The 104,493-nt window shown below is 65.6% G+C and carries 107 protein-coding genes and 1 pseudogene; 58 read left to right on the forward strand and 50 right to left on the reverse strand.

Annotated elements, in window-relative coordinates; translation table 11 throughout:
- From E7742_RS22565 to E7742_RS22575, 3 genes are all read right to left on the reverse strand, one after another.
- A partial coding sequence (locus E7742_RS22565; RefSeq protein WP_137801361.1) for a signal peptidase II occupies nucleotides 1–401 on the reverse strand: 401 nt, incomplete at its 3' end.
- Complete coding sequence (locus tag E7742_RS22570) at nucleotides 398–2,359, reverse strand: heavy metal translocating P-type ATPase (RefSeq protein ID WP_137801362.1); 1,962 nt, start codon at nucleotides 2,357–2,359, stop codon at nucleotides 398–400. The genes E7742_RS22565 and E7742_RS22570, both read right to left, overlap by 4 nt.
- Entirely contained in the window at nucleotides 2,356–2,739 is a 384-nt protein-coding gene (locus tag E7742_RS22575) for an ArsR/SmtB family transcription factor (RefSeq protein ID WP_137801363.1), read from the reverse strand. The genes E7742_RS22570 and E7742_RS22575 overlap by 4 nt, the downstream gene beginning before the upstream one ends.
- A gap of 704 nt (nucleotides 2,740–3,443) precedes the next feature.
- On the opposite strand from E7742_RS22575, the gene resB reads away from it, so the two are divergent.
- The 10 genes and pseudogenes from resB (at nucleotide 3,444) to E7742_RS22625 (ending at nucleotide 15,963) form a co-directional block, all read left to right on the forward strand.
- Nucleotides 3,444–5,063 (forward strand): cytochrome c biogenesis protein ResB, encoded by a 1,620-nt coding sequence (gene resB, locus E7742_RS22580; protein WP_137801364.1) that lies wholly within the window; start codon nucleotides 3,444–3,446, stop codon nucleotides 5,061–5,063.
- A gap of 3 nt (nucleotides 5,064–5,066) precedes the next feature.
- Complete coding sequence (ccsB, locus tag E7742_RS22585; protein ID WP_137801365.1) at nucleotides 5,067–6,023, forward strand: c-type cytochrome biogenesis protein CcsB; 957 nt, start codon at nucleotides 5,067–5,069, stop codon at nucleotides 6,021–6,023.
- A 371-nt stretch (nucleotides 6,024–6,394) separates the two neighbouring features.
- Nucleotides 6,395–6,676 (forward strand): annotated as a pseudogene (locus E7742_RS22590) (multicopper oxidase domain-containing protein); the annotation flags it as partial.
- Between the two features lie 329 nt (nucleotides 6,677–7,005).
- Nucleotides 7,006–8,556, forward strand: a complete 1,551-nt coding sequence (gene lnt / locus E7742_RS22595) for an apolipoprotein N-acyltransferase (protein ID WP_441346934.1) — start codon at nucleotides 7,006–7,008, stop codon at nucleotides 8,554–8,556.
- Between the two features lie 304 nt (nucleotides 8,557–8,860).
- On the forward strand, nucleotides 8,861–9,061 hold the full coding sequence (locus tag E7742_RS22600; RefSeq protein WP_137801366.1) for an antitoxin: 201 nt from the start codon (nucleotides 8,861–8,863) through the stop codon (nucleotides 9,059–9,061).
- 1,200 nt (nucleotides 9,062–10,261) lie between these two features.
- Nucleotides 10,262–10,996, forward strand: coding sequence for a M23 family metallopeptidase (locus tag E7742_RS22605; protein ID WP_254699366.1), 735 nt, complete (start codon nucleotides 10,262–10,264; stop codon nucleotides 10,994–10,996).
- Nucleotides 10,997–11,331: 335 nt separating this feature from the next.
- Complete coding sequence (locus tag E7742_RS22610; protein WP_254699367.1) at nucleotides 11,332–11,745, forward strand: Rieske (2Fe-2S) protein; 414 nt, start codon at nucleotides 11,332–11,334, stop codon at nucleotides 11,743–11,745.
- A 351-nt stretch (nucleotides 11,746–12,096) separates the two neighbouring features.
- Complete coding sequence (locus E7742_RS22615) at nucleotides 12,097–14,130, forward strand: cytochrome c oxidase assembly protein (protein ID WP_254699368.1); 2,034 nt, start codon at nucleotides 12,097–12,099, stop codon at nucleotides 14,128–14,130.
- A gap of 528 nt (nucleotides 14,131–14,658) precedes the next feature.
- Nucleotides 14,659–15,120, forward strand: coding sequence for a M23 family metallopeptidase (locus tag E7742_RS23570; RefSeq protein WP_254699369.1), 462 nt, complete (start codon nucleotides 14,659–14,661; stop codon nucleotides 15,118–15,120).
- A gap of 321 nt (nucleotides 15,121–15,441) precedes the next feature.
- Nucleotides 15,442–15,963 (forward strand): copper resistance CopC family protein, encoded by a 522-nt coding sequence (locus E7742_RS22625; protein WP_254699370.1) that lies wholly within the window; start codon nucleotides 15,442–15,444, stop codon nucleotides 15,961–15,963.
- A gap of 89 nt (nucleotides 15,964–16,052) precedes the next feature.
- Here E7742_RS22625 and E7742_RS22630 read toward each other — a convergent pair whose 3' ends face one another.
- The 5 genes from E7742_RS22630 to E7742_RS22650 form a co-directional block, all read right to left on the reverse strand.
- Nucleotides 16,053–16,787, reverse strand: a complete 735-nt coding sequence (locus tag E7742_RS22630) for a DUF305 domain-containing protein (RefSeq protein ID WP_137801369.1) — start codon at nucleotides 16,785–16,787, stop codon at nucleotides 16,053–16,055.
- Nucleotides 16,780–17,580, reverse strand: a complete 801-nt coding sequence (locus E7742_RS22635) for a DUF3105 domain-containing protein (protein WP_137801370.1) — start codon at nucleotides 17,578–17,580, stop codon at nucleotides 16,780–16,782. The genes E7742_RS22630 and E7742_RS22635 overlap by 8 nt, the downstream gene beginning before the upstream one ends.
- Before the next feature lie 174 nt (nucleotides 17,581–17,754).
- On the reverse strand, nucleotides 17,755–18,561 hold the full coding sequence (locus tag E7742_RS22640; RefSeq protein WP_137801371.1) for a cytochrome c biogenesis CcdA family protein: 807 nt from the start codon (nucleotides 18,559–18,561) through the stop codon (nucleotides 17,755–17,757).
- Entirely contained in the window at nucleotides 18,558–19,193 is a 636-nt protein-coding gene (locus E7742_RS22645; RefSeq protein ID WP_137801372.1) for a TlpA disulfide reductase family protein, read from the reverse strand. Before E7742_RS22645 ends, E7742_RS22640 begins: the two co-directional genes overlap by 4 nt.
- Nucleotides 19,194–19,530: 337 nt before the next feature.
- Nucleotides 19,531–20,460, reverse strand: coding sequence for a cation diffusion facilitator family transporter (locus tag E7742_RS22650; protein ID WP_137801373.1), 930 nt, complete (start codon nucleotides 20,458–20,460; stop codon nucleotides 19,531–19,533).
- A 224-nt stretch (nucleotides 20,461–20,684) separates the two neighbouring features.
- Here E7742_RS22650 and E7742_RS22655 point away from each other — a divergent pair, with 224 nt between their 5' ends.
- From E7742_RS22655 to E7742_RS22695, 9 genes are all read left to right on the forward strand, one after another.
- Nucleotides 20,685–21,041, forward strand: coding sequence for a BlaI/MecI/CopY family transcriptional regulator (locus E7742_RS22655; RefSeq protein WP_137801374.1), 357 nt, complete (start codon nucleotides 20,685–20,687; stop codon nucleotides 21,039–21,041).
- Entirely contained in the window at nucleotides 21,038–21,985 is a 948-nt protein-coding gene (locus E7742_RS22660) for a M56 family metallopeptidase (RefSeq protein ID WP_137801375.1), read from the forward strand. Before E7742_RS22655 ends, E7742_RS22660 begins: the two co-directional genes overlap by 4 nt.
- 85 nt (nucleotides 21,986–22,070) lie before the next feature.
- Nucleotides 22,071–23,846 carry an aa3-type cytochrome oxidase subunit I gene (gene ctaD / locus E7742_RS22665; RefSeq protein WP_137801451.1) on the forward strand — a complete coding sequence of 592 codons (1,776 nt, stop codon included), beginning with the start codon at nucleotides 22,071–22,073 and terminating at the stop codon, nucleotides 23,844–23,846.
- A gap of 48 nt (nucleotides 23,847–23,894) precedes the next feature.
- Complete coding sequence (locus E7742_RS22670; RefSeq protein ID WP_175420656.1) at nucleotides 23,895–24,431, forward strand: hypothetical protein; 537 nt, start codon at nucleotides 23,895–23,897, stop codon at nucleotides 24,429–24,431.
- On the forward strand, nucleotides 24,428–24,736 hold the full coding sequence (locus tag E7742_RS22675) for a DUF4229 domain-containing protein (RefSeq protein WP_175420657.1): 309 nt from the start codon (nucleotides 24,428–24,430) through the stop codon (nucleotides 24,734–24,736). The genes E7742_RS22670 and E7742_RS22675 overlap by 4 nt, the downstream gene beginning before the upstream one ends.
- Nucleotides 24,736–25,398: an Rv2732c family membrane protein gene (locus tag E7742_RS22680; RefSeq protein WP_254699372.1), complete on the forward strand. Its 663-nt coding sequence runs from the start codon at nucleotides 24,736–24,738 to the stop codon at nucleotides 25,396–25,398. Before E7742_RS22675 ends, E7742_RS22680 begins: the two co-directional genes overlap by 1 nt.
- Before the next feature lie 261 nt (nucleotides 25,399–25,659).
- The gene (locus E7742_RS22685) at nucleotides 25,660–26,559 is read left to right on the forward strand and encodes a cytochrome c oxidase assembly protein (RefSeq protein WP_254699384.1); all 900 of its coding nucleotides are present in this window, start codon (nucleotides 25,660–25,662) and stop codon (nucleotides 26,557–26,559) included.
- Between the two features lie 230 nt (nucleotides 26,560–26,789).
- Complete coding sequence (locus E7742_RS22690) at nucleotides 26,790–27,440, forward strand: DsbA family protein (RefSeq protein WP_137801379.1); 651 nt, start codon at nucleotides 26,790–26,792, stop codon at nucleotides 27,438–27,440.
- Nucleotides 27,415–28,056, forward strand: coding sequence for a vitamin K epoxide reductase family protein (locus tag E7742_RS22695; protein WP_137801380.1), 642 nt, complete (start codon nucleotides 27,415–27,417; stop codon nucleotides 28,054–28,056). The genes E7742_RS22690 and E7742_RS22695 overlap by 26 nt, the downstream gene beginning before the upstream one ends.
- 202 nt (nucleotides 28,057–28,258) lie before the next feature.
- On the opposite strand, the gene E7742_RS22700 is transcribed toward E7742_RS22695, so the two are convergent.
- Both E7742_RS22700 and E7742_RS22705 read right to left on the reverse strand, forming a co-directional pair.
- On the reverse strand, nucleotides 28,259–28,567 hold the full coding sequence (locus E7742_RS22700; protein WP_137801381.1) for a DF family (seleno)protein: 309 nt from the start codon (nucleotides 28,565–28,567) through the stop codon (nucleotides 28,259–28,261).
- Nucleotides 28,568–29,116: 549 nt separating this feature from the next.
- Nucleotides 29,117–29,860 carry a hypothetical protein gene (locus tag E7742_RS22705; RefSeq protein ID WP_137801382.1) on the reverse strand — a complete coding sequence of 248 codons (744 nt, stop codon included), beginning with the start codon at nucleotides 29,858–29,860 and terminating at the stop codon, nucleotides 29,117–29,119.
- Nucleotides 29,861–30,249: 389 nt separating this feature from the next.
- Between E7742_RS22705 and E7742_RS22710 the strand changes: the two genes are divergently transcribed.
- A complete protein-coding gene (locus E7742_RS22710) occupies nucleotides 30,250–30,828 on the forward strand; it encodes a recombinase family protein (protein ID WP_254699374.1) in 579 nt (192 codons plus the stop codon).
- Nucleotides 30,829–30,941: 113 nt separating this feature from the next.
- Here the strand turns inward: E7742_RS22710 and E7742_RS23575 are convergent, their stop codons facing one another.
- The 4 genes from E7742_RS23575 to E7742_RS22730 all read right to left on the reverse strand — a co-directional run bounded on the left by E7742_RS23575 (nucleotide 30,942) and on the right by E7742_RS22730 (nucleotide 34,376).
- Nucleotides 30,942–32,459: an LGFP repeat-containing protein gene (locus E7742_RS23575; RefSeq protein ID WP_254699375.1), complete on the reverse strand. Its 1,518-nt coding sequence runs from the start codon at nucleotides 32,457–32,459 to the stop codon at nucleotides 30,942–30,944.
- 406 nt (nucleotides 32,460–32,865) lie between these two features.
- On the reverse strand, nucleotides 32,866–33,243 hold the full coding sequence (locus E7742_RS22720; RefSeq protein ID WP_137801384.1) for a hypothetical protein: 378 nt from the start codon (nucleotides 33,241–33,243) through the stop codon (nucleotides 32,866–32,868).
- 409 nt (nucleotides 33,244–33,652) lie between these two features.
- Nucleotides 33,653–33,922, reverse strand: a complete 270-nt coding sequence (locus E7742_RS22725; RefSeq protein WP_368076975.1) for a WhiB family transcriptional regulator — start codon at nucleotides 33,920–33,922, stop codon at nucleotides 33,653–33,655.
- Nucleotides 33,923–33,947: 25 nt separating this feature from the next.
- Nucleotides 33,948–34,376, reverse strand: coding sequence for a hypothetical protein (locus tag E7742_RS22730; protein ID WP_137801385.1), 429 nt, complete (start codon nucleotides 34,374–34,376; stop codon nucleotides 33,948–33,950).
- 133 nt (nucleotides 34,377–34,509) lie between these two features.
- Here E7742_RS22730 and E7742_RS23335 point away from each other — a divergent pair, with 133 nt between their 5' ends.
- The 7 genes from E7742_RS23335 (at nucleotide 34,510) to E7742_RS22760 (ending at nucleotide 47,388) form a co-directional block, all read left to right on the forward strand.
- Complete coding sequence (locus tag E7742_RS23335; RefSeq protein WP_175420658.1) at nucleotides 34,510–34,686, forward strand: hypothetical protein; 177 nt, start codon at nucleotides 34,510–34,512, stop codon at nucleotides 34,684–34,686.
- Between the two features lie 105 nt (nucleotides 34,687–34,791).
- The gene (locus E7742_RS22735) at nucleotides 34,792–34,980 is read left to right on the forward strand and encodes a hypothetical protein (RefSeq protein WP_254699376.1); all 189 of its coding nucleotides are present in this window, start codon (nucleotides 34,792–34,794) and stop codon (nucleotides 34,978–34,980) included.
- 196 nt (nucleotides 34,981–35,176) lie between these two features.
- Entirely contained in the window at nucleotides 35,177–35,821 is a 645-nt protein-coding gene (locus E7742_RS22740) for a hypothetical protein (protein WP_137801387.1), read from the forward strand.
- 83 nt (nucleotides 35,822–35,904) lie between these two features.
- Nucleotides 35,905–44,820, forward strand: coding sequence for a helicase-related protein (locus E7742_RS22745; RefSeq protein WP_254699377.1), 8,916 nt, complete (start codon nucleotides 35,905–35,907; stop codon nucleotides 44,818–44,820).
- Nucleotides 44,821–44,898: 78 nt separating this feature from the next.
- Nucleotides 44,899–45,087 (forward strand): hypothetical protein, encoded by a 189-nt coding sequence (locus tag E7742_RS22750; protein WP_137801388.1) that lies wholly within the window; start codon nucleotides 44,899–44,901, stop codon nucleotides 45,085–45,087.
- Nucleotides 45,084–46,079, forward strand: coding sequence for a Fic/DOC family protein (locus E7742_RS22755; RefSeq protein WP_137801389.1), 996 nt, complete (start codon nucleotides 45,084–45,086; stop codon nucleotides 46,077–46,079). The genes E7742_RS22750 and E7742_RS22755 overlap by 4 nt, the downstream gene beginning before the upstream one ends.
- Before the next feature lie 319 nt (nucleotides 46,080–46,398).
- On the forward strand, nucleotides 46,399–47,388 hold the full coding sequence (locus E7742_RS22760; protein WP_137801390.1) for a DUF4192 domain-containing protein: 990 nt from the start codon (nucleotides 46,399–46,401) through the stop codon (nucleotides 47,386–47,388).
- Nucleotides 47,389–47,535: 147 nt separating this feature from the next.
- Here E7742_RS22760 and E7742_RS23340 read toward each other — a convergent pair whose 3' ends face one another.
- Genes E7742_RS23340 through E7742_RS22770 form a run of 3 tightly spaced genes read right to left on the reverse strand, consistent with a single transcriptional unit; the run spans nucleotide 47,536 to nucleotide 48,858 of the window.
- The gene (locus tag E7742_RS23340) at nucleotides 47,536–47,703 is read right to left on the reverse strand and encodes a hypothetical protein (RefSeq protein ID WP_175420659.1); all 168 of its coding nucleotides are present in this window, start codon (nucleotides 47,701–47,703) and stop codon (nucleotides 47,536–47,538) included.
- Nucleotides 47,704–47,719: 16 nt separating this feature from the next.
- Nucleotides 47,720–48,268 (reverse strand): HNH endonuclease, encoded by a 549-nt coding sequence (locus tag E7742_RS22765; RefSeq protein WP_137801391.1) that lies wholly within the window; start codon nucleotides 48,266–48,268, stop codon nucleotides 47,720–47,722.
- Between the two features lie 14 nt (nucleotides 48,269–48,282).
- Nucleotides 48,283–48,858 (reverse strand): hypothetical protein, encoded by a 576-nt coding sequence (locus E7742_RS22770; protein WP_137801392.1) that lies wholly within the window; start codon nucleotides 48,856–48,858, stop codon nucleotides 48,283–48,285.
- Between the two features lie 247 nt (nucleotides 48,859–49,105).
- Here E7742_RS22770 and mobF point away from each other — a divergent pair, with 247 nt between their 5' ends.
- The 7 genes from mobF (at nucleotide 49,106) to E7742_RS22805 (ending at nucleotide 58,060) form a co-directional block, all read left to right on the forward strand.
- Nucleotides 49,106–53,359 carry a MobF family relaxase gene (mobF, locus tag E7742_RS22775; protein ID WP_175420660.1) on the forward strand — a complete coding sequence of 1,418 codons (4,254 nt, stop codon included), beginning with the start codon at nucleotides 49,106–49,108 and terminating at the stop codon, nucleotides 53,357–53,359.
- Between the two features lie 49 nt (nucleotides 53,360–53,408).
- Complete coding sequence (locus E7742_RS22780) at nucleotides 53,409–54,461, forward strand: hypothetical protein (RefSeq protein WP_137801393.1); 1,053 nt, start codon at nucleotides 53,409–53,411, stop codon at nucleotides 54,459–54,461.
- Nucleotides 54,462–54,651: 190 nt separating this feature from the next.
- Nucleotides 54,652–55,053 (forward strand): ArsR/SmtB family transcription factor, encoded by a 402-nt coding sequence (locus tag E7742_RS22785; protein ID WP_137801394.1) that lies wholly within the window; start codon nucleotides 54,652–54,654, stop codon nucleotides 55,051–55,053.
- A complete protein-coding gene (arsB, locus tag E7742_RS22790) occupies nucleotides 55,050–56,147 on the forward strand; it encodes an ACR3 family arsenite efflux transporter (protein WP_137801395.1) in 1,098 nt (365 codons plus the stop codon). The genes E7742_RS22785 and arsB overlap by 4 nt, the downstream gene beginning before the upstream one ends.
- A gap of 5 nt (nucleotides 56,148–56,152) precedes the next feature.
- Entirely contained in the window at nucleotides 56,153–56,566 is a 414-nt protein-coding gene (locus tag E7742_RS22795) for an arsenate reductase ArsC (protein ID WP_137801396.1), read from the forward strand.
- A gap of 13 nt (nucleotides 56,567–56,579) precedes the next feature.
- Nucleotides 56,580–57,626 carry an ArsO family NAD(P)H-dependent flavin-containing monooxygenase gene (locus E7742_RS22800; RefSeq protein ID WP_137801457.1) on the forward strand — a complete coding sequence of 349 codons (1,047 nt, stop codon included), beginning with the start codon at nucleotides 56,580–56,582 and terminating at the stop codon, nucleotides 57,624–57,626.
- Between the two features lie 26 nt (nucleotides 57,627–57,652).
- Nucleotides 57,653–58,060, forward strand: coding sequence for an arsenate-mycothiol transferase ArsC (locus tag E7742_RS22805; RefSeq protein WP_137801397.1), 408 nt, complete (start codon nucleotides 57,653–57,655; stop codon nucleotides 58,058–58,060).
- Nucleotides 58,061–58,115: 55 nt separating this feature from the next.
- Here E7742_RS22805 and E7742_RS22810 read toward each other — a convergent pair whose 3' ends face one another.
- A complete protein-coding gene (locus tag E7742_RS22810; protein ID WP_137801398.1) occupies nucleotides 58,116–58,616 on the reverse strand; it encodes an ArsI/CadI family heavy metal resistance metalloenzyme in 501 nt (166 codons plus the stop codon).
- A 96-nt stretch (nucleotides 58,617–58,712) separates the two neighbouring features.
- On the opposite strand from E7742_RS22810, the gene E7742_RS22815 reads away from it, so the two are divergent.
- Nucleotides 58,713–59,072, forward strand: coding sequence for an Rv2640c family ArsR-like transcriptional regulator (locus E7742_RS22815; protein WP_137801399.1), 360 nt, complete (start codon nucleotides 58,713–58,715; stop codon nucleotides 59,070–59,072).
- 39 nt (nucleotides 59,073–59,111) lie between these two features.
- On the opposite strand, the gene E7742_RS22820 is transcribed toward E7742_RS22815, so the two are convergent.
- The 18 genes from E7742_RS22820 to E7742_RS22905 form a co-directional block, all read right to left on the reverse strand.
- Complete coding sequence (locus E7742_RS22820) at nucleotides 59,112–61,538, reverse strand: DNA topoisomerase (RefSeq protein WP_137801400.1); 2,427 nt, start codon at nucleotides 61,536–61,538, stop codon at nucleotides 59,112–59,114.
- A 181-nt stretch (nucleotides 61,539–61,719) separates the two neighbouring features.
- Nucleotides 61,720–62,340: a DUF4913 domain-containing protein gene (locus E7742_RS22825; protein WP_137801401.1), complete on the reverse strand. Its 621-nt coding sequence runs from the start codon at nucleotides 62,338–62,340 to the stop codon at nucleotides 61,720–61,722.
- 2 nt (nucleotides 62,341–62,342) lie between these two features.
- Nucleotides 62,343–64,355: a type IV secretory system conjugative DNA transfer family protein gene (locus tag E7742_RS22830; RefSeq protein ID WP_137801402.1), complete on the reverse strand. Its 2,013-nt coding sequence runs from the start codon at nucleotides 64,353–64,355 to the stop codon at nucleotides 62,343–62,345.
- A 13-nt stretch (nucleotides 64,356–64,368) separates the two neighbouring features.
- Complete coding sequence (locus tag E7742_RS22835) at nucleotides 64,369–64,914, reverse strand: hypothetical protein (RefSeq protein WP_254699379.1); 546 nt, start codon at nucleotides 64,912–64,914, stop codon at nucleotides 64,369–64,371.
- Between the two features lie 11 nt (nucleotides 64,915–64,925).
- Nucleotides 64,926–66,566 carry a M23 family metallopeptidase gene (locus tag E7742_RS22840; RefSeq protein ID WP_137801403.1) on the reverse strand — a complete coding sequence of 547 codons (1,641 nt, stop codon included), beginning with the start codon at nucleotides 66,564–66,566 and terminating at the stop codon, nucleotides 64,926–64,928.
- A complete protein-coding gene (locus E7742_RS22845; protein ID WP_137801404.1) occupies nucleotides 66,563–66,862 on the reverse strand; it encodes a hypothetical protein in 300 nt (99 codons plus the stop codon). Before E7742_RS22845 ends, E7742_RS22840 begins: the two co-directional genes overlap by 4 nt.
- Complete coding sequence (locus tag E7742_RS22850) at nucleotides 66,859–68,643, reverse strand: ATP-binding protein (protein ID WP_137801405.1); 1,785 nt, start codon at nucleotides 68,641–68,643, stop codon at nucleotides 66,859–66,861. The genes E7742_RS22845 and E7742_RS22850 overlap by 4 nt, the downstream gene beginning before the upstream one ends.
- Nucleotides 68,644–68,656: 13 nt before the next feature.
- On the reverse strand, nucleotides 68,657–70,159 hold the full coding sequence (locus tag E7742_RS22855; protein WP_137801406.1) for an SCO6880 family protein: 1,503 nt from the start codon (nucleotides 70,157–70,159) through the stop codon (nucleotides 68,657–68,659).
- Entirely contained in the window at nucleotides 70,156–71,709 is a 1,554-nt protein-coding gene (locus tag E7742_RS22860) for a hypothetical protein (RefSeq protein WP_254699380.1), read from the reverse strand. Before E7742_RS22860 ends, E7742_RS22855 begins: the two co-directional genes overlap by 4 nt.
- A 20-nt stretch (nucleotides 71,710–71,729) precedes the next feature.
- Nucleotides 71,730–72,569 (reverse strand): hypothetical protein, encoded by an 840-nt coding sequence (locus E7742_RS22865; protein ID WP_175420661.1) that lies wholly within the window; start codon nucleotides 72,567–72,569, stop codon nucleotides 71,730–71,732.
- Nucleotides 72,566–73,180 (reverse strand): hypothetical protein, encoded by a 615-nt coding sequence (locus E7742_RS22870; protein ID WP_137801408.1) that lies wholly within the window; start codon nucleotides 73,178–73,180, stop codon nucleotides 72,566–72,568. Before E7742_RS22870 ends, E7742_RS22865 begins: the two co-directional genes overlap by 4 nt.
- Entirely contained in the window at nucleotides 73,177–73,545 is a 369-nt protein-coding gene (locus E7742_RS22875) for a hypothetical protein (RefSeq protein WP_137801459.1), read from the reverse strand. The genes E7742_RS22870 and E7742_RS22875 overlap by 4 nt, the downstream gene beginning before the upstream one ends.
- Nucleotides 73,546–73,600: 55 nt before the next feature.
- Nucleotides 73,601–73,882, reverse strand: coding sequence for a hypothetical protein (locus tag E7742_RS22880; protein ID WP_137801409.1), 282 nt, complete (start codon nucleotides 73,880–73,882; stop codon nucleotides 73,601–73,603).
- A gap of 30 nt (nucleotides 73,883–73,912) precedes the next feature.
- Nucleotides 73,913–74,485 carry a hypothetical protein gene (locus tag E7742_RS22885; protein WP_137801410.1) on the reverse strand — a complete coding sequence of 191 codons (573 nt, stop codon included), beginning with the start codon at nucleotides 74,483–74,485 and terminating at the stop codon, nucleotides 73,913–73,915.
- Entirely contained in the window at nucleotides 74,482–75,249 is a 768-nt protein-coding gene (locus E7742_RS22890) for a hypothetical protein (RefSeq protein ID WP_137801460.1), read from the reverse strand. Before E7742_RS22890 ends, E7742_RS22885 begins: the two co-directional genes overlap by 4 nt.
- On the reverse strand, nucleotides 75,246–76,382 hold the full coding sequence (locus E7742_RS22895) for a hypothetical protein (protein ID WP_137801411.1): 1,137 nt from the start codon (nucleotides 76,380–76,382) through the stop codon (nucleotides 75,246–75,248). Before E7742_RS22895 ends, E7742_RS22890 begins: the two co-directional genes overlap by 4 nt.
- Nucleotides 76,383–76,446: 64 nt before the next feature.
- Nucleotides 76,447–77,598 (reverse strand): insoluble domain protein, encoded by a 1,152-nt coding sequence (locus tag E7742_RS22900; protein ID WP_137801412.1) that lies wholly within the window; start codon nucleotides 77,596–77,598, stop codon nucleotides 76,447–76,449.
- A 25-nt stretch (nucleotides 77,599–77,623) separates the two neighbouring features.
- Nucleotides 77,624–79,267 (reverse strand): cutinase family protein, encoded by a 1,644-nt coding sequence (locus E7742_RS22905; RefSeq protein ID WP_137801413.1) that lies wholly within the window; start codon nucleotides 79,265–79,267, stop codon nucleotides 77,624–77,626.
- A gap of 192 nt (nucleotides 79,268–79,459) precedes the next feature.
- On the opposite strand from E7742_RS22905, the gene E7742_RS22910 reads away from it, so the two are divergent.
- Together E7742_RS22910 and E7742_RS22915 are read left to right on the forward strand one after the other, a co-directional pair.
- A complete protein-coding gene (locus E7742_RS22910; RefSeq protein ID WP_137801414.1) occupies nucleotides 79,460–79,900 on the forward strand; it encodes a helix-turn-helix domain-containing protein in 441 nt (146 codons plus the stop codon).
- 212 nt (nucleotides 79,901–80,112) lie between these two features.
- Entirely contained in the window at nucleotides 80,113–80,472 is a 360-nt protein-coding gene (locus E7742_RS22915) for a helix-turn-helix domain-containing protein (protein WP_137801415.1), read from the forward strand.
- Between the two features lie 3 nt (nucleotides 80,473–80,475).
- Here E7742_RS22915 and E7742_RS22920 read toward each other — a convergent pair whose 3' ends face one another.
- The 3 genes from E7742_RS22920 to E7742_RS22930 are packed head-to-tail and all read right to left on the reverse strand — an operon-like array spanning nucleotide 80,476 to nucleotide 82,618.
- Nucleotides 80,476–81,045, reverse strand: coding sequence for a hypothetical protein (locus tag E7742_RS22920; RefSeq protein ID WP_254699381.1), 570 nt, complete (start codon nucleotides 81,043–81,045; stop codon nucleotides 80,476–80,478).
- Nucleotides 81,042–82,118: a hypothetical protein gene (locus tag E7742_RS22925; protein ID WP_137801416.1), complete on the reverse strand. Its 1,077-nt coding sequence runs from the start codon at nucleotides 82,116–82,118 to the stop codon at nucleotides 81,042–81,044. The genes E7742_RS22920 and E7742_RS22925 overlap by 4 nt, the downstream gene beginning before the upstream one ends.
- A gap of 11 nt (nucleotides 82,119–82,129) precedes the next feature.
- Complete coding sequence (locus E7742_RS22930) at nucleotides 82,130–82,618, reverse strand: hypothetical protein (protein ID WP_137801417.1); 489 nt, start codon at nucleotides 82,616–82,618, stop codon at nucleotides 82,130–82,132.
- Between the two features lie 425 nt (nucleotides 82,619–83,043).
- Here E7742_RS22930 and E7742_RS22935 point away from each other — a divergent pair, with 425 nt between their 5' ends.
- The 10 genes from E7742_RS22935 (at nucleotide 83,044) to E7742_RS22980 (ending at nucleotide 90,608) form a co-directional block, all read left to right on the forward strand.
- Entirely contained in the window at nucleotides 83,044–83,760 is a 717-nt protein-coding gene (locus tag E7742_RS22935) for a ParA family protein (RefSeq protein ID WP_137801418.1), read from the forward strand.
- Nucleotides 83,753–84,247 carry a hypothetical protein gene (locus E7742_RS22940; protein WP_137801419.1) on the forward strand — a complete coding sequence of 165 codons (495 nt, stop codon included), beginning with the start codon at nucleotides 83,753–83,755 and terminating at the stop codon, nucleotides 84,245–84,247. The genes E7742_RS22935 and E7742_RS22940 overlap by 8 nt, the downstream gene beginning before the upstream one ends.
- A gap of 633 nt (nucleotides 84,248–84,880) precedes the next feature.
- Nucleotides 84,881–85,858, forward strand: coding sequence for a DUF2637 domain-containing protein (locus E7742_RS22945; protein ID WP_137801420.1), 978 nt, complete (start codon nucleotides 84,881–84,883; stop codon nucleotides 85,856–85,858).
- A gap of 113 nt (nucleotides 85,859–85,971) precedes the next feature.
- Nucleotides 85,972–86,181 carry a ribbon-helix-helix domain-containing protein gene (locus E7742_RS23845; RefSeq protein ID WP_012532590.1) on the forward strand — a complete coding sequence of 70 codons (210 nt, stop codon included), beginning with the start codon at nucleotides 85,972–85,974 and terminating at the stop codon, nucleotides 86,179–86,181.
- A gap of 210 nt (nucleotides 86,182–86,391) precedes the next feature.
- Nucleotides 86,392–87,309: an Lrp/AsnC family transcriptional regulator gene (locus E7742_RS22955; RefSeq protein ID WP_137801421.1), complete on the forward strand. Its 918-nt coding sequence runs from the start codon at nucleotides 86,392–86,394 to the stop codon at nucleotides 87,307–87,309.
- 25 nt (nucleotides 87,310–87,334) lie between these two features.
- Nucleotides 87,335–88,135, forward strand: coding sequence for a hypothetical protein (locus E7742_RS22960; protein WP_137801422.1), 801 nt, complete (start codon nucleotides 87,335–87,337; stop codon nucleotides 88,133–88,135).
- Between the two features lie 347 nt (nucleotides 88,136–88,482).
- Nucleotides 88,483–88,854: a helix-turn-helix domain-containing protein gene (locus tag E7742_RS22965; protein ID WP_175420662.1), complete on the forward strand. Its 372-nt coding sequence runs from the start codon at nucleotides 88,483–88,485 to the stop codon at nucleotides 88,852–88,854.
- A gap of 141 nt (nucleotides 88,855–88,995) precedes the next feature.
- On the forward strand, nucleotides 88,996–89,187 hold the full coding sequence (locus tag E7742_RS22970) for a hypothetical protein (protein WP_137801424.1): 192 nt from the start codon (nucleotides 88,996–88,998) through the stop codon (nucleotides 89,185–89,187).
- Nucleotides 89,188–89,264: 77 nt separating this feature from the next.
- On the forward strand, nucleotides 89,265–90,257 hold the full coding sequence (locus tag E7742_RS22975; RefSeq protein ID WP_137801425.1) for a hypothetical protein: 993 nt from the start codon (nucleotides 89,265–89,267) through the stop codon (nucleotides 90,255–90,257).
- 48 nt (nucleotides 90,258–90,305) lie between these two features.
- On the forward strand, nucleotides 90,306–90,608 hold the full coding sequence (locus tag E7742_RS22980; protein WP_137801426.1) for a hypothetical protein: 303 nt from the start codon (nucleotides 90,306–90,308) through the stop codon (nucleotides 90,606–90,608).
- Between the two features lie 241 nt (nucleotides 90,609–90,849).
- Here E7742_RS22980 and E7742_RS22985 read toward each other — a convergent pair whose 3' ends face one another.
- A complete protein-coding gene (locus E7742_RS22985) occupies nucleotides 90,850–91,452 on the reverse strand; it encodes a mobilome CxxCx(11)CxxC protein (RefSeq protein WP_175420663.1) in 603 nt (200 codons plus the stop codon).
- A 324-nt stretch (nucleotides 91,453–91,776) separates the two neighbouring features.
- On the opposite strand from E7742_RS22985, the gene E7742_RS22990 reads away from it, so the two are divergent.
- From E7742_RS22990 to E7742_RS23000, 3 genes are all read left to right on the forward strand, one after another.
- Nucleotides 91,777–92,070 carry a hypothetical protein gene (locus E7742_RS22990; protein WP_137801428.1) on the forward strand — a complete coding sequence of 98 codons (294 nt, stop codon included), beginning with the start codon at nucleotides 91,777–91,779 and terminating at the stop codon, nucleotides 92,068–92,070.
- A gap of 75 nt (nucleotides 92,071–92,145) precedes the next feature.
- Complete coding sequence (locus E7742_RS22995) at nucleotides 92,146–92,715, forward strand: DnaB-like helicase N-terminal domain-containing protein (protein WP_137801429.1); 570 nt, start codon at nucleotides 92,146–92,148, stop codon at nucleotides 92,713–92,715.
- A 49-nt stretch (nucleotides 92,716–92,764) separates the two neighbouring features.
- Nucleotides 92,765–93,346, forward strand: a complete 582-nt coding sequence (locus E7742_RS23000) for a recombinase family protein (RefSeq protein ID WP_254699382.1) — start codon at nucleotides 92,765–92,767, stop codon at nucleotides 93,344–93,346.
- A 44-nt stretch (nucleotides 93,347–93,390) separates the two neighbouring features.
- Here the strand turns inward: E7742_RS23000 and E7742_RS23005 are convergent, their stop codons facing one another.
- The gene (locus E7742_RS23005) at nucleotides 93,391–93,942 is read right to left on the reverse strand and encodes a dihydrofolate reductase family protein (RefSeq protein ID WP_137801431.1); all 552 of its coding nucleotides are present in this window, start codon (nucleotides 93,940–93,942) and stop codon (nucleotides 93,391–93,393) included.
- Between the two features lie 1,258 nt (nucleotides 93,943–95,200).
- Between E7742_RS23005 and E7742_RS23010 the strand changes: the two genes are divergently transcribed.
- The 5 genes from E7742_RS23010 to E7742_RS23030 all read left to right on the forward strand — a co-directional run bounded on the left by E7742_RS23010 (nucleotide 95,201) and on the right by E7742_RS23030 (nucleotide 98,259).
- A complete protein-coding gene (locus E7742_RS23010) occupies nucleotides 95,201–96,751 on the forward strand; it encodes a ParB/RepB/Spo0J family partition protein (protein WP_137801432.1) in 1,551 nt (516 codons plus the stop codon).
- 83 nt (nucleotides 96,752–96,834) lie between these two features.
- A complete protein-coding gene (locus E7742_RS23015) occupies nucleotides 96,835–97,074 on the forward strand; it encodes a hypothetical protein (protein ID WP_137801433.1) in 240 nt (79 codons plus the stop codon).
- Between the two features lie 94 nt (nucleotides 97,075–97,168).
- Entirely contained in the window at nucleotides 97,169–97,435 is a 267-nt protein-coding gene (locus E7742_RS23020) for a hypothetical protein (protein WP_137801434.1), read from the forward strand.
- Complete coding sequence (locus E7742_RS23025) at nucleotides 97,435–97,800, forward strand: ribbon-helix-helix domain-containing protein (RefSeq protein WP_254699383.1); 366 nt, start codon at nucleotides 97,435–97,437, stop codon at nucleotides 97,798–97,800. Before E7742_RS23020 ends, E7742_RS23025 begins: the two co-directional genes overlap by 1 nt.
- Before the next feature lie 108 nt (nucleotides 97,801–97,908).
- Nucleotides 97,909–98,259, forward strand: a complete 351-nt coding sequence (locus E7742_RS23030; protein ID WP_137801435.1) for a hypothetical protein — start codon at nucleotides 97,909–97,911, stop codon at nucleotides 98,257–98,259.
- A gap of 122 nt (nucleotides 98,260–98,381) precedes the next feature.
- Here the strand turns inward: E7742_RS23030 and E7742_RS23035 are convergent, their stop codons facing one another.
- From E7742_RS23035 to ligD, 4 genes are all read right to left on the reverse strand, one after another.
- Entirely contained in the window at nucleotides 98,382–98,741 is a 360-nt protein-coding gene (locus E7742_RS23035) for a hypothetical protein (RefSeq protein WP_137801436.1), read from the reverse strand.
- Nucleotides 98,742–98,840: 99 nt separating this feature from the next.
- The gene (locus E7742_RS23040) at nucleotides 98,841–99,326 is read right to left on the reverse strand and encodes a hypothetical protein (RefSeq protein ID WP_137801437.1); all 486 of its coding nucleotides are present in this window, start codon (nucleotides 99,324–99,326) and stop codon (nucleotides 98,841–98,843) included.
- 276 nt (nucleotides 99,327–99,602) lie between these two features.
- Nucleotides 99,603–99,872 (reverse strand): hypothetical protein, encoded by a 270-nt coding sequence (locus tag E7742_RS23045; protein WP_137801438.1) that lies wholly within the window; start codon nucleotides 99,870–99,872, stop codon nucleotides 99,603–99,605.
- Nucleotides 99,873–100,030: 158 nt separating this feature from the next.
- Nucleotides 100,031–100,999 carry a non-homologous end-joining DNA ligase gene (gene ligD / locus E7742_RS23050; RefSeq protein ID WP_137801439.1) on the reverse strand — a complete coding sequence of 323 codons (969 nt, stop codon included), beginning with the start codon at nucleotides 100,997–100,999 and terminating at the stop codon, nucleotides 100,031–100,033.
- A 121-nt stretch (nucleotides 101,000–101,120) separates the two neighbouring features.
- Here ligD and E7742_RS23345 point away from each other — a divergent pair, with 121 nt between their 5' ends.
- Nucleotides 101,121–101,285, forward strand: coding sequence for a hypothetical protein (locus E7742_RS23345; protein WP_175420664.1), 165 nt, complete (start codon nucleotides 101,121–101,123; stop codon nucleotides 101,283–101,285).
- On the opposite strand, the gene E7742_RS23055 is transcribed toward E7742_RS23345, so the two are convergent.
- Both E7742_RS23055 and E7742_RS23060 read right to left on the reverse strand, forming a co-directional pair.
- Nucleotides 101,286–101,792, reverse strand: a complete 507-nt coding sequence (locus E7742_RS23055) for a hypothetical protein (protein ID WP_137801440.1) — start codon at nucleotides 101,790–101,792, stop codon at nucleotides 101,286–101,288.
- A gap of 16 nt (nucleotides 101,793–101,808) precedes the next feature.
- Nucleotides 101,809–102,093 (reverse strand): hypothetical protein, encoded by a 285-nt coding sequence (locus E7742_RS23060; RefSeq protein WP_137801441.1) that lies wholly within the window; start codon nucleotides 102,091–102,093, stop codon nucleotides 101,809–101,811.
- A gap of 144 nt (nucleotides 102,094–102,237) precedes the next feature.
- Between E7742_RS23060 and E7742_RS23065 the strand changes: the two genes are divergently transcribed.
- Both E7742_RS23065 and E7742_RS23070 read left to right on the forward strand, forming a co-directional pair.
- On the forward strand, nucleotides 102,238–102,597 hold the full coding sequence (locus tag E7742_RS23065; RefSeq protein ID WP_137801442.1) for a hypothetical protein: 360 nt from the start codon (nucleotides 102,238–102,240) through the stop codon (nucleotides 102,595–102,597).
- Between the two features lie 135 nt (nucleotides 102,598–102,732).
- Nucleotides 102,733–103,188 (forward strand): hypothetical protein, encoded by a 456-nt coding sequence (locus tag E7742_RS23070; RefSeq protein WP_137801443.1) that lies wholly within the window; start codon nucleotides 102,733–102,735, stop codon nucleotides 103,186–103,188.
- A gap of 136 nt (nucleotides 103,189–103,324) precedes the next feature.
- On the opposite strand, the gene E7742_RS23075 is transcribed toward E7742_RS23070, so the two are convergent.
- Genes E7742_RS23075 through E7742_RS23085 form a run of 3 tightly spaced genes read right to left on the reverse strand, consistent with a single transcriptional unit; the run spans nucleotide 103,325 to nucleotide 104,198 of the window.
- Entirely contained in the window at nucleotides 103,325–103,639 is a 315-nt protein-coding gene (locus tag E7742_RS23075) for a hypothetical protein (protein ID WP_137801444.1), read from the reverse strand.
- 20 nt (nucleotides 103,640–103,659) lie between these two features.
- Nucleotides 103,660–103,908: a CopG family transcriptional regulator gene (locus E7742_RS23080; protein WP_175420665.1), complete on the reverse strand. Its 249-nt coding sequence runs from the start codon at nucleotides 103,906–103,908 to the stop codon at nucleotides 103,660–103,662.
- A 5-nt stretch (nucleotides 103,909–103,913) separates the two neighbouring features.
- Nucleotides 103,914–104,198 (reverse strand): hypothetical protein, encoded by a 285-nt coding sequence (locus tag E7742_RS23085; RefSeq protein ID WP_137801446.1) that lies wholly within the window; start codon nucleotides 104,196–104,198, stop codon nucleotides 103,914–103,916.
- Nucleotides 104,199–104,493: the final 295 nt, after the last annotated feature.

The following is a 104,493-nucleotide window of genomic DNA, read 5'->3' on the forward strand; positions in this document are numbered from 1 at the left end:
CCGGTGTGGAAGTAGTCGGTGACCTTGCCGTCGAGGAGTCGGTCGATGACGTTGGCGGCGGCGCCGGCGACGATCGCGGCGAGTCCGATGGTCTGGATCGGGTGACTGTCGGGTGCGGTACGCCACGCGAACACACTGATCGTGGCGGTGATGGCCGCGGTGGCGGCAAGAACGACGGCGGTGGGGAGTTGGTCACCGAGACTGAACGCGACCCCGGTGTTGTAGGTCAGGCGCAGTTGCAGCAGGCCGAGATCGACGGCCCGGCCCCCGGAAAGTGTCTCGCGCGCGATCGGATCGACGACCAGCGCGATCGCAGCTAAGGCGACGGCGACCGCGACGAGGGTGCGGCGGCCGCGGCGCCACCCGGCCGTGGTCGAGGCGGTGGGCTCGGCGGATGTCATGACCGAGCCCCGGCGATCGGCTCGCGCGTGATCGCCGAGGGTGCCGCTGCGGTGAGGGTACGGGCGCGTCCGGCGCGGACGCCGTTGGCGATGACGACGATCTCGGCGACTTCGTGGACGAGGACGACGGCGGCCAGCCCGAGGACACCGAACAGGGCCAGCGGCATCAAGACGGTGATGATCGCCAGGGACAGGCCGACGTTCTGCAGCATGATCGTCCGGGACCGGCGCGCGTGGTGCAGCGCCTGGGGCAGGTGGCGCAGGTCCTCACCCATCAGAGCGACGTCGGCGGTCTCGATTGCCACGTCGGTGCCCATCGCACCCATCGCAATACCGAGGTCGGCGGTGGCGAGGGCGGGTGCGTCGTTGACCCCGTCGCCGACCATCGCGGTCGGGTGTGCAGAACGGAGGGCTCCGACGATGCGGGCCTTGTCCTCGGGCCGCAGGTCGGCGTGCACTTCGTCGATGCCGACGTCGGCAGCCAGGGCGCGGGCGGTGCGGTCGTTGTCGCCGGTGAGCATCGCGACCTGGTAGCCGTCGCGGCGCAGTCCGGCGATCACCTCGAGGGCCTCGGGGCGCAGTTCGTCGCGGACGGCGACCGCCCCGATCACGGTTCCGGCGCGTTCGATCAGGACCGCGGTGGCGCCGGCGTGCTGCATCCGTTCGATTTCGGCGGCGAGCGGGCCCAGGTCGATCCAGCCGGGTCGACCGAGCCGAACCGGTGCGCCGTCGATGCGGCCGGTCAGGCCAGCGCCGGTCACGGCATCGACATCGTCGGCGGGCACGTAGTGGTCGACGGCGGCGAGAATCGCTCGGGCCAATGGGTGTTCGCTGCGTGCCTCCAACGCTGCGGCCACCGCGAGGACCTCGTCGGGGGTGGCGCCGTTCGCGGCGGCGACGTCGATCACGACGGGCTGGTTGCGGGTGAGGGTGCCGGTCTTGTCGAGCGCGACGGTGCGGATGCGGCCGAGTGCTTCGAGTGCGGCACCGCCCTTGACCAGGACTCCGAGCTTGGACGCGGCGCCGATCGCGGCGACGACCGTGACGGGGATGGCGATCGCCAGCGCGCACGGTGAGGCGGCGACGAGCACGACGAGGGCGCGTTCGATCCACACCCGCGGGTCCCCGGCGAGGCTGCCGACGGCGGCGATGACCGCGGCGGCGACCATCACGGCCGGGACGAGCGGCTTGGCGATCTTGTCGGCCAGGCGTTGCGCCTCGCCCTTGCGGGACTGCTCGGCCTCGACGATCCGCACGATCTTGGCCAGCGAGTTGTCCTGCGCGCCAGCGGTGACCTCGACCTCGAGGACGCCGGTGCCGTTGATAGATCCGGCGAACACCTCGTCGCCGGGACCGGCCTCGACGGGCACCGATTCCCCGGTGATCGCGGAGGTGTCCAGCGCGGTGCGTCCGACGCGGATGATGCCGTCGGTGGCGACCCGCTCCCCGGGCTTGACGATCATGATCTCGCCGAGAGTGAGGTCAGCCGGCGCCACGGTCTCCTCACGGCCACCGCGGAGCACCGTGGCAGTGTCCGGGACCAGCGACAACAGGGCCCGCAGGCCCCGGCGGGTGCGGGTGACCGCGTACTCCTCGAGTCCCTCGCTGATCGCGAACAGGAACGCGAGCATGGCGGCCTCGCCGACCTCACCGAGCACCACCGCGCCGACGGCGGCGATCGTCATCAGCGTGCCGACGCCGATCTTGCCCTTGGCCAGCCGCTTGAGCGTGGACGGGACGAACGTGTAGCCGGCCACGATCAGCGCGGCCACCTCGAGCCCCAAGCCGAGACCATCGGCTCCGCCGGACGCCCGGACGATCAGCGCCGCGACCAGCAGCACACCGGCCGCTGCCGCGGCCCGGATCTCGGTGACCTGCCACAGCTTCTCAGGTTCGCGCTCTTCGCCGTCCTCGTTGACGGTGGGTTCGTCGTGGCCGCAGCCGCATGCATCGCTCATGCCGTCACCCCCGCGGCGTTGTCGGTGCCGTAGTTCGGGCACAACGCGACTGCATTCCCCGTTGCGGCGAGCAGGGTTTCGGCCGATGCCAGCAGGTCGAGTAGCTCCGGCCGGGCGAGGGAGTAGAACACCTGCCGCCCCTCCGGGCGGCCGGAGACCAGGCCGCAGTCCCGCAGGCACGCCACGTGCGCCGAGACCGTCGACTGTGCCAACCCGAGTTCGCCGATCAGGTCCGCCACCCGGGCTTCACCGTGGGCGAGGCGGCGCACGATCGCCAACCGGGTTCCATCGGAGAGGCTGTGGAACAACGCCACCGCAGCGTCGAGGTTCGAGCCGGTGCCTCTCAGTGCGAGGCAACCATCCGCACTATCAATCGTCATATGGCGATGATAACCGGTGATCTACGATATTGGGAGGGGTGTTAGATGAGAGGTGAGGACATGGAGAACTGGCTGGCGAATCTGCAGGCTTGGTGGGCCTGTCAGGTGATGATGGCGAACGGAACGTGCGAGATGTGCGCGTGCACGCCGATGACGGGCTGCTGCTAGATCGCGTGTCGCTCCGGTCGTGAACCCGCTCATGTCGCCTTCGGTGCCGTGCTGCATTGTGAGCGACACGAGCCGAATCTTTGCGTCAACCCGCAGGATCGGCTATCGGTTCGGATTCCGCACATCTCACCTGACCCTGGCGTGGTACCACGCCCGCCGAAGGTGCCGGAAACGGATGCACCAACTGATCGAGGGCATGGAATAGGTGCGCAACGGGGCAGCCCCCCAACCAGGTGGCCCGAAGTTGGGGGGCCGACCGGCGGCGCGTTGTTGCACCTGGGCCGCCGCAGGATCGGATTTCTGGTGGCGGTTTCACGCCGTCCATTGCTGCATCCGCCGCCAGGCTCTGCGTCGCCCACCGCGGCCTGGTGCCGCGGTGGGCGGAGGTCTCGGCAGCTTTAAAAACTATGGAAGGTAGTATTTGGTCCTACGATAACGGAGAGGCTTCACAGGTCCGCGGTGAAAGTGCGGGGGCGACAGCCACGGTTTGGTAGTCGACCGTGCTTCCCACCCCAGACCCCTGCCCGCGGAGGACGATGTGGCCGCGACAGGAGGACGACGCCGTGACTACGACGCCGCTGCCGGGCCGACGACCGCTGCACCGCGCGTCCGTGACCGTCCGCAACTCCTGGCGGCATCTCACGTCGATGAGGACAGCGTTGATGCTGCTGTTCCTGCTCGCATTGGCAGCGGTTCCCGGTGCATTGCTGCCGCAACGCAGCCTCAACGCAAGCAAGGTTGATGCGTACATCGCCGCGCGCCCGTTGGTGGGGCCGATCCTCGACTGGCTCGAGTTGTTCGACGTGTTCGCCAGTTTCTGGTTCACGGCCATCTACACGCTGTTGATGATCTCGCTCGTCGGCTGTCTGGTTCCTCGGCTGCGTGAGCATCTACGCGCTGTGCGCACCGCGCCGGTACCAGCGCCCCGCAATTTGTCTCGGTTGCCGCACTACCGTCGGGGGACGCTCCACGCGCCGGTCGATGAGTCTGTCGTCCGGGTACACACGCTGCTCCGGGGCTGGCGGACTGCCACGCGCACCGGGGAAGACGGACAGCGGTCGGTCTCGGCGGAGAAGGGCTATTTACGCGAGGCGGGCAATCTGGTCTTTCACCTCTCGCTGGTCGGACTGTTGGTGGCGGTCGCCGCCGGTCGGTTGATCGGGTACGAGGGGTCGGTGATCGTCATCGCCGACGGCGGTCCGGGACTGTGCAACACCTCGCCGGCGGTGTATGACTCCTTCCGCGCCGGGGCCGCCACCGACGGTACTGGGCTCGATCCGTTCTGCCTCAAGGTAGAGAATTTTTCCGCCGACTATCTCGACAACGGCCAGGCGCAGATGTTCACCTCCATGCTGTCCTACCAGACTGGAGGTGACATCGGCACCGGCCGCTGGCAGAAGTACCAATTGCGGGTCAACGAGCCGCTGCGTCTCGGCGACGAACGGGTCTACCTCACCGGTCACGGCTACGCCCCCCGGTTCACCGTGACCTTCCCGGACGGGCAGACACGCACCGAGACGCTGCAATTCGCCCCCGAAGACGCAGTAACTTTCCTGAGCAGCGGGGCTCTGCGTTTCGACCCTCCCGGCGGTACCTTTCCGAACCCAGACGAGCGTCGCCGCAACCAGATCGCGATTGAAGGACTGTTCGCCCCTACCGCGGCGTTCGCGGGAAACCTGCTGACCTCGGCGTTTCCCGCGATGGCGGATCCGGCGGTAGCCATCGACATCTACAAGGGCGATTCGGGTCTGGACACCGGCATCCCTCAGTCAATCTTCAAACTCAACTCCGAAATGATCAATCAGGGACGACTGGTCAAACAAGCCCGGGTCAACCTGCGGCCGGGGGAATCGACGGCCCTCAGCGACGGCACAGAGGTGCGATTCGACGGCGCTGACGAATTCGTGAACCTGCAGATCTCCTACGATCCCGCGCAAAAGTGGGTGCTGGTCTTCGCGATCACCATGATGGGCGGCCTACTGGTCTCGCTCATAGTCAAACGCCGCAGGATCTGGGTGCGTCTACGCCCCGCCGGCGTTGGGACGATCGTCGAGTTCGGCGGTCTCGCCCGCACAGATCACGCCGGCTGGGGGCCGGAATTCACCCAGATCTGCCAGCAACTATTCGACCTACCCGCGGCGAAAGAAGACCGATAGCCCATGCCGATCGACGACACGCTTGCCCGCTACTCCGACCTGAGCTTCGAAACCGCCTTCGCCGTCTATCTACTGGCACTAATGCTTTTCGTCGCCGAGTTCGCCGCAGCGCGCGCCCGCCGCGCAACTCCAGCGCTCGCATCCCCCCTCCCGGCGGCCTCAACCAGCGGCCCCGGCCGAGTCACAACGCCGAAGGGCAGGGAACTGTCAGACCGACTCGGGCGCATGGGCGTCAGCTTGCTGATGGTGGCCTGGGCCCTGCACATCGGGTCAATGGTGCTGCGCGGGTTGGCTACCGCACGCTTTCCCTGGGGCAACATGTACGAGTTCGTCACCGTCACCTGCGCGGTGGGGGTACTCGCAGGGCTGATCGTGCTGCGTCGGCCGGCGCTGCGCGTGCTGTGGATGTTCGCGTTGATCCCGGTGCTGATTCTGTTGTTCGTTGCCGGCACCGTGTTGTATGCCGATGCCGCTCCGGTCGTACCGGCGTTGCAGTCGTTCTGGCTACCGATCCATGTGTCAGTGGTCTCCGTGTCGAGCGGAGTGTTCCTCGTTGCCGGGGTATCCAGCGCCCTGTTCCTATTGGTCGTGCGGTTCCAACAGCACCCGAACACTCGACTCGCCTGGGTGATGCAGCGCCTACCGGACGCAGATACCCTCGATCGTCTTGCCTATCGCACAACCATTTTCGCGTTTCCCTTGTTCGGTGCCGGCGTCGTCCTCGGCGCGATCTGGGCCGAGGCCGCCTGGGGCCGCTTCTGGGGCTGGGATCCGAAAGAAACCGTTTCGTTTATCGCCTGGGTGATCTACGCCGCCTACCTGCACGCCCGCGCCACCTCCGGATGGCGCGACACCCGTGCAGCGTGGATCAATATCGCAGGGTTCGTGGCAATGCTCTTCAACCTGTTCATCATTAACATGGTGGTCTCTGGACTGCACTCCTACGCGGGACTGAACTGACGGATTTGGACCGATGCCCATTACGCAAATTGCGACCGGAATAGGGAGCCAAACCCGCGAATCACAGTCCGGCGACGGGCGAGGACGTCGCCTCGTTCGCTAGTACACCGACTCCGAATGTGCGGGAAAGACGGGCCGATCAAGACGTCGCATTCGACAGAGACACTTGCATGCGCAAACCCCAACTGCCGGTGGTTCGGCACTGGCTCGGGGCGTCGGTGGAAGACAAGCCCCGTCGGATTCACTGCGCCGGACAAGGCCCGGCCGTCCGCGCGCTCGAGGCGACGCTGCCAGCGCTTCTCGTGTCGGAGTCGACGATCCATAAGACAGAAGTGACGGCGTTTCTGCTGCCGCATCATTTCCCCGGAATCGACCAGATGGAGCCACTGACCGTCCGGGAAGGACAGCGCGCCCGGCTGACGTTCACCAACACGTCGATGATGTGGCATCCGATGCACTTGCACGGACACACCCTCCAGGTCCGCCGGGCCGACGGCACTCCCGGCCCGCGCAAGGACACCGTGATCGTGCTGCCGATGCAGAAGATCGAAGTCGACCTCGTCGCCGACAACCCCGGCTACTGGATGCTGCACTGCCACAACGGCTACCATCAGGACGCGGGCATGATGACCAGGCTCGACTACCGGAGCTGACACCCCGGGCGGGGTGTGCATCACCACGGCCGGCGCCGGTGATGCACCCCCGCCGCGTGCGGTCTCAACCCGGTCGGCACCGGGGCGGGTCTAACGCAGGGTGTAGAGCGCCTGATTGCTTGCGGCGTACGGGCGCGAGCATCATCCAAGCCCCGCCGCGAATCGAGGCAGCCGTGCAGTACTGCACCGCACCTGCAACTACTATGTTTCATAGTTTATGGACGGTGGTGTAGATCCTTTCGTGCCGTGTCCATGCCTCGACGCATGCATGGGGTCTCCGTAAGCCAAAGCTGCCGCCACGCACCCCTCAACCAGAAGGAGAAGAGCGGTTGGCGACCACCACCGCGCCGAAAGCGCAGTCCGAGTTCGTATTCTCGACTCGGCGTCACCGTTGGGCCATTGTCGTCCGGTCGGTCGCCGCGGTCTGTGCGGGCGGGCTTCTGTACTCGAGTTTCCCTCCGCGATCATGGTGGTTCCTTGCTCCGCTCGGTCTCGCGGTGCTGTTGATGGTCCTGCGGGGAAGGAGGGTTCGCCCTGCTATCGGTTACGGCTACCTCGCCGGACTGGGGCTCTTCCTTCCGTTGCTGCCGTGGGTTGGCGAGTATGTGGGCGCCGCGGCATGGCTGGCGGTGGCGGCGGCGCAGGCTGCGGCGGTCGGGGGGTTCGGCGCCCTCGCCGTAGTGGTATCACGGCTCCCCGCCTCGCCGGTGTGGGTGGCGGGCGCATGGGTTGCGACCGAAGGGATTCGAGCGCGAATTCCCTTCGGGGGCTTTCCCTGGGGGCGTCTGGCGTTCGGGCAAGCAGACGGACTCCTGTTGCCCCTCGCCCGCATTTCCGGCGCGCCCGGGCTGTCTTTCGCGGTCGCCTTGTCCGGGGCGGCTGTGGCCGGACTCCTGACATGCCTGTGCAGGCGGCGGGTGCGCCGCGGACTCCTGCACTGTGCGCTCGCGTTGGCCCCGGTCGGGCTGGCGCTGGCCATTCCTCCCGGGACGGCCGCCGCACCACGGACGGCAACCGTCGCCGTCGTGCAGGGCAATGTGCCCCGACTCGGGCTGGATTTCAATGCCCAACGCCGCGCCGTCCTCGACAATCACGTCGCCCGCACCGAGGAACTCGCCGCCGCCATCGCGGCCGGTGAACTGCCCCCGCCCGATCTGGTTGTGTGGCCGGAGAATGCATCCGACATCGATCCCCTGCGCAACGCCGACGCCTCCGATGCCATCGACCGCGCTGCGCGAAGTGTCGGCGTACCGATTCTCGTCGGTGCCGTGTTGAAGAACGACGACGGGACCACACGCAACACCTCGCTCGTGTGGGATCCTGCGACTGGGCCGGGGCAGGCACACGACAAGCGCCAGCTCGTCCCGTTCGGGGAGTATCTGCCGATGAGATCGCTGGTCACAGCCCTCGTCCCGTACGCCGAGCGAGCGGGCAACTTCGTACCCGGAAACGGGGACGGCGTGGTGACGGCCGCTGGCATTCGCCTCGGGGTCGCCACCTGCTACGAGGTCGCCTTCGACCGTCTCGTCACCGAATCCGTGCGTGCCGGAGCGCAATTGCTCACCGTTCCCACCAACAATGCAACCTTCGGGCGCACCGAGATGACCTACCAGCAGCTGGCGATGTCCCGGGTGCGGGCGGTCGAACACTCACGAAGTGTGCTGGTCGCCGCGACAAGCGGCGTCAGCGCGATCATCACACCCGACGGTGCCGTCCAGGGCCAAACCTCCTTGTTCACCGCTGACGTCCTCACCAGTCAGATCCCTCTGCAGGACAACATCACGTTGGCCACCCGAATCGGCGCGCTGCCGGAGGTATCGGTGTCGATCTTGACTGCCCTCGCCGCCGGTGCAACGGTTGCGTCACGGAGGCGGCCCTAGCATTGCACAGCCCATGATCGAATACCCCCGGACATGAACGCCATCTGCGCGGCGGCGGTCTTCGCTGCCGCGATCAGGTCTGCGCCACTCCCACTCGCCGCGCACGGCGCAGAGCGCAGACAACGTCGAGGCCGGTCATGTATCGGCGACGCCGGAGTCCTGTTGGGTAGGTCCGCGGTGATCCGGTGCGCCGGCGTAGCCGTCCCGGGTCGGGACCTGCAGCTGAGTATCCGCACAAACATGGCGTGGGGCATCCGCCACTGTGAGAATGGAAGGACGCGAAGGACGACGCAAGGGAGACGCGATGAGCCTCGTTGACACACTCAAGGGTCTGGCCCGCAAGGGGAAGAAGGCAGCGGCGCAAAACGCGGACAAGATCGAGCATGCCGTCGACAAGGCTGGTGGCTTCATCGACTCCAAGACGCAAGGCAAGTACGCCGACAAGATCGAGAAGGGCAAGGAAGCCGCCAAGAAGATCATTCCGCCCAGCGAGCAGGGCAAGTAGCAAAACTCGGAGACGCAGTGCCGAACGTCGTAGACACCACGCGAGATAGCAATGCGGTCGAGATGTTCTACGCCCGGGATCGCGCCTTCTGCGTTCGCGACCGAATCGACACGGCTGTACCGCTCACCTCGCGAATCCCGCCCGCAGACCTATTCGAGCGGCCGGTCAAGGGCGCACACGACCGGGACTAGCCACCGGACAAGGTCGGGGCAGCAAAGAAGCGGGCGAATCCTACCGAACACCTTCAGGATGGCATTGACGCAAAGAAGGTCGATGCAGACTTCAGGATTTCGTTAGCCCGCGTGAGTTCTCGATTCTCGGCCCGCAGTTTGCGTACTCGGCCGCGGCGCCGGTGGTCGCGCCCGGACCGCTCGGGCAACTTCGGCGGGCGCCCCTTCGACCCTGATGACTTAGCCCATCCGTCCCAAAGAGTGAAGCATCCGGACTCACCGAGCGATTCAATCGGCATGGCCGACGCCAACAGCGCGGCTCCGAGCGGGGCGGCGGAGTCGGCGGCACTAGGTATCGTGACTCGGACCGAATACCTCTCTCCTGCCCAGTGGCCGCTGAGCGAAACAAGGCTGTCGGCCGCTGGGGTGCACGGGGCCGCCCGTTCCGCGGCAATCAGGGGGCGTCGAGGCATCGTGTATCGGTACCGGGCAGAGACGCTTGGCGGGACGTCCCTGCCGAGTTCGGTCCGTGGCAGACGATTCGGGAAGCACCATGGGGCTACGCCGGCGACGAGACCGGAGAGGGTGGGCCTCCACTCGCCACCGAAGGTCAGATGTGAACGCGCTACTGCGGCACCCTTCGCCGTTCGGTTATTGCAGGTAGATGCCAATTTCGTGAGCGATCTCAGGCGTGGCGTCAGCCCCAAAATACTAAGCAGGATAGTAATTCGCGCGAAGGTCGTATATCGTTCCGTTATACATCAGGGTGCTTGGCACCACAGATCTCCGAGTTAAGGATTTCGTCTTGGCGCGACACCGGAAAACGAGCCAACCGATCCCGAGCCGTGTAGTTGCTTCGGCTCTTTCCCTCTCCGACGTCGGTCATCGCGGACGTCACCGCCGCGCCGCCGGTCCTGGCCGTGGCAACGCGATCGCGGCCGCGGCCACCGGCGCTGTGCTCTTTACGGGCTACCAGGTTGCAACGCCCGCACTGGCACAGGCACATCCTGTGGTCGAACAACGTGACCAAGTGCAGCAGTACATCGCCAACACTCTGCGTGACTCTGGTGTGGTGCAGCCAGACCACGAGCAGTTGGTACTCGACGCTCAAGCAGCCCTCGGCAATATCGCCACTACTGCGCAGGCTGCGCTCGACACGTTCGTCATCGACGCCGCGGGCACCCTCGGCGCTTCTGCGCCCGACACGCCGTCGGTGATAAACGCTCCCCCCGAGAATCAGGCGGCGGTCGGCGATGACGCGCCTGGCGTCGACAGCGCCTGGTCGCCGGCGCCTACCGTCGATCCGGTCAACGGATCAGTCGCGGCGCTGTCTGCCGAGCTGCCCGATAGTCAACGGGCAGTCACGCCGGTCTCCGGCACGCTGACCTCGGACTTCGGTCCTAGGTCCGGCACGACCCACTGGGGACTGGATATCGCCAACAGTATCGGCACGCCGGTGCTGGCAGCCGCCGACGGCACTGTGATTGCGGCCGGACCAGCATCCGGATTCGGCCTGTGGGTGCGTGTGCTGCACGACGACGGAACCACCACCGTCTACGGCCACATCAACGAATACCTCGTCGAAGAAGGGCAAAGGGTTCAGGCCGGCCAGCAGATTGCCACCGTCGGAAACCGCGGCCAGTCCACAGGCCCGCACCTGCACTTCGAAGCCTGGGACGCCGACGGAAACAAGACCGACCCCAAGCAGTGGCTCGCACAGCGCGGTACCACCTTCAACGCCGGAAGCCTCGGTTCTCAGTCCTGATTCGGACTTGCTATTACATGGTCCCGCAGAGCCCTCCAGGCGCCTTGAAGTGCGTCCCAGGACCGCGCGCTGCGCGATACCGATCAGCCAAGCCGGGCGGGGGGATCAGCGTCGGGCACACATTGGCTCGACCGAGCTGGTCGCTGGCGGAGAGCGCACTTGGAACACCTCATCGACGAGCTGACGCCGTGACAGGTGGTGCCTTGTCTCTCGGTCTCCCCGCGTCCCGCGCGTGGGTCAAGGATCACGGTGTCTGTAAGATCCGGCAGCGCTGGGAGGGTAAAGCTCGACTGTCGAGTTCCCGGCGGCGAAAGTAGCGAGTTAAGGATGGGTCTGTGAGCGATCCCCGAACCATGCTGCCGAGGCGCGCGTTCCTGATCACGAGCTGCGCGGCCGGCTGCTTGGCAGCGGCTGCCTGTACCGCGGATACAGGTGCGGGCGACACCAACGAGCCAGCTGTCGATCCAATCGAGGTCGCGACGTCCGATGTGCCTTTGGGTGGCGGAATCGTCCTTTCTGCAAACAAGATCGTGGTCACCCAACCTGAGAGCGGTGTATTCAAGGCGTTCTCCGCAATCTGTACGCACCAGGGTTGTGTGGTGATGGGCGTCCGTAACGGCGCGATCGAGTGTCCGTGCCACAGCAGTCGTTTCTCGGCGGCGGACGGCTCAGTTGTCCGCGGCCCGGCCCAACGGCCACTCGAAGCTCGGCACGTTACCAACGTCGCAGATACCCTGACAATCACGTGAACCAAGCGCGGCACTAGAGCGCCCGGCCAGGACATTGGACCAGGCTTGGTAGTGGAAGAATCCGGTTGCGGTGTTGCTTGTCGTGACGATGGCCAGCCGTGAGTCTGTTGAGCTGACAGAACTGCCGTCCGACTACGTGCCGCAATCCAGTCGGGACGTCACCCACCGCCTCCCCGCGGCACCCCTCAGATGGTCGGGCAGATTCGGCAAAGCCCTTGTTTGCACCGCGGGAAGGCTCGAACCGGGGCCGGCGCGCGAATCCACGCTGGCTAAGCCGGATGTGTGAGTTGGGGGCAGTGTTCGACCGATCCAACCGGAAACTATCGTACGTAGTAGTTCGCGGTGTGTGTCGTGGATGTGAAGGTTTGCCGATCGCAGCTCGCTGAGTACGGCAGAAGGGTTTTGATGGTGAGCGTGAATACGGAATCCCGGCCTCGCGGGCGTCGACGATACGCGGCGTACATTCTTGCGTGGGGTGTGGTTGCCGGGGCCACTGCAGCAGCTTTGACGCAACTTTCTACTTCGGAGGCGCTGCTCCTACTAGGCCTTCCGGACCCGGGGCCTCTCACGCTCTACGGCCTGCCGGCGTTGACAGGCCTGGGCGAGGTGTCGGCCATCGTGATGGTCGGGTCACTCCTGCTCGCAACGGTGCTGGTTCCGCCGCAGCGGTCCGGTGTCCTAGATGTCGATGGATACCTGGCTGTTCGCACTGCAGGTTTCGCTGCCATGGTCTGGGCGGTTTGCGCCGCCCTTCTGGTGCCGCTATCGCTGTCGGACAGCTCTGGGCAGTCACTGAGTGTCGTCTTCGCCGATCCCGGCCCCTTTCTCAGCGCCGTCGCAGATCTTGACGTTCCCAGGGCATGGGCCTGGACGACCGTCCTGTCGATCGTAGTGGCGATTTCGTGCAGGATGACCCTTCGATACAGGTGGACTCCCATCCTGCTGGTACTGGCTGTCGGTGCGCTGATGCCGCGCGCTCTGTCCGGGCATTCCGCCTCCGGCGGCTCCCACGACATCGCCACCAACAGCCTCGTATTTCACCTTGTTGCCGCCGCGCTGTGGATGGGCGGACTGGTCGCGCTGATGCTTCATGTCCGCCGCGGAGGCGACCACATGGACGTCGCGGTTCGCCGATTCTCAAACGTTGCCCTCTGGGCGTTCGTGATCATGGCAGCTTCCGGAATCATCAATGCCGCGGTACGCGTACCTCTGGCATCGTTGCTCACCGGTACATACGGGCTGCTGCTACTCACGAAGGTCGCAGCCTTGATATTGGTGGGTCTCGCAGGATGGCGCCAGCGACGCACTGCCGTCAAGGCCCTGCAGACCGATCCACATGACCGTCGAGAGTTCATGAGACTGGCTGTCACCGAAATTGTCGTGCTGGCCTTGACCATAGGGATCGCAGTGGCACTGGGCCGCACTCCTCCGCCCGCACCCACCAGCCGTTCTACCCCAAGCGCGGTCGAGGAGAAGCTCGGCTACACCTTGGACGGCCCGCCCACGTTCGCCCGCCTGGCATTCGACTGGCGGTTTGATCTGTTCTTCGGGACAGCAGCCGTGCTCCTCGGAGTCTGCTACCTCCTCGGTGTGCGACGCCTGCACCGACGCGGAGGTCAGCGCTGGCCGTGGGGCCGGACAGCGAGTTGGCTGACCGGCTGTATCGTGCTCGTGATCGCAACGTCGTCCGGTATCGGACGGTTCGCTCCAGCAGTGTTTAGCGTCCACATCGCCGCCATCACGGCTCTCGCCTTCGTCGTGCCGATGGCCCTCACCCTGGGGGCTCCGCTGACTCTAACCAGATCAGTGCTCGAAGCGCGGGACAAGGCCGCTGAAATCCCCGGCATCCGTCATTGGCTACACGATCTTCATCGAAGCGCACTCGTGCGGTTTTGCACCCGCCCCACCATTGCGTGGATCCTCTTGATCGCGGGATTTTATGGGTACTACCTCGGAGGGTGGTACGAGAGTATGAGCGGCTCCCACGTCGTCCACGTGCTGGCCAATGGATACTTCTTGATATCTGGTTTCCTCTTCTTTTGGACCCTCACAGGTGTCGATCCCACGCCCGGACCCGCGCCGACCATGCTCACTCGGCTTCTTCTGATCAGCAGCGCATTGTGCGCCTACGTGGGCTTCGCCTTCGTCCTGTTCAACGCCGACTCACCACTTGCCGTTCAGTACTTCACCTCGTTGCAGCGCGGCTGGATCGACGACCTCGCCTCCGATCAACAACTCGGCGCCCTCGTCAGTGCGACCATTGCGTTCTTGGCTTTCACCAGCGCCGCTCTCGGTGCATACACCCTCGGCAGAGCGAAAAACCACCCCGGGGATGCCACGACCTCGACGCTACCGCCGAGATCGGCGCCACTCACCGCCGGCTAGAAAAACTATGTCGGATAGTAGTACCGTGGTGGCGTCGTCATCATTTCGTTATCCATCCATGCGAGGACCGTGATCTTGGCTCGTCACAGACTGAACGAATCCCACACCGATCACGCTGTCACCGAACGAGCGAGCGCCGCTCCTCATGCAGGGGTCGCCCACCCCCCTGCCGTGGTCCACTATGCGCAGGCAGGCACTCCAGCCGGCGATCCAGTCATGGAACTGGGCGGCTGTCGGGACGTTCCCCTCATGCGCAGTGCAGGCGCAGCAGCCCGTCCCCGTCGACGCCATGGAGCTCACCGACGTGTCAGCCCGGCCCGCCACGGCGGACGATTGATGGCGCTCTCCGTAGCTACAGGCGCCCTGATCGCCGCGGGCACGTCGAGCGCACACGCTGCACCAGCCTCACCCACACCGCAGGAAGAGGTAGCGCCGCAACCTCTGGCAGTCGGACCACTCGGCGCATCTAGCGCACCGCAAGTCCTGCAGACGTCACGCCCTCCCGAGCTTGCACGTTTCGCGGATCAGTTGGCGAAGGCACGCGACCGTGAGGCGGAACGATCAGCTCGGGAGGCCGAGGCTCGCCGACCCAAATCGTTCTCACCGGTCAGTGGAACCCTTACATCGAACTATGGGCCACGCTGGGGTACAACGCATTACGGACTCGATATCGCGAACACCATCGGAACCCCGATCAGGTCCGTCACGGACGGGACAGTACTCGAAGCGGGACCGGCGTCCGGATTCGGTCTCTGGGTTCGCATCCTTCAGGATGACGGCACCATCGGCGTTTTCGGTCACATCAACGAAGCTCTGGTTACCGCGGGCCAGAAGGTTCGCGCCGGCGACATTATTGCGACTGTCGGAAATCGCGGCCAGTCCACCGGGCCGCACCTGCATTACGAAGTCTGGCGCGGCGATGGAACGAAAATCGATCCCATTGCCTGGTTGAACGCGCGCGGAATCGACATCCAGTCGCCTGGCGACTGATGGGGCCGGGGTGCGGCCGATCGCCACTGCCCATTCGTTTCCTGCGGCGAATCGCGTCACCAGCGTGAGGCACGCGAAGGTCAGTCGACCGTTTCGTCGCACGGTGATCGTGGGAACGATCCGAGCGGGCGCAGGTTCACGACATAACCCGCAGTCGTCGTGCTTCCGTCGCGAGTGCGGGCCATCGACGGCACTAATACTATGCTGCGTAGTAGAAAGTGTCCGGTTTAGAGAACCGGCGGACAAGAATGCCTGAGACGGCATCGAAGAAGGGTGATGTCAGTGAGAAGAGTTGTTGGGCTTCTGATAGCGGTCGGAGCGATGTTTCTGATCGGGTCCGGAGTTGCGCAGGCGCACAGCGCACTCATCAGTTCATCGCCTGCGGCTGACGGAGTGCTCGATACCAGCCCTGCAGGTGTCGAGCTGACGTTCAATCAGAACATTCAAGATCAGTTCGCGAACGTGACGGTGACGGACCCGAGCGGAAAGCAGGTCGGCGATAGGGCGCCGTCCGTCCGGGGCGATCGGGTACTACTGTCGGTCACGGCAGAGCTTCCAGCCGGCGAATACACGGTGGGCTATCGAGTGATTTCCGAAGACGGTCACCCGATCTCGGGTACCTACAAGTTCACCGTCGTCGGTGCCGCAACTGGAAGTAGCGCCGCCGACGAGAACCCTATGGTCAGCAGTGCGGCGCCCGCTCCCACCGACGCGACGACCAGTGCCGGCGAAGAGACAGATGGAAGCTCGATGGTGCTGCCGATCCTCGGTGGAATTGTCGCGGTTCTGTTCGTCGCAGGGCTGGTGGTTATCCTGCGCGGGGAACGCAAGAAGAACAACTGAGCCCCGAAGTCGGCGCGACCATCCTGCCGCGTCGGCTTCGGCTCGTCTTCACCAGCTGAGACTGCATTGCCCTGCAGCAGGCCGCGGTCTCAGTTCATGCTCAGGGGTACCGCTCCTTTTGCCTGAAGTAGCTGTTCGATCGTGAGGGACTCGGCTTGTTGAGTGTTCGCGATCTGTGTGGCAAGTGTTCTTACCGTCGTGACACCACTCGAGTTTGCGGCGTACTGTGCCATCGGAATACCGCCCTGATGGTGCCGGAGAAGCAGCTGCAGGTAGCGCACATCGAACGCGGGCCCGGTCAGCGTCCGCAACTCCGCGAGCTCAGCGGCGGTAGCCATGCCTGGCATCGATGAGCCGCTCGGCCGCCCCGGCGACATCGATCCCGAATGTTGCATCCCGCCGGGCATATCGCTCGACATCCAGGCCATAAGCGGCCTCGACCCTGTTGAGGGCTGACCCCACAAGGCAAGCCAACCTTGCATGTTGCCGAGTTGACTTTGTTGCGTGGTGATCACGTCGTAGGCAAGGGTCCGAATAGCAGGATCATCGGCATTGGTCAGTGCCATCGAGGACATCTCGACCGCCTGACCGTGGTGGGTGGACATATCCTGAGCGAAGCCGACCTCCACCGAGTCTGCTGCCGGCGGCGCGGTGAAATCGGCGTCGAGCCAAGCCGCGGTCTGCACACCCAGGAGCACTCCGACGAGTACGGCGAGAACTGCGCCGACTGCCAGGGTAGCTCGTGAAGGCGTGCGCGGCTTCTCGCCCGTCAACGCACTGTCTGGCGAGCGGAGTGTGTCGGCGTCTCTGTCACCCTCAGCCATCTGCGCCTCCGGTCGTCGCCGGCGGCATAGGAGAACCCTGCGGGCTGGAGTCGGGCGGCCCAGCAGCCGGGACGGCATCCGGACCGGGCGCGGATGGGTCGAACGGTGGAGGATTCGCCGGGTCGAACGCACCGGGCATGGTCGCGCACGTTGCGCCGACCTCGGGGTGGGTGTTCGGGTTCTGGCGCAGCGCAGAGATGAACTGGGAGACTCGTTCGTCGCCGGGATTGTCGAGCTTGAGTTGATGCCCCCACGACTGCAGGGACACGGCAGAGTCCAGTCCGGGATATGGCGACATCAGCATGTAGGGTTTTCCGTCGGTCTTGGCAGCGAGCGCGGTGACGTCGTCCGTCGCGACACGGTCCGGGTTGTATGCGATCCACACGGCACCATGTTCGAGGGAATGGACGATGTTCTCCGTGCGAACTGGCGTGCTGTAGACAATCCCGGTGCAGGTAGCCCAGTACTGATCGTGCGCTCCACCGATCGGGGGACTCTGGTCATAGGCGACACGCTGCGGAGCATCGATATGGTTCCCTGCCGGGTACTCGACCTCGACCACCCCCTCGATCGTCGATGACGGGTCAGGGTTCTCGGTAGTCGGCGCGAAACGTTGTGCGTTCATTCTCTCCATTACCCTCGGCGCCAGATTGTAGGCAATGACACCGATCAACGACAGGATGACGACAACCGCTCCGATCAACAGCCATGGAACCCGGCGAACTCCCGGGATCTCGCTTCGCCCCGGTCGGTGCTGAGGGGGCCTCACATGGCCTCCGCGTCCTCCCGCCATGTAGGAACCTTCCCCTTCTGTCGGCCGCAAGTACGCGACTGCCACACACTCCGCAAATACTATGTCTAATAGTTTTCGGACTTATGTTTGTCGCCCGGCGGTGCTTACGTCAACCCCCTGGTTCCCTCGCGGGTCCGGCCCTTTCCAACTGGCGGGATGTGCCTCGGGCGGACTTCAGATCGGGAGTACGACCGCGGTGACGAACTCATCGCGCACCCAACCGACGAACAGGTCCCAGACGCCGGTCAGCAGGGCTGCACCGACCAGGATCAGCATCACACCGCCGAAGATCTGTATCTTGCGGGCGTGTCGACGTAGCCACCCGACTCCTCGCAGCGCCTTCGCGGAACCGAACCCCAGAAGGATGAACGGAGCTCCGAGACCGATGCAGTACGCAACGATCAGCACGACTCCGCGTGCGGCGGTCGCGCCTTCAGTGCCTGCGGCCACCGACATGACACCGGCCAAGGTGGGGCCCAAGCACGGCGTCCAGCCGAGCCCGAATACGCCGCCGAGCACGGGAGCTCCAGCGAGTGAGGTGATGCGCCTGGGGGTAAACCGGGCCTCTCTCTGCAACGCGGGTATGAATCCGACGAAGACCAAACCCATGACGATGGTGACCACTCCGCCGAGCCTTTGCAGTAAGTCCTGGTTGAGGCGGACGGCGCCGATCACGCCGAAAACCGAGGCCGTAGCGAGCACGAACACCACAGTGAATCCCGCCACGAAAAGCCCGGCGGCACCAGCGACCTTCCAGCGATCGCCGCGAGCCGGCGCACTGCGGTCGTCGAGAATGGCCGTGGCATCGGCGCCAGAGACGCCCGCCAGGTAGGACAAGTAGCCGGGCACTAGCGGAACCACACACGGCGAGGCGAATGATACGAGTCCGGCCAGTGCGCACGCTAGGACCGCCAAGAGCAACGGACCTGTGGCAGCAGCATTCTGAAAACTCTCACCGACGCCCTGGGCGATGACGATCACTTCTCGGCCGCCACACGTTCGATAACCGGCTGGATGTCCTCCGTGAGAATTGCACGTAGGAACACCGCCGCCACGCGATGTTGGCGATCGAGCACGAGGGTCGAGGGGACGACGCTGGTCGGGTACTTCCCTCCCAGCGCTAGCAGGCTCCGCATCGGCGGGTCGTAGATCGAAGGGTAGGAAACATCGTTGTCGACGACGAAGTCTTGCGCTTTGTCCCGCTGCGGATCGCGCACGTTGATGCCGAGAAACTGCACACCCAGACTCCGGGTTGCCCCGAAAGCTCGCTCGAGGTCATCTGTCTCGGTCCGGCATGGAGCGCACCACTGCCCCCACAAATTGACGACCACGACCTGACCGGCGTAGTCCGACAGGGCGAGGGGTTGGTCGGTCATCAAATCCGGGCCGGCCAGCACACCGACCGTGCCCCGACTCTCCGGGGGATCATAGTAGATATCGACCTGGCCACCGGGGGCAACGAAATCAAAGCTGCCCCCCTGGGCGACTGCGTCCGACCCTGACGCGCATCCGGAAGCGCCGACCACCAGCAGAGCCGCCGCGATCGCCTTCGCCGACCGGATCCACAAGCGGCGACGGGGGCGTAAAGACCCGTGCAGGGTTCGGTCTCGCATATCAGCCCTTCAGGAAAGCCACGTCAGAGTCACGCCGGAAGCGTCCGTTAAATACTACATGCGATAGTAGTTACCGCTGAGGGGGTGCTGACAAGCTGCGCCTGAAGAGGTTGTCGCGCTTAGCATTTCGCGGCAAGGGCGCATGAGATCGACACGATCTCGTTCGATGGGGCGTCGAAAGGGGTTACGATGACCGAAGGCTCGGGAGGTTGGCTATGCCAGAGGAACTGATCGAGATTGGCCGGGAACTGCTCCACCACCTCGAGGAGGTTGGAGAGTCGTTGACCGAACTGCTTCAAGTACTGTTCAGCTGATCCAGTCTCGGGGCGAGCAGCCGCTACCAGGACGTTTCCTGGCACTTTCCGGGACCCTGCGCGGGCTCGACCTGCAGTGTGGCGTGGGTAAGTTCGAACTTGTCTGCGAGCATCGACTGGGCGGCGGCAAGGATGGCGACAGGGTCGGCATCGGCGTCGATCGTCAGGTGGGCCGTCGCCACCTCCATGCCACTGGTCAGCGTCCAGACGTGTAGATCGTGCGCATCCTTCACGCCAGGAAGAGTCTTCAGTTCGCGCACAACCTCGGAGACATCGAGACCTGCCGGCGCGTGCTGCAATAGGATTCGAAGTGCATGTCGACCGAGGTTGAACGCGCGCGGAAGAACAAACAGACCGATCGCTACGCCAATGATCGGGTCGGCGTATCGCCAACCGAACAGCACTGTGACCAAGCCGCTCACGAGCACACCAATGGACCCCAGCATGTCCGCCATGACCTCGAGATATGCGCCACGCACATTGAGGCTCTCCTCGGCTCCGCTGCGGAGAAGGAGGAAGGCGGCGACATTCATCGCCAATCCGATGATGGCGACGATGGTGACCGGCATTCCCGGGACTTCCGGCGGGTCCGACAGCCTCTCGACCGCCTCATAGAGAATCCAACCCGCGACTGCGAACAGCAGGATGGCATTGAACAGCGCCGCGAAGACCTCGGCCCGGTACATGCCGAAAGTGCGGTCCGGGCGAGACCGACTCTTCTGTGCAAGGGTGATGGCGACGACCGCCATCAGAATTCCGAAGACATCCGTGAAGACATGGGCGGAGTCGGAGAGCAATGCCAATGAAGACGTTGACAAACCCACGCTGACCTGCACAACGAAAGTCGTCATTCCCAGAGCGACGGCAATCCACAGTCGTCGCAGATGCTTCCCTGACGCACTGGCGGGCCCGCCGGCGGCAGAGGCATGCCCGTGTCCGTGCCCCTCGCCCATGGCATCTCCCCTCAGTGCAGCAATCCCCATCACCGTATTGCGATATGCGCATGTATGCAACCAGCGGAGGTGCCGGGGATGTGCAAATCGCAACTATGACGAATAGTATTTACAGAGGGTGGTCCGGCATCTTTCGCCACCACGCGCGCCCGGGGCGCGTCGGCCGGTTCGCCACCCGACGAACGGCAGCGCCGGAACAAGACCGGCGGAGGGACAGGAGGATCATGAAGGGACTGGGGGGCCTCGAGGCTGAGGTGATGGACATTCTATGGGCCTCGCCCGATCCGATGTCAGTGCATGACCTGGTCACCGTCTTCAGTGAGCGCAGGGAACTGGCGTACACCACCGTCCTGACCGTAGTTACCCATCTCCACGAGAAGGGGTGGGTGGAGCGCGACAAGCGCAGCCGGGCCTACTTCTACTCTCCCAAGCAGTCACGCGAAGAGGCGACCTCGCAGGCGCTGCGAGAGTTGCTCGACGCCAGTAGCGACTCTGCGGCCGTGTTGCTCCACTTCGCGCGGACGGTGTCCGAGACGGAACACGCTGCGCTGCGTAGAGGGCTTCGGAAGAGTCGACGGTGACGCTCGCGAGCATCCTGTTGGTTAGCGCCATTCTGGTGGCGTTGCTGGCCCCGTCAGCACTCGAACGGATGCCGCTGTCGGACATCCGGCCGGGGGTCGCGCTGGCATCGTGGCTTTCCGCACTGGCCGGTGCGCTGTTCTTCGCCGCTTCGGCTGCGGTGATCTTGATTTGGCCGGAGCATGCGCCAGCCGAGGGGGTCGCTGATGCCCTGATGCGTTGCCTTGCGACGATTCAGCACAACGCTCAGTCATGGGTGGGCCAGGCGCTAGCTCTGGCCGCCGGCGCGCTGGCAGTGGTGTTTGCCGTTCGCATCGCCGTCTACGCCAGGAAGCAGTCCGCAACTCGCTCACGGGTACACGACCTCCATCGGGATGTCGTCTCGATCGTTGCTCGCAGAGACCAAAGCTGCGGCGACGTCATGTGGCTCGACCACCCTTTGCCCATGGCCTATTCGGTTTCCGGAAAACCGGGTTTCGTCGTTGCCACCGAAGGGCTGTCCTCGAGCTTGAGTAGCGCCGAGCGAGAGGCGGTTCTGGAACATGAGCGCGCACATCTGCGCGGCCACCACCACCGGATCGTCAATGGTATCGAAGTTCTCGCCCGAGTCTTGCCTTTCGTTCCGCTTTTCGCGCGGGCGCCGAAGGCCGTCAGAACGATCATCGAAATCGCCGCAGACCATCATGCGGCCCGAGCAACCAGTGCCACCGCGGTCAGCTCGGCCCTGACTGCTGTGACGGATGCCGCACTACCCCGACCGGCGGGGACGCTGGGGCTCGGTGACGACATAGAGCTTCGGCTCTGGAGCTTGCGGTCGGTTGCGCCCGCAAGCCACTCGCGCCTCGCCTGTTGCGCGGCGGCCTTGGGGACGGTGGCGCTGCCGGCGCTGGTCTCCCCGGTCATCGTGCTGGCAGCATCGTTCGTGACTTGCATCGCACTCCTGTAGGCGAGGCCCACCCCTTAAAAACTATGTGTCGTAGTAGTTGAGCTACGCTGTCGATATCGCTGTACTCGACAGGAATGGGCAACACATGACCACTCTCGCGCCCTCGCCCGCGCCGGTAGCCGAACGCCCCAGCCCGCCGCGCCGGGCCCAGAAGGGGTCGCTCGTCTACAAGGTGATCACGACCACCGATCCGAAGTTGATCGGAATCATGTATCTGGTCACCTCGTTCGCGTTCTTTCTGATCGGTGGCCTCATGGCGCTGCTTCTGCGGACCGAGCTCGCGGTACCAGGGATGCAGTTCTTGTCGAACGAGCAGTACAACCAGCTCTTCACGATGCACGGCACGATCATGCTGCTGCTGTACGCGACTCCGGTCGTCTTCGGGTTTGCCAACTACCTCGTGCCACTTCAAATAGGTGCACCCGACGTTGCGTTCCCGCGGCTCAACGCCTTCAGCTACTGGCTGTATCTGCTCGGGGCGATCATCACGACCTCTGGCTTCATCACCCCAGGTGGTGCTGCCGACTTCGGCTGGACCGCGTATACACCGCTCAGTTCGGCAGTCAGCACCCCCGGAGTCGGAGCCGACCTGTGGATCGTCGGTTTGCTGGTCTCGGGGTTGGGCACGATCTTGGGTGCGGTGAACCTGATCACCACCATCGTCTGTTTGCGAGCGCCGGGTATGACCATGTTCCGGATGTCGGTGTTCACTTGGAACATCCTGGTCACTTCGGTCCTGATCTTGATCGCCTTCCCGCTCCTGACTGCTGCGTTGCTCGGGCTGCTCGTCGATCGACAACTCGGGGGTCATATCTTCGACCCCGCCACTGGCGGAGTGATGTTGTGGCAGCACTTGTTCTGGTTCTTCGGTCATCCCGAGGTGTACATCATCGCGCTGCCGTTCTTCGGCATCGTCTCGGAGATCTTCCCGGTCTTCTCGCGTAAGCCGATCTTCGGTTACAAGGGATTGATCTACGCCACCCTCGGTATTGCGGCTCTGTCGATCGCCGTGTGGGCACACCACATGTACGCCACAGGCGCGGTGCTGCTGCCGTTCTTCTCGTTCATGACGTTCCTCATCGCCGTGCCCACCGGCGTGAAGATCTTCAACTGGATCGGCACGATGTGGAAGGGCCACCTGACCTTCGAGTCACCGATGCTGTTCTCCATCGGCTTCCTCGTGACGTTCCTCTTCGGTGGCCTGTCGGGCGTGCTGCTCGCAAGCCCACCGATCGACTTCCAGGTCACCGACTCGTACTTCGTGGTTGCGCACTTCCACTACGTGGTTTTCGGAACTGTCGTGTTTGCCACCTACGCGGGCATCTACTTCTGGTTCCCCAAGATGACCGGCCGCTTCCTCGACGAACGCCTTGCTAAGTGGCACTTCTGGCTCACCTTCATAGGCTTCCACATGACGTTCCTCGTGCAGCATTGGCTCGGCGCGAACGGGATGCCCCGGCGGTACGCCGACTACCTGCCTACTGATGGGTTCACCACACTCAACTCGATTTCCACCATCGGCTCGTTCATCCTGGGTGCTTCGACACTGCCCTTCCTATGGAACGTCTTCAAGAGTTACCGCTACGGCACGGTCATCGCGGTCGACGACCCGTGGGGCTACGGCAACTCGCTCGAATGGGCGACCAGTTCTCCCCCGCCGCGACACAACTTCACCGAACTCCCTCGGATCCGGTCCGAGCGCCCTGCCTTCGAGCTGCACTACCCCCACATGGCCGAGCGCATCCGCTCCGAGATGCATGTCGGCGGGTTCCACCGGGACGCTCTCGCTGCGCCCGACGGCCGGCCCGAGGAACTCGACGGCGGTGACAGTGCAGCGGGGCCGGCCACCCGATCTCGCTAGGAGCACTGCACCGCCCACCACGACCAGTACCCGATCGAAAGAGACGTAGTGTCCACCAACGCGACACCTATTCTCGCGGTTCCGATGACCGACGAGTCGATGGCGACCTTGACCGACTGGCTTCTTCGAAGCTTGATTCCGACAGTTCTCGACGCGACCGACTTGGCTCGATCTGCAGACCAGCTGTGCCAGCTCGCCCCTATCTCGCCCAGGCGTCTTTCCCGGCCAAGATCCCTGCGCAGACACGAGGACCTGGTCGGACGGGTCATCTCGACGGTCGAGATGCGTCTGCAGCAGGCGTCGGGTTCCGGTCGCTCTGACACGGCGGCAGATGTGCATCCCCTTCCGGATGACGTTCTCAACCTCGCGGCCGAGATCGGCGGAATGGTCGCCGACCGCGGGAGCTCGATCGGCGCGTTGGCGAACCGGCTGTTGATCCTGAGCGTGATCCTTGCGGGCACGAACTGCAGCACCCGAACCACGAGCGAACTGCGGACGCGGGTGGACGAATCCTACTGTTCGGTTCTCTCACACCTATGGCAGAACGGGTTCGGAGTCGAACTGCGAATGAAGGAGAAAGGGTGAACCGCGACGCCTCGCCTCCCCCGACGCGAGCACGGCTCGCCGGTATGGCCGGCGGCTATGCACTCGCACGCCTCCTGCTGGTGGCCACACTCACCGGACTCATCGCCGCCGGGGCGAAACTGCTGGACCGCGACGTCGACTTCTTCACAGTGGCAGCGTTCTCCGTACTGATCTCGATGCCACTGTCATATGCGGTATTCGGTCGACTCCGTAAGAAGGTCAACTCCAGGATCATTGCCTTCGAGGCCGATCCATCCAGGAGAGCGCCTGTCGTCGGTCCCAGCACCGAGAAGGGAGACAGTTGATGGTGGAACAGGGTGCCACGGACAACGAACCGGACAGCGGCGGAACCGAACCGGAAGCTGGCCGAGCTGAACCACCGGCGACAGACCACGATGCCCGCGCGGCGATCGATGCGGCGGCCGCCACCGAACGTCGGGCAGCATCCGAGATCAGCCCCGGCGCACGGGCCATGGTCGTCGCCGCTGCCGTCCTCGTTCTGGTGCTGTCTCTAGCCCTCCCTCACGCGGGCTCCGCGAACGGCTGGGAGGTGTTGGCCGGTTCTGCCGACGCAACCACAGAGTCGATAGCACTGCCTTCACGCATCTTCACGATTCTCGCGGCGGCCTTCGGCGTGGTGATGTCGATGTTGGCGCTCGTGACTCGACGTTGGGTGATTGCGTGGGTAGCCCTTGCGGGGTGCGCTCTATCGAGCATCTTCGGAATGTTGGCAATTTGGTCCCGGCAAACCCTCACACCCGATTCGACCGCAGCCGGAGTCGGCCCGGGCCTGGTACTCGGATGGGTGAGCGCCATCTTCTTGACCTTCCACTGGTTACGAGTCGTGTGGAGTCGAACGATCGCGCAAATGGACGCCGAGCATGAGCGTCGACGACTGGCAGGGGAAGCAGAGGAATCAGGCGAAGACCTCACGCGACTTGGGGCGTTCCGGCCCCGACTGAAATGAAGCGAATATCCCCACAGAGCCCAGTTCGAGCTCCTGATGGCCTGGGTGGGGGAAGGACAAGCAAGCCGTACAGGAAGCCCGTATTGGAGCAACAGGCCGATATCCCGCCGTATCGGCCGCTGCAAAGTCGTGCGATCTGCCAGGCCATTGCCGACGAGACTGAGTCGCCCGCATGGGCGGCGTCCCGCTCATGACGGCCGTGAGTGGCGAAGTGAGGGTTCACGCGTTCGATGTGGTGGACCTCCCGCAGGATCCCCCTCGCTGGGCAATCTTCTGGCGTGGGCTCCCCAGCCCATCCCAGTGCTCCCGGTCGTCGGTGTGGTGCTCGCTGTCTGGTACTGCTGGGCTGTGCACCGGATGCGAGCCAGAGGCCGAACCTGGCCGTGGTCGCGCACTGCAAGCTTCTTGGCCGGCTGTCTTCTGTTGGTGTCCGTGACGGGACTGGGTGTCGAGGGTTACGGGTACCGTTTGTTCAGCGTGTGGATGTTTCAACACCTGACACTGTCGATGGCGATCCCACCGATGCTGGTTCTCGGTGCACCCGGGACGTTGCTTCTACGCACGACGCCTCATCACGGCCTCGGGCGACCGATCCTTACAGCGGCTGTCGTCGGACTGCGAAGCCGCTCCGCCCGGATTCTGCTGAGCCCCGGTGTGACGATTCCACTGTTCTTGTTCAGCTACTACGGCATCTACCTCTCGCCGGTCTTCGACACGGTCGCGGAAACGTGGATCGGCCACACCGGGCTCGAAGTGTTCTTTCTGGTCACCGGAGTTCTCTTCATCCTCCCTGTGCTCTCCCTCGATCCACTTCCGGTCAAGCAGAGCAGCCTGGGCAAGTTCTTCGATCTGTTCCTCGAGATGCCTCTGCATGTGTTCTTCGGAGTCATCCTCATGATGGCGACGACCCCACTGCTGTCGACGTTTGCCACACTGCCAGCTGCATGGGGCATCGACCCCATGCAGGACCAGCAATGGGCAGGGGCGCTTGCATGGTCATACGGCGAGCCGGTCGCACTCGTGGTCGTCGTCGTTTTCGCGATCCGATGGAACCGCGACGAGAACCGGGTAGCACGGATCCGTGAAAAACAGGCCGAGCGCGATGGCAACAGAGAACTCGACGCATACAACGCGTATCTGCAATCACTGCCCAAACGCTGACCTTTTCAGCCGCCCGTCCCACACACACGCCGTACAGAGAGGCAGAGATCTACTCCCATGATCACCAGAACCGTTCAGATGCAGAACGTTCGCCACGCAACCGCACCTTTGCCCTGCACCAAATCGCTCGCGAACGCTGAATGTGACACGAAGCGCGGTGCGCACGGAGAAGCCGATCCACTTCGTCTCACGCCCGCACCCGCCAATCGCACGGCAGGGGTTGTCGTTCGATGAATCGCGGCCTGAAGATCTCGCTCGCGCTGTCTGTCGTGTTCGTTGTCGCCATTGCTGTCGCCTTGCTTGCCGATGGCAAAGACAAAGAATCTTCGACTGTCGAATCCAACGCTGCAACAGCCGAACTCGTTCGTCCTGACAGTCACCGGCTGAGCTCGACCGTCGGCAGCAAGGTGACGTTCGTCGAGTTCCTCGACTTCGAATGCGAGGCGTGCCGCTCGGTCTATCCCGCAATCGAACAGCTGCGAGCCGACTATGGCGATCGAGTCGACTTCGTCGTCCGGTATTTTCCGATTGCTTCGCATTTCAATGCCGAGCGAGCAGCACGGGCTGTCGAGGCCGCCGCACAACAAGGCAAATTCGAGCAGATGTACAAGCGTATGTATGAGACTCAGGCCGAATGGGGCGAGCAACAAACTCCGATGGACGATGTCTTTCGCGGGTTTGCCGAGGAGATGGGCCTCGATATGGCCGCGTACGACGCCGCCTACTCCGCACCGGAGACACTCGATCGGATCCGTCAGGACGTGAACGACGGCAGAGCCCTCGGCGTACAGGGAACGCCGACGTTCTTCGTGAACGGCCAACGAATCGAGCCCACCACCTACGACGACCTCACCGATGCGCTCGACACCGCCCTCCGCTGAACCGTCACGCTCCACGCTCTCACCGCGCAGCGAGAAGTCGTTCGAGCGCTCGATGCCGTGGCTGCTGCTGATCGGTGGACTGATCGGACTGACAGCCTCATTCGTACTGACAGCGGAGAAGTTCACACTCGCCACCAACCCTGCCTACATACCGACGTGCAGCCTGAACCCGGTACTCAACTGCGGATCCGTCATGGACACGCCACAAGCAGCGGTCCTCGGATTCCCCAACTCGCTGCTCGGAATAGCCGGCTTCGCTGCCATCACGACAACTGGCGCTGCTCTTCTCGCGGGAGCCCAGCTGAAGCAATGGTTCTGGGTATCACTGCAAATCGGCGCGACACTGGCGGCCGCTTTTGTCCACTGGCTCATCTTCCAGAGCATCTACACGATCGGCGCGCTCTGCCCCTACTGCATGGTCGTATGGGCGGTGGCAATACCGATCTTCTGGTACATCACTCTCCGCAACCTGTCCCTATGGGGAACAGGACCGAACGGCCAACGGATGGCGGACTTGGCCCGCATGTTCCATCCGCTACCGATTACCATTTGGGCCCTCGCTGTCGCCGGATTGATCGCCATCAGATTCTGGTCATACTGGTCCAGCCTGCTGTAGGCCACCCGACCTACTAATGCTCGGTGTCGCAGCGCGGCAGCCACTTCAAAGTTGACTCGACAACCTAGACAGCTCGACAACCTCCATCGCGACCTGAATTGAACGGGTTTTCCGGTGGGGGGGCACTGCACATGCTGCGTGGAGTGATGGCACAAACCTCCCGCCGGTTCAGCGAAGTGCCACGGCGGGGCTAACCGAGCGGTCAGCTTCTTGCTCGCATGGCAGCGGTCAGTTGCTTGGTAGAGGGTAGGCCAGCCAAACCGGCTTCGGTTCGGTAGACGCGGCATGCCAGTTCGGCTACTCGCGGCGCATCGTCGAATGCATCCATACCGTTGATGAGGATCGTTGGAGATCCAGCGAATTTTGATGTTGCGGCATCTTCGGCCGATTCGACCCGCCTGTATTCGATTTCGATCTCCCGAATCCCGGCTGCGCGTGCTGCGTCTTGGGCCCGCTCGCCTGCGTCGTGCCAGTTCGGGCAGCCGTCAAAGTACAGAATCTCGATCTTCATGATGAATATCTCACTCCTCTTCACGTACTGGCGCCGAATGAGGCGCAGCCATCGATCCTTTCCGCAAGCCGCAGATGACGCGTCGTGACTGATGGCAGGAACGGAATTGTGTGAGGTTCGCCGATCCAAGACCCTGCGGACGACAGACATGCCGACACCACCTCTCCCAGCGAGACTACGCGCATATCTACACGTTGTTCTCCACGGTGCTGCCGATCGCGGCGATCACCCTCGCCGTTCTCTCTACACTCGTGCCGGCCATGCCCGGGCAACAACTAGTCCTGCGAGCCGAGCCGGTCACCGAGGCGGTGCCAGCAGGAAGGGCGTGAGCGATGAAGCCGGAGGTGGTCGCAAGCATCGACGCCGACGACGACGAGGGGTTCGCAGCTGTTCTGGGTGAGTGGACTCGGGAGATCCCCTACACCGCAACAACCGTGGACTTCACGCCCTGACGGCGGAGTGCAACTAGAGGTCGCAGAAGGGTCGGCATCCCCGTATGCGAGCTAGACCTCCACTGCCGGGACGGTTCTCGGGAAGGCGTGCAGTGAACTAGCGGTTGATGGGGCAGTTTCGGTCAACTTCGATCACTCGACTGATGCCCGAGCACCAGTCCCGCACCTCAGGGCTCATCGCGCCCAGCAGGCGCAGGGCATCGTTGTGTCGCGCCTTCACGTGCACGTCGAGCAGGGGTTCCATGTGAGAGACGCGGTTACGGAGAGCGTGAAGTCGAGCTGTTCTGGACGCGACACCGTACCCATCGGGGTCGCCCTTGCGGTGGGGAAAGGCGTGCTGAAGAGCGTCCTTCCACAGCACTTCTCGTCCCCTGAAGTTCCGATCGCTCGTGTCTGAGGTGGGTAGCAGTTTCGTCCAAACGCCGAAGGTGAGCTGTGTGAGCACGTCGTCGTGTGTCGGGGCGACGCCGTGTCTGGGATGGCCGGCGTCGCGGGCGGTCAGAGCGTCTTGGGCGTGATCGCGCGCTCGAACCCGTGAGCCTTTGGTCAGCGAGTTGAGAGGACGGGCAGGATCTGAGAGCCATTCGTGGGTGTGCTGTGCACCCGAACCTGTGTGGTGGGGCTGGGATGCGTTCCAGAGCTGCAGCTGGCCATCGATGGCATTTCGCAGCGCGACCTCAGTGACAGCGAGCACCTGCTGGAATGCGGCCGAGAGTTCGAGGTTCCATCGGTAGAGCTCGAGCGCACGGAGCGGATCATTGCTGCAGCGCGAGGTGTAGGTGCCAAGCCGAGCAGGATGAAGGTGATTCGTGATCGCGATGAGGGTCTGCCGACTTGGCACGTGCCCTGTCCTCCGTTAGCATAAGTGTCAGGTACGAGGACAAGGTCCCTCGTTAATACATGGAGATCCCCCCGCGGCAGTTCGGCCGCGGGGGTTCTCTCTTTTCTGGGGAATGTAATAGACAAGTCGGCTGGGGCGCCACCCAACCCACCCCTTCGCGGCAGGATGCCGGCAGTCAACTTCTGAAACTGACTGACACAGAGCGGGTGCTCTGTCGAAGCCGTCGATGGCCCCTCGCACCCCTGTTCCGAAAACGAACGTTTTCCGAACAGAGGGCAATCCGAACACCGCGATCCGCGCCACCTGGGCCGGATGTGTCCGGAAACTCATGTCGGAAACCTCGACGTCGAAAAGTCGTCTGTCGGTGGGTTATGGAACAGTCTTGCCCCGTGAGTGAACTTTTGGGCTACGCGAGGGTCTCGACCGCGGAGCAGACTCTCGATCTGCAGAGCGACGCACTGAGAGCCGCGGGCTGTTCGCGGATCTGGACCGACGTCGCGAGCGGTGCGACGACCAGCCGCCCGGAACTCGACAGCCTGTTCTCGCATCTGCGGGCCGGCGACACGCTCGCCGTGTGGCGGCTCGACAGGTTGGGCCGGAACCTTCCGCACCTCCTGCAGACGATCACCGACCTCGAGGAGAAGGGCGTCGGCTTCCGATCGTTGACCGAGTCGATCGACACCACCACCGCCGGCGGCAAACTCATCTTCAACATCTTCGGCGCACTCGCGAGCTTCGAGCGGGACCTCATCCGGGAGAGGACCGCCGCCGGACTCGCCGCGGCTCGCGCCCGGGGCAAGGTCGGCGGCCGCCCCCGGAAGATGACCGACAGCCGAATCAAGCAGGCCCGAAAGATGCGTGAGGGCGGCATGTCTCAGACCGAGATCGCGGAGATCCTCGGTGTCGGACGCACCACCTTGTACCAGTACCTCGGCCCGCAGAGGAGTCGACGGAGCACCGATCAATGACGACGACATGAGTCGGATCGATCTTGCTGAGTCCCAGGTGAATGAGATTGAGCGCGGTGCCGCGTTGCGGCACCGCGCTCAATGTCCCCTCGCAGAAGCGGTCAGCTACAGGGTTACGACGTGTACGTCTGTCCTGTTGAGAAGTCAAATCGGATCCACCCGTGTTCGAAGTTCACCTGCCTGAGGTTTTGGTTGTTGTCAGGGACGAACTCGTCACTTGTGGGGAACCCGAAACGACCTCCCTCGTACCCTTCTTGGCCGTACCGCGCGAAGATCGCTCCGATCACCATATGAGCGCGCCCGACTGGGTTGCCGAAGTAGATGTTCCCATTTTGAAAGCGGTTGAACCGGCCGAGCCCGTTGGGTGTTCCCAGTTCGCCGGATGTAGGCCATCCCAGAGCGCTGCTTGGCCCACCGAGGCTTTCATACTTGTCCCCGATCGCACCGTAGGTCTCCCAACCTCCGGTCCCGGCTGTCCAGTACATCTTTCCGTTCAGGAAGTCCTGGGCGCGCCCCTGACCCAGCCCAGGTAGCTTCACGTATTCCGGGCTGTCACATCGACCGAGTGGACCGTTTCCGCCTCCGATATCAAGGTATCGAACGCCGAACGCCCCGGTGATTGTGCAATTGGCGATGTACGTCGGGACTCCGTAGTTGTACTCGAAGCCGCCCTGCACGTACTTCTTTCTGCTTTCACTGAAGAGCGGCGAAGAGTTCGATCCGGGTCCGGGGAAGGCGTTGGGAGTGAGATTCATGCACCACGACGCAGGTCCGAACGGGCAATCATTTTCGACGGTCTGGGCGTTCGCCCAGAATATGGACGAGGGCTGGGTTCCGCGATCAGTGACAATGGTTGTCACTAGCTCTGGAATGAGCATCCCCGACGGCTTGATGTTCTTCGGATATCCAATCCCGATGTCGAACCCTAGTCTTGAGCAGTTGTCTGTAGTGTCAGTGCCGTCAAAATATGCACCAAGCTTTCCATCGACAGGAGTGCTCGCGGTTATCGCGGACCAGAAGCGGACCTCGCCCGAGCTTGTTCCCCGACCTGCCCAGAAATTGTCGTCGGTCCCGTCAGCGCAAAGGGGGTGGTTTCCACTGATTGTCTCGTTACGTAGACCAAACTCCAGTTCAAAGCCCCATTCATCGGGCATCAGGGTTGGGGCATTTGGGTCATCCCAGTAGTAGCTCTGGTTGAAAGTGACGCCATTGTTGGCGGACTCGAAGGCGCGGGCCGAAACACGTGACGGGGCCCACCCGGGAGGCGAGGAAGTCAAGGTGGCCCGCGATTGGGGCGTCTCCTCGGCGACTCCAGCCGGGGGCTTCTTCGCCTGGACTGCGCCATTCAGGTTCGCGACCGGGAGCTCAGCGGCGTCGGTCTCGATCGTCCCTATCTCGCCGGCGGCATCGGAGTCGATTCGGACGCCCGATACTCGCAGCTGTGTCCCGAAGTTCTCGGACGAGATGGACTTCAATGATTCGACCGCAGAAGATGGACTTTCGCCTGGTCGCACGAAGAACTCGCCAACTAGGTTCTCGTCCGAAACAACCAGTGCGGTCACAGAGGGCGAGATCAAAGACTTCGCGGACTCGGCCGAAACTGGGTGCGGGAGCTCAACGAGAACCCCCATCGGATCTGCTGTATCGATTCCAGTCGAGGGCGGAGTGGGGGTGAGGGTAGTGGGCGGCTTCTGCACGTCGCCCCCGCCCAGCGCACCGTCTGGGTTTGAACTCGACGGAGCCGGCGCCGACGTAGTCCGATCTGCGGTCGACTCTGCGGAACTACTGGGTGATTCACCAGCAGGCGGCTGAGGCAATTTTGAGGTCGTACTCGTACTCGGACTCGAAGTTAGTGGAGTCTGCGCAGAGGCAGAAGCGGGCACTGCCATCCCCAGCCCAGCCGTTAGAAGCATGGCAGAAAAAATGGCAGACCCATTTCGGCTGCGTATTCCTCGCCTATTTTTTACAGAACTCACCTGTACCCCCGATCTTGTTCAATTGGATAGAAGTCGAAACCTTTCGACTTCGAAGTTGCTGCTACAGATAGTCGCATTCCTGAATGGATTCATTCCACTGTCCCGGCCAGATGCATTCCCCAGGGTGGGATGATGCTTCATCTGATACCGCGAACAGTGCGTAAGTGACAATGATTTGCGCGAGCAAGAAAGCGATGGCGACCGGAGTCCATGCGCCCCGTATTTTCGTGATTGCGGCGCTCATTGCGGCGGATGCTGCCACAGTAACAATGAGTAGGTCTACGCGCTGGAGTTGACTGGCCCAAATCCAGATTCCTCCCAGGAAAAGAACTTCCGCAACGAGCGCGGCCCACCACTCAATTCTGAACTTCCTGCTTGCGATAAAGAAGAGAATGCGCAAAATCACGGCCGCTACCGCCGCCAACTGCAACTGCCACATCCTTCGTCTCCATTCTCGGGGGTTGTTGCAACATCAGGTAGCCGGTGAGGTGTGGCGAAAGCGACTATATAGGACACACGACACCAAACCGGCTAGTCGTTTTGTCACGTTTTCGTAACTAACCATCGCCCCTGGCTGATCGGCGGCCGTTGCACTGGATGGCCTGATTTGCGCTGCCGCGGTGTCTTGGAGCCCTGGTTACCCCGCCCAAGCAATCGGGGGTGTCGGGGCGTAGCGCTACGGTCTATCCAGCGGCGAGGAGTGGGCCGCTACCCGACATGCGAGGTTCCGGAAACAGACAGATTTCCGGGCCGGACCCGATGGGGCGACCTCTCGGATTCTCGGAGAGCCGGCCCACTCATCGGTGTGGCGTACTGAAGACCCGGGCTTGCTGTTGCAGGCCGGGTTTTTATGCGGCTGTCGAGCCTTGCCGCCGCATTCGTGAGCGTTCGGCGGGTGTGGTCCCGCCCCAGATTCCGACCCGCTCCGGTTTACGTAGGGCGTGGTCTCGGCACGGTGTGCGTACCGGGCAGGTCATGCAAATCCTCACGGCCTGCGCTGATTTCGCTCTCTCCCGGGTCTCAGGAAAGAACAGGTCTGGATTCGTTCTGCACAGTCCACCGGCGTGCCAGCTCTGCTCTGCGTTGTCCCCCACTGTCCCGACTTCCCTTTCGTTCACGCGTGCTCCCCCACGAAGACGCTCGTCAGTATGTCAACAGCGCTACGAGCTGCCAGATCGCCCGCGCCGTGCCGACCGCGTCCTGGTGAACGACCAGTCGATCGGCGGCGATAGTCCATCCCGATCCGCACTCCCTCATTGCCCGGACGTACTCACCGACCGGGGTGTTGACGACCGTAAACAGTAGGTCCTGGCCGCCTCCGAAGCGCCACCGCAGATCGCCGTCGTCAAGCGCGACGGTCTGGTTGAGATCGTCGACGTCCGCATCGAGGTCGAGCAGCCGGTACTCGCTGCGCGCCAGCATCACCAGAGACTCCCGGTGCAGCTCCCCCAGTGGTCTGTGTACGGCGATGCCCTCCCCCAGGTCCAGGGAGTGGACGGGGCCGAGTTCGAAGTCGAGATCCAGCTCCCCGCCGTGGCCCCCGTGCAGGCGCATGAACATGCTCTCCGTCATCGTTTCCATCCTCATTCCTTCCACTACCTGCTTCTTCGCAGTCGGCCCGAGTCGCCATGATTGCAAACTACAATATTGCAGTTTACACTGCGCCCGTACCTGATCGATCCGACAAACTCGAGGGGCGGAGGGAATGGCCGACGAGATGTACAAGCTCGCGTGGCAGATGCGTAGCGAAGGCGCCGGATGGAAGGTTGTCGCCGAGGAACTGGGCTGCGCGGTTGACGTTGTCAAACTGATGGTCGCCCAGTACGAAAGCGACACGGACGCGCGAGCTGCGCAGGATCAGTTCGCGCTCTTCGACGTGTGAGGTGTTGCGCCTACACCGGCGGCTGTCGGCGGCCTGGTGTAGGCACAACACCTCGACAATCAACAGGCGGGTATGCCTAACACCCGCCAGGTGAAGGGGGATCCAGTGGCGGTACTACTTACCTTCAACGCGCTCGCAATGCTGAGCGCGATCATCTGCGCGCGGCGGTCGTATCGTCGCTACGGAAGCGCCGGCAGGGCGATGATGGCCGGCGTCGCGGGCCTGCTCGTTCTTCCGCTGATCGTCGTCGTGGCAGTGAGTGTGGCCGCGCCGCGGGCCGCCCGGGTTGGGTAGTGAAATCCGGGCATTAGAATGGCATAACTGCTGGTCAGATGTGGTTTTATGGGCATTACTGTAGTAATATTGACCTCGTAACCACCCACCGTTCGTGGGGGAACTACGCCCGACGGCGGGCGCAGTCGAGGAGGTCGTGTGGCACGCGAGGACGTCGGTCAAGGCGCGTTTGAGTTCGAGGGATCGGGAGGACGGGATGGCACCGCAGGACGAGGAGTTCCTGACGCAGGTCGAGGGGATCGACCTGTTCATAGCCGAGGAGACGCGGCGGATTCTGACCGAGTGGGTCGGGATCGACCCGGCGCTGACGCCGGAGGCGGCGCAGGAGCAGATCTATCGGGAGGCGCTTCGACTGCAGAAGCTGACCGAGGAGGCAGCGGAGGATTTCGAGCGGGCAACGCCGTCGACGACGGATTCGACGTACTGGGACGCGGTGCAGACGAAGGAGTCGGCATGGCGGGCAGCGCGGGAGACGGTCCTCGAGCAGGAGCTGTACCCGCAGGTGACGACCGAAATGCGGGCGGAGAGAGCGGAGTTCGACGCGCAGATCGAACGCGAGATCGAGACGCAGCAGGACACAGCCCGGAAGGCGCAGGATCCGGACCGGTGGCGGAGCCTGAACGTGCGGCCGATGCCGGCAGCAGAGCGGGTCGTCGAGCGGGTGTGGCTGGCGAAGGGACCCCGCTTCCGCAGTCTGGCCCGAGCGCTGGTCGCACAGCGGATCGAGGACAATCAGCCGGTGCCGATGACCGGACGCGACCCGATCGCCGACGAACTGGCGCGGATGATCGACGACGAGATCCGGCGAACCCCGGAGATCGACCCAGAACTGCCGTTCTAGCCCAGGCCGAATGGTCGCAGGTCCGTGACGAACTCGTCGGGATCGAGCTGCAGGGCGAGTTCCTGGCCAAGAAGCTCGCCTCCGTGAACGTCGCCTTGGCGAAGGCGCAGGACCGAGGTCTGGCTGCCGGCGTCGAGGTGAACAGCCGGCGCGCCGCGGCCATCACCAACGAGATCACGCAGCTTCGAGCTCAGTGGCGACAGCTCTCTGCGCGAGAAGGGCTGCTGCGCAACGAAGTGCAAGACCTCGGCATCGAACCCGAAGCGGTGCCGAAGCGGACCGTCCGTGAGGTCGGAGCGGCCCGCGAGACGTGGCGTGACCATCCGGCGACGGATGCTCAGATCCGAAAGCTCGAAGAGTTATCCCGTGAGGTCGACACGCCGTTCGATGTCGACCCGAACATCACCAAGGGCCAAGCCCACGATGCAATCTCGGGCATCCTGTCCGGGACCATCACTCAGGTCCAGTTCCGGGACCGCCCGGCGGGCCCGATGTTCATCGAGGCCGCCGAGCCGCTCCCGGAAGTGACCCAGCCCCGGCCCCAGCCCGAGATCGAAACCCCGGGGGCGGAGCCGCCCGTTCGCACGCCGCGGCCGGTCGTGGACCCGCTCGCGGTGGTTGAGCGACGGTTGATGGAGCGGCTGGCGGCGCAGGACCCCGACGCAGACGCCGCGGTGGGGGCGCAGGCCAATACAGCCAATCAGTTCCTCGACTGGGCGACCGGCCATTTCAAGGTGAAGGCGCAGGTCGCGCTGGCCGACTTGATGAGCGAACGCGACACGTTGACCGACGAGATGTTCGTCGTGTGCCGCACGATCCTCGCGGATCCCAAGCGGTGGAGCGAGTTCGGCCACCGCGCAGCGGAGGCGTACTGGGAGGCGCACCGCGACGAACCGGTCCAGCATCCGACGACGGCGGCCGTCACCGACGCGATCGTCGAGGCCCGCGCGAGCGAGGATCGTGCCGTAGACGAGGGCTATCTGGACACAGCCCAGGGGGTTCTCGCTGACGTCGCGGCGGAGGGTGCGTCGTCCGAGGAGCGCGCCGAGCAGGTCGAAGCAATCCAGGACGCCCTCGATTTCGGTGCCGGCCCGGAGCTCGATGACTGGTGGGCACGTGGCCGTGCCGCGTTCGACGCGGCCATGCCGATGGATCTACCGGCACCGGAGACCGATCCGGGCCTGGCGGCCGCGCTCGGGAAGCTGCGTAGCCGCCGTGCCCGTGAAGAACTGACGAACCAATGGTTCGCCGGCGCCCGGCAGGGGCAGCGCGAAGCGACGGCGGATGATCGCGCGGCGTTGCTCGCAGAGGCAGCGCATGACCCGCGAGTGATCGCCGAGGTCGGCGGCCGCGGGACGGACTACCTGCCGTCCTTCCAGCCACACACGACCGCGACCCGGAACGTGGTCACCGAGTTGGCCAGGGGCGGATCGCCGTTGCGGCAGGCCGCCGCGCAGCTGATCCTGCGTGAGTATGACCTGCCGACCGAGTTCTACGAGGCGTCGCACAGCGAGTGGATGCGGGCGCATGGCCACGAGCTGACCTGGGACGAGACCACCCGGCAGGAGTGGACGTCGTGGATGCAGATGCAGCTGCGTCGCGATCCGCTGATCGGATCGTGGGCCGGGTATCCGATGGCCACGCGCACCTACCTCATCGAGACAGGCATCGAGACGGCGTTCGCCGTCCTCGCCGAGGAAGGTCCCGATCTGGTCGAGGCGACGGCGGCCATCCCGGAATCGCGCCTCGCGGCCGAACTGCGCGGTGACATCATCCCGAACCTGTACGCCGGCGAGGATGCCGAGGCCGCGCGCACAGCGCACCTGTTCAAGAACGCGAACGGTAGCGAACTCACGCTGCGTAGCTTCGAGAACTCGACGCTGCGACCGTCCCCCGTCCGCGGCTGGGACTTCACCCTCAACGGCGGCGGAACATCGACCACCTGCGGCCGCGATCCCCGCGTCGCCGTCGGAGCGATACTCGACGCCCGCAGCCTGCCCATCCCGGAGTGGATCGAACGCGTCTACCGTCCGTATGCGCAGGCCCGGGAGACGGTGCTGAACACGGCGGTCCTCTACGAGCGTGGCCACGAGTTCTATCACGCGGCCGCCCGCAGTGATCTGCTGTGGAAGTACGACGACCGAGGCAACGCCGCAGCCTCGTCCGACCTGGTCACCGCCGCGCGTGAGTCGATCATCGAGGACCTGCGCCGCACCCTGCCCGAGGAGGTCGCGCTACTCGAGGCCACCGGCATCGACCTGGACTGGACCCTGCGGACCGACGTCGACAACCAGGTCATGCGCGACCTACGCACCGCGGGAACAGATTCCTACGGCGTCGACACCGGCGACATCAGCGCCGGACCGGCCGGGTCGATCTACGTCGGCGACCCGAACGGAACCCACGTCGTCGTCAACCGCCGCTGGGCGCAGGGCTTCACCAGCCAGGTCATCACGATCGACGACCAGGTGTACGCCGGCGTCGACACCATCCGCGACGCGATCGCCGAAGCACGAGCTCAGCTGGCGCGCAGCCCGCAGCGCACCGAGCCCACGGTCGAGACCGGCAGCAGCAATGCTCCTGCCCGCGACGAGCGAATCGTCGACGTCGAGGTCGAGGAGGCCGACCCGTCCCCGCCGCGAGTCGTAGCGCCCGTCGTCGACGACACGGGCGCGATCACCTTCGACGAGGTCGACACCGACCAGGAACCCATCATCGCCACCGGTGGCCAGGGCCAAGAGTGGGTCCTGGCAGACCATCTCGTCGTCGACCACATCGGCCCCGCCGCCGGACCGCCGGCCGAGGTCGACACGGCGACCGCCGCCGACGTCGTCGAGGAGTTCACCGCCGCATCCGGCGAGCTGATCGTCCCCGACACCGAGTTCGGCGAGCCGATCAGCAGCCCCCTGTGGCGCACCGGCGACCTGGTCAAGGTCCGCAAGGAATCCGGCGGCTACGCGTGGGTCTCCCCCGCCACCGCAGCCCGCTACGCCTCCGAGAACGCCCCCGAAGCCGAGCCCGAGGCCCCGACGCAGCCGGAGGCCGCATCAGCAGCCGAAACTGCCGAACCAGCAGTCGAGCAGCAGGAACCTCGTGCAGGCCCGCAGTCGGTGCCGGCCACCGACTTCGCCCTCGGCACCGACGTCCACGTCCCGTCGGGCGCGAAGGCCCGCGTGCGCGCGAACATCGCGGCCGCACGCCTGGTGCTCGAACTCGACGAGCAACAGCGCCCCGCCACGGCCGAGGAACAGGCCGTACTCGCCCAATGGTCGGGCTGGGGTGCGGTCCCCGAGGTCTTCGACAACCGATCGAAGTTCCTCTCCGAGTGGGCCGATGAGCGCGCCGCGCTCCTCGATCTACTCGGCGAGAAGGGGTTCTCGCAGGCCCGCGAGACCACCCTCAACGCGCACTACACCGATCCGGCGATCGTCGGGGAGCTGTGGCGGGCGGTGCAGCGAGCAGGCCTACCCGACGGTGCGCTCCTCGTCGAGCCCGGCTGCGGGGCCGGCCACTTCATCGGCACCGCGCCCGCCGGGGTGAACATGGTCGGCGTCGAGATCGAGCCGATCAGCGCCAAGATCGCGCACTACCTCTATCCGTCCCAGCAGATCCGCAACCACGGCTTCGAGCGCGCGTTCGCCACCGACAACACCTTCACCGGCGCCATCGGCAACGTGCCGTTCGGACGATGGGCACCGGTCGACCCGATCCACAACGCGGCCGGGCTGACGATCCACAACGCGTTCATCGCGAAGTCGTTGGCGCTCACCGCACCCGGCGGCTACGTCGCGGTCGTGACCAGCAAGTTCACCTCCGACGCCAAACGAGGCGACCAACGCGCCCAGATCGCCGCCAAGGGTGACCTCGTCGGCGCCGTGCGCCTACCGACCGGGGCATTCGATCGGCAGGCCGGCACCCCCGTCGTCACCGACGTCCTGGTGTTCCGCCGCCGCGAGGACGACGCCCAGCCGACCCAGGACACGGTCGAATGGGCGCTGCCCGCCCGCCAGATCGCGGTCACGGACGCGAAGACCGGTGAAGCCGAGACCTACTGGATCAACCCGTACTTCCAGAAGCACCCGCAGCGGGTCCTCGGCAGACTCGCGGTCGGCAACGGCCAGCACGGCAACCAAACCCTGATCGTGCAGCCGGACACCGCGACGCCGCTCGCCGAGCAGCTCCGCGGACAGCTCGACCCGATCATCGACCAGGCCGTCGAGCAGGGACTCGGATTCACCGCCGCAGCACCGAATCCAGCGGACGTCGAGGTGCACACCGCGCCGGGGCTGCGCACCGGGGCCGACCTCGACTCGTCCGAGGTCCTGCCGGGCACGATGCGGTTCAACGAGGTCGACAGCCGGTTCGAGCAGTTCACCGTCGGTCGAGGATGGAGCGAGGTCAACTGCCGCGGCAAGGATCTGGCCGAGCAGTGGAAGAAGCTCATCGCTCTCGGCGAGACCGTCATGGAGCTGTCCGAGGCCAGCCGGGACGCTGCCAGCACTGTCGCCGACCGGGACGTCATCCGCGGCCGCCTCAACGGCCTCTACGACGACTACACCCGCCGATGGGGCCCGCTCAACCGATTCAAGCTGACCGCCCCCAAGCCTCTGACCGAGGAGAAGATCGCCGATCGGCTCGACAAGGCGATCACGAAATGGCGGGAGAAGGTCGGGCGCGCCGAGGCGATCGCCGACGGAATCGACCCAGAAGACGCCGGCCCCTACACCGGGTCCATCCCCGACGATGTCCTCGAAGAGATGCAGGAGAAGGCGGCCGAGGAACCGAAGCCGCAGAAGAACCAGCATCACCTGCAGGGCGCGATCGCCCGGGATCCCCGTCTGGGCATGGTCCTAGCGATCGAGGACTTCCAGTCCCGGTTCGACGGCACCGACGCCGTGGCCACCAAGTCCGCGATCTTCACCGAGGACACCACTCCGTTCAAGGAGAGGGCGCAGTCGGCTGCCGACATCGACGAGGCCCTGGCCATCTCGTTCGACGAGCTCGGACACATCTCGCCGGCACGCATGGCCGAGCTGCTCGACCTGTCCGTCGACGAGGTCCTCGACCGGGCGGACGGGCGGATCTACCCGTCCCTGCAGGCCTCCGACCAGTGGGAGCTGGCGACCGTCGCACTCTCCGGCCAGGTGCGCAGCAAGTTGGCGATCGCCCGGATCCGCGCCACCGACGACCCGCGACGCTACGCCGGACTGGTCACCGCCCTCGAGGGAGTCATCCCACCGGAGGTGGACCCCACCGACATCGGCGTCCGCCCAGGCGCAACGTGGATCCCGGTCGAGGACTACCGACAGTTCCTCATCGAAGAGTTCGGGCTCAACCCCCGCCGCCTGACCGTCGAGCACGACGAGGTGACCGGCAACTGGAAGATCGCCACCGAACAGTCCAGCCGCCACCAGGTCCACACCGGATACGCCGACAAGTACGGCAACTCCCGACTGACCGGCGTGCAGATGATGGAGCTGATCGCCAACAACAAGCCGGTCCAGGTCAACAAGACCAAGGAGGAGCTCGAGTTCTCCCCGAAGCCGCGGTTCCACGTCAAGATGACCGAGACCGCTCAGTCGGCAGCGAACGCGCTGCAGGAGCGGTTCGAGAAGTGGCTGTGGTCCGACGGCGACCGATACCTGCGGCTGGCGAAGGCGTTCAACGAGAAGCACAACAGCTTCGTCAAACCCGCACACAGCGGGGAGCACAAGAGCTTCCCCGGGCTGAATCCGAAGTACAAGCCGTACGACTACCAGGCGGCCGCGGTGCAGCGGTTCCTCCACGACGAGACGATCCTGCTCGACCACGTCGTCGGCGCCGGCAAGACCGTGACCATCACGACCTCGTGCATGGAGGCCAAGAGGCTCGGACAGATCAACCAGCCCTGGATCGTCGTTCCGAACCACCTGCTCGCGCAATGGTCGGCCGAGGCCCGTGACGCCTACCCGAACGCGAAGATCCTCGTCGCGTCGGAGCTCGACGGCCGCGACGACCGCCAGCGGTTCGTCGGTCAGACCGCCGTCGGCGACTGGGACCTGGTCATCGTGCCGCAGTCCGTGTTCGGCCTCATCGGTATGCGCCGGGAGGCACAGATCGAGTACCTCGAAGGTGAGATCACCGAGCTGCGCATCGCACTCGACGCCGCGAACGAGCGGGGCGCGGAGTTCTCGGTCAAGCAGATCGAGAACGCGTTCAAGGGCGCCACCAGCAAGATCGAGAACCTCGTCGCCGCCAAGTCGACCGACGAAGGACTCACGTTCGAACAGTCCGGCGCGGACTTCCTGTTCGTCGACGAGGCACACGACTACAAGAACCTCACACGCCCGTCGAACAGCACGGACCTGTCCGTCGCCGACGGCAGCCAACGCGCAACCGACCTCGAAATGAAGGCCAAATACCTACGCGAGCAGGCTCACCGACGCAACGCCGAACGTGGACTGCCGAACGCGCCGGCCAAGGCCATCGCGTTCGCCACCGGCACCCCGATCACGAACTCGCTGTCGGAAATCTGGGTGATGATGAAGTACCTGCGCCCAGACCTGCTCACCGAGGCCGGTCTCGGCCGCATCGACAACTGGGCGGGCACCTTCGCCAAGCCGGTCACCGTCGCGGAAATGAACGCCACCGCCACTCGCCTGCAGATGAAGACCCGCATGGCGGAGTACGCCAACGTCCCACAGCTGGTCGCAATGTACGACCAGTTCCGCGACGTCGTCACCTCCGACCAGATCCCGGTGCGACTGCCCGAGATGGAAGGCGGCGCACCGACGATCGTCGAGTTCGACATGGGACAGGACGCGATCGACGCTGTCGCGGACCTCGACGTGCGGTTGTCGAACATCAACGGCGACCCGATGGACCTCGACAACAGCCTCAAGGTCAGCACCGACGGCCGCAACCTCACCATGCACCCACGCCTGGCGAACTTGCCGGCGCCCGCCCCGGAGAACAGCCGGGTCGAGCACGCCGCCGATCTGATCTGGCAGTGCCATGCCGACAACGCAGACCTGCAGATCCCCGCCGACAAGTACGGTCCCGAGATGACGGGTGTCTTCCAGTTGGTGTTCTGTGACCGCGGAACACCGAAGGCCGGCAGTGGCCCACGCGCCCGCAACGTCTACACCGAGCTGCGTGACGCGCTCGTCGAGCGTGGCATGAAGCCCGAAGAGATCGCCTTCATGCATGACTACGACAACCCGAAGGCGAAGGCGAAACTGGTCGAGGCGTGCGCCGACGGCCGCATCCGCGTGCTCATCACGTCGACGAAGAAGGGCGGCACCGGACTCAACGTCCAGCGCGCCCTCAAGCAGATGGTCAACCTCGACCCCGCGTGGACGGCCGCGGACATGGAGCAGCGGATCGGCCGCATCATCCGGCAGGGCAACGTCAACGAGTCGGTCAGCGTCGTGAACATGGTTGCCCGCCGTTCCTACGACGCGATGATGTACCAGTACGTCGCTCGCAAGGCGAGTTTCGTGGGCATGATCCGCAAGGCCGACCTGCCGCCGTCGATGGAAGACATCGGCGGAGACCTGGCGGCGTCGTGGGCGCAGTCCAAGGCCGCCGCCACCGGTGACCCGGTGTTCGTCCAACAGGTCGAGGCCGATCAGAGGGTGGCGAACCTCGAAGCCCGCCGCGACGCCGTCCTCAACGCGAACGCCGCACGCAACGCGGCGATCCGGGGCCTGCAGGCGAACATCACCGCCACCGAGAAGCAGATCCCCGAGCTGCGCGGGACCACCGACAAGCTCAACGAGTGGGCGCAGATCGAGGACCGTGCAGCGAAGATGTGGAACTTCCCGACCGGACCGGTCGCCGACGGCGACACCGCCGATCTCGGTGACGCACTCCGTCACGCCCTCATCAACACCACCGGCGAGGTCACCAAATCCAAGGACGAGGTGCCGTTCGTCGTGCTCAACGGCGTCCCCGTCAAGCTCGCCTACGTCCAGGTCCTCGGCGAGTTCTACATCTCGGTCGGTGGCATGGAGAAGTGGTACGACCGCGATCAGATGAACAACGTCCTCGAACGTGCCAGCACCGCACAGGGAATGCTGGGCACCATTCGGCGCCTCGCCGCGGCCGCCACCGAGCGCATTCCAGCGATGGAAGCACAGCTCGAACGGGACCGCGAGAAGCTCGCTGCAGCGCAGGCAGAACCGGAGCTCGAGTTCACCCAGACCGCTGAACTCGACAATGCCCGGCTCGAAGCCGACGAGCTCCGCCTGGAAGTCAACGCGCGCGAGAACTCCCCCGAGGCGCTGCGTCGGGCAGAGACAGAGCGCGAGCGGCGGGCCGCGGACGGGCAGTACGAGCGGTGGACTCTCGACCTCAACCCGACCGAGGCTTGGGCCGAACAGAACGGAATGAGCAGGGAGGAACTGATCGCATCCGTGCCGGCGAAGATGGCGGCCGCGCGCCAGACGTGGGCCGATCAGGCCGAGGCACGCGAGGCCAATCGGAAGTCGCAGCCCTGGGTCGCGACCGACGCCACCGAGGCTGTGTGGCAGTACGGTTTCGACGCCGAGTCTAAGATGCCCGGCGCACGAATCAGCTGGAACGACCGACAGTGGAACTGGGAAGCGTGGGACGGCCAAGGCTCGGTGGACACCGACACCGCCAACACCCGCGGCGAGGCGTTCGGCCGGGCCGCCCGAGCTGCCGGCGAGTTCGCACAGGCGAACGACATCCCGGAATCGGCACTGCGCGAAGCAAGCATCGAACGGCGCCAGCGCCTTGAGGGCGAGGACGCCGTCGTGGAACCGACCGAGCCCGTGGCAGCGGCGGACAGTGCCGTAGTCGAACCGACAGAGCCGATCACCGAGACGTCGATCGACGGCAGCATCGCCCGCGGACTCGGCGCCGGCACGAACCTGCGGCCGCTGCGCGACCTGAGTGCCGCCGAGCCGCCGAACGACGTCGGGGCGGCGGCCGAGGAGAGCCGGCCAACCGAGAGAGAACTCGACCTCGGCGAGGACGACGGCCGCGCGGTCTGACGCGCCATAAGATCGGATCAACGGGTGGAGCGAGGCACATTCGGTCTCGCTCCACCCCGCACGCACTGAGGGGGAACTATGAGCACCGAGAGAATCAGCGAAGCCGAAGCACAAGAGGCGTACGAGCGCCTGGCCCCGATCGTGGAGATGGGCGGAGCAACCGTCGACCCGCGCGACGAGGAACTCACCGTGCAACTGCTGCAGGGCACCATCACCTTCGAGGAGATGACGGCCACCGTCCTGCGCGAGGCGGGCATCGACAAGTGAGCAAGCCCCGGGGCTTCTCGCAAGAGTGGGTCGACTACTTCATCCCCGAGACCGTCTCGTACGACCCGCAGACTGGGTGGCCGAATCTCGACGACGCCGTCATGCGCAACCTCATCGCGGTCGATCTGGGTTTCGAGCATGGTCTGCCCGACCAGACCATCGTCGACCGCCTCGAGGTTGCGTCCTCGATCAAGCGGCTGCACGAGCTCGAACGAGACCCCATCCCGGGGAACTACGACCTCGCTCACATGCAGCGGATCCACCATCACCTGTTCCAGGACGTCTACCCCTGGGCCGGCGAGATCCGTACAGCGCCGCGGGACTGGCCGATGACGAAGCTGGGCCCGAACGTCAAGGCCCACCTTGCCGGTGAGCCGAACCCGCCCGAGGTCCCTCACTCCTATTTCGCCGCGAAGGAGATCGTTCCAATCGCCGGGCGAGAACTCGACCGCATCGCCGCGAAAGACAATCTGCGGGGCCTGGACCGAGACCAGTTCGTTGACGAGCTGACGACGGTGTGGGCGCGGGTGAACTACGTCCACCCGTTCCGGGAGGGAAACACCCGAACGCAGTTCGCGTTCTTCCGGCAGCTCGCGGCCGAGGCCGGCTACGAACTCGACACCGAGCGATTCCGCGACGCCGTCAGCGCACCGGGCGCTGACAACGCCGTCGCCGGTGACCTACGCACGAAGTTCATCTGGGGCCGGTTCCAGTTCCAGCAGACCGGCGAAACGACGCTCCTACGGGAAGCGCTCGACGAAGGAATACGGCCGACACCCGAGGCCGATGCAGGAGACGATCTGCCCGTCGGCCCGATCATCGAACGAGGCTACGACGTGAGCGCTCTGAGTGCCGCAGCAGCAGGGCATCCGCGGTCGACCGGGGCGATGCTCGCCGGGTACAACGAGGCACCGCATGTCGCCGGGCATCCGGCTCCGGCGGACGTCGAACTAGCGCACGGCCACACTGCCGATAGCGGGTACGAGCGGTAAGGACTCATCGGGGTGCGTTGCACAGTTGTACGCCTGCGGCGCACCCCGAAACGAGCTCCGCTGCGCTCCGCCCCTGGAAAAGACTTCTTCCTTTTTCCCTTCTGGCCTTCCGATTTTGACCGGCGGTGACCTCCGCGCAACCCCTTGGCGCTACGCGGCCTGACGGCTCCGAAAAATCTCTCCCCCGCTGCGCTCCTCCAAGATTTTCCGGCCCCAGAGGTTGCACTCCGGCCCCCTCATACCGGTCCAAATACTCCATGCCAGAAGGGCAAAAGAACGGGCGGGCCGCCGAGGTCCGTCCCAGACCGGAGGGGGCGCCATGACCACCAACCCGATTCGCATCAGCACTGCAACCGAGATCGTCACCGCAGTCCCCGCGCTGCTCGGCTTCATCCCGCAGCGGTCCGTCGTCGCGATCCTGCTCGACGGCGCGAAGGTTGTCTGCGCCATCCGAGTCGACGCGGGCATGGACCACCTCGCCACGCAGCTGCTCCCTGTCGCGGAGAAGCAGGCGGTCGACTCCATGATCCTGGTTTCGGTCGCCGACGCGCAGCACACCGATCAGTCGCTGGCGACCCTCGAGGCGATCCGTGCGACCCTGGCAACCGCCGGAGTCGAGACGCGCCGAGCGCTCCACACGGCCGCAACCGAGCAGGGCGCCGAGTGGACGGACATCGAGACCGGCGAGAGCGGTGTAGTCGACAACCCGAGCACGACGGCAGCGAACCTCAATCGCCTCATCGAGGGCCGGAGCTTCGTCGCGAGCCGCGAGGCGATCGAGGACATCTACGCGCCCACCGAGGTTGATCCGACCGCAGAAATCAACCGCGCACGTGCGATCGCTCGCATCCAGGGACGTGACTCCTTCGCCCGCACCACCATCACCGAGCTGGCCGCGCTGGTGACGGATCGGCAGACACCGAGCGCCGAGCTGGCGGCCCGAGTGGGAGTGATGATGGCGGACGACGTCGAGGCGCGCGACATCGTTCTGGGGCTCGCTATCAACGCCCCCATCGAGGCGCACGACGCGGTCGCGGCGATCGCTCGCCACCTGACAGGCATCGAGCGCGCCGAGGCGCTCACCGTCGCCGGATACTTCGCTTACGTGGCGGGACGCGGACCCGACGCGGGCATCGCATTCGCCGCAGCCGAGAACGCCGCTGCGGCGGCCGGAGACGTTCCGCCGCGCCTGCTCGATCTGCTCAACCGAGCGCTCAGCAGCGGCATGACCCCGGCCCAGATGCGGACCCTGGGAGACGCAGGGATCGAGGCCGGTCGCAAGCGCAGAGTGTCGCTCACCGCGAGCTAGCCGCGAGTGACAGTAGGCCCCGGAGGTGGTTGCACCTCCGGGGCCTACGCCGTTCGGTCGGTGCGTCACCGCAATCAGTTGTGTTCGGGCATCGAGCCCGAACACAACTTCGCGGCTGGGCACGCAGCTCACCCAACGGGCGGCTCGCTACAGCAGGTCTTCCGCGCCGTCGGCGGGAAACGAGACGTCGACGCGAGGACCAGAGTCGTCCAGCGGCTCGCCGGCAACGACGCGACCGAGGTCGTCATCCGACACACGAACCGCGTCCTTCGTCAACTGATACAAGGCCGCCTCCGCGGCCGACCGCTCACTCATGTCGTCCCTTCCTCCCTCAGAACAGGATGCCTTGGTCTGGACCGGGATCAGTCTTCGCCCGGAGTAGTGCAACTTCGTCATAGCCGTCTCGGAGCGCATCGCGGATATCGAGCGACCGCTGATAGCGCGAGCGCCCCTGGCCGTCGAGAAAGGTGTGGCCTGACAGTCGGCCGAGCGCGATTGCGTATCTCACGTTCTCGCTGTGCGTCGACTTCACCAAGTGCGCGTGTCCCACCCGCACGCACAGCGGCTCGTTGCACTTGTGCTCGCACACGACACCATCACCGAGCGGCCCGTGCACCAGTTCGACCGAGAAGCGATGCGCCAGCATCGTGCGCTGACGATTGTCTCGTTGGAAGTTGAACCGTCCGTACCCATCGGGCGCACTGATCGCTCCGACCCAGTACCAACACGTCGGCGACTTCACGACCTTCGACCAGAACGACGCGACGTTCTCAGCCGAGGGTTGAAGGGTGTTGTCGACCACCCGGACGCGCGACGGACGCGTCGACGCCGACGCCGGCGCATCGAAGTCGAAGCCGAAGAGCGGCTCGTCGTCGACCACCGCTCACAGATCCGTCACGACGCGACGGTCACTGGCTCAGACGCAGCACCACCGGACTCACTCGCTGCCGCCGCGGTCGATGACGGAACCTCAACGAGGCCGGCTGCAGCGAGGTCCTGCTTCGCCTGCTCGACAGTCTTCTTCGCCTCCCGCACGCTCACGCCGAGGACCGACGCCAACTCGGCCACTGATGCGTCCTTGGCGAACACCGCGATCGCACGGGCGTAGTCGAGCAGCAACGCGTCTTCTTGCGCCTGCTCCTCCGCAGTGAGGCTGCTGTCTGTCGATTCCGCTTCCTTCTTCGCGGCCTCGATCTTCGCCTCGTACTCCTGACGCAGCTTCTCAATCTTCTTGTCCCGCGCCTTCACCAACTGCTCGATCTTCCGCTCGGCAGCGGTCGAGCGTGACTCGACAACGGCATCCAGCTTCGCGAGTTGCGCGGCAACCTCATTGATCGGGCCAGCCAGCTTCTCGAGCTCGGACTGACGCGCCAGCAGACGCTCCCGCTCGCGGCGCAGGTTCTCGCGAACGTTCGGGGCAGAGTGCGGTCGGAGGGAGCGGCGTGCCGCCGCATTCGAAGACGTGGCCATAGGCCGCAGTGTATCGGCTCGCGCCGCTCGCGGGGGGTTCCGCACTTGGGAGCCGTGTCGCCTTGGCATGTCACAGCTTTGGTCACCTTCTCGACAAAACCTCCCGTCAGATGCCTAACACACGCAGGCGCGCTGCTCTGACAGAACCGTCGAGGTTCTGTCAGACCCTGGTCTGACCTGCGGCCAGACCAGAAAACAACACACACCTCATGCACTAAAGTTGCGACCTGGCATAATCGGCCCCGTGATGACCGTCCACAAGCTCAGTGCTGGGGACGGCTACGTCTATCTCACGAAGCATGTTGCGGCCGGCGACGCGACCGAGTATCGCAAGGCTGACGCGGTCGACTACTACGTCGCGAAGGGCACCCCGCCGGGGATCTGGTGCGGAAAGCTCGCCGAGAAGGCCGGCGTGGAGGTCGGTACCGAAGTCACCGAGGACGCAATGCGTTCGGTGTTCGGCGCGGCTCGCACCCCGAACGCCTTCGCTACCCGGCCCGGCAAGGGGTCGACGCTGGACGAGCGCCTCGACTGGTCTGAGAGCACTGCTCTCGGACGGGCGTTCTCCTGGTACGAGAACAGCCAGGAGTTCGTGAACGACGTCGAGGAGCGGTGCTCGGCGTACAAGGCCACTTACGGCGAGTACCCGGATTCCGCTGCGCGGGCTGCGATCCAGCAGACCACCGCACGCAAGCATTTGCGGCGCGCCAAGGGCGACAAGGTCGACCTGATGAGCGACGAGGATGTCACCAAGTTCATCACCGAGCAGTACGCGAAGATGCGCCAACCGGTGGCCGGGTACGACCTGGTGTTCACGCCGGTGAAGTCGATCTCTCTGCTGTGGGGTCTCGGCGACGCCCAGGTGAAAGAGGCTGTCGAAGAGGCACATAAGCAGGCCGTCGACGAGGCCCTCGCCTGGATCGAGGACGAGGTGATCTACACCCGTCGCGGGGCCGGCGGCGCCCGCAAGGTCAAGGCCGAGGGGCTGCTGATCGCACGGTTCGACCACTTCGACAACCGTGTCGGTGATCCGAACCTGCACACCCATTCCGCGATCCTGAACCGGGTACTGGCAGAGGGAAAGTGGACGACGATCGACGGCCAGGTGCTCTACAAGGCGAACGTTGCTGCGTCGGAGCGCTACAACACGCGCGTCGCCGATCTGGTCGCGCGCAAGCTCGGCGTCACCTTCGCCCCGCGCCCCGATACCGCCGTCGGCAAGCAGCCGGTGTACGAGGTCGAGGGCATCCCCGTAGGGCTGCTCGAGGAGTTCTCGCGGCGCGCCCAGATCGAGGATCGACAGGCCGAACTCGCACGCGAGTACAAGGACAAGTACGGCAAGAACCCGCCGAAGAAGGTGCAGTACGCGCAGGCGCAGCAGGCGACGCTGGACACCAGGAACGCGAAGAACCCGCCACGATCGTTGGCGGAGTTGCGCGCCGAGTGGCGCGAGCGCGCGTCCGCGATTCTCGCGGGCTCCGACCCCAGCACGCTGGTCAACGAGGTGCAGTCCGGTCGCGATCGGCGGCCTGCGTTCTACGCCCCGCAGCTGCCTGCTCTCGTGCAGGAAGTGACCGACGATCTTTCGCGCAAGGTCGGTTCGTGGACCGTCTTCTCTCTGCAGGCCGAGATTCAGCGTCGGCTGCGAGAGTTCAGTTTCGCGGGCGAGATGGACGTCAACGAGTACGTCTCGGACGCGGTCGATCTCGCCGTCCGCGACTACTGCCTTCCTACCTTCACCGAGGTCTACGACGCGCCGGAGAGTGTCAGCGAACGCGTCGAGCGTGGGCTGCGACGAATGGTCGACGTCGATCGGGCAGAGATGCGATACACCGCGCAGGCGGTGCTCGACGCCGAAGAGTTCATGCGTGACAACGCGGAGATCGACGACGAGCACACCGTCGCCGAACGCGTCATCCGCCGACAGATCCGACGAGCGGAGAAGAAGGCCGGACACACCCTCGGATCCGACCAGATCGCGATGGTCGAGCACTTCCTCACTGCGAGGAAGAAGGTCGCCGTTGCTGTCGGTGCGGCGGGCGCCGGCAAGACCACCGCGGCGACAGTGATCGCCCGCGCATGGGAAGACACCAACGGAAAGGTGGTCGCCCTCGGGCCGTCGGCCCGTGCTGCAGAGGTGCTCGGGGAGGAGATTTCCGTCGAGGGACGCACGATCGCGGATGTGCTCACCCGCGCCCGCGTCGGCATCCCGACCGGCATCGACAGTGGCGATCTTCTGCTCGTCGACGAGGCCGGTATGGCCTCTGCTCGCGACCTCGCGGACCTCACCCGCATCGCGATGGAGGCCGGCGCAGTCGTCCGCCTGCTCGGTGATCCCCAGCAGCTCGCCTCCGTCGAAGCTGGCGGTGTTCTGCGTGATCTGGCCGAACGAACCGACGCCCCGTTCCTCGAACAGGTTCACCGGTTCAAGACCGAGGGCGAAGCCGAGGCCAGCCTGCTTCTGCGTTCCGGAGCCGACAACGCGCTCGACTGGTACGAGCGCCGTGACCGCATCCGTGACGGAATGCGGCACGAGCTGCCCGACATGGTTTTTGACGCGTACGTCGCCGATGTCGAGGCCGACAAGGTTGCCCTCATGGTCGCCCCGACGAACGACCTGGTCCGCGAACTCAACATCAAGGCCGCCGCGTACTACCGCGCCAACGGCACCGTCACCGGACCCGGAGTCGTTCTTGCGGACGGACTCGAAGCCGCTGTCGGCGACGTCGTCGTCACCCGCAAGAACAACAGCAAGTACGTCGTGAAGGACGCCGACGGACAACGTGCCGGGCGCGTGAAGAACGGTGACCTGTGGACCGTCTCCGAGATCGGTGAGGACGGTTCACTGCGCCTGCGGAACAACGTCTCCGACGGCGAGGTGACGGTCGCAGCCGACTACATCACCGACAACGTCCAACTCGGCTACGCAACGACGGTGCACCGTTCGCAGGGCATGACCGTCGGTAGCTGTCACGTTCTCGCGGCCGCGAACATGGACCGCCAGTCGCTGTACGTCGCGATGACTCGCGGCAAGAACACGAACATCGTCTACGCCGCCAACGATGAGCTACCCGACTGGGACTTCGAGCATCGGCCAGACGAGCATCCGGCCGCGATCGACCTTCTCAACAAGATCGTCGCCCGCGACGGTTCGCAGCGAACCGTGCACCAGATGATCGAGGACGAGCAGCGCCAAGCCGCGTCGTGGGACCGACTGCGCAGCACCCACAACCTCGCGGCCGGCGCGCTCTACGAGAATCTGACCGAGAACCTGCTCGGCGAGATCCTCACCGAGCGCCAGTTCTCGTGGGTCCACCAGCTCGGCGGCTGGGACAAAATCGTCGAGATCGTCGCGCAGTCCGAAACCTTCGGCTGGGACACCCGCGCCTTGTTGTCGGATGCGGCCGCGGCGATGCGCGCCGCCGGAAAGGCGGGCGAGCTCGACAGCGAGAATCGCGCTCCCGGCCGCGTGATGGCCGATGCCCTGCAGGCTGCGACGAGCCGCGAGAACAGTATCCCCCTCCCCCGCACTCGCACCGACGCGGTAGCCGGATACTCGGTGCCGGCCCTGAGCGAGGCTGCGGCCGAAACCGATCCGATCCTCGCCGCCTTCGTCCGATCGCAACAGCAGCAGATGCACGCGTTCGTCGACGCGTACACGACCGCGGCGATCGCCGAGAACGCCGCATGGGTGACGGCAATGGGCGACCCAGGGACGGACTCGCGGAAGATCGCGATGTGGGAGAAGGCGGTGCGCGAGGTCGCGCTCTCCCGCGTCAAGAACTCCGCGCCAGCCGACGAAGCCGACCCCGTGGCGTACCTGGCCGAGGCGCGCGCCGAGCAGATCACACGAGTGATCGACAGGGTGCAGTCCGCACCGGCTCGACGCTCCCCCTACGCCGATCACACCACGGCCGAACTCGCGGCCGCGCGTGAATCGAGTAAGCGGCGGATCGGCGAGACCCGGACCCTTATCGCTCTGGCGAGGCAGGAGCTCGACCGCGCACAGGGCAAGGATTCAGGCACCGCGGCCGTCGATTCCACGGTCGCGGCCGTCGCGGCGGACGAGCAGAAGATCCACGCCGTGCGGCAGGCCCGGGAAGACCTGGAACTGCTGCGCCGCTCCGGTGTCACCACTCGCGATCAGCTCGACAGCGCCGCCCGGGCGGTATCGGCCGCAGAGGCCACTGCGCCGCCGGAACGCCGTTGGCCCGTGATCGAGAGGTCCGCACAGTCGAATCGTGCGATCGCTGCGCAACGCGACCGCGCCCACGTGACGGACGAGCGCGTCGTCGGAAAGCTCAACGACCGCATCGCCCGCTTGGAGACGTCGCTGTCGGCCGAGCGCGGGCACCTCAAGTCGATCGACACGGAGATCGAGCGCCGTGACGGCTCCGGCAGGCGCGACGCTCGCGGCCCGCAGCGACCCACAGGGCCGCCGATCGCGCGCGAAGAGGCTCCGCGCGTCGACCGCGATCACGGACCAGACCTGGATATGTGAGATCACCGGATCCTCGCCAGAACGCGAGGGGGGAACGAGGAGAGACGACATGGCTGACAACGACAACAAGCGCCGATTCGGTCGACCGCAACGGGCCCGCGCGGTCGACCCGGGACCGGATGGAGCGGCGGCGCCGCAGCCGGACTGGGCGCAGCCAGCGCGCCCGGCGCACGAGCAGGCTCACCAGGACGTCGTGGATGTCGCTGGATTCCTCTCGAAGGTCGACCGTGCTCGCGCGCAGGGCCGCTCGGTGCCAAAGCCCCAGCCGATGCGCGAGGTGCTCGGCGCGTTCCACAGCTCGCCCCGGGACCAGACACGGGTTCAAGTTCTCGCCGCGGCCGCGACCGCTCGCCACCTCGAGGGGGCGCAGTCCGCGAACGCGCAACGCTGGGAGCGGCTGGCGCGGGAGAACGCCGACCGGCTCGAAGCTCTGCGCCGTCAACAGCACCACCGTGAGCAGGTCGCGTACCAGGCGGCGCGGATGAGTCCGGAACAGATTCAGCAGCGTGACGCGCAACGATCGGCCTCCGAAACCGAGTCCGACAAGCGCGCGTTCGACGCCGCGGCCGCAATTGCGCTCGGCTACGTCGCAGCCCGAGGACTTCCTCCATTCGACAGACTGGCCGCGCTGTCCGCCGAGCATCTCGACGTCCCCGCGCAGGAGCCGACCTTCGAGGTCGACGAGGAACCCACCGCCGACGTGCAGTCCGACCCGTCCGCCAGCCCAGATCTCGAACAGGGCCCCGCCGCTGATGAAGCGGTGGACATATCAGCGGACCTCGAACCGGTGGCCCCACCGGAAGCGGGCGGTGCATCCGCACTGAACAAGCTGGGGCCGGAGCTCGAACGCGCCGGCCGCGGCCTGGCGAGCGCGATCGGAGCCACGCACGGCGACGATGAAGTCGCGCCGAACCTTTCCCCGGTCCATCTGCCACAGGTCACCGACGAACTTCTCGGCGCCCTGCGCGCTGCGCAGCTAGGGCATCCGCGGTCCGTGACCGAGATGCTCAACATCGAGCGCGAACCCGACCAGAACAACGAGGCCGCGTTCGTTCCCGATATGGGCGTCGAACGCGACCACTCGATGACAGCCGACATGTAGGCCCGGCCATTTAGTGAATCGCTGGGGCTTGAAGCTGGGAACGCGGCAGCAACCGACGCGGACGGGCGGGCGGGGAGTCCGAGATTGCTTGCAACTTTGCCGAGAACCTCTTCGTCTCTGCCCGCGGGTTCTTCCTACGGGCGCGGGAGGCCCAGTTGAATACTGATTCGATGTTTGTCAATATTGGCGTATGTCGATACAGGATGGCCGAGGTGAAACGGCCTGCTGCTCGCCGCTGATGAGGGAACCCCTGACTGAGGATTGGGCTGGGGACCTGGCCCGGATGTTCAAGGCGATCGGCGATCCGGTGCGTCTGCGGATGCTGAGTCTGATCGCGAGCCACGAGGGCGGGGAGAGCTGCGTCTGCGACATCTCGCCGGCGTTCGAGCTGTCCCAGCCGACGATCTCGCATCACCTGAAGGTGCTGCGTGAGGCCGGTTTGCTCGATTGTGAGCGGCGCGGCACGTGGGTGTACTACCGGGTGATCCCGTCTGCGCTCGCGCAACTGTCGGCGGTGCTGTGCCCCGAAGCGGGTGTCGTCGAGGGCTCGGCCTGCGTGCCCGACGCCACGGTCGTGGAGGTGGCTCGGTGACCGAGACGACGACGCACCCGGCCGTCGTGGGCAAGCTCTCCGCCCTCGACCGGTTCCTGCCGGTGTGGATCGGGGTGGCGATGGTCGCCGGCCTGCTCCTGGGCCGGATGATCCCGGGTCTCGGGGACACCCTGAGCACGGTCGAGATCGACGGCATCTCGCTGCCGATCGCCCTCGGCCTGCTGATCATGATGTATCCGGTACTGGCGAAGGTCCGCTACGACCGACTCGACACCGTCACCGGCGACCGCAAACTCCTCCTCGGGTCTTTGCTGCTGAACTGGGTACTCGGCCCGGCGCTGATGTTCGCGCTCGCCTGGATCTTCCTGCCCGACCTGCCCGAATACCGGACCGGGCTGATCATCGTCGGCCTGGCCCGCTGCATCGCAATGGTCATCATCTGGAACGACCTCGCGTGCGGCGACCGGGAGGCCGCCGCGGTGCTGGTGGCGATCAACTCGGTGTTCCAGGTGATCATGTTCGCCGTGCTCGGCTGGTTCTACCTCTCGGTCCTGCCGGGCTGGCTGGGGCTTGAGCAGACCACGATCGACACCTCCCCGTGGCAGATCGCCAAGTCGGTGCTGATCTTCCTCGGCATCCCGCTGCTCGCAGGCTTCCTGACCCGCCACTACGGCGAGAAAGCCAAGGGCCGCACCTGGTACGAGCAGAAGTTCCTGCCCCGGATCGGGCCGGGGGCGCTCTACGGGCTGCTGTTCACGATCGTGATTCTCTTCGCGTTGCAGGGCGAGCAGATCACCTCGCGGCCGATGGATGTGGTGCGGATCGCGATCCCGCTGCTGGCGTACTTCGCGATCATGTGGGGCGGCGGCTACCTGCTCGGAGCCGGCATGGGTCTCGGCTACGAGCGCACCACCACGCTCGCTTTCACCGCCGCCGGCAACAACTTCGAGCTTGCGATCGCCGTGGCGATCGCCACCTACGGCGCCACCTCCGGGCAGGCGCTGGCCGGGGTCGTCGGCCCACTGATCGAGGTGCCGGTCCTCGTCGGCCTGGTCTATGTCTCCCTCGCGCTACGCGTACGCTTCACTCCACCCGCAACCACCGCCCGTCCGGCGGCAGTGAAGGAGCCGTGAGAACCATGGCCACCCCGTCCGTCCTGTTCGTCTGCGTCCACAACGCCGGCCGCTCCCAGATGGCCGCGGGCTTCCTGGCCCATCTGGCCGGTGACCGGATCGAGGTCCGCTCCGCCGGTAGCGCGCCCGCCGACCAGGTGAATCCGGCCGCGGTGGAGGCGATGGCCGAGGTCGGCATCGACATCTCCGCTCAGTCTCCGAAGATCCTGACTGTCGATGCCGTGCAGGCGTCAGATGTGGTGATCACGATGGGGTGCGGTGACACCTGCCCGGTGTTCCCGGGCAAGTCCTACCGCGACTGGGTGCTCGACGACCCGGCAGGACAGGGCGTCGACGCGGTCCGCCCGATCCGCGACGAGATCCGCGCCAAGGTCGAGGCCCTGGTCGCCGAGCTGACCGCGCGGACCGCCGAGCGGTAACCGGCGAATGTCGATGCCGACGAGCGTGGATGTGGGCGTGGTCGGCGGCGGGCAAGCGGGCCTGGCCGCCGGCTACTACCTGCGCCGGGCCGGGCACCGCTTCGTCATCCTCGACGACCAACCGGCCGCGGGCGGCGCGTGGCCGCGCATGTGGCCGTCGCTGCGGCTGTTCTCCCCGTCGCAGTTCGCGGCCCTTCCGGGGTGGCCCATGCCGCTGTGGCGGGACGGGTTCCCACCCGCCAGTCATGTCGTCGACTACCTCACCGCCTACGAGCAGCGCTATGACCTGCCGATCGAGCGGCCGGTGCGGGTGAGCGCGGTCCGCCGCGAAGGCCGCAACCTGCTGGTCGAGGCGGAGAATCGGATGTGGCGGGCCCGCAGGGTCATCAGCGCCACCGGAACCTGGCAGCAGCCCTTCTGGCCGATCTACCCCGGCGCCCGCACCTTCACCGGACGCCAGCTGCACACCGTCGACTACCGCACCCCGGACGAGTTCGCCGGCGCGGACGTCGTGGTCGTGGGCGGCGGCAACTCCGCCGCCCAGCTCGTCGCCGAGATCTCCACCGTCGCATCGACAACCTGGGTGACCACCCGGCCGCCGCGGTTCCTGCCCGATGGTGTCGACGGCCGGGCGCTGTTCGAGGTCGCTTCCCAGCGCGCCGCCGCCCTGGCCGCCGGACGGCCCGATCCAGGCGGGGTCGCCGCGCTCGGCGACATCGTGATGGTCCCGGAAGTCCTCGCCGCCCGCGAGCGCGGCGCCCTAACCGCGCAGCCGATGTTCGACCACCTCACCCCCGACGGTATCGCCTGGGGCGAGCGCCGCCAGCACGCCGACGTCGTGTTGTGGGCCACCGGCTTCCGGCCCGCCCTTGCTCACCTGCGCCCACTACGACTGCGCGGCCACGACGGCGCCGTTCCCACCGCCGGCACCCGCGCCCTCAAGGAACCGCACCTGCACCTGCTCGGTTACGGCGACTGGACCGGGCCCGGATCGGCCACCATCCTCGGCGTCGGCCGCACCGCGAAATCCGCTGTCGCCGAACTCGACCTCGACGACTGACCCACACTTCTCGAAAGGACCCTGCGATGAACGCACCCTCGGTGCTGTTCGTATGCGTGAAGAACGGCGGCAAGTCCCAGATGGCCGCCGGACTGATGCGCGCCGCCACCGGCGACCGCGTCGACGTCCACTCCGCCGGCACCAGACCCGCCGCCGCGATCAACGCGCTCTCGGCCGAAGCTCTACTCGAGGTCGGCGTCGACATCACCGGCGAAACCCCGAAAGCGATCGACCCACAGCTAGTTCGAGATGTCGATCTGGTCGTCACCCTCGGCCGCGAAGCATCCGTCGACCCGGTCCCGGGCACCGCGTTCGAGAACTGGGACACCGACGAGCCGTCCGAGCGCGGCATCGACGGCATCGAGCGGATGCGGCTGGTCCGCGACGACATCGCCACCCGCGTCACCGACCTCGCTACTCGTCTACACCCCTGAAACACCCGTGTCGGCCGCCCCGGCTGGGGCGACCGACACACAGGGCTCGCGGTGTTCAGCAGCAGGAATTGCCGGCGGCAGCCGCTTCCTTCTCGTCCTTCTCCTCTGCCGCGGGGGCTGCGGTGCCGCAGCACACGCCGCCCTCGGACCCCTGCGGGCCGTCGAGATGCTGGGGGCTCGAGCCGAAGGTGTCGGAGTCGGCGAGCACGGTGTAGACCTCCCACTTCTCACCGGCCGGACCGGTCACCCACACCTTGTCCTGCGTGGCGAAGCAACAGGTCGTGCCGATCTCCTCGTCGGTGAACAGGCCCTCGCCGGTCAGGCGCGCGATCTCCGCGTGCACCTTCTCCGACGACTCGACCTCCACGCCGAGGTGATTGATCGTGCCGCCCTTGCCCGGGTTCTCGAGCAGCACCAGCTTGAGCGGCGGCTCGGCGATCGCGAAGTTCGCATACCCGGGCTTGCGCTTCGCGGGCTCGGTGCCGAACAGCTTCGAGTAGAACGTGACCGCCTCGTCCAGGTCGTCGACGTTGAGTGCGAGTTGAGCGCGTGACATGACAGCCTCCAGCTATACGACATATATCGAATTACTTGCGTCTATAGACTGCCACGATTTCGACATAAGTCAAGATGGTTCGGTAGGATTGTTGCCATGCCGAAAGCCTTGCCGGTCATCGACGTCAGTGCACCGATCTGCTGCGCGCCGGTCTCCGCTGCCCCGATGGGCGACGATGCCGCACTCGAGGTCGCGCTGCGCCTCAAGGCCCTCGCCGACCCGGTCCGGATCAAGCTGATGTCGATCCTGCTCACCACCGACGCGGGCGAGGTCTGTACATGCGACCTCGCTACCGGCGTCGACCTGGCCGAGTCGACCGTCAGCCACCACCTCGGCCAACTCCGCAAGGCCGGCATGGTCGAATCCCAGCGGCGCGGCATGAACGTCTACTACCGCGCCCGCACTGATGCCCTCGACGCACTCCGCCTGGTGCTCGACCCAAACTGCTGCCGCTGACTACCCCACCGAAGGCTGTTGCCTAAGCCCCGAGGGCCGCTACTTGGTGGCCTTGCGCTTCGTCGTGCCGGTGGGGCGCTTCGCGTCGTCGAATTTCAAGGCGAAACCGACCACTTTGCGGCCGTTAAAGGTCTTCTCCGCCAGCGCACCTTTGGCCGTGTACGGCCGGCCGGTCTTGCTCTTGGCTTCGAACTCGATGGTCTCCCCGGTCAGCAGCTTCGCCAGCTCCTGCTCGGTGAAGTCTTTGCCGGGCCAGTGTTCGTTGGCGCCCCAGCCGCGGCCCTTGAACGAGACCTTCTTGCCCTTCCACACGCCGGTGACCAGGTCGGTTCTCTCCTCGAACTGGGGCTTGAAGCCCACGTACGGGTACTGCTTGCCGTCCTTCTCCAGCACGTCGGCTTCGAGCTTGCCCTTGCAGGTGTACGTGGTACCGGTCTTGGGACGCTTCGCGGTGATCTCGATCGTCTCGCCGGCCAGCAGCGCGGCCACCTCGGCGTCGGTGAACCGGTGCCCACCGAAGACCCGCTTCGCGCGGGTGACCACGGTGCCGTTGTGGGTGAACTGCAGCGCGGGCGGCAAGTCGATCGTCTCGACAGGCGCATGGGTCAGTCCGGCCTTGGCGATTCGGTCCTTGACCTCAGCAGGCAATCGGCCCGCGTTCACCTTCATCTTCTCGATGTCGTGACGCACCAGGTCGGCCACCAACGGCAGGAAGTCGGGGGTCGCGCCGGTGCCCGCCTCGATCTGCGCCATCTGCTCGTATACCTGCTCGGTGATCGACAGGTCGCCGATGTGTGTGCCCGGCAGGATGCGGTGGTTGAGCTCGCCGAGCGGGCTGAGGGTGAGCTTGCCGCGCTTCTCGATCATGAGGGCCTTGCCGGTGGCGTTGTTGGTGACCTCGGCGTATGTGCTGGTCCGGGTGGCACCGGTGCCCACGCTCCGCTGCTCAAGGTGCTTCATCAGCCAGCTCATCGACGGATGGGGCGGCCTCGCTGGGAAGCCTTCGTGCACGAACGGTTCCGCGAGCTTGCCGAGCGTTGTCGCACCCGACGCCGGTTCGGGCTCGTCGGTCTCGTCGTCTTCGACGACGAACACGCCCTTCCAGCCGAGCACGGCCGGCACGTTCAGCGAACCGACGAAGGTCGGGTACTTCTCGACATGTCCTCGGTGCTGGTCGTACTCGTAGTCCGGGGCCAGCATCGTCAGATAGTTCTTCGCCAGCACCTCGTAGATTTCCCGGCCCAGCTCGCCGAATCTCTTCTCCACCGCGGCCAGGCTGGGAGGGACGTTGGGTCCCGGACGGTTGGCACCGTGCGCCCCACCGGACTTGACGTGACTTTTGCGTGGGGTGCGGTGGCTCAACGCCGCCGAATCCACACCCACGACGGCGGCGATCGCGTCGACCAGCGGAAGCAGCTCGTTGAACTGCTCAGGCGAGATGAACTTGTCCTCGGTGCGCGGGTACGAGACCACCTGGACCTCGTACATCTTCTGGTAGGTCTCGAGCACGTTCTTGGCGCCGAACCCCTTTTTCGACAGCAGCGAGGAGAGCGCGGCCAGGTCCATCAGCCGCGGCGGCGCGGTCTTCTTACGGGTCGTCCCGTCGTGGACCACCGCGGACGCGCTCAAGCCGCCGGGGACGTCGGCCTTGTTCTCGAACCGGTCGATGTCGGGATCGGTGTAGGTCACGCCGTTCTCGTCACGGAACCGGTTCTCGTAGAACGCCTTCTTGACGTAGCCGTTGTGGGCGTCGAGGCCGTCGCCGACGATCACGACCATCGCTGACTTGAGGCGGCCGTTCCGCAGCACAGTGTTGGATCCGGAGACCCTGGTCGCGACCCGGGTGAACTGCATCGACAGCATGTCCCACTTCGATCGGAAGTCGGCCTTGCGGTAGTCACCCTCGTCGTGGATCGACGACACCGGCCGCCGCGTCCTGAACGCCTTCTGCAGCGAGGCCGGGGTCTCGTCGAGGAACTCCATCCGCTCGAGCTTCTTGCCCTGCAGGCCGAGGAACTCCACGATCTCCCAGCCCAGCAGTGAGCCCTCACCGGTCGGATCGAGGTCGGCGGCGTTGCACACTGTGTCGCAGTCCGACAGCGCCGTCTTGAGCTGCGCGAGCAGGCTCTTCGCGTCCTTGTCGGTGACCAGCTTCCCGCCCGAGAGCTTGCGCCTGATTTCGCGCTCCCAGCGGAAGTCCTCGGAGCGCCACGGGAGATTCGCGAGTTCCCAGCTCTTGTACCGCTCAGCGAGCGCCGCCGGCACCATCGCCGACGGGTCTTTCAATTCGAGCAGATGGCCTCGCGCATTGACGATGACGTATTCCGTGCCGTCGAACGTGCCACTCATGCCACCGAGCGCGGCCGCGAAGTTGCGCGCCGCCGAGGGCTTCTCGGTGAGAATGCCAACTTTCCCCTTCGAGGTGGATCGACTGTCGGAGTTACGGGACACAGAAACACACTCCATCGTGGGATAACCCCTCCCGGGGATTGGCTGGGCCTGGTGCCCTGCCATGCGATTTGAATCTATACAAGATCAGTCTTCGGCTCGAGTCGACCCGCGTGCGTGTTCTTCTGCTTCCGGCGCAGGGATCGCCGACGGTTCGATGCCCCTGAGGGCGGCGGGTAGACGCCTGTGGTCTCGGGGTTCACGCCTCCGCATCCTCACCGTTGTTGACGATGTAGTTGAAGACGTCGGCGGGGACGTCGTCGACGGGCAGGACCGGCCATCCCATCCAGTCACGGGATTCTTTCGCGTTGGCCATCGGCCCGGTGTCGCCGTCGAGGATCACGCGCAGATGCGGTTCGAGGTGCTGAATCCACCACAGCGACATGGCCGACATCGAATCCGAGGCCCTCGCCTCTTCCCATGAGTAGTGCAGCGCGGTCAATCGTGCTACGACCTCGGGGTAGGCCCACCAGCGAGCGTCCCAGGACAGGGAGGAATCTGAGTCGCCGATCTTGCGGCGGATCACCGGGCGGAAGAACCCATCGAACCACTCAAAGACGTTCGCGAACTGCGGTTTCTTCGCCGGGGGCTCTTCGCCTTCGGGCGGCGCGTCGTGTGCGCCGTCCGGTTGTTCGTCAGCAGCTCGCTCGGCGTACTCGTCTTCGTCCTCCGAGCCGTCGGCGAAGTCGTGGTCGGCGTACTCGCTGCCCATGTCGTCAGCTTCGGCCTGCTCGGCGTCCTCCCAGCCGATGACCTCAGGCTCCGTGGTTTCGTCGCCGGCATCCCAGTTGTCGGCGTCCTCGACAGCGAACTTGACCATGTTCAGTCCTTCCCCAGGAACTCGGAATCGAATAGGGCATCGACGCGCGACGAGCTCACGCCGACGTCGGGCGTGCGGTCTGCGACGAGCTGCGGGGCTGCGGTGTCGACTACGGCCTCCGGCTCCAACTCGACGTCCACGGCGGTGGCGGGCCGGTCGGACATGCCGAGGGGCAGGGCCTTCTGCTGTTCGAGCGTGGTCGCGAGCTTGCTGTCCTTCTTCGACTGGCGGATCTCGTCGGCGAAGGGGGAACCGCCCCAGAACGCTTTGCGGACCAGGATCGGCGAGCTGCCACCGATCGTGACGATGGCGCGAGTCTTCGGAAGCGCCTTGAGGTCACGCTTTTCGAAGATGCTCTCCTTCTGCCAGCTGCTCGACACCGTCGATTGGCCAGAGGCGAACAGTCCGGCGCCCCGGTTTCGGGACTCGGACTCGACGTAGTGCGTGCCGATGGCGTCGACGAGACCAGAGATGTAGGCGTCGTCCTTGACGTTGCCGCCGTACCAGGTGACGCTGCAGGCGTCGACCATCGCGTCGAACGCTTCGCGTCCCCAGACCTTCTCGCCCTGCGAGGGAGACTGCAAGAAGGTGATGAGGATGATGCCGCGGCCGCCGAAATGGGAGTACCAACGCGGCAGGTCTTCGAGCTTGCAGATGTTCGCTGCCTCGTCGAGGACCGCGGTCATCGGGATCGGCATCCGCTCCGACTCCTGCTGCTCGGAGTATTCCTCGGCGCTGTTGAGGATCTGACCGACGAGCGCGCTCGAGATCGCCGACGACGATCCCGGACCGTCCTTCGACATGGCGTACATGGTGTCGGTGCGGGCGACGAACTCTTCCGCGATGAACTCCGGGAGGTCGTGCACCACATCGCCCGGGGCGAAGGTGATGTTCCCGTCGGGATCGGTGCCGATGATGGTGCGCTGGTTCGGCAGGACGGCCTCGGCGTAGCGAGGCTCGTCGAGTGGGGCGAGGAAGCGGCGGGCCATGTCGTAGAAGCCGTCGCGCTGCTTAGCGTTGACGGACTGCTTGCCGCGCATCGTCTTCGCCAGGTCCGGGTATCCGTACTGCTTGAGAATCGCGGGCGGGATCTGCGACTGGGTGTTCGTCAGCCACTCGACCACGTGCCGGATGTCGCCACCGGCCAGCGAAGCCGCCAGCATGTACGAGGCGAACAGGTCGCGAGCATTGCCGTCGAAGTAGGCATCGACCTTGGCATTGGCGTCGGTGGCCGCAGAGATGAAGTAGCCACACACGGCCGCCGCGGACGGCAGGTCGGTCACGTTCCGCAGCGGGTTGAACCAGAACGTGGCGCGCTGGCGACGATCACCGGTGGTGACGCCCTGCAGGTCGAACAGCCAGACCCGGCCCGACTTCCGGCGCAGGCCGACGGTGTGGGAGTAGACGTCGCCGCGGTTGGAAGCGACGATCGTGGCGCCGGGAGCATGGCAGATCGCCGGGATCGCCAGACCGGCCGACTTACCCATTCGGGCGCCAGCGTAGGCGAGGCACACGAACTCCCACGGCAGCCGCAGATCGCGCTTGCCGACGACGGTTTGGCCGAGGGGAATACCCAGGTATCCGGGGTGATCGCGGGGGATGGCCGGTGCGAGCCGTTCGGTCGTCTCGGCGAGGTGCTTGACGTTCGTTTCGTCGACCTCGCGGGGGTCGACCATCGTGTCCGCGAGCTTGTCGATACGGATCTCCGACCGCTTGTCCTTCACTTTCTCGAGGACACCGATCCTGCGGAGGATCCACCATCCGCCACCGAACGCGACGGCGAGGAGGAGCAGTTCGAGGATCAGCACCGACGTCGCACCGCCAGGCCAGCTCGTCTTGCCGGTGCCGAGAGAGATGAACAGGGCGAGCGGGTTCCAGGTGGGGTTCTCCCCGCCGCCCTGGTTGTAGGCAATGGTCGGCAAGAACGCCACCGCTACGACGACGGGAAGTGCCTTCAATAGGACTTCGTCGGAGTTGGCGCTGCCGGTCGGCCGGTCCCGTCGTGCACGTGCCATATCGAGTAGCCCCCTACTGCTGGAATCGGTAGTCGGTCAGTCGCCAGCCGTCGTCGGTGCGGGTGACGGTGGTGCGCCAGGTCTCCGGAGTGCGTGGAGTGCTCTGGCCGGTGGCGTGCAGGACCGATTGCCGGCAGGTGACGTCGATGACGACGGTGCGCATCCCGGCCGGTGCCGCGGGTGTGGTGTCGGAGCGAACGCAGTTCGCGGTCAGCGCGTCCTTCGAGGCGGCCCACTGCTGCCAATCGCGATCCGGCCGGATCGACACACTCTTCCCGTCTTCGGCGGCCGCGAGAAGATCGCCGCCGAGCCAAGGCTTGGCCCGGACGAGGGCGTCGCCCTTACTCGCATCGACGGCCGGCTGCCACGACAGGATCATCTGCATGGCCGTGGTCGCGGTCTGGTCGGCGTCGATCTCCTGCGGAGACAACGGATTGATGGCCACATGGTCGTCGGTGCCGGTGTGCGGGGCACTTCCGGACTCGTTCCCACAGCCGGAGAGTGCGATGGCGGCCGCGGCGGTCAACGTCACTGCTGCGGCTGTGCGCTGGATCCTCACTGCTGGTCCTTTCACTGGTTGATCGCCCGGAACTTGGCCTCATTGGCGATGATCTTGTCGGCGTAGGGGCGGGTCTGGACGACGTAGTCGGTCGCGCCAGTGGGGAACCCACCGGATTCGAGCACTGCGCCTTCACCGGCGTTGTAGCCAGCGAGGTACAGCTCGGCCCGTCCGTTCGGCGCGGACACCTTGCCGTCGGCGATCCAGCCGTCGATGGACTGCGCGATCGTGCACATGTACTGGCCCTGAGCCATGACCGAGTCACCGATCGAGTTGATGTCGATGCGGCCGTCGCCGTCGTAGTCCTTGCCGTAGGTGGCCCAGGTTCCTGGCATGAATTGGGCTGGCCCACCTGCCCCGGTCTCCGATACTGGGGCGTCGGCGCCGTGACGGAACCCGTTCTCCTGCTCGAGCTGGGCCGCAAGCAGCGATGGGCGGATCTGCGGGCAGATGCTGCCTGCCTTCTGGATCCAGGGTGCGAACTCGGCTGGGACGCTGCCCGGGGCCAGGCTGTCGCCGAGCCCTTCACCGGAGATGACGCAGTCCGCGGCCGCCGCTGTGGCGCTACCTCCGCCACCGCCAGGTGCCGATCCCCAGGCGAAGCCGGTTTCGTTGAAGCCCTGACCGTTCACGGTGATGTGAACGTGGTCGAAGTGGTTCTGGGTCTCGGAGCCGCGGTCTTCCATCGTGTTCGGCGTGCCGCCGACCGGGTAGTACGTCTGACGCCAGATGGCGTACTCGACGTTGAAGAACTCGGCGTTCGCCATGACGTAGTCGAGGATCTCGTCGCCCAGCTGAACTCCGGTGCCGGACAGGTAGTCCGGGATCATCGCGTCGACTGCTCGCCCGTCGGGATGGTCGGTGGCGTAGCCGCCGTCTGCGCGCCAGCCGCCGAGGGTACTGATCCTGTCACCGAACTTCGCGTGCAGGGCCCGGATCAACTTCTTGGTGTCGACCTGCATGTTCTGCTCGGAACCGGCCGACGCGGGGAGCGGCTTCGACAGGTCGGCTGTGAGCGTCTCCGCCGGCGGCGTTGGTACGGCGGTCGGGTCGCCAGCGGTCGGCGCGCCCGGGGCGGGCGCGGAGTCGTAGTACGGCTGTGGGTCGACGGCGGTGGTCCCCCATCCGCCGGGCCATACCTCCCAATGCAGGTGCGGGCCGGTCGACTGGCCACGATTACCGATCGTGGCGATCTGCTGACCGGCCCGGACCTGCTGTCCGACCTCGACGCTGTAGGTGTCGATGTGCCCGTAGACGGTGGCCACGAGCTGTCCGTCGCGGACGTGGTCGAGGACGACCCATTGGCCGAAGCCGTCTGCCGCGCCGGCGTTGCGCACGGTGCCGTCGGCTGCCGCGTAGATCGGGGTGCCGATGTCGCCCGCGAGGTCGATGCCCTTGTGCTCCTCGCCCCAGCGAGCGCCGAAGCCGGAAGTGAGCGTGACCGTGGAGGGATCGACGGGCTTGATGAACGAGCCGAGTGGCGCGAGACGATCGCCACCCTGTCCCGTGCTGGCGGGGCCGAGGCAGTTCGTTCCGGCCTGCTGTTCTTCCTCGTCTTGGATCCCGACCATGAGCAGCAGGATCAGCATGAACGGTACGAGCACGACCGCGAGGATCAACGCGATCAGCCCGGTCCCCCCCTTGTCGTTCATACGCTCCTCAGTCCCTCTCCCAGTCCGTATTTCGCGACGAGTGCTCGGTTCAGCTCTCGCGCCATTGCCAGTTCCGCTTCGAGCGCGGCCACCTCTTTCGCTGTAGGTAGCGGTCGCTTGCCGGACTTGTTCACCCAGCTCCGGACAGTTGTTTCGGACACGTCGAGCTGGTTTGCCGCTGCGCGTGCGGCGGCGGTGAAGCTGTCGCCTGCCTCAATGCGGGTGATGACTGCCCGCACGGTTGCGTCACGGGTGTCGTCGTCGACGACGTTGTAGCGGCGCCGATCGGCGGTCATGCTGCGAATTCCTTTCCGCGGTCTTCGTCGGCCGACCGCAGGCGAGCGTCGGTGTCGTGGATGCCTGAGGCGTGTTCGATCGGGGGAACCCACACCTTGAACGGCGTGCCCGGGGCTGCGCCTTCACCGAGCTTGAGGAGGAAGTGACCGACACCGGCGGCGGTGCGCTTCGTTTCCAGGCTTGCGTCCCTCACCGAGTCAATCGAGGTCGCAGCGATGTTCACAGCGGCCTTGCGGCGGGCCTTCCGAATCGCCTTCTTCTCGTCGACGGCCGATGTGCCGTCGTTCGCCCAGCCGGTGAGCATGGCTCGTTCGGCTTCGGAGAACTTCATGAACTTGCTCAGCCGGTCGACCTCTGCCTCGGGTACGGGACCGATGATGCGGGCGCGGGATCGTTCGATCAGGCCCAGGCCGCCGGCCTTCTCAAGTTCGGCGATCGAGTGGGTGACGGTGGTCATCGCGACACCGATCGCGCGCTGCAATCGCTGAACTGCGTCGACGCGGGCGACCATCATCGGGCCACAGGCGAGGACCTGCCAGAACTCGTCCATCACGATGTGGAAGGCACGGTTCGGGCCGAGGCCGACGTCGGCCAGGATGTGGGCCGCCTCGACAGCGGCGAAGGCTTCGTTCCAGCCCGCGAGCAGGACCGCGGCGCGCATCAGTTCGTCACCGGGCGGAACCGACGACATGTCGAGGTCGATCATCGGCTTGGTGATGTCGATCCGAACGGTGCTGTGCTGGTTGAAGGTCTCACCGAAACGGCCCTTGACCAGCGCGCGCATCGACCGCAGCAGCGGCTTGATCTGTGCCCGGTACTCGGCTGCGTCGTCCGCGACTGCGTCCTCTCGCAGTTCCTCGGGCGCATCGGAAATGATCTCGATCAGGTCTTCCATCCGCGCCGGGTTGGCGGTGCTGTAGATCGACTCCGGATGGCTGTAGATCAGGCGGATTGCGGACGCAAGCATGGTCTCCTCGAAGTCCTTGAGCGGGCCACGGCGCACGATCTCGAGGAGCGCGCAGACCATGTTCAATTGGCGTGCGTGCAGGGCGAACTCGGCGCGTTGACGTTCGAGTGAGCCTTCGGCGAGCTGCTCGATCGCTTCGCCGATCGGGCCCCGGTCGAGCGGGTTGATCGATCCGGTTCCGTATCCGACCTCACTGACCTGTCCGCCGACGGCTTCGGCCAGTGCGCGAAGATCCGGCTTCACGTCACCCGGGGCGATGACGTGTGTGCCGCGCCCGATGTCGCCGAGGCAGATTCGGCGCAGCAGCGTGGACTTTCCGAACGCGTTCAGGGCGCAGATGAAGCACGACGGCGCCGAGATTGCCTTCATCTTCCACGCGTACAGCGGGTCGAATCCGACTGCGGCACCGGTCCGCAGGTGCCGGCCCAGCGCAGTTCCGAGAAGAGGGGCCTTGGCGCCGACGATCCACGGGTACATGCCGGCGACCTGCACGGTGGTGCCCCGGTACTCGACCGGAGGCATCACCGTCGACATACGGCCGCCGCCCGCACCCTCGAACCCCTTCTCGTCCAGATCCGCGACCTCACGGTCGAATCCGTCCGTGCGGGACTTGTTCAACCGCTCCATCGTGGCGCGCAGGTTGTACTGCCGCTTGACCAGGACCTGCTTCCAGGTCTTCTTGATGGTGTTCGTCTCGGCCGCCGCCGCGGACTCGAGGGCGGCGAGGTCGGCGTCGGACAGCAGGGAACGGGCGATCTTGTCAGCCGGACTCTGCGGCTTCTGCTTCGGCGTATCTGCCTTGCGTGCGCACATCGGTGTTGTCCTTCTAGCTGCTCAGGAACGTCGGGATGGTGGAGTGATCTGCAGGGATGACGCCGATCCCGAGTGAGGCTGCGAACGCGGCCGACTGCCAGCACCAGGACCTGCGCACTGCGAGGCGGCTCTGCCGGGAAAGGTCTTCGATCAATGCGTCGATCTTCGGGACGTCGGAGCTGCCGACCGGTTCGGTGACCGTGACGAGCACGCCGAACCGAGTGACACCCGCACCGCGGGCCTGCTCCATCCGGGCCTGCGCCGTGGAGGCCACGTCGATCTGGGCCTGCGCGGAGGCGAGGCCCATACCCTTCATGGATCCGCCGCTCGCGGCGGCGAGTGCATTGCGGTAGTCGCTGTCGACGATCTGGGTTGCTTCACTTGCCGAGTGCGGCCGGTAGACGATGGCCACCCGCTTGATCGGTACGGCGCTGTTCGGCGACAGCAGTCGCTGCAGGACGCTTTCCGTGACTGCGCCCTTCGGAGCCTCACGCATCTCCCACGTGGCCGAGACGGCACCGTCGTGGAAATAGCGTCCGCCGTCGGGCGTCTCGTGGGCGGTGCGCGGCCCACAGTCCGCCCATTCGAGCCCGGTGCCCTCACCGGAGTGCAGGCCACGCTCGACGTCTACGAGCGACGCCGGATCGTACGAGCGGCGCACGAACGCCATGATCTCGTCGGCGTCCATCGGCGAGCACGGTGCGCCGGCCCGGGCGGCGGCCGCAGTCAGGCTCGGCAGTCGGCGGCCGAGCTCGACCGCCTGTTCCGACGGGTCCTGCTTTCGCTCCGAGGTCTTCGCCTCGAAAGTGATTGCGATACGCGCCGAAAGGCGCAGTCCACCGGAGGTCAGTCCGGTCGCGAGCTGGTAGTTCGCGTCGCGGGCCAGCTGTGGAGCATCCGGCAGGGTGTTCTGATGCGCCGTCTCGTACAGCTCGATACCGGTCTCGGGGAGCGTTTCGAGGACGGTGACCACACCGAGAACGTCCGAGGTCTCGCCCGTGGCGTTGAGGAACTGCGCCCAGTTGCCGACGTACTGGTCGATCACGTCCTGGTCGACCGCCTCAGCGCCCTGTGGGAACGCGTCCAGCACGATCGTGTACGCGTCCTTGCTGGGCATGTGGATCATGCCGAAGCTGCGGCCGTCGGAGTCGATTCCTTCGTACAGCTCGGTGTCAGCGAGGACACCGGGCAGCCGGTAGCGGCGGCCGGGGACGCGGGAAAACGTGCCGGACGAGTAGACGTGTTCGCCGCGACGGCCGGCGCGCCAGAACTGGAGTCTCATGAGTGCCCTTTCGTAGCCTGAACGGCCGTCACGCGAGTTGATGAGGGGAATGAAGCCCAATGCCACGGGCACTGCGATCACGAGTGCGACGCCGAATCCGAAGACCAGGCCGACGAACGCGAGGACCACCGCTGCACCGATGCCGAGCATCGTGGTGCCGAAGGTGGCACCCATCAGGCCGGTCTCGCGCGGGCGACGCCAGGCGCCGTAGGTGTGGTAACTCTGCTCGCTCACTTCTCGAAACCTCCCGAGTTGAACTGCGGGGCAGCGCCCGTCGTGACCGGCTCTCCCCTGCCTGAGTCACCCGAGGAAGGCATCGCACCGGAACCGGCGGGCGTCCCTGACTCGCCACCTTGAGGTTCGCCGCTCGACGCTCCTCCCCCGCCGCTCGGCATGCCGCCGCCGTTACCGCCGGGCTGACCACCATCTCCCCCGCCTGCACCAAAGCTCGCCGGGGCAGGCTGAGGCGATCCGCTGGGAGGTGACGCCTCGCCAGAGGCCGGCGAAGCCGAGCTCGAAGAGCTGGCCGTCATTGCGGCACCGGTCGGAGCTCCGCCACCAGCTGCCATTCCGGCTGCCTTCATGCCGATCGCGCCGAGCGCGGCACCTGCAGCGAGACCACTGCCGCCACCACCGAGTGCTCCGACGTTCGGCACGATCATGCGCATCAGAGACGGGAGCACGAGCGCGGCCGCACACAGGAGGATGACCCCGGTCAGCGCCATCATGGCGTCCCCGTTCTCGGGGTTGGTGATGGTGGGCGTGGCCTTGAGAAACAGCATGGCCGAGCAACCAATCACGAACGCGCCGACCGGCTTGACCAGCAGCCACGCGATCGTCCAAGCGATCATCTTGTCGAATGCTTGGGAGCCGACCTTCGTGCCACCAGCTGCACCAGCGATCGGGAGCGCGGCCGCCATGAGGACGAGGAAGCCTGTGCGCATCAGCATCAGGAACGCCATCACGAGGCCGCCGATGATGCCGAGCAGACCGATCACAAACAGCAGCGCCATGCCTGCAGGACCGGCGTACAGGGAGATCGAGACCATCGCTTCGACCAGCCCGGTTGGATCGCTTCCTACGGTGCCGTCCATGAACCAGTTCGCGATGCTGTCGGAAAGTCGGGTGCCGATGACGACCAGCGTTGTGAACATGCCGGCAACCACGGTCGCGCGGGCCATTTGCCGGAATCCTTCTTCGGAGGTGTCGCGGATTGATCCCGAGCGCGCCATCGCGAGACGTGCGCCGAGGAGGATCATCGACAATGCAAAGGCCGCGACCTGGATGTAGAAGGTGTATTCGGTGACCGCCGAGACGGTCTCGCTGAACACGTTTTCATCGAGGGAGCTGGTCGTGATCCACCAGCCCAGAGCGAACTTCAAGACCTCCGCGCCCGCATTACCGAAGGACAGCGCGGCCTTCTCCACCGCGCCCGATGCCACACCAGTCGCCGCGTCCTTGACCTTGTCGCCGACCGCTGAGACAGCAGCTCCAGTTGCCTCACTACAGGTTTTGGTCTCCCCTCCAAGAGCATCGACGGCCCACCCCACGATCGGGCCAGCTGCATTGCCGACGTACTTCGCGCAGTCGACAAGGCCGGTCACAGCACCTGTGAGGGAGTCCACCAAGCCGCCACTTGATTCCTCGTCTCCATCGGTGGAATCGTCGGAGGCTGGTGCCTCTTGACTGCTCGGGGCAGGCGCGGTCGTCTCCTGTGCCGCGGCCGGATGAACCGCGGTGAACACGCAGAGGAGGGCGACCGTCGTTGCCAGGAGACTGCGCACGATCCACAACCTCCGAGAACTCACCACCAAGACGCCCACCCCGCACCGAAGCTGGGCACCTTCGTGGCACCCATTCCGTTCGGATCGACCTTGAGGACCCACCCGGTGCCCTCACGCCAGACCATCGGGATCTTCGAGACCTGGTTCTGGGTTGTGCCGTCCCGCATCTCCGCGGTGTAGCCAAACTCGACCAGGCTCAGGTCAGAATTGAAGTTGACCTTGACCATCGGCATCGCCGACGCAGGCCCGTTATTCGGCATCGCCATCAGGTTCGCCTTCTTGACCTCACCGTCGGGATCCGACAGAAGCCCGGCCTCGACGAGCATCTTCAAGCGGTCAGGGCCGCCGTAGAGGTAGCCGACGTAGTGGGCTGCTGCGAGTCCTGCACCTTGCGCAGTACGTGAGAACCCAGTTGCCACACCGTTTTCGGTCAGGCGGGTGGGGCCATCCGAGGTGGAGAAGGGCAGGTCCATGTTTCCGTGGACTCGCTGGAGCATCGCGCCTCCGGGCGCTTGGTCAGCAGGACGACCGTCGCCTGGCCGAGACTGCGGGAGGAGGACGCCATTGTCGTCCAGCGGGACGTAGATGACTCGGTTCGCACGATCGAAGACCGGCTCGGGCTCGAAGAGACTCTCCTCGACCTGAGTGTTCCCGCCGTCGGCGGATCGGTCGGCAGGAACAAGCGGGCCTGCATCCTCGCCGCGGAAGAGGATCACGGCACTGAAAACCACGCCCGCGATCAGAATGACGGCGAGGACTGACATCCCCATGAGCAGCTTCGTGGCCGAGTTCCCCTTGTCGTCCTTTGAGGAGTCGTCAGCCGCGGGGGCGGCCGTCGTATTGGTGTTCTGTTCGGTCACTTGCGGGTTCCTTCCAGGCTGACGAGGTCTGACGGAAGCTCGTCGAGGGCGGTGATCGTGGTGGCATCACCGGCGGGGAGTTCGAGGTGCCAGTCGTCACCGATCCACACGACCCGGTTGTGTGCGGCGGCTAGGGATTGATCGGAGAACCGCTGGACGACGTCGACATTGGCGGCGTCATCGGTGTAGTCGGTGATCGTGTAGCCGACGATTTCCGGGACCGCTTCGGGGTCGAGCCCCGAGATGGAGACGAGTGCTCGATGCGCGGCGTACGTGTCGCGTCCTTCACCGGGCGCTGCGACCGTACCGAGGATCTTCGGCCAGTCAGTGTCAGTTGCGCTGGCCAGCTGCACCGACTGGGTGATCGCCGCCAGCGCCGCACCTTGCGGTGTGTGGGTGAAGCCCTGGAAGGGCTCCCAGCTGCCGTTACTCGGCCCGTCGGTCTTTCCGATCGGAACCCGCACTCCCCCAACCGATGACCAGGTCGCGATCTCCGGGACGTCGGTCAGCGATACCGTGGGTTGGTCGTTGTCGGACTGTCCTGCTCCTCCGCAGCCGGCCGTGGCTAGTGCCACTGCCACCATCGCTGCCCCTGCCAGGCGCCGAATCATTCTTCGTTCTCCTGATCCTGCTGTTCTTCTTGCTGCTGTTGTGTTTGCGCTGTCTTGTTCTTGATCTGCTGCACGATGTCGGCCTGCTTGGGCTGGGTCGACGACTGTGGCCCGTAGGCGGCGGAGAGCAGGATCGTGGCGATGGTGACGGATGCGGTTCCCGCGAGGAGTGCGCCGATGTTCGCGGCGAGGAACTCGGCCGCCTTCGGCGACTCCATGCCGGCACCGTGCTTGTGGTCCCACGCCATCCGTGCGCCGACGAAGATCACCTTTGCGACGCAGATGACGAAGACGATCCCGGCAGCAATCCCGAGAAGCTCCTCGATGTCCTTGACAACCTGGGCGGGTAGTTCCACCGCGGCCATGTATTCAGTCGCTGAACCTGTTTCAGGGAAGCGCATTCCGGGATCGCCTTTCGCCCTATGCCGAGGTGACGGCGCCGAGGATGGAGTTCGCGGACATGGCGACGATCGCGCCGACGAGGCTTCCGACGAGCATCTTCGCTGCGTCGGACTGGCCGTGCTGCCACTTCTCCCACGCGAACTTGCCTCCCGAGAAGACTAGTGCCGCAACGCACGCGAGGGTGACGCCCCACAGAAGCCAGTTCAGCAGCTTGAGCAGGCCGTTTGCGCCGGGCGGCACCTCGGGGTTGATGTCGAACGACTGCGCGAGTACCGCAGTGTCGAGGACGGTGTGGAGCATGGAGATTCCCTCCCTTGTGATGGTGATGGACTACTGCGCCGGCAAGAGGGCAGGCAGCCGGTCCTGGATTGCCGTGACGATGCCGACGCCGGCAGCAATCACGTCCGCGGGAACCTCGATTGCGGCTCCCTTGGTCTGGATGGGCACGCCGTCGATCGCGCGCCAGGTGGGCAGGCTGTCGCGGGCAGCCGAGCCGAGGAAGCGGTGCCAGCCGATCGACCAGTTGTCGCGAACAGCACCGGAGACGATGGATCGACGCTGCCGGACGTCCTTGGGAGGTTGACCCGCGGTGTTCGCCACTGTGACCAGGCCGAGGAGATCTGTTTGAAGTCCGCGGTCGCGGTGCTCGAGGATCAGGTCGTGGGCGCTGGCGAGGCCTTCCGTCGTTTCCCGGCACACGACGACTACGTACGGAGACTCGATGTCATGGGCGGTGCCACACGGCCACTGGTGTCGGGCGTCGCCCGCGAAGTCCCAGTACCGCGCCAGCGTGGACACTCCGGCGCCGCCGTGCGCGCCGACGAGCCAGACGGCCGGGCCGGGCTGGACGACGTCGATCGGTTCGGTGCGAACGTCGAGGCTGGTCCGGTCTCGGGGACTCATGCGAGTTCTCCTGCCGTCTCGTCGGTATCGGTGTGCGGGGTGGTGATCTGGCCGAGCGCATCCAGGGCGTCCGTCCATGCATCGAGGGCGGCGGGCGAAAGTCGGCGGTGGTCGAGTCGGCCGGGCTGAGTGAGGGCGGCGTCGAAGGGGACCTCGACGAATCCGGCGGTTCGGGGTGCGAGGGCGTCCCGTATGGGTGCGAGATCGAGCAGGGTGTCCGGCATCTGGTGCGAGATCGCCACGATCGTCCGTGCCAACACCTCAGCTCCGTAGGTGTTCATCTGCCAGCCGAGGCCGTCTCGCATCCGGCTCAGTGGCTCGGAACGGGCGGGGGCGACGATGACGATTCCGGCTCCGGCTTCGATCAGCGGGCCGAGTCGGCGCGAGCGTAGCGCTGGGCCGACGTCGTGGAATCGGGCCAGGTGGCGGTCAGAGAGCAGTCCATCGACGAGGGCCGGGTCTGTGGTGTCGCCGTGTCCGACGACGACCACACCGGCGGTGCTGACCGCCATGCGCGAACCGAGCTGGCGGATGGCACGCGCGCTGTCAATTGGGTCGGCCGCGGTGCGGTCGAGGAGGTTTCCGCCGTCGGACGTGCCGTCGATCGCTGCTACATCCGCTCCGCTGCCGAGGCGGAGCGCTGTCGCCAGCCCGTACGTGGTCGTGGTCGAGGCGGCGCCGCCGGAGCCGGCGACGACGATGGCCGAGATCCTCTCGGGCTCTTCGACCTTCGGCGTCCTGCGCAAGGCAACAACGTTCGTCATTTCCGGTCCTCCACTGTCGCGATCTTCATTCCGCCGTCGCCGGGGGTCGTGGTGATCCACTGCCGGTGAATGCCTTCGCTGCCGACGGGCGGGATCTTCAGGAGCACGTCAACTGACCAGCGGTTCGGCTCGGGCGTGGGCAGGACGGTCACGCAGTGCTCGGTGCCTTCCGGGACGGCGTCGATGAATTCCTGGATCTGAGCCGGGGGCTGGGGCAGGACCATCAGCGATCCGACAGCCTCTCCGCTGCGCGTGACGTAGTAGGCGTGCTCGAACGCCTGGATCACTCCCGGGCCGCTGTCGCGGTTGCCTGCGCCATTGCCGACGGTCCGATCCGGTTCGTTGGCCGACGCGCACCAGGACGGCGCTGCCGCCGTCGTCTCTTCCTCTTCCGCCGAGGCGGTGGCTGCAGGCAGGGGCGGAACGGGGGTTTCGGCGTCGCCGCCGGTGAAGACGGTGACCGCACCCGCAGCGAAGACCGAGACGGCCGCGACAGCCAGACCGATCAGTGGCGCCTTGCCCCACTGACGGCCGCCGCCACCTTCACCGCCCCCCTCGCTCGCGCTCTCCGGATCAATCGGGTCGCTCGGGGGAATCGCCCCAGCGGCTGGCATCGGTGCCGCGGGCAGCGTCTTCTGCGCGCGCAGTCGACCCATGATCGCGCGAAATCCCCCGCGAATGTCGTCGGGCGTGACCAGCGGCTCGCGGGGGATGTGCGCGCGAACCCAATCGGGCGCATCGGCATACAGATCGACAGGCAGCGGTTCGAGGGGCTCGGCGTACGCGTGCAATTGTGCCGGGTCCGGCGACCATTCGCTGTATGCCTGGGCGGTGACGGGAGCGAACTGCTCCGTCGCGAGGTCGTCCTCGATGAGGATCGGTTCGAGTTCGGTCTGGATGATCGACGAATCGTCGATCGGTTCGAGGTCGGTCTGCACGACAGAGTCCTGCTCGCCAGCGGCCGCCTCGCTGCTCGGCTCGAGCGCGGGCACTTCGCTGACTTCGGCGAACGACTCTGTCGGGATGGGGAAGTCCAGTCCGCCCGAGACTGGTGCGTCGTCGGCCGGGGTCTGGTCGCGTCCGTAGTGCTCGATCACGTCGGGGAACAGTTGCTCCCGATTGTCCGTCGACATTTATCCTCCGTGTAGATGGTGGGGGCGGGTCTCCCCGCCCCCCACCGAGGGCTTCACAGGTCTGTCAGGCCTGCTGGATGCCGTCGCCGACGGCGTTCGAGATCATCTGCGTGGCAACGCCCGCCGAGCCCTTCCCGAACTGGGTGAGGGCGCCGTCGATCGCGTCGACGACCTGCTGGCCGCCGGGCTGGGCGGTGGCCCAGTCGCGGGCCTGCTGGTCGATGCCCGGGGCTGCGGCGACGACGTCACGCACCGCGGTGGCGGCGGCCTGTCCGACCGGGCCGGACTCCTCCCACTGGGTCAGCGTGGTCTCGGCCTGCGTGGTGATCGCCTCGGGGTCGATGCTCGGCAGGTCGACTTCGATCGCCTGGCCCTGGTCGTCACCGGCACCGAACGCGGTACCGGCAGTGAAACCGACAGCGCCGCCCGCGATCGCGCCGGGAACTGCGGTGATCGCTCCGCCGATCGCGGCACCTGCGGCGGTGCCGGCCACCGTGGTCGGGACGATGACCGTGGCGGGCAGGCCGGGGATGACGCCGAGCGGGACCGACACAAAACCGCCGACCGCGAGACCGGCATTGCCGCCGATGTTCCCGCCGAGCAACGCGCCCGGGACCGCACCGATACCGGCGCCTAGGGCAGCGCCGCCGATGGTGCCCGCGATCTGTCCAGCCGCGACCCGGTCGGCCCGATCCGCATCAATACCGATTGACCGGTAGAAAGTCGAGACCTGAGAACGGATCAGCTCGGACGTGTTGTTCGTCCGCTCGAGGTCCTCATCGGTCAGCCAGTTCGGCTGTTCGGCGTGGTAGTCGCCGATCATCAGCGTCTTCGGCGGCGCGATGTACATCGGCGCGGCTTCAACAGCCACCGGGGCGTGCAGGGCCGAGTAATCGATCGGCGCAACGTAGTTCGACTGCTGCGTGTACTGGTTCGTCTGGTAGTCGTAGTTCGGCTTCGGCGCGTAGCGCGGCTGCACCGCCGGAGCCTCGACCCAGTAGGTCGGCTGGCTCGGAGCTTCGGGCACGTACGCGGGCTGAGGAGCCGCGGTGGTGCCGCCCTGTGTGGACGGAGCCGGGGTGGTCACGCCGCCCTGCGACGGCAGCTCTACCGGATCGGCGTTCGCGATTCCTGCGCCGGCGACGACGATCGCGGCGGCGGTTGCCGGAACGATGCCTGCCTTCGCGGCCCGCGAGACCCTGCGGTGCTTACCCATTCGTTTCTTCTTTCCCTAGACGGTTTCAGGAGGTTGAGTTGGAGTTCGTGCTGACGACGCCGCCCTGTTCGAGCAGCGCCGGTTCCGACGCGTCGCGGCTCGTAGTGGTGGTGGACGTCGTAGTGGTGGTGGACGTCGCGCTGGTGGTGGTGGTGGTGGTGGACGTCGTTGGCCGAGTCGTGGTGGTCGTCGGCGGGGCCTTGGGTGTGCTCGTCACCTTCGACGTCGAGGTCGAGCTCGAAGTGCTGGCGGTCTTCGAAGACGCTCCGAGGTCCGCGGCAGCGGCGGCGAGCCAGGACGCAACGAATTTCGTGGGCGCCTGGCCGGTCGGGGTCGCTGCGACAGAGCCGTAAGAGCCGTGCTCGGCCGCCGTGTTCCGGTAGGAGGACAGCGCAACCAAGTCGAAGGCGTCCCGGTTGGCCTTGACCTCGTTCTCGACGATCTTGAAGGTCTGCGTCACCAGGCGTGTGGTCGTGGCCGGCGGGATCAGCTCTGGCAGGACGGTGACGGCCTTGGCCGCCAGAATTGCCAACGCTGCAGGAGGGTTCGCGAGCCCGACCGTCGCGACGGCGGCGATGGTTTCAGGCGTCAGTACCTTCTTCGCTACGGTGACGGCCGCGTTGAGACCGATCAGCCCGACCTTCACCAGCGCCGAGGTGACTTCCTGCCCGGTCGGGGGCTTGGCCCGCGGATCCGATGCCTCGGCCAGTCGCTGAGAGATCGTCTTCTTCGGCTGGATGGAGATGTTCTCGAGCGCGTTCTTGGGTGCCTGGATGTCCTTGTTGATGACATCGACAGCGGTCTTGAATGTCGTCGAGGCCAGCGCCCGGCCGATCGTCGAGACGGCAACGAACGGGTCTCCGCCGATCTCGGCCTGTCCCGCTACGTTGACGACCGCCCGTGCGATCGGGGCGTTCGGCGGGGCGTCACACGCCAGATCACCCGTCTGGCACCACGATGAGACGCGGCCCGACAGCGAGCCGTAGTCCTTCGTGATGTCGGAGACGGGGCTGATGCCGGCGCCCTTCGGCGTCGTGAAGGACACCGGGGTCAGCGCCTTCACTTCCTCGCCGCGGGTGCCGGGAACCGGATTCGGAGCCTGCTGCGACGTGCCAGGGAAGAGCCCGGCCCCCTCGCTGCGGGTCGGCGACCCGAAGAGTGCGCCCGCAGCGATCGCCGAGGCCGGCACCGAGCCGCTCCCCTTCCCCACGGTCCGCAAGAAGTTCGACGCCGCGTGCGCGCCCTGAGAGAAGCCGACAATCGCCAGCTTGGTCTTGGGGCAACTCGCCAGCACCGTGGAGGCAGCCTTCGCCAGGTTCTCCTCGCCCTTGCCGACTGAGACCGCATAGGAGTCGCTGCCGCCTGGGGTGATTCCGCCGAACGAGCCCGGGTAGGGCACATACGCCCGGTCGACACTGGCACCGATTTCACGCGCCTGGGCGAGCATCGGCGACATGATCGTCCCGAGCACCCCGGTATCAGCCTTCACCGGCGCGTCCGGCGATGTCTCCGTCGTACCCTGCACGCCGAGCGCGTACAGATCTGGGCAATCGCCCACCAGCTCGTCGAGCCAGGTCGTTTCCGCCTGAGCCGGCACCAATCCGCCTGCCCCCACAACGACGACTGCAGTCGTCACGGTGGCTGCGAAAACGCGCTTGGACCAGTTCATCCCACCCTCCTCACGGTCGATGCTAGACCAAAGTAACGCATATTCCCAACGCATATTCCCACACTGGACAGCCAGAATCGAGCCGAGATTTCAGATCGCCACGGACGATGCGGCACAGTGAACTGCCGATACATCGACTACAGAGTCAGATGCGGCCGGAACCGAAAAGGTTCCCGAACAGAGGAGGTGAGAGTGCCGCCGCGAACGCTTCGAGGCTTCGATCCGACGCGATTGAAGGAGGCCCGCGACGCCAGCGGCATGTCGCGCTCCGACCTCGCCCGCCTGGCCGGCGTGCCGTACAACAGCCTCCGCCGATGGGAGATCGGCGAGGCCGCTCCCACACTCGACTCCCTCGAACGCGTGGCCACAGCTCTCGGAATCGACGTCAGCGAGATCGCCATCGTCTCCGAGCAGTCCAGAACGCTGCAGAACTGGCGCGCGCTCCGCGGCCTCTCGCAGAGAGACGTCGCCGTCGCCGTCAACACCTCGACGTCGTCGTACTCGCGCATCGAACGGGGCGAAAGTCCACTGACCGACGACATGCGCAAGCGGCTGGGAGAGGTCCTCGGCATCGACGATGCGACCGTCTCGCTCGCCTGGCAGCAGGCGCATTATCGTCCCCCCCGGCGATAAGGCAGCCAGCCTCACAAGAACCTCCCCCAACCACGCCTAACCGCGCCATACCGGCGCCTATCACTATTGTAATATCACCACAGTAATAGTCGGGGACAGGGCATAGTGACGGGCGTCTCACCAGGGCGGTTGAGGTGGCCCCCACCAGGGGCTGAACAGGTAGATTTGAACTATCAATTGGTCGTTGAGAGTTCAATGAGAAGGGGAGGATCGTGGCGACTTTCGCCGAGAAGTTCCGCTACTTGGTCGACAATGTCCACCCCAAGGACCGGGGCCCGTTCACCATGAACGAGATCGTCGACGGCATCCGCACCAACGGCGGCACGATCACCCAGGGCTACATCTCGATGCTGCTCAACGGAACTCGGCCCAACCCCAGCCTTCAAATCGCCCAGGACATTGCGAAGTTCTTCCACGTCCCACTCGACTACTTCGCGGACGATGATTCGTTCGGCGACTTCCAGCGCTACATCAGCTGGGTGCGATCCCTCCGCGACGCCGACGTTCCCGTCGCGGCGCGCGCCTACAACCCGTACGCGGACGGCGAGAAGCCGGCGAACGAATCCCGCTGACTCCTACGCCACCGCGAGATAGACCAACGGCGCGACGACCAGTCCGGTCGCCGCGCCGACGACGATCTGGCTGAGCGTGTGGTGCCCCAGGCGCAGTCGCGACCAGGCGATCGCGGGCGCCAGCAGCAGTCCCAGCCACCACCAGGGACTCAGCGCCACGCCCAGCACGGCAACGACCCCGCACCACACCGCCATGTGTACCGACGCCTTGACGTGGAACACGCTCGTCCACACAGCGATACCGACCAGCGCGGCTAGACCCGCACAGGTCAGCGCGATCATCTCCCGCGGAGCGTGGGCAACGATCTGCACCACGAGCGCGGTCACCACCAGACCGAGGATGGCCACGATCAGTCCGTGACGCTCCGAATGCTCGGTGACATGGTGATTGCCGATCCGATCACGAACGATCCCCCACACGATCAGCAGCATCGGCAACACACCCGCGAAGAGCGCGACGAACGCGCCCCAACCCGGATGGCCGATGGACCAGCCCAGGATCATGCAGGATGCGATGTTCACGGTCCACGGGGCAGCGATCTCGGTCAGCAACCGAGCGAGAGCGTTCTTCACGCGCGCGTAGCTTCCGGATCCGCGTCCGACACTGTGGCGAAGGCCTTGCCAACCGAACGCACCCAGCGGACAGATTCGGTGTCGGCCGGCGGACGGAGATCCGAGACGGACACTCGCCCAGCCTCGCCCGTACGCAGCCACCGCGCGATCATCTCCGGTGACACGTCCCCGTCTCCATGCTCAGGGAGCCCATCCCTGCGAGCTTGCATCGACAGCGCATCGAGGATCTCACTCGCCCGATCCTCCACCCGGCGAGCAGCGCCAGCGGAGACGTGCGAATCCCGGGCGACGCCGGGCCACCGGCCGTCAACCAGCGCGGCGTGCAGCTCCGCAAAGTCGCGACGCTGCAGGCGCACCGAGAAGGCCCCCTCGATCGACGCCCACATCAACCCGAGTGTGGTCAGCAGGATCCCGATGACCGCCAGCTTCGACGACAGATCGAAGACCCTGGTCGACGGCTCGACCCAGCCTGCACGCGCCGCGACGACGTAGCCCGCCCTCATCCACGCATAGGCCGAGAGGATCGCGACGCCCGGCGTCAGAATCGCGAGTCCCCTCCCCGCAGGGGTGCTCACATCCCATCCCAGCAGCACGACGACCGTAATGATGGTGCACAGGATCGCTGCGACGCCCATGACGAGGGCCGCAGCCTCGGCGTACCCAGGCAGGTGGGCGTAGAGCTCGTCGAACTGGTAGCCGCTCTCCGCCTGCGGCACCGCATTGGCCGAGAAGAACAGCACCACCGCGGCAACTGCGGCAACGAAGGCGCCGATAGACAGCGGCGCCACCCACCGACGCTGGACGTCGACGCGAGAAACCCTCAGCGCCACGATCATTAGCGCGGCACCCAGGCAAATCCCAAGGAAGATGACGTATTTGACGGCCGACGTCGAGTTCGGTACGCCCGTCGCATCGCTGACGAACCGATCGACCCATCGAAGGTTCACCGTCGTGTGAGCGGCCATGCACACGAACACGATCGTGGTGCCGAGCGTGAAGACCGACCGCGACTGACGCCAGCGATGTGCACGAGTGATCGCGACCCACCACAACAGGATCGATAGAGCGAGCATCAAAACCACAGTCAGAGCGCCTCGTTGAGTAGTGAGCGGATCCGAGCCGACCGCGCACGGCCGGCACCCGCGATCCGGCCGCACAGTTCGGACGCGAAGCCTTCGGCGTCTCGCTCGAGCCGACGCAGATGGTCGTCGCCAGTGGAGTTCTGCCCGCACTGACGGAGCATGAATCCGGCCACGTCGTGCCATTCCGCCGGAAGCGTGCGCCGCACAGCTTCATCGACCGGCATCCCCGGATGCCCGAGCAAAATGTGGCCGAGCTCGTGCGCGACTGTGCGTTCCGGAGCCGCCACCCACGGCGAGAACAGGATCTCGTCGTGGTCGGCGCAGTTGCGCCATAGCCCGAAAGTCCCAGGAGCGAGGGTATCGCTCTCCTGGACAGTCAACGGACGCTGACGGATCCGCTCGGCCGTGCGAACCAAGCCGAATACCGACGCCGACTCTTCCCCTCGAGCGTGTGCCAGTAACTGACTGACGGCTCCCACAATCGGATCCATGTATGACCTCGTCTCGTTCGTGCGCCCGTCGCCTCCCAACGAACTCGGCACACACCCCGTATCGAGAGAGAACAACCAACCAAACCGGCCGCTCCCCCACGACAGAAAAGTGGACGAACCCTGCGGTTCGCCCCTGAGGATGTTACCCGCGTACCGAGACACGCGGGCATCGGGAGACGTGCGCCACGACACATCCGAACGCGTCCAAAATGATCTTGAACAGCGCAAATCGTTGTGTCCTCGCGATCGGGGCCGCCATCGACACCGCCCCCATTCCCCGACATACGAGGGGCACCCAGGGTTATAACTGCACAACGTCGCGCCGTTTAAACATCCGGACCTCTAAACGTTCAACTGTTAGACGGCTCGCCGTTTCATGCTTCCAATGATTGCTGATTGTGCAGTTAGAACGCTATCGTGAGGACGTGACGAACATCGTGGTCTGCCATTCACGCAAGGGCGGCGTCGGTAAGTCGACGATCGCGTACGAACTCGCCTGGTTGCTCGACGCTCCCCTGGTCGACCTCGAGCACGACGGTGGCGGAGTGACCCGCAAGTGGGGTTACCGCCCGGAAGAACGGACTCGGTCGATCCTGCTCGACGCGCTGCGCAACGGCCGGACGCCGAAGCCTCTGAAGGGGCACATGAAGGCTCGGCTCGTTCCAGGACATCCCGAGCTGTACGACGCGCCCCCGAGTGAAGAGGAGATGGCCGATGCTCTCCTCAAGTGGGGAGCCGAGTGGGAGAGCGACTGGATCGTCGTCGATACCCACCCCGGTGCAAGCCCTCACACGCACGGCGCGCTGTCCGTCGCGAACGTCGTCGTGACGCCCTGTCCCCTGCGCACCGATGACTTGAACGCCACCGAGCAACTCGTCCATGAGATGCCTGACTATCCGGTCGTCATCGTTCCGAACATGGTGCCGCGGGTGCCGCCGGCGGCCGAGATCAACAGGCTCGCTCGGATCATCGAGGGCACGCCGGTGCAGGTCGGACCCCTAATCCCGACGGCCAGCGCCGTCGGAACCCGCAAGAAGCGAGTCGCGATCACGGCCGAACCGAAGCCCGCAAAGGCGCTTCAGCCGGTCGCCGACGGCATGATCGCGCTCGCCAAGTACGTGAAGGAGTACGTCAATGGCTAGCGGACTCGAACAACTCAACAACCTGCGGCAGCAAGGGACCGGGCGGCGCAACATTCCCCCTTCGAGGCACCCGGCGCGCCCCACGCCTGTCGAGACCGCCGGCACGAATGACGCACCGGCCGCTGCGGCAACCCCAGCGCAGGAGCAGGCGCCCACGCCACAGCCCGCTGCGGTTCCGGCATCCGCGCCGGCTCCGGCGCCCAAGCAGGCCAGCAAGCCGCGCCCAGCGCCGGCACCGGCACCGGCACCGGTGGATGATCCACTGATCTCCGCGACGGTCTACCTGTCGGCATCGAACGACGACTTCCTCGAGGACGTCAAGCGCGCGGGCCGCCGCAGCCAACCGAAAATCGACGCAAACCGCTCCGCGGTCGTCCGCCTCGCCCTCACCCGGCTCGCCGAACAAATGGCACCCGAGCAGGTCGCCCAGGAGCTGTCAGCGCGAGCTGGCCGCCTCCCCGGCACCACCGGGCGCACGCGACTCTGACCAAGCCGCACAGAAGGCCCTGGAAGCAGCTTGCTTCCAGGGCCTTCGTCGCTCTGCAGCATTCCAATCGCCCGACCGCTTGCCCTTGAGCCGCTACAACCGCGCGCCATTTCAAGTGTTCAGAGTTGCAACGGTTCACGGTTACGCCCTCTCACGGTTGCAACGTCCAACCGTTTAGCAGTCCCAGCGTTGCAACCGCGAACCGTTCCAACATGAAACCGTCTCACAGTTTTAGCGTTGTACGGTTCTAGCGTTACAACGCTCAAACCGTTAGCCTTCTTACTGTTGCAACGTTTTGACGCTATGCCGTCTCGATGGTCTCTCGGTTACGATCAGCAGGAACCATCACCACTTCGAGCCTTCGGGCGCGAAGTCCGTGACGGCGAGCTGCAGCAGATGTGCGACTGCAAGGACCTTCGAAAGGCGCTGTTACCAGTACGTTCTCGGACGCGAACCCGAGAAAGTGGCGGGACAGTTCAACCGACCCGATGCGATCGCACACCGTGCAGATGGACTCCAGGGCACCCAGCCGGGAATGGCCCAGGATTCTCACTCGCCTCTCACATGCGAAGCGTCAGCCGAAAATTCGCAGCGCCTCCACGACACTGAGACCTACGACAGCGAGGATTCCCGATGCTCCGAGAAGGACCACGATCCGATTCGCATCACCCCACCAGGAACGCGAAGAGCAAGTCGCACAAGCAAAGCCCCGCCTTCTGGGCCGCACTGACCCTGACGGCGATGATCTGCCTTGCGTCGTTCATCCTGTCGTTCGTGGCTCTAGCTGACTTGCTGCACATGACAGGCCAGCCGCGAGAGCTCTCCTACCTGTTCCCCGTCATCATCGACGGCACAATCCTGCAGGCCACCATCTCGATCCTCTGGCTCGCCGGCAACGACGAGCGAGGGAAGGAGCGGAGGTTCTTCTGGACCGTCCTGGGCGTCGCCGCCGGCGTCAGCATCGCGGGCAACGCCCTCCACGCGTGGGTCTCTCACGCGCCCGATTTCGACCCGCTGCTCGCTGCGGCCATCTCGACCATTCCGCCAATCTCGCTGCTCGCAGCCAGCCACGGGCTGACCATCCTGGCCCGCACGCCGATGAGGGCGCCGGTGGGGGAGGGGAGTGGTGGCACCTCTTCGTCCCCTACGGCCATCTCTGACGAACCTGTTCGTGACGCTCCTAACCAGGCCGAGATCGCAGTCACAGGAACGGATCCCGAGCCTGAGTGCCTCGCCACCCCCGCGGTTATGGCGGAAGCGCAGAACCAGCCCGCCGCACCGCGCTTCGAAAGGGCGAGCGCCGGTGAAGGGCACGGCGTAGAGACCGCCGGCATGGCCGACGAAGCGGCTCCCTTCGCGAGTTATCCCGACGCACGCCCACTGCCGCAAGAGATCCCGACAGTCACGTCCACCACCCCGCCCCGCGACCCTGTCGCCGTCGACCTCAGCACAGCGACAACCGATCAACTACGCGACTACGCCCTCCGCAGGAAGGCGCTGGGCGTCAAACCCAAGGAGATCGCAGTCGAAGTCAACCGGAACATCAGCACGGTCTACCGCTGGATCGACGACGCCGCGAAGTCCGCCAGCGACCCGCAACTCGTTCGGTAGAAACTCGAGAACTCGAGCGACACGCCCAGCGGCCGGCGAATGTCAGACACTCAGTATCGCTGGCCGTAAGGTCGTCCCGGAACAAGGACCGAACCTGGTCGGAAGGGAGTGGAATGACCTCGGCAACGCGCGAAGAGCGACCGTACCGTCGACTTAATCCCCACAGCAACGCGCCTACCTCTCCCCGGCGGACAGTCCGGTTCCCGGACGTCATCGACCAGGAACTCGAGGCGCTCTCCGACGAGACGGGCCGTTCCGTCTCCAAACTGATCCGCGAGGCCGTGACCTCGTTCATCGCAGACGCGAAGAAGGAAGCGAGCTAACAAGCCCTAGAAATGCCAAACCCCCCGGCTGCCACCGAGGGGTCCGACAATTGAAGATCAGATACACGCTCGAGCAGGCGACCCACCAAACGGCATCCAGATTGTCCATCGCCGATATTACAGGGTCGCCGGTAGCTCGACTAGTCATACGTGCCTGCCAGCATCGGCGTGTCTCCGGTCTTCTTCTCACAACGAGAGGAATTACCCACCGTGGCGACGACCCTCAGCTCTCATGAGCCGATCCTGACCTGGCTATCCGCCGTACGCGGCAAGACCAGCGACCTCCCGCACAGCGCACGCTCAGTGGCGCTCGCGATCCTCACGCACGTCAACCCGGAGACGGGAATGACCAAGCCGATCAGCTACGCGACCCTGCAGCAGGAGGCCGGTTGCTCTCGCGGCACCCTGGTCGCCGCTCTGCGCCGCCTCGACGACGCCGGGATGATCCGTCGATTCGGCGCCCACCAGCAGCTGAACGTCTACTCATTGGCTGTGGATAACTCGCTGGCCAGCGCTGTCGAACCCGGTACGGAATTCGCACCGGCCCCGGTACAGCCGCTGGTCGCTGCGGACCACGTCGGCAGCGATTCCGCACCCACCCCGGTGCAAATTTTGCACCACGAGAAAGAGCTTTTCTCTTCCTCTTCTCCTTCTCTCTCCTCTGTTGATCCCGATGCCCTGGGGACCGCTGCCCCGATCCCGCTACCGCGGGACTGGGCACCGAATCCCCAGCATCTGAGCCGCGTCGCCGCACGTGGCCTCGACCTCGCGGCCGTGGTCGACGCGTTCCGCCAGTACGCCGAGGAGAAGACTCGCACGGGCGTCGACAAGTGGGACAAGGCGTTCGGCTGGTGGCTCATGCCCAGCGGGGGCTGGGACAAGCACGTCGCCGCACGGGCCGCAGCCGCCACTGCGCCATCGGTGCCGGCCTCTGCCAGCGAGGAGACGTCCGTCAAGCGCACGAACCACCGAGGGATCAGCACCGTGATGCGCACACTGCAAGCCCAGGGCATCTCCGGCGCAAGTGTTAGGGATCGGGTGGTCGAACTGCTCGACGAGGGCACCCCGGTCTACGAAATCGCGGGCATGATCGAGAACGAACTCTTCGCGCTACCCGTGGGGGCCTAACACTCGCGACGAAGGAGGGGCTCGCGTGAGGTACTCGGCGATCGACGCCGCCAGAGTGTGGGTGGGGGAGCAGCTGCGTTACCCGCAGCGGATCCCGCGGACGACCACGGTCCTCGATTGGAGTGCGATCCCGTCGACACTGCAACGGCGTCTCGAGGACGTTGCCCGTGCCAGTGGGACCATCGACTTCGGGTCACTGCCCCGGCGGCGATGGTTCTCGACCCGGCCGGCGCTGTCCGCGAGTGACCACACGACAGTCGCCAGCGCGAGCACGGTGCTCCATTGGCCGACACACGCCGATACCGACGAGACCCGGATCGTCACTCTCGCCGAAGGTGTCCTGGACCGAACCGCAGCTCACCCCGCATGGACGATCCCCGTGGTGGGTGGCCGCAGATCGGTGATCGGGCTCCACATGGAGCTGCACGCGATCGCAGCCGCAGCGAACGAGTTGCTGACCCTCCGCAGCTCGACCCCGGATCCGCCGACTGCGGCCGGCGTTGCGACACAGTCCCGAGAGGAATGGAACCGTCGTGAGGTCATCTTCGCGCAGAGCCGTTCGACACTCAGCGATCGCGTCGCAGCACTCCGTGTCGTCGAGGACGCCCTCGACCGCGTCCACTCCGTTGCCGAGGACCTGAGAACCGTCCAGCGCCTCTCCGCCGACACACACCGCGCCGAACAACTCCACCAGCAGATGGCAGGCGCGGAGCTCGCGGCCGCCGATGCGCCCACCGCCAGCGAACAGCTCGAAGAAGTCGAACAGAACCTTCGAGCGCAGGTCGACTACCTCGACACCCTCGTCGCGCGAACGCCGCGCCCCTGAGACCCGTAGGAAGGCAAGAAGAAAGCCCCAGCCAGGGGGTCGGCTGAGGCTTTCGTACGAGTCCGCAGGACTCACTGGCTGAATCGGGGGGGGGGGGATTCAAGTTGCCGCCCGCAGTCTACCGTCACCACCCGACAAGACCGAGGCACGTGACCAAGATCGGCAACCCGATGCCACGCGTTCGAAGGACAGTGCTGCCGCGGCACCGCTACGCGCCGCCTTGCCATCTATCACTCCCTGTTCACCAGAGCGCGGAGGACCGGACGACGCAGTGCCGGCGGGTAGAGTCACCTCGATCAATCCGCTGGGGCAGGCAGGCCCAAGCACGAACCCGGAAGGGAACTTTCATGGCCGACACGGACCGCCGCTCCGGCGCAGAACTGCGCGCTCGACGGGAGCTGCTCGGCCTCAACGCGCAGGAGACCGCCGCACTACTCGGGGTCGACGAACGCGTGATCCGGCGATGGGAACAAGGCAAGCCCATCCCCGAAGGCGTCGTCGCCGAACTCGCGCAGCTCGAACAGGTCCAGGACGACGTGATCCGGGAACTCGAAGACGCCGGCAAAGACAGTGGCGTCATCACCACCTACAAGGGCGACGGCGTCGTACCCGACCGCCCCAAACTGCCCGCCCGCTGGCACCGCGTCGCGGCCGCAACTGCCGTCCGCAACCTCGCAGCCGACGGAGTCGATACCCGAATCATCTACGCCGAAGGCTGATTACCAGGCGATACGCGCCAATTCGGGCGCTTCTGCCATTGTGCCGTTACAACGGTTGAACGGCTAAACGTTGTAACGTAGAATGGTTGTAGCGAGCAGGGCATCAGGCCCAGCTCACGATCCCCGGGAAGGGGACTCCTCATGCACGACTATGTCGTGGCGATCAGCCATCGCGACGGTGACCACGTCGGCTCCGTCAAAGTCTCGGCAGCGACAGCGTCCGACGCGGCGGACGCCGGAATCTTGACCATGCTCGACGAGCGGCCGTTGCCATCGAGCGACTACCGGGCGATCGCCGTTCCACTGCGCCAGCTCGCACCGGCCTCCCACTGACCTCCGGATCGGCGGGGCGCCCGACGGCAAGCCCCGCCGACCCCTCTCCTTGACCAGCCCTGGAAAGGGACACGGCAATGAATCTTGCAACCGAATCATCCGGCACCCCAACGGACGAGCTGTTCAACAACCTCTCGAACATCCTCAGCACCGTCGCGTGGGCCGGCATGGCTCTCGGGTTCCTCATCATGGTCGTCAGCGCAGGCCGATTGGCGTTCGCCTACGACTCCTACGCCCGGTCCAGCGCCCTCCGCGGAATCATCGGGGGAGTGGGAGCCATCATCGGGTTCGGCCTCGCCGCCCTACTCGGCGCAGGTGGCTCCGTCTCCGACTCTCCCGCCGAGCCAGAATCAGAACCGTCCCCGGCTCCGCAGCCGGATCCGACCCCGGCCCCTGAACCGGCCCCGACTGACGCCGGCGACTCCACCCCCGCTGCCAGTCTCGACATCAATCCCATGATCCTGCTCGCCGCCATCGGCGCGATCGGGTTCCTCATCGTCACCTGGTTCGCCGTGTCCAACCTGCGAGCCCGCCGCGCCGAACGCCGCGAGGAGCGAGAAGCCCGCGAGCGCGACTGGGCGACCGGCCAGGCCGTGTACAAGGGCGTCCTCGACGACTACAGCGCCTATCTGCTCGACCCCTTCGCATGGCTCCAACGGCCTATCCTCGAAGACGTCGACGAGCCGCTGACGGCCGCGTTTCTCGAAGCGCTCGCCCACGCCCAGGCGCTCGACCTCGACGTCGTCCCCGCCGCCCAGAACCGAATCGACCAGTTCCGCACCGCGGCCCACGATCTCCGGGCAGCCTGGGACAAGGCTGACGAGAACGCCCGCCGCATCGGCACCAGCATCTACGAGCGGTCCAGCCGCAACAAGCTCCGCAAGGCCGCCTACGCACTCCGCACCGCCCTCGACACTTCTGCCACCGCAGCAGAGCGTCAAGCCGCCACCGAGACCGTCAAGAAGCTGACAGACGGCCTGGTCAAGGCGCCCGAACGGGTCCTCAGCGCCGTCACCGCCGCCATCGACACAGCACGTCGCAAGGAACTCCCTGTCGGACTCAACCAGTAGCTTGTAGACCGAGCCCTCACCAGACACAGAACGGACTGCACGGATCAGATGAATGCATTCACATGGATTGGCGTCGCGCTCCTCATCGTCGGCGGCGGCATCGTGATCTGGGTGTCGCCGATGGTGCTCGCTCTACAGGCCAAGGGGCTTCCCGGAGGGAAGTACCGCACCCGGCACGGCATCGGGCTCGGGCTCGCCGCTTTCGGCGCCATCCTGATGAACATCGGCACGCTGAGCTCGAGCGCCGGCGTCGCGATGAAGATCGCCGCCGTCGCGGCCGCAGTGATCCTGCTGGGAACGCTGCTGTGGGCCACTGTGCGGATGCGCAACCAGAGCGCGGCGACTGAATAGACCACCGGTACTGACAACGAAGGCGGGGCAGATGCCCCGCCTTCGTCGTGTGGTCTTCGGCTACTTGCCGCACACAGGGCACCCAAGACCAGTGGGCCCCAAGTTGAGTCGCCCCGCCTGGAAGCTCTTCCTCAGCTGGGTTCGGCGGCCGGGTTCACGGTGGTACTCGGTCAGCCGAGCCATGAACTCCTGCTGTTCCTGAGGCGATAGGTTCAAGTATCCGTCGAGAAAAGCCGAAACTCTATCCGATCCACTTCTTGGGGAAGTCACCACACACTCCGCATTCGCTCGGCTTCATCGCACTCGGGACGACTCTACAGACTGCGCAGGCCTTTCCGCGTTCAAACAATGCTGCGCGCATTCCCATTCGTGTTTCAGCGGGTGTGACCTGTTGAGAGCTGTCCCGGTCCTTCTGCGCGGAGTCCTGTGCCTGGAGGAGTTTCAGCGCCTGCTCGAACTCGTCGGCATCGGTGTAGCTCTTGGCGAGGTTCCGGAAAGCGTCCGCGAGCTGTTGGTTCGCAGCTGCTGATTGGACAGCGTGGGCGTAGGTGCCGCTCCAGTCGGAGGTGAGTGCATATGTATTGACGACCGCCAGTGGAATTCCTAGTGCACCAGCTACGACGACGAGCGCGGGGAGTATGCCGGGCCAGGGGATTCCTGACACTGCGACAGCACCGACGACGACCGGGATCACGATGCCAGCGAAAGTCAGCCGGCCCATGCGCTTCTTGAATCGCCGCGCCCTCACGCCAAATAGGTATCCGGTCCCATAGGTGTGCAGTGCGTGATCCCACGCGTCTTGTCGGAGCGTGTCGATTCGTGAGGGTGAAGCTTCGGATGTCACAGCAATAGTCTGAGGGACGACTGAAATGGAACCAAGAAGAGCAGATAGTTTCCTGCCCGCCGGGTCCTCATTATCGCGGTGGCTTGTCGCTGCGTACCCCTGGCCCGCTCTGCTCTACCAGCGGCAATGCCTACCTGCGGTAGGTACTGCGCTCCTCGTCCACCGCACCATTCGTCTCTTGCCGGCGGGGCCGGGGAACGGTTGGAGCTACATCGAAAAACAAGTCACCACCAGGCATTACGCATTGCAAACAGCTATATTGTCAGATAGACTAGAAGGGCGGTAGGGCATCGGCCCAGCCGCCAACACCCGGGAGGGAAACTCATGGACACCGACCTGATCGAGCAGACCGTCATCGTCACCGCAACCATCGCCCAGGCAGCGGACGGCCACACCAACACTGTCGACCTCGAGGCACACCTGGACGGCGCAGGCTGCGTCCTCCCGCCCGTCTGGGCGCAGAGTCTCGTTGCCGCACAGGCCGACCCGGGGGAGTGGAGCACCGAGATCGCCGACCGGGTCCTCGCGGGCCACGGATACCGCCGCACCGACGAGTGGCTCGACGACGACAGCGGATGCTGGACCGCGACCGTCGAGCACATCGCCAGCGCATCCTGACACCATCGGATACCGGCAGCAGTTGGGCCGGGGCCACCGCGGTCCCGGCCTGACGCATACGAGGGGGAGAACCACATGCAGCACGTCGAGCACGACGAGACGGACGCGTTGGTCGACGAGCCGACCGACGACCCGGGCAGCGAGTACACCGAGCCCGAACTCGACCCCGAGGCTCACATGCTCTGCGCCGCCATGTGGACCCGAGACGACACCACCTTGAGGTTCGTCGCCGAGCGGATGACCGAGGCCGACTTCGCCAACCCCTTCCACCGCCCTGTTTTCGCAGCGATCCGCGACGCGGTGCTGGCCGGCCACCCGCACGATCCCGCTAGCGTCAGCATGGCCCTTGGTCGCGCAGGCAGCCAGGCAGTACCGGCCGCCGTCCACAACCACTTCCGCGCAGCCCTCACCCTGGGGTCGTCCGCGGGCGCACTCCGCTACTACGCCGCCGACGTCGTCGCTGTCGCATACCGACGAAGCTTCCACGAGCTGGCGGCCACGATGGCGCACGCCGCCGCCGAGGCTGCCGAAGATCAACTGTTCCCGATCCTGGTCGACCTGGGGACCCGTCAGCGCAGCGAGATGAACCGACTCCACTCCCTCCGCAACGACCCACTGCCCACGACGGCGGCCGACCAGGCGTGACCCGAGGTCCAAGCTGCAATATTCCAGTTCGCAATAGGATGGGCGCATGATGATCGGATACGCGCGGGCCGACGAAGGCCACGACGAGGACCAGCAACGCTCGTCGCTCACCGCCCTGGGAGTCGAGCCTGATCACATCCACATCGACCGCGGCCTACGCGGGACCAGGAACGACCTGCCCGCCCGCACGGCCATGCTCGCAGACCTCACCGCCGGCGATGTCATCGCGGTCACTGGACTCGAGCGGCTGGCCCGCTCCGCGGCCGAGCTGGGCGAAGTCGCCGGCGTGATCGAGCAGCGCGGCGCATCACTTCGCGTCGGACCGACCATCTACGACCCGGCCACCGAGACCGGCCGCACCGCCTTCGCAATGCTCACCCGGACCTTCCCCGACTTTCAGGCCGGGATCTTCCAACTCCGGCTGTCCGGGCCACGCGCGAAAGCCAAAGCCGCAGGACGGTATCCGGGCGGCAAGGCGAAGCTCACACCAGAGCAGAGCCGTGCAATGTTCGAGCAGTACCAGTCCGGCGAAAAGACAGTCGCCGAGCTGCAGAGGGAACACGGGCTGAGCAAGTCCGGTGTGTACGTGTATCTGCGGCAGGAACGCGACGCCCGCAACAACACGCCCTAGACCACGCAATCGGGATTGCCCTCCGCCCCTTCAGGGGGAGGGTGTCAGACCGTGAGGTAGCGCAGCATCACCACCGTGTCGAAGTGCCTCGTCTCTGCCAACCGGAGTCGAATGTGGTTGTCCAGGGGAGGGAACATCGGGGTGCCCCCGCCGAGAACGACGGGCGAGAGGAACAATTGGTACTCGTCGATGAGACCGTGGGGAATCAGTGAGGTCGCCAGGTTCGCGCCGCCGACTTCCATCGTGCCGTCTCCGTCGGCCTTGAGTCTGCGGACCTCCTCGACCGCGTTGTCGCTGACAAGTCTGCTGTTCCAGCGAACCTCGGTGAGCGTTCGGGAGAAGACGACCTTGGGCTTCTCCGTCCAGAGCTTCGCGAAATCGCGTTCGATGCGCGAGGCGCTCGCGGGCACGTACGGCCAGTGCGCGGCCATCAGTTCGTAGAGTCTGCGCCCGTGCAGCGAGATCTCGATCTCGCGGTACCGGTCGTTGTGAAACTGGTGCAGCTCCTCGTCCGGTTCGGCCCAGTCGATACTCCCGTCGCGGTCGTTGACGAAGCCGTCGAGGGACACGCCGAAGGTGTAGATCAGTTTCCTCATGACTGGACAGACCTTCCGCGGTGGAAAAACTCATCGTGCCTACGTCCGGGCTCTCACCCGGCGACACGAATCGAAGCCGATACGACCGGCCGGTACCTATGCCGCAAGCGGCGGGCGCGGCCTGCCATAGTGGGCCGCTGCGCGCGTTGCGAGTTCTCCTTGCCGGCTTCGGCTTCCTGTTCGGATTGCTGATCGGCGGTGTCGCTGCCCGCTCGGGCAGGCGGCTCGACTGTGCCGGAGATTGCCGCTGGGTATCGAAGGAGACGAACGTGCTCTACCCACAGCCGGGGCGGCGGACGATGGACTCGACCCCGACGCAAACTCAGGCCCACTGAGGAGGCTGCGATGTTCGATCTTCCGTTCTGGGGACCGCTCGCGCCCGTGGTGATCGCCGTGGTCAACGCGCTCGACTGGCTAGGGGTGTGGTGATGCTCAACGGCGTCCCGGTGCCGACCTGGCTGTACGACGTGCTCTACCAACTCTGGCTCTGGGGCATTCCGCCGCACTAGTAGGAGAGAAGCTCATGGGTGACACGTTCTGGTTTCTGCCGTTGCCATTCGAGACGCTCCGATGGCTGGCTGCGACGTACCCATGCGTGGTCGACTTCCGCCAGGCGTGTGGGCGATAAGGAGGTGGTGATGCTCGACTACGGATTCTTCGGCCGCACCCTCGGCCCACTCGGAGAGGCGATGGACTTTGTCATCTACTGGCTCGCCACGGGCGGGCGGATGATGCCGCCCGCATAGCGCGCGAATCCCCGAGGCCTTTCTCAACAACGTCCCCGGGGGTGCGTTGCACCGTTGTACGCCTGCGGCGCACCCCGAAACGAGCTCCGCTGCGCTCCGCCCCTGGAAAAGACTTCTTCCTTTTTCCCTTCTGGCCTTCCGATTTTGACCGGCGGTGACCTCCGCGCAACCCCTTGGCGCTACGCGGCCTGACGGCTCCGAAAAATCTCTCCCCCGCTGCGCTCCTCCAAGATTTTTCGACCCCAGGGGTTGCACTCCGGCCCCCTCATGCCGGTCCAAATACTCCATGCCAGAAGGGCAAAAGAACGGGCGGGGGGAGACCCGTCCCCGAGTGAGGAGGGCGTCATGCGTCGCGTTGAGGCGGAAGTCGATTCGAAGGACGAGATCGCCGAGATCGTCGAGCTGCTCGACGGAAACCCCTGGAACTAGATCAGCGCCCGAGAAAACGAGTGAGTCGGGACAGTGGCTACCTGCCCCGACTCGCTCTCCCGAACTGTAGGAGAGAGGCCATCATGACCGCAACGACCACCCCCGAACTGCTCACCGTCGATCCCGCCACCCTCGAAATCGGTGACAACGTCCGCGACGAGGTCGACCTCGACGCGACACCCGAGTTCGTCGAGTCCATCGCAGAACACGGTGTCCTGCACCCGATCCTGGCCGAACGCCGGGATGACGGCACCATCTTGGTCACCGATGGCCAGCGCCGACTTCTCGCCGCCCGCGCCGCGAACCGGACCAGCGTGCCCGTCATCATCCGCCCCCACGAGAACGGAACCGACAACGCCCGCAAGGCCGCTCGCATCGGCCAGCAGATCGTCTCCAACGACCAGCGCGAAGCCCTCACCGACGGCCAGCGCGCAGCCGGCATCGCCGCCATGCTCGACCTGGGCCTGTCCCAGACCGCCGTCGCCAAGGCAGCCAGCGTCTCCCGCGACAAGGTCAAGACCCTCGCGACGGTCGGCGCATCGAAGGCCGCTCGCGCCAGCGTGGACGAGCACCAGTTCACCATCGAACAGGCCGCGACCATCGCCGAGTTCGAGGAAGCCGGCGACACCGAGGGCATCAACCGCCTGCTCTCCTACGGCAGCCACTACCAGTTCGACTACATGGCCGAGCGTCTGCGTCGTGACCGGGCGGAACGCATCGCACACGCCGAGGCAGCCGCACCGTACGAGGCCAAGGGCTTCACCATCCTCGACGGCTACAACTACCACCCGGTCACGTTCGAGCACGTCCTCACCGAGGCCGGCGAACCGATCACCCTCGAGACGGTCGAAGCTGCCGCCTCCCGCTGGGGCGTCCGGCTGAGCTGGACCGAGGCGTGGTTCGACCGCCAGAGCGGGGCAGAGGTCGCCGAGGACGAGATCGACTGGGACACCAACGAGAACCCCGACCTCGAAGCCGAGGACGGACTGCTCCACATGAACAACATCGAGACCCGCCGGGTGTGGGACCGCGAGTTCCACCTGCTCGACCCGGGCAACCTCGAGGGCAGCGGCCTGCAGCTGAGCGATGTCGCCAAGGTCATGTTCGCGCGCCGGAACGGACGCGCTGCCGCAGTGCCGGCGACCGCCGAAGAAGCAGCCGCCCAGGTCGAGGCGGAGCGCGAGGAACGCCGCCGAGTCCGGGAGCTGAACAAGCGCGCCGAGGCGGCGAACACCGTCCGACGCGCCTTCCTGCGCACCCTGCTCGGGCGCACCAAGATCCCCGCGAACGCGTCCGTGTGGATTGCGGTCACCCTCGCGAGCGATCCTCACCTGCTGGCCGAGTACCACGCGAGCGACTGCCTCGGAGAGCTGCTCGGGATCAAGGACTACCGACTCTCGAACAACGCCGTCCGGGACCTGGCGGTTGCCGCCAGCGACTCGCGCGCGCAGGTCATCACCTTCGCCCTGGTGATCGCCGCGATGGAGGCCCGCATGGTCAAGGACGCCTGGCGGACCCGGCCCCGGGGTGCAACCGCCTACCTCGAACTCCTCGCCGCGAACGGTTACGAGCTGTCGGATGTCGAGAAGGCGATCGCCGCGCACATCAAGCCCGAAACGATCACCCTCGACTAGAGCCGCAAGCGAGGGAGGCCCGCACCGCGACGGTGCGGGCCTTCGCCGCGTCTGCTGCACACTTGAACGAACGAGGAGGGGACATGACTGGCGAGCAGCACTTCGATCAGGATCCAGGACGAGACGCCTGGGGCGGCGACACTCTCGGCGCGGCCGAAGCGATGAGTGACGACGAGCTCGACGCAGCGATCGACGCGCTGGCCGCTCGCGAGCGACGGTGCCTCATCAGCGGGAACGTCGAGTACGCCAAGTCGCTCGCGTACGACAAGTGGGTATGCATCACCGTTCGGGAGAACAGAAACAGGCTGTCACCTGGTAGTTGACGTTCCGAACCTGCCTCAACGCCAGCGCGGACCGCCCCACCGGAATCCCTATTGTGTAGTACACAAATAGCAAATTTTGTAGTACAGTATTAGCATGGCAATCAAGTGGACCGGCAGCGCCGACAAGCATGGAATCGACCATGCCGACGCGACCCATGCAATCGCGCACGCGATGTACGTCGAGGAGGGGTTCGATGATCCTCGACCGCCGTCGACGATTCGGCCCACCCTGTTCATCGGTCCGCCGCGAAAGCTGGGCGGCCCCTTGCTCGAAGTGATGGTGGAGATCGGCCCCCGCGACATCACGGTCTTTCACGTGATGGAGGCCCGCCAGAAGCACCTCGACCGGATGGAGGACTGATGACGACCACGAACACGGGGGTGGCGGCACAGATGGAGGAAGCCATGACCAACAAGAAGAAGAACTACGACGAGGCAGCCGACTGGGCCGAACACGAGATGACCCTGCCGGAGAACTCGAAGACGGCCCGCAGGGGAGCCGCCGCCGCAGAGGCGGGGCGAGCGCTCCTTGCTCGCGCCCATGCCGGGCGGCCGAGTCTGGATCCGCAGGCCAAGCCGGGGGAGGAATCGCCCCGGCGACAAGTGCGACTGCCCCTCGCGGTGAGCGAACAGGTGGACGCACTGGCAGCCGCCCAGGGTCGGCGCGCCGCCGAAGTCATGCGCGACGCCATCACGATGTACGTCAACGAACACGCAAGCCGCTGACGCGCCGTCCCGTCGGCGCAACGCACGCGCCGACGGGCAACGGAGCCTCAACAGGGCAGGGCATCAGGCCCAGCCCATCCGCCCAGGTAAGGGAACCTCATGGAACCGATGAGCACCGCACTGCTGCCGGACTCTGCACGCGTGCCAGCGCCCGAATCGATCCGCGCCGCGCTGCAACGACTCGATGCCGAGCAAGCCCGCGCCGAAGGTGTCGACGCCGAAACTCCCATGCGAATCGTTGACGACGAGCTTGAAGTCGCTCTGGAGTACAGCCCCCGCAGCCGTTTCCGCTTCGTCGTGGATGAGGACGGACTCACGCACGCCCAATACTGGACCTGGTGCCACGCCCAGCAGCGCCACGAGTTGGAGGCAGACTGGCCGGTCAACCTCGACGACTCCGAGACCACCGCCCGCACTCTCTGGCAGCTCATCGCCCAAGTTCACATCGCGATCCACTGAGAAGCGAATGGTGCCCTGGCCGCTCCCGGCCAGGGCACTGTCGCGCTTGAACGGCCCCGACAGTCGGAAATCCGGAGAGGGCGGAAGCGGCGAATTTTCCGAAATGGCGGATGGGTCAGTGGCTAGAAGTCGTTCTGGTAGCCACAGCTCGGGCAGGTGACGTAGGCGTCGGCGTTGTCGCCGTCTTCCCACGGCGCGGTGTAGACGCCCCCACGCTTCATGGGCCTATCGCACCTCGTGCAGCGAGGCTCGGCGCGTGGGCCTCGCTGCGACAGCAGACGTTCAACGAGCTTGTCGTCCTCGAGGACGAACTCCACCTTGCAAGAGACGCAGTCCATGCCTTGCAACGGGGCGTGGCAGTAGGGGCAATTGTCGATCGTCGAGTAGTCGAAGTCATCGCTCCCGTCGCTGACGTGGGTTCCCCCGCTATCGACGTTGCTGCGCCCGCCGCCGATGCCCAGCAATTTACCGAAGATCCCCATTGGTCAACCTCCTGCGCAGGGCCATCCCCGCCAACGACACGAACTGCTCTGTCTACCAGGTGATACACCCCGACCGCCCGGCAGACCGAGTGAACGGGCTCATTCCAGCGGGAGGACCCAGTAGTGAGGGATTTCAAGGAGCTGGGGAGGCACCCGGATTGGGACGCCGCGCGCGTCGAGATAGAGGCGGTAAGTGACCAGTCCAAACTGGGGACGCCCGGTGTCGGCATCGACACCGCCGAGGAGATACATCCGCCGCTCGTCCTCATCGAACTCGGCGAACACCGCCCGCGCCCACGCCTCGGGCTCGGCCAACTGGATGTGCCGCCGGGCACCAGACGCGGTGTAGGTGCTCGCGACGGCCACGGTCACAGCGGTGCCGGCGGCGGCCGGATCCGACCCTCTCGACTCTGCAGCGAACGACTGGCAGGTGATGGTGACCGTCAACGTCGCGTCCCGTGTTTCGAGGGATTCCGCTGTGACGGCGCATGGCGAGGTGTCGAGAGCGCAGCCAGCGTGGAAAGTGGGCAGTTCGTGCGCGTGTTCTTGACGGATGCGGGCGGCCAGGACGGCGCGATCGGTCACGGGGCAAGGGTACTGACGGGCACTGTCAGTACCGGCCAGGCCGGTCGGCAGCGTCCGCGGTTCCCCTTCAGATGGGGTGCGAGGGCATGAAGAAGGACCGGATGCGTTCGGTCGCCTCTCGGCGATAGGCGCAACGCAGCTCCAGCCGTACGGAACTCTGCGAGGGCAAGGGTTTGAGCCCGGGGGACACGGAACGCAACCGATCCAGCCACCTCAACGCCAGCGCCGACGGAGCTATTCCGTCGGCGTCGTGGCGCTCGTGCTGAACTGAGGTGGCTAGCCGCCGTCTCCGGCGGCCTCTATCGCTGCGGCCAACGTCGCGAGCATCTGTTGCTTCGCCTCACCCTCGCTATTCGATGAGTCGACCTTGATGGCATTGCCAGTTCGTTCGGGATCCTGTGCCCCGACGCCGACCTTTCCCGCGCGATGCACCGACCACAGCCATGTGCCGTCATTCTGAGGGTCGGCCTTCCCTGTGTACCCGTCATGCTTGACGTGAAGGGACTTGCCATCCTCCACCCACGCGGTATCGACCTTCTTTGCCATGCGATCTCCTTGTTCGGTCGGTGTATCGACTCAGCTTCTCTACCCCATCGCCGGGCTGGCGGCAGTTGAAATGCTCGAACCGATCAGCTCCGCGGTTCGAATGACGAAGACTCGCCCCGTTCGGGCGGAGGTCAACGCGCGCGGGGTGAACGAAGCTCTCAGTGCGTGCCGGGCAGATCCACCTCGTCGGGGGCCTTGTCGTCGCGGAGGCCCTTCCAGCTGGGGTGTCTCAGACTGCCGCCGGTGTACTCGCGGTACTCGACATCACCGACCAGTTCGGGCGAGACCCAGTGCGCGCCCCTGACATCCCGATTCGGTGGAGGAGCGGATAGCGGGCTCGTGGGCCGCTCGAGTGCGGCCAGCTGTTGGCGGAGCGATCGGCGGAACGCGGTGGTGAATCCGGTACCGACGTGCCCGATGTACTTCAAGATCCCGTCGTCGTATGCGCCGAGTAGCAGGGATCCGACACCATTGCGGGCCGCGCCGCTGCCGTCGACCCAGCCCACCACGATCGCCTCTGTGTTCTTGCGCAGCGGAGTCTTGATCCAGGCCGGTGCCCGCCGGCCCGGCCGGTACGTGGAGTCCACGCGCTTCGCGACCACACCCTCGAGGTGGTGCTCGCGGGCCAGGTCGAGCATTCGCTCGCCGTCGACGTCCGTCCAGAACGGCGGCACCTGTACGCGCCGCCCCGACATGCCGAGACTGTCGAGCAGCTTCCGCCGCTCGAGATACGTGAGTGCCGTCGTGGGTTCGCCGTCGAGCGCGAGGACGTCGAAGACGTAGTAGGTGACCGGGAAGTCGTTGCGCAGCTGCACTGTCGGGCGCACCACGTGCATCCTGCGCTGCAGTCGACTGAACGAAGGCCGGCCCTTGGCATCGAGCGCCACGATCTCCCCGTCGAGGACGACGTCGTGGTCGTCGACGGCCTCGCCGATCGGCCCGGTCAGTTCCGGGAACGCGCCGGTGATGTCGTTGCCGTTGCGGCTGAACATCCGGACGCCGCCGCGGTCGGCGTTGGTGACGGCGCGTTGTCCGTCCCACTTCATCTCGAATGCCCATCCCTCACCGGCCGGTGGCTCGCCGAGGGTGGCGAGCATCGGCGCCGGGGGAGCCGCCGCGGCACTCATAGGCCAGATTCTGCGCGGCCACACTCGCTCGACGCGGCAGAACGGAGAAAGGAAGCTGCAGGCGGTGTGAGGTGGCGCATCCGATAGCGTTCTCGGTTCAGGTTCTTCGAGAGGTACAGCAGTGCAGGTTGGCGATCGTGTCCGCATCCGCCCAGGTGGGGCCTCAGTTTTCACCATCGTCGAGATCAGTGAGGACGACGGCCGCTGCCTCATCGAGGCCGTCGACGAGGCCCCCGGCAAGTATCCGTTCCCGATGAAGCCCGAGGACCTGATTCCCGAGGCGTAGTCACTCCCGCCCAGGCCGTCTCGCCTGGCGGGCGGCTTCGCGGCGCTGGCGGCGCGCGATCAGCCGTTCCCGGTTCGCGGTGCCGTTGAATATTTCTTCGTTGACCGCGGTTTCGATGTCGAACGGAGTGCCCGCGAGCCGAAGCTCGGCGAGCTCGAGCAGGAACCGGTCGACCGCGATCCGCATGATCTCCGCCCGCGTCGTGCCGTGCCGTGTGGCGAGACCGTGGAGTTCGGCAGTGGTCGGTTTGTCGAGGTGCATGTTCACCACCGCGTCGAAGGGTGGCCGTGTCGCTCGATTCTCCTCACGCAGACGCGCCGCCGCGCCCAGGCCCTGCTGGTCGGCAATGAGTCGGCGGATCGCGACCCGGATCACCGCGCTGCGCCGCCGCTGCCCGAACGGTTCAGCAATCGCCCGCAACGCCAGATCAGCATCGGCCGACAGGAACACCCCGACCGGCGGCCCGATCGGAGTCCGCCCCATCCCTGACGTCGGCACCCCACCCACGCACCTCTCCGGTAATTCAGGTCGACGGACGGAGCAGGCGACTCGAGGGCGAGAGGGCGGAGTCGAAGGCGTCGTCGACGGCGTCGAGAGTGCGAGCGACGCCGTCGAGGCCGTCGCGGGTACGACCGAGGGCATCGGCAGGGGAGAGGGCGTCGCCGAGCGTGTCGACAGCGAGTTCCGTGGCGTCCAGGTCGGCGTACTCGCGAGAAATCTCGGCGACGGTCCGGCGAACATCACGGAGCGCACCGAGAGCGTCCTGGAGTCGGAAGTACAGGTCGGAGGGCTGGACGGGTTCGCTCATGGTCGCGTTCCTTCACGTGCCTGTGGGGCGGGAGATGCTGGTCGGCATCTTTCCAGTTCGGTCCGACACCGCCCGCGACCACCACGAGTTCGGTAGTGGCGTGTAGCCCAAAGCAAGTCAGCATCGCGACCTACACTGCGCGGTATGGGCGCGAGGAAGGTGCCACCCGAGGCGATCGCCGAGGCCGCCGAGGCGGTCGCGGAGAAGATCGACGTGCTCCTCGAGCGGGCCACCGACACCGTGCTGGGAGCACCGCAGCCCGGATCGGATGCATGGCAGCAGGCGTGGGCCGCCCGCGATACCGACGCCGGCCGCGCCGCACTCGCTCACCGCACTCGGATCAAGGCTGCAATCGCGCAGGCTGCTGGAGTCGACCCGAGCCCCGAACTCGAGCGCGCCCGACGTGCTGGCATTGTCACTGACGAGCCCACCGCTGAGCCGCCGCCGGAAGGGGCTAAACGGAGACGCCGGCCGGGCGACGAGGACCAGTTGTCGATGTGGTGAGAGATCGCCGAAACGGCCTCTAACCAGGCAAGATGACATAAGGTAAATTATCGGCGTTTGAATTCGAGTGGCTGACAGTTGGTCCCGACGGACCCCGGACGACGCCAGGGGTCTGTTGCTCTAGGGTTCCGGCTCGTGCAGAGATTGTTTCGTTGCGCCTTCAGACTTCTGGCTCCTCTCACTTCGCAGCAGGCCAATTTGGTACTGCCCGCAGTCCGTGCGCTGATGGAGCGAGAGGGGCTGGAGCCGAATTACGGACAGCTCGACCCCGAGGGCGAGGATCAGTGGATGATGTACGGCTGGACTGCCGATCTTGACTACGACGTTTTCCTGGATCGCTATCCGGGAGGGTCGATCGAGGTTTGGCAAAAGTCGGTGGAGGAAGCCAGAAAGCAGTACGGCTCGACTGCCGATCTTGACTATGGCGTATTCCTGGATCGCTATAAGGGAAGGTCGATCTTGGGTTGGGCAGAGTCGGTGGAGGAAGCCGTAAAGCAGATAGTGGCGGAAGCGAATCCGGTGGCGCGAGCGTCCTGTGAGTGGCGCTTCTCGGATGACGAGGACTTTTATGAGGACGCTTACGACGAGTGATGCGCTCGGTCTTTGGGTTGTAGTCGTCGTCGGTCGGGACCACAGCCAGTCGACCTAGGCAGGAGATGGTCGCCGAGCCCTGACACCGGGATCGAGCTGTAGCCGAGGGCGCCGTGGCCGCGTTCGGGAGGAGCGGTCACTGCTCGCCGGCACCGCTCGGCGCGGAACGCTGCCGCCACCAGATGATCGCCGAGGCGGCGAGTACGGCCGCGCCGATCCCCGCTGCGATCAGGCCGGCACGGTTCGCATCGCAGTCGGGGAGGTAGAGGTTGCCGGTGTACACGTCGGGTTCCGGCACGGTGAGGTCCCCTGCGCTGAAGGTCCCCCAAAAGCCGTTCATGCACTCGGAATAGGACTGGGTCTCGTGGCGGTTGAACAGGAGCCCACCGGCGATGAGGACTATGGCCACGGCCGCGAGGCCAGCAATGGTTCGGCGTGCTGTCGTGGTCACCTGGGGATTGTCACACGAGGTCATTTCGCCTCGCGGCGTGCAGCTTCCAAACGCCGGCGCCGCCGGATCAGCCGGTCACGGCTCGCTTCGCCGTTGAATATCTCCGCGTTGACGGCGGTTTCGAGGTCGAACGGTGCACCGGCCAGGCGAAGTTCGGCCAGCTCGACGAAGAATCGGTCCACCGCGATCCGGATCAACTCGCCCCGAGCGACCCCGACCCGCCGCGCGAGGGTGTCGAGTCGGGCGGTGAGGTCTGCGTCGAGGTGCATGGCCATCACCTTCGAGAACGCTGGTCGGGTGGCGTGATGCGTTTGCGCGACTGCACGATCGCCGCCAACCCCGCCTGGCGGCTCAGGAGTCGGCCGATCGCCACCCGGACCACCGCGCTGCGCCGCCGCTGCCCGAACGGCTCGAGATCCGGGCCACGGCGCGCGGGCAGCAGGCCCGCCACCGGACCGTCACGCTCGCCGGTCGCGGTGGCCGCGTCGACTGGACACCCGCCGCCACGAGCGCGGCCGCTGCCGCGGCGCCGTTGAGGATTGCGCAGTGAACCTGCCACCCGGCGGCTCGACACACTGCGCGTTCCCCACCGCTGGTAGCTCGACGCGCCCCTCGCGAAGCGCTCGCCGCATCTCGTCCATCCCGCCCACCCCCTAGTCAGATTCGCGGACTATGTCCAGAAGGTGCAGTTAACAGGACTGATGGCCGCTGGCTCGCCCAGGTCTGCGTCCCCGCCCGATCGGCCAACGGGCGCAGCGAACTCGACCTGTGGCTGTGGCTCGACGCCTCACACGTCACTCCCCGAATCGTGTGAGGTGGAACCCGCCGGAGCGCAGCGGGATTGGTCTTCTCCT

Source organism: Rhodococcus sp. SGAir0479, from assembly GCF_005484805.1.
GTDB lineage: Bacteria > Actinomycetota > Actinomycetes > Mycobacteriales > Mycobacteriaceae > Prescottella.

What these genes read in the sequence shown, in the direction of transcription:
- E7742_RS22645 (WP_137801372.1), bottom strand. Translation starts at nt 19,193, where the DNA reads ATGCGAGACCGAACCCTGCACGGGTCTTTACGCCCCCGTCGCCGCTTG.
- E7742_RS22925 (WP_137801416.1), bottom strand. Translation starts at nt 82,118, where the DNA reads ATGCTCGCTCTATCGATCCTGTTGTGGTGGGTCGCGATCACTCGTGCA.
- E7742_RS23575 (WP_254699375.1), bottom strand. Translation starts at nt 32,459, where the DNA reads ATGGGGGTTCTCGTTGAGCTCCCGCACCCAGTTTCGGCCGAGTCCGCG.
- E7742_RS22625 (WP_254699370.1), top strand. Translation starts at nt 15,442, where the DNA reads ATGTTTCTGATCGGGTCCGGAGTTGCGCAGGCGCACAGCGCACTCATC.
- E7742_RS22975 (WP_137801425.1), top strand. Translation starts at nt 89,265, where the DNA reads ATGAATCTTGCAACCGAATCATCCGGCACCCCAACGGACGAGCTGTTC.
- E7742_RS23080 (WP_175420665.1), bottom strand. Translation starts at nt 103,908, where the DNA reads ATGCACCTCGACGCAGACCTCACCGCCCGACTCGACACCCTCGCGCGG.
- E7742_RS22650 (WP_137801373.1), bottom strand. Translation starts at nt 20,460, where the DNA reads ATGGGCGAGGGGCACGGACACGGGCATGCCTCTGCCGCCGGCGGGCCC.
- resB (WP_137801364.1), top strand. Translation starts at nt 3,444, where the DNA reads ATGTGGCCGCGACAGGAGGACGACGCCGTGACTACGACGCCGCTGCCG.
- E7742_RS22680 (WP_254699372.1), top strand. Translation starts at nt 24,736, where the DNA reads ATGGTGGAACAGGGTGCCACGGACAACGAACCGGACAGCGGCGGAACC.
- E7742_RS22965 (WP_175420662.1), top strand. Translation starts at nt 88,483, where the DNA reads ATGGCCGACACGGACCGCCGCTCCGGCGCAGAACTGCGCGCTCGACGG.
- E7742_RS22690 (WP_137801379.1), top strand. Translation starts at nt 26,790, where the DNA reads ATGAATCGCGGCCTGAAGATCTCGCTCGCGCTGTCTGTCGTGTTCGTT.
- ccsB (WP_137801365.1), top strand. Translation starts at nt 5,067, where the DNA reads ATGCCGATCGACGACACGCTTGCCCGCTACTCCGACCTGAGCTTCGAA.
- E7742_RS22970 (WP_137801424.1), top strand. Translation starts at nt 88,996, where the DNA reads ATGCACGACTATGTCGTGGCGATCAGCCATCGCGACGGTGACCACGTC.
- E7742_RS22980 (WP_137801426.1), top strand. Translation starts at nt 90,306, where the DNA reads ATGAATGCATTCACATGGATTGGCGTCGCGCTCCTCATCGTCGGCGGC.
- E7742_RS22800 (WP_137801457.1), top strand. Translation starts at nt 56,580, where the DNA reads ATGCCGACGAGCGTGGATGTGGGCGTGGTCGGCGGCGGGCAAGCGGGC.
- E7742_RS23335 (WP_175420658.1), top strand. Translation starts at nt 34,510, where the DNA reads ATGGCCGACGAGATGTACAAGCTCGCGTGGCAGATGCGTAGCGAAGGC.
- E7742_RS23015 (WP_137801433.1), top strand. Translation starts at nt 96,835, where the DNA reads ATGACTGGCGAGCAGCACTTCGATCAGGATCCAGGACGAGACGCCTGG.
- mobF (WP_175420660.1), top strand. Translation starts at nt 49,106, where the DNA reads ATGACCGTCCACAAGCTCAGTGCTGGGGACGGCTACGTCTATCTCACG.
- E7742_RS22820 (WP_137801400.1), bottom strand. Translation starts at nt 61,538, where the DNA reads ATGGAGTGTGTTTCTGTGTCCCGTAACTCCGACAGTCGATCCACCTCG.
- E7742_RS22795 (WP_137801396.1), top strand. Translation starts at nt 56,153, where the DNA reads ATGGCCACCCCGTCCGTCCTGTTCGTCTGCGTCCACAACGCCGGCCGC.
- E7742_RS22840 (WP_137801403.1), bottom strand. Translation starts at nt 66,566, where the DNA reads ATGAACGACAAGGGGGGGACCGGGCTGATCGCGTTGATCCTCGCGGTC.
- E7742_RS22875 (WP_137801459.1), bottom strand. Translation starts at nt 73,545, where the DNA reads ATGGCCGCGGTGGAACTACCCGCCCAGGTTGTCAAGGACATCGAGGAG.
- E7742_RS22815 (WP_137801399.1), top strand. Translation starts at nt 58,713, where the DNA reads ATGCCGAAAGCCTTGCCGGTCATCGACGTCAGTGCACCGATCTGCTGC.
- E7742_RS23065 (WP_137801442.1), top strand. Translation starts at nt 102,238, where the DNA reads ATGGGCGCGAGGAAGGTGCCACCCGAGGCGATCGCCGAGGCCGCCGAG.
- E7742_RS22570 (WP_137801362.1), bottom strand. Translation starts at nt 2,359, where the DNA reads ATGAGCGATGCATGCGGCTGCGGCCACGACGAACCCACCGTCAACGAG.
- E7742_RS22870 (WP_137801408.1), bottom strand. Translation starts at nt 73,180, where the DNA reads ATGATTCGGCGCCTGGCAGGGGCAGCGATGGTGGCAGTGGCACTAGCC.
- E7742_RS22990 (WP_137801428.1), top strand. Translation starts at nt 91,777, where the DNA reads ATGGACACCGACCTGATCGAGCAGACCGTCATCGTCACCGCAACCATC.
- E7742_RS23030 (WP_137801435.1), top strand. Translation starts at nt 97,909, where the DNA reads ATGAGCACCGCACTGCTGCCGGACTCTGCACGCGTGCCAGCGCCCGAA.
- ligD (WP_137801439.1), bottom strand. Translation starts at nt 100,999, where the DNA reads ATGAGTGCCGCGGCGGCTCCCCCGGCGCCGATGCTCGCCACCCTCGGC.
- E7742_RS22655 (WP_137801374.1), top strand. Translation starts at nt 20,685, where the DNA reads ATGAAGGGACTGGGGGGCCTCGAGGCTGAGGTGATGGACATTCTATGG.
- ctaD (WP_137801451.1), top strand. Translation starts at nt 22,071, where the DNA reads ATGACCACTCTCGCGCCCTCGCCCGCGCCGGTAGCCGAACGCCCCAGC.
- E7742_RS23045 (WP_137801438.1), bottom strand. Translation starts at nt 99,872, where the DNA reads ATGGCAAAGAAGGTCGATACCGCGTGGGTGGAGGATGGCAAGTCCCTT.
- E7742_RS22830 (WP_137801402.1), bottom strand. Translation starts at nt 64,355, where the DNA reads ATGGCACGTGCACGACGGGACCGGCCGACCGGCAGCGCCAACTCCGAC.
- E7742_RS23035 (WP_137801436.1), bottom strand. Translation starts at nt 98,741, where the DNA reads ATGGGGATCTTCGGTAAATTGCTGGGCATCGGCGGCGGGCGCAGCAAC.
- E7742_RS22845 (WP_137801404.1), bottom strand. Translation starts at nt 66,862, where the DNA reads ATGACCGCCGATCGGCGCCGCTACAACGTCGTCGACGACGACACCCGT.
- E7742_RS22750 (WP_137801388.1), top strand. Translation starts at nt 44,899, where the DNA reads ATGAGCACCGAGAGAATCAGCGAAGCCGAAGCACAAGAGGCGTACGAG.
- E7742_RS22630 (WP_137801369.1), bottom strand. Translation starts at nt 16,787, where the DNA reads ATGGCTGAGGGTGACAGAGACGCCGACACACTCCGCTCGCCAGACAGT.
- E7742_RS22940 (WP_137801419.1), top strand. Translation starts at nt 83,753, where the DNA reads ATGGCTAGCGGACTCGAACAACTCAACAACCTGCGGCAGCAAGGGACC.
- E7742_RS22805 (WP_137801397.1), top strand. Translation starts at nt 57,653, where the DNA reads ATGAACGCACCCTCGGTGCTGTTCGTATGCGTGAAGAACGGCGGCAAG.
- E7742_RS22760 (WP_137801390.1), top strand. Translation starts at nt 46,399, where the DNA reads ATGACCACCAACCCGATTCGCATCAGCACTGCAACCGAGATCGTCACC.
- E7742_RS22700 (WP_137801381.1), bottom strand. Translation starts at nt 28,567, where the DNA reads ATGAAGATCGAGATTCTGTACTTTGACGGCTGCCCGAACTGGCACGAC.
- E7742_RS22905 (WP_137801413.1), bottom strand. Translation starts at nt 79,267, where the DNA reads ATGAACTGGTCCAAGCGCGTTTTCGCAGCCACCGTGACGACTGCAGTC.
- E7742_RS23010 (WP_137801432.1), top strand. Translation starts at nt 95,201, where the DNA reads ATGACCGCAACGACCACCCCCGAACTGCTCACCGTCGATCCCGCCACC.
- E7742_RS22730 (WP_137801385.1), bottom strand. Translation starts at nt 34,376, where the DNA reads ATGACGGAGAGCATGTTCATGCGCCTGCACGGGGGCCACGGCGGGGAG.
- E7742_RS22995 (WP_137801429.1), top strand. Translation starts at nt 92,146, where the DNA reads ATGCAGCACGTCGAGCACGACGAGACGGACGCGTTGGTCGACGAGCCG.
- E7742_RS22720 (WP_137801384.1), bottom strand. Translation starts at nt 33,243, where the DNA reads ATGTGGCAGTTGCAGTTGGCGGCGGTAGCGGCCGTGATTTTGCGCATT.
- E7742_RS22695 (WP_137801380.1), top strand. Translation starts at nt 27,415, where the DNA reads ATGCGCTCGACACCGCCCTCCGCTGAACCGTCACGCTCCACGCTCTCA.
- E7742_RS22740 (WP_137801387.1), top strand. Translation starts at nt 35,177, where the DNA reads ATGGCACCGCAGGACGAGGAGTTCCTGACGCAGGTCGAGGGGATCGAC.
- E7742_RS22780 (WP_137801393.1), top strand. Translation starts at nt 53,409, where the DNA reads ATGGCTGACAACGACAACAAGCGCCGATTCGGTCGACCGCAACGGGCC.
- E7742_RS23340 (WP_175420659.1), bottom strand. Translation starts at nt 47,703, where the DNA reads ATGAGTGAGCGGTCGGCCGCGGAGGCGGCCTTGTATCAGTTGACGAAG.
- E7742_RS22850 (WP_137801405.1), bottom strand. Translation starts at nt 68,643, where the DNA reads ATGTGCGCACGCAAGGCAGATACGCCGAAGCAGAAGCCGCAGAGTCCG.
- E7742_RS22785 (WP_137801394.1), top strand. Translation starts at nt 54,652, where the DNA reads ATGTCGATACAGGATGGCCGAGGTGAAACGGCCTGCTGCTCGCCGCTG.
- E7742_RS22635 (WP_137801370.1), bottom strand. Translation starts at nt 17,580, where the DNA reads ATGGCGGGAGGACGCGGAGGCCATGTGAGGCCCCCTCAGCACCGACCG.
- E7742_RS23020 (WP_137801434.1), top strand. Translation starts at nt 97,169, where the DNA reads ATGGCAATCAAGTGGACCGGCAGCGCCGACAAGCATGGAATCGACCAT.
- E7742_RS22810 (WP_137801398.1), bottom strand. Translation starts at nt 58,616, where the DNA reads ATGTCACGCGCTCAACTCGCACTCAACGTCGACGACCTGGACGAGGCG.
- E7742_RS23060 (WP_137801441.1), bottom strand. Translation starts at nt 102,093, where the DNA reads ATGAGCGAACCCGTCCAGCCCTCCGACCTGTACTTCCGACTCCAGGAC.
- E7742_RS22885 (WP_137801410.1), bottom strand. Translation starts at nt 74,485, where the DNA reads ATGAGTCCCCGAGACCGGACCAGCCTCGACGTTCGCACCGAACCGATC.
- E7742_RS23000 (WP_254699382.1), top strand. Translation starts at nt 92,765, where the DNA reads ATGATCGGATACGCGCGGGCCGACGAAGGCCACGACGAGGACCAGCAA.
- E7742_RS22600 (WP_137801366.1), top strand. Translation starts at nt 8,861, where the DNA reads ATGAGCCTCGTTGACACACTCAAGGGTCTGGCCCGCAAGGGGAAGAAG.
- E7742_RS22770 (WP_137801392.1), bottom strand. Translation starts at nt 48,858, where the DNA reads ATGGCCACGTCTTCGAATGCGGCGGCACGCCGCTCCCTCCGACCGCAC.
- E7742_RS23025 (WP_254699383.1), top strand. Translation starts at nt 97,435, where the DNA reads ATGACGACCACGAACACGGGGGTGGCGGCACAGATGGAGGAAGCCATG.
- E7742_RS22930 (WP_137801417.1), bottom strand. Translation starts at nt 82,618, where the DNA reads ATGGATCCGATTGTGGGAGCCGTCAGTCAGTTACTGGCACACGCTCGA.
- E7742_RS23005 (WP_137801431.1), bottom strand. Translation starts at nt 93,942, where the DNA reads ATGAGGAAACTGATCTACACCTTCGGCGTGTCCCTCGACGGCTTCGTC.
- E7742_RS22880 (WP_137801409.1), bottom strand. Translation starts at nt 73,882, where the DNA reads ATGCTCCACACCGTCCTCGACACTGCGGTACTCGCGCAGTCGTTCGAC.
- E7742_RS22900 (WP_137801412.1), bottom strand. Translation starts at nt 77,598, where the DNA reads ATGGGTAAGCACCGCAGGGTCTCGCGGGCCGCGAAGGCAGGCATCGTT.
- E7742_RS23845 (WP_012532590.1), top strand. Translation starts at nt 85,972, where the DNA reads ATGACCTCGGCAACGCGCGAAGAGCGACCGTACCGTCGACTTAATCCC.
- E7742_RS22895 (WP_137801411.1), bottom strand. Translation starts at nt 76,382, where the DNA reads ATGTCGACGGACAATCGGGAGCAACTGTTCCCCGACGTGATCGAGCAC.
- E7742_RS22890 (WP_137801460.1), bottom strand. Translation starts at nt 75,249, where the DNA reads ATGACGAACGTTGTTGCCTTGCGCAGGACGCCGAAGGTCGAAGAGCCC.
- E7742_RS22825 (WP_137801401.1), bottom strand. Translation starts at nt 62,340, where the DNA reads ATGGTCAAGTTCGCTGTCGAGGACGCCGACAACTGGGATGCCGGCGAC.
- E7742_RS22945 (WP_137801420.1), top strand. Translation starts at nt 84,881, where the DNA reads ATGCTCCGAGAAGGACCACGATCCGATTCGCATCACCCCACCAGGAAC.
- E7742_RS22575 (WP_137801363.1), bottom strand. Translation starts at nt 2,739, where the DNA reads ATGACGATTGATAGTGCGGATGGTTGCCTCGCACTGAGAGGCACCGGC.